Raw genomic sequence first — 115,343 nt, 5'->3', positions numbered from 1 at the left:
TGAAATCTCCTCAAACTCATTCTGCAAGTCTAATTCTCTAGCCAAAATCAATAATTTTCTACCTACGTCATTTCCGCAAAGGTCTTCCCTTGGGTCTGGCTCGGTGTAACCGTTATCGATGGCTTCTTTCAAAATATCACTGAAAGGAACATCCTTGGCAGAGAAATTATTAAACAAATAACTCAAAGTTCCCGAGAAAACTCCTTTTATCTTCGTAATGTTTTCGCCCGAAAGGTGTAATAATTTTATTGTATCAATCAACGGCAAACCGGCACCAACGTTCGTCTCATACAAATACGTTTTTTGGTTATTCGCCAAAACCTGTCTCAATTGTTTGTAAAATGAATAACTCAAGGTGTTCGCCACTTTATTTGAAGAAATCAAGTCAAAACTATTCTCGGCCAATTTGATATAATTTTCAACAAAAGCAGTACTTGCCGAGTTGTCTATTGCAATCAAGTTCTCCAAGTGATGCTCATTTGCGTAAGCGATAACATCTTCAATCGAATAGGAAACACCATTGTTTTGGATTTCATTTCTCCAATTTGGCGAAACTCCATCTTTATTCAAAAGAACATTTTTAGAATTGGCTATAGCAAAAACATTCAATTTGATTCCTTTGCGTTTTTCGATAGCGCCGGCCGATTCCAAAATTTGGTTAATCAACGTTCCGCCAACCAATCCATGACCAAAAATCGCAATATTGATTTTCTTGGAAACCCCAAAAATCTCCCCGTGGATTACGTTCAAAGCTTTGTTCAATTCCGACTTTTTCACCACCAAACTCACGTTTTTTCCCGTAACCGTGTTGTTGAAAAGGATTGGAACAATTTTATTTTTGATCAAAGCCGTGTATGGTTTGTGAAACGTACTCAAATCCTGCCCGATAATCGAAATCACCGAAACATTATCGGTAACCGTTATTTTATTAACGTCTTTGGAATAAAAATCATTTTCAAACTCGCGTTCCAATTCAATCATTGCACGGGTCGCTTTATCGGCATCAACCACAAGCCCGATTCCTCTTTCAGATGAACCTTGCGAAATGATACTAACGCTTATTTCGTTGTCACCCATCACTCTGAAAATACGGGCATCAACACCAGTTTTTCCTAGTAATCCTCTTCCTTCCAAATTCACCAAAGCTACATTTTCAAGAACCGAAAGTGTTTTAATTCCTTCTTTATCAGTATTTGAAGTAATTAATGTCCCTTGATTTTCATGATTGAAAGTATTCAAAATTCGAAGCGGAATATTTTTTTCCAACAAAGGAATAATCGTTTTTGCATGCAAAATGGTAGCTCCAAAATTGGCCAATTCATTCGCTTCATTAAACGTCAAATGGTCTATTTTTTTGGCATCCAAAACCAAATCAGGATTGGCCGTATAAATTCCGTCAACATGAGTATAATTTTGAAGTTCCGTCGCATCAAGATAATTTGCCAACAACGAAGCGGTGTAATTGCTTCCGTTTCTTCCCAAAGTTGTTGCTTCATTTTTACTGTTGGAACCAATAAAACCGGTAACGACATTTACCGTTTCTCCATTATGTTCCTTAAAATAAGCCACTACATTTTTCTTAGAAAGTTGCTCAACAGGCTGTGCATCACCATAATTCGAGTCAGTTTTTATCAATTCTCTCGTATCGGCAAAATTGGCTTTTATACCATTTTTCTGCAAAATAGCCGTAAGCAATTTGGCCGAAATCAACTCCCCTTTGGATAATACTTCGTCCTTAATTTTTACACTGTAATCTCCAATCAGACTAACTCCTTCAAAAAGTTTTTCCAACTTACTGAATTCTTCAGACAAATCCACATCGTGATAAACGTCTTGTTGATAGTTTTTAAAATCGTCAAAAAGTGTTTTATAATCACCATTTTTGGCCGCCAATGTTAATATATCTTCCAATTCGTCCGTAGCATTTCCTCGCGCAGAAACGACAACTGCAATTTGTTCTCCTTTATTTACTTTTCCGGCGATTATCGCAACCACCTTATTGATTCCGTCTCCGTTTGACAAAGACTTCCCTCCAAATTTTAATATTTTCATATTTTATATATTTTCCTAGCTTAAAATATTCCTTTAAGCAAATTGTCCAATTGTTTGTATTCAATCAAGAATGCATCGTGTCCGTGAATGGAATCAATCTCTTGAAAGCTTATGTTTTGTTTATGTTTTTTCAATGTTTCGTAGGTCTCTTTATTTTCATTTATCGTAAAAAACAAATCCGAATTGATTCCGATAATATGGATATCTGCCTCGATTTGTGTTGCCACGCTAAGAAAAGATTCCCTGTTTCTGGCAATATCTATTGTTTTCAGCAATTGATTCATCAGCTTGTATGCCGAAAGCTGAAACCGCTTTTGCAATTTGTTTCCGTGATGTTTTAACCAACTTTCGATATTAAAAATAGCCAATTCCTCATTGATAGTCCGATCAAATTTTGCTTTAAAAGACTCAGGCGTTCTATAGCACAACATCGCATGAATGCGGGCATCCTCTATTGGCTTAGCCGAATTATTTAAAATTTGTTCCTGCAAAAAACAGTTGGCAATCAGCCAATCGCTAGACTTCCAATCGGTTGCAATCGGAATTAAATGTTTTGTAAGTTGTGGAGCCAACGCAGCAATTTCCCAAGCAATTCCGCCACCTACAGACCCTCCGATAATAGCATACAATTCATTAATCTGAAGCGCTTTGAGCCCTTCTATAAAAAGTCTGGCCACATCACGAGCCGTAAAATCCAAATAGTTTTCGATAATGGTGCCGTCATATCCGTTTCCTGGCACGTTGAAAGCAAGTATGGTGTATTTATTGGTGTCAATTGTTCTGTTTTCTCCTATCAAAACATTCCACCATCCTTTTAAACCTACCACTTGAGAATTACCGGTTAAGGCGTGATTGACCAAAACAATAGGCGCGGTATGCAATGCAGGGCCAAAAAGATTGTAACTCAAATTGATCGTAGCATAAAAAGCACCACTTTCGGTAGTGAAATTTTGTATTGTAATTGTGGTTGGTTTATTTTCCAATTTCAAATCTTTTTGATTTTTTGATTTGTACCTGGAAATATTATGAAGAAAGTTAGAAAAACCGAATGAATTCTTTTTGTTATCTTTCCACGTTTGGCGTGGTAGAATGCAGCACCTTCTCCGATAAATCGAAGGGTTGCTAAGGCTTCATCGGGTCTAATCCCTCTACCTTTCTTTATAACATTTCAATACGTGTCTGAACTTTTAAAGGTGCAAATTAACTACAATTTTATGAAACAACCAAATTATTATTAAATTCCTCTCCAAAACAATTGCTGCCCATCGATTAAAAAATTGCCAAGAACTGCACTAATTCTCACGAAATTCTTTCTCTTCAAAAAAAGTTATCTTTCGCGTTTTTATACGTGCAATTCGTGGCAAATATTTTTACCTAATATTTCTTAAGGTATTTTTTATGACTTAGATAAAAAGAGTGTCATTTTCTTTAGAGTACATGTGAAACAATAAAGAGTCTTTTCCTTTCCTCTCTTTCAAATTGAAGGTTTCATCAATGTGAAATCTTGGGTGATCCAATTCTTTGATAGGGTTAAATGGTTCAACTTTTTTTATTGCTTTCAAAATTGTGTTTTTTAGTAACTCTACTCCGTTGGCGATATATGTGATAGTTTTCATGATCTTTAATTTTTGAATTTTAATATTTGTTTTGTGGCTTATAGCTTAAATGTTCTACAACATTTGTTTTTTTTCAATGCACAACGAGTTTTGTTTCCTAAAAATCAATTGTGCGCTTTATAACTGGACCTGACAGTACTGCATCTGAAACCGGCATTGAAATGCTGCTCCCTTTTCGAAAATCGCATTAAATCCCTTGTCCATTCTGTTTTGCGCTTTTGAACTCATAATTTCTCTTTTTTAATTGTTATTTATTGAACTTCTATTTTATTTCTGTTTATTCCTTTAAGACCTAAAAAACAAAAAACCCTTTTAGACACACATCCAAAAGGGTTTAAGTTATACGACAAACTTATACTTTTGGAATCAGCAAATACAAACACACATCATGGCATATTCACGCATCATCTTGTTCTTCGCTTTGCAAATGACAGCCTTAACAGTGTATTGTTGTTTCATTCTTAATTATTGTTTTACTTCTTCTTATTATTTTTTTAACGTTTTAATCTCAAAAAAAAAACCTCCCTTATTTTTGAAGGGAGGTTTTTTACTTTATATTTTAAAATTTAAAATAAGCTATACACCTCCCCTACAGGTTTTCACCTGAATGGCTTTTTGTGACATATTGCAAAGATTAAACTTCATTTTTCCCTTTTTTTATTTTTGTGTAACAAATATCTAAACTTTTTTCCAATTATCCAAACGCTTAACGCAAATTTAATGATTAACCAACAAATAATTAAAACTAAAGATGCTTAAAATCAGTTACTTACAATTATTCGAAAACAAAAATTTAACACAATGTTATATTTTTTCGAATAAAAACTTTAATTCAACATTTTAATCCCGAAAATTCAGTAGAGAAACTTAGTCATAAAATATTAAAACTGCCAATATCAAATAAAATTGTCCTTTGAAATTAAAATATCATCCATATCATTATGCACTGACATAGTTTTGCTCTTTATGAAGGTTAAAAATTGGTCTCAAAATATCGGACAATTGATTGAACTCTATCAAATAAGCGTCGTGACCGTGAATGGACTGGATTTGGTGATAAAACACATTTTGTTTCCTCCCCAACAACTCCCTGTAGGTTTTTCGGGTTTCTTCGGCAATAAACAAATAATCCGTATCGACGGTAATTAGATGAATGTTGGCATCAATAGCATTTGTCACCGTCAGAAAATCGGGTCTGTTTCTAGTTATATCATTTGTTTTCAGCAAATGGTTCATCAACTTATAGGCCGCAAGACGATATCTGTTTTTTAATTTAACCCCATGATCCAACAACCAATTTTCTATCTGCAACACCGACAATTCATCCAATTTACTTCTTCGGAATCTTTGGTTCACATATTCTGGTGTTCTATACAATAAAGTAGCGTGCAAACGGGCATCTACAATTGGATCATCCGAATGATTTAAAATTTGATCCTGAATCAAAACATTGGCAATAACCCAATCAGTTGCTTTCCAATCAGTAGCAATTGGAATCAAATTGTCAATTTTATCAGGATGTAAAGCAGCCATTTCCCATGTTATTGCACCGCCTAAACTTCCTCCAATTATTGCATAAACATGCTGCACTTTTAAATAAAACAACCCTTCCCAAAAGATACGGGCGATGTCACGAATGCTATAATCCTTATAATTATCAATCAAATTATCCAAATTCCCATCAAATCCATTTCCGGGAATATTAAAGGCGATAACCGTAAAATAATCGATATCCACGACTTTTTTGTCTCCCACAATTCCGCTCCACCAACCATTTTTTGCGGCAACATTAGAATTTCCTGTCAATGAATGATTCACCACCACAATTGGCGCACTGCCTAGCGGCTGCCCAAAAACCTGATAAAACAAGGGGAGATAAGCCTTCTGTTTTCCTATTTCCAAATCAAAATTAAAGAGATCTATTTTTTGTAAATTTTCCATTCTGAATATTTTTAGTTAATAATCTTTCAGACACCAAGAGATTCAATCCTTAGGATCCTTATATAATCTTGATTTTAAAAACTGCCTCGGATAACCAAAAAGCCAAGGCAGTCTAACTAACAAACCAAAACCAACTTTATACTAAATGAGGATTTTTAATGGTTTCAAAAACTGCTTTTAGATCCGCTTTTAAATCCTCAATATCTTCTAACCCTACTGAAAGTCGAATTAAATCTTTGGTTACTCCTGTTGAAATTTGCTCCTCATCTGACAACTGTTGATGCGTGGTACTTGCCGGATGTATAATCAAGGATTTTGTGTCTCCAATATTGGCCAATAAAGAAAACAACTTAGTGTTATCGGCAACTTTTTTGGCGGCATCAAAACCTGCTTTTAATCCAAAAGTCACCACACCGCTTTGTCCTTTAGGCAAATATTTTTGAGCTATTACGTAATGTTTGCTTGTTTTCAATCCCGGATAGTTCACCCATGCCACTTCGTCTTGAATTTCTAGCCATTGCGCTAACGCCAAAGCATTTTCGCTATGTCTTTTGATACGAATTTCCAATGTTTCTAAACCTTGAATAATTTGAAAAGCATTAAACGGACTCAAAGCAGCCCCAAAATCTCTTAATCCCTCGACGCGCGCTTTTGCAATGAAAGCGGCATTACCCAAGGCTTCATGATAAACCAAGCCATGATACCCTGCCGAAGGCTCCGTAAATTCAGGGAATTTTCCGTTGCTCCAATCGAATTTTCCGGCATCGATAATTACACCTCCGAGCGAGGTTCCGTTTCCGGAAATATATTTCGTCAAGGAATGGATAACAATATCTGCTCCGTACTCAATCGGATTCAATAAATAAGGGGAAGCCACCGTATTGTCAACAATAAAAGGAACTTTGTGGGCTTTGGCTTTTTCCGAAATTGCATGAAGATCCAGCACGTCCAATTTTGGGTTCCCTAAACTTTCGACAAAAAAAGCTCTCGTATTTTCTTTAACGGCTTTAGCAAAATTTTCAGGATCGGTTGGGTCAACAAATGTGGTTGTAATCCCTAACCTTGGCAGTGTAACTTTTAACAAATTATAAGTTCCGCCATACAAACTGTTTGATGCCACGATATGGTCACCAGCTTTTAACAACACCAATAAAGCCGTTGTAATTGCCGATGTCCCTGAAGCGGTAACCACCGCTCCGATTCCTCCTTCCAGAGCTGCCAATCGTTGTTCCAAAATATCATTGGTCGGATTATTTAATCTCGTATAGATAAATCCAGCTTCGGCTAACCCAAATAATTTGGCGGCATGTTCTGAATTATTAAATACATACGAAGTGGTTTGATAGATAGGTACGGCTCTAGTTCCACCGTTTTTTGATACATCGTGTCCTGCATGTAAAGCGTTTGTTGCGAATTTTTGTGTGCTCATGATTCTAATTTTTTAAATGTTGTTAATTGTTTTATCTTTTTTTTATTAAATACTGATTGTTATTTTTTTACGATTACTAAAGTAATAAAAAAGCCCTTTTGGTTTTGTTCCAAAAGGGCTTATAGTAGATCTATAACAAGGATTAAATCCTCCGCTTTTGGCCATAGGGAATTGAGATGCACATACACATCATACAACACATCATCATTTTATTTCCTATTGTTTTCATTACTTCTTTACTTATTTTTGACTAATACCAAAACCTCTTTTATTCGAGAGATCTAATGATCTGTTTTAAATCATCCCATTTGACATCATTTGGGAATTTTTGAAATTCAATAAAACATATCGCACAATAGCGACTTAAATTTTTCTTTTTGATGGAGCAAATTTGCAAACTATTTTTTAATCCACCAAGGAAAAATTGAATTATTTTTATAAACCCTATGGAATTAGTAGGCTATGTTAAAATCCTCTTAATTAAATCAAAAAAAACAAAAGAATAATTTGCAATTCAAAATGGTTTCATACCTTTGCACCCGAAAACAAGAGGAAAAATTTGGACTGATTGCAACCTCTTCATAATGAACCGAATTCATTATGGATGCTGAAAATTTTCAGTAGAAAAAAATGCTAAAGCAGAAACCCTCCTTTAGCCTTTCCAGCAATTATTTTCCTCGATTAATATTTAAAATTTATAATTATTATGGCTTATTTATTTACGTCAGAATCTGTAAGTGAGGGACACCCGGACAAAGTTGCAGATCAAATTTCGGATGCTTTAATCGATAACTTTTTGGCATTTGATGCTGACTCAAAAGTAGCTTGTGAAACTTTGGTAACCACAGGTCAAGTAATTTTGGCGGGGGAAGTAAAGTCAAATACCTACTTAGATGTACAACAAATTGCTCGCGAAGTAATTCGTAAAATTGGATATACAAAAAGTGAATATATGTTTGAAGCCAATTCCTGCGGCATTCTTTCAGCTATTCACGAACAATCTGCAGACATCAACCAAGGTGTTGACAGAGCTAGTAAAGAAGAGCAAGGTGCCGGAGACCAAGGAATGATGTTTGGTTATGCAACGAATGAAACTGAAAGTTACATGCCATTGGCTCTTGATTTATCACACAAATTATTGCAGGAATTAGCGATTTTGCGTCGTGAAAACAAAGAAATCACTTATTTAAGACCTGATGCAAAATCTCAGGTTACTTTGGAATACAGCGATGACAACAAACCAACACGTATTGATGCTATCGTAATTTCGACTCAACATGATGATTTTGACGAAGAGACTGCCATGCTTGCTAAAATCAAAAAAAATATCATCGAAATATTAATTCCAAGAATCATTGCAAAAAATCCTGAGAACGCTCATTTATTCAATGACAAAATTCAATACCACATCAATCCTACCGGGAAATTCGTAATTGGTGGTCCTCATGGAGATACTGGATTGACAGGAAGAAAAATCATTGTTGACACATATGGTGGAAAAGGAGCTCATGGTGGTGGTGCTTTCTCTGGAAAAGATCCAAGTAAAGTAGATAGAAGTGCCGCTTATGCAACACGTCATATCGCCAAAAACCTTGTTGCTGCAGGTGTTGCTGATGAGATTTTGGTACAAGTATCTTACGCAATTGGAGTAGCAAAACCAATGGGTATCTTTATCGATACTTTTGGTACTTCAAAAGTAAATTTAACTAATGGTGAGATCGCTAAAAAAGTAGAAGCTATTTTTGATATGCGTCCTTACTTCATCGAGCAACGTTTAAAATTAAGAAACCCAATCTATAGCGAAACTGCTGCTTACGGTCACATGGGACGTACTCCGGAAACCGTAACAAAAACATTCTCTGCTCCGGGTGGATTGACAAAAACTGTTACCGTTGAGTTATTCACTTGGGAGAAATTGGACTTTGTAGATCAAATTAAAACAGCTTTTGGACTATAAAAAAATCTAAAATCAAGCATAAAAAAACCATTCGGAATCCGAATGGTTTTTTTTATTTTAATACTCTTCAACGTTTTTCAGACAGAAACTGATTACCATTCATTTACTTTATTAGCATCCATTTTAATAAAAATAAATAGCAAAATGGTAAATCCCCACAAACCAGAACCTCCGTAAGAGAAGAAAGGCAATGGCACACCAATAGTTGGAAAAACACCAATAACCATAGCAATGTTTACAAAAAAGTGCGTGAATAATATAGCAGCAACACAATAGCCATATACGCGACTGAATTTAGTCTTCTGTCTTTCGGCGAGATAAATTATTCGAAGAAATAATCCTGTAAAAAGTGCTATCACAACCAAAGATCCAACAAATCCCCATTCCTCACCAACGGTTGTAAAAATATAATCGGTATGTTGTTCAGGTACAAATCCCCCTTTCGTTTGAGTTCCTTCAAGAAATCCTTTTCCAAACCACCCTCCTGATCCAACAGCAATCTCAGATTGATTGGTGTTATATCCAATCCCCTTCATATCTACCTCTTTACCTAATAATATATTAAATCGATCACGGTGATGCTGTTTGAAAATATTATTAAAAACATAGTTTACAGACAAAACGAAACCAGATATAAGAGCAAAAAGAATACCACTCAAAACAATATTTCGATCACCTAACCTTGATTTATAATATACCAAAACAATAACCAATAAAGCCATTAAAATAACATACTGAGGTTCTAAAACTAATGTTAGCACAAAAATCAATATGGTCAAGAAACCCGTCCAAACGTACCAAGATGGCAAACCCTCTCGAAACAAAACGATAATAAAAATACTGTAAATCATTGCACTTCCCGGATCAGGTTGCGGCAAGATGAGCATAACCGGTAAAAAAACGATTGCCAATGCTTGCACTTGGCGATTCATTTCTTTTAAATTGATTTGAGTGTCACTTAGATATTTCGCCAATGCTAAAGAAGTTGCTGCTTTTGCAAACTCAGAAGGCTGCAGGGTAAAACTCCCAAAAGCATACCAGCACCGCTGTCCCGCAATTGTTTTTCCAAAGACAAATAATCCCAGCAACGATACTAGAGAAACAACGAATATAATACTGGCATATTTTTCATAAAATTTACCATCAATATATAAAATAATAAAAATCAACGGAACTGATAAAGCAATAAATATGGCTTGCTTTTCATAAGTTCCTTCAGTAGAAGATAAAGATGACGAATATATATTTAACCATCCCAAAAACACAAGTACAATGTAGATAATGACACATATCCAATCAATATTACCTGATAAGCTTTGATTTTTCATTTGAATATATATTATTGTTCTTCTTGAATTGTGTCTTTTACTTTCTGAGCAGCTTTGACTTTACTTTGAGCGATAGAATCCTGAACAAATAATTGTCTTTTCACTTCATTTGAAAGTCCTCCTAAGATTGCATAACGACTTTGTAAACTTGTATTCAACACTCTGGTTTCCAAATCTGTTCTTGTGATTTTTCTTCTCAAATATTTCTCTATCATCAAACTGGCAATAGGCCCTGCAATAGTAGCCCCGAAACCGCCATTCTCAACTAAAACCGCAATAGCTATTTTTGGATCATCTTTTGGTGCAAAAGCAACAAAAATAGAGTGGTCTTTTAGCTTAACACGTTTACCATCAATTTTAGTGTAATTTTCAGCAGTACCAGTCTTCCCACATATATCAATACCCTCAACTTTTAATGCATAAGCAGTTCCATGATTATACACATCAAACAAACCTTGAATCATCGGAGGAAAATATTTTTCATCAATGCTTGTAACATGCTTTGTTGTAAACCTAGGATCTATTTTCTCCCCTTTGATTTTTTTAATGATGTGAGGAGTATAATAATACCCATGATTTGCTACTGTCGACATCATATTGGCCAATTGAATTGGGGTTGCCAAAACTTCCCCTTGACCGATAGCATTAGATATAATCGTTTTTCCGCTATAACCCCATCCTGGATACATTCTTTTATAGGTTTTGGAAGTTGGGATCTTCCCCCTTCTTCCTACTGGCAAATCACAACCCATAAACTGTCCGAGACCAAAACTTTTAACATGATTACTCCAAACATCCACAGCATAAGGAGTACTTTTATATTTTCCAATAGTTCTCAAATACACATTTGAAAAATAAGCATTACAAGATTTATAAATCCCAACATTCAAACTTCTAGGGCCGAAAATTCCACAATGACATTTTTGAAAACGTCCTGGAGCATAATAAAAACCATGACTACAAACAAAAGTGGTGTTCTCATCGACCACTCCTTCTTGCAATCCCACAAGACCCGTCATAATTTTAAATGGTGAACCCGGCGGATATTCGGCCAACAATCCTCTGTCATAAAGTGGTTTTGCTATAGAATCATTATACAATTTGGTATAATTTTTGGATCGTTGTCTTCCCACCAAAATTCCGGGATCATAAGATGGGGCAGTAACAAGCGCTAATATTTCACCTGTTTTGGGTTCAATAGCAACAATTCCTCCTCTTTTGTTGACCATTAATTGCTCTCCGTACTTTTGGATTTCGGAATCGATAGTTAGATTTATATCTTCTCCTTGTCTTGCGATTGTATCGTATTTACCTTCTTTATAGGAACCTATTTCACGGTTAAATTTGTCTTTCTGAAAATACCTAACCCCTTTAATACCACGAAGAATTTCTTCATAACTTTCCTCAACCCCCTGTCTACCAATCAAATCTCCACTCTTATAATAATGATTTTTTTCAATTTGCTTATCATTAACCTGAGTAATAGATCCAAAAACATTGGCTCCAAAATTAACTTCATAATCGCGTAAGGAACGTTTTTGAAAATAGAAACCTTCAAATTTTCTGATTTTTTCCTGAAAAGCTGCAAACTCGGTTTTATTCAATTGAGCCAAAAAAACCGATGGTAACCTTGGGCTATAGACCTTGGCTTTCTCCATTCTTTTAATAAAGTCTTCTTTGGTAATACTCAATAACTTACAAAACTCTAGAGTATCTGTATTATGAAGCTCCCTCGGAATTACCATGATATCATAAGACGGCTGATTGGCAACCAACAATACTCCATTTCGATCATAGATATAGCCCCTCTCCGGATAATCATATTCGATTTTTATTGCATTATTTTCCGATTTTAGTTTAAATGAATCGTCAATAATTTGCAGATAAAAAACTCTTATGATTAACAAAGATGCCCCAATAATTATTAAAGCAGGCAACAAAACCTTTCTCATTTTTATCTTTTATTTGGCTTTATTAAATAAATAAGAATAATACAGGTTAAAATTGTAAACAGCGTACTTAAAAGAATCCTAAGTAAAACATCAAAAAAGAAAGTGATTTGAAAAGATTCTAAAAAGAATAAAACAATGTGATGCGTTGCAACAGCCAATAAAATAAACGTAAATCGTTCGGGAGTCAAAACATCATTCAATCTAATTGTTTGATACTCATAACTAAGTCCAAATGAAAATTTAAAAAAGTAAGGTCTTAAATACGCCAAAAGAACGCAAGCAGTTGCATGTACACCTCCTGAATTACAAAATAAGTCCATAATCAAACCCAAGAAAAAACTAGCAATAAGAAGACTTGACTTGTTCCCGTTTACAGGATAAAGAATGATGAAAAGAATATATGGGAATGCACTCACATAACCTTCAAAATTCATATTATTAAAAACTAGAATTTGCAAAGCTAATAAAAGCACAAAACGAAAAATGTTCATCAATACCGTGCTATTCATCTTTTTTCTCTTGGTTTTCTAAATTTCTAATTTCTTCGCTGTTTTCAGATTTTATAATATAAACATGACCCAAATTAGTCATATCATTAAATAATTTAACGTCAATCTTATAATAGTGGTTTTTATCATTAGGAATCCATACTTTTTCAATTGTTCCAATTCCAACATTTTCAGGAAATATTACAGATTGCCCACCTGTTACAATGGTATCGCCTTTTTTGATAGAAGCTAATCTTGGCACGTCAGTCAATTGTACAAAACCGGTATTTTTTCCATCCCAACTTAGGGTTCCGAAATGATCTGAATGTTTAATCTTTGCATTTATCTTAGACTTAATATTCAAAATACTAATTACAGTAGAATAGTTAGCAGATACATTATCGATTATACCAACTATCCCCAAACTATTAATTACCCCCATATCAGGCTTAATTCCTGATTTTGCACCAGAATTCAATGTTAAATAATTCTCATACACATTATAAGAGTTGTGAATCACTTTGGAAACAACGATATCTTTCGGTAAAACACCTTTTAAACTGTCTAAATTCGGAATCTCTGCTGAATCTTTAGTTTTAAACAACAGACTTTTTAAATTAGCATTTTCACGAGCCAATTCATCATTTTGTTCTTTCAAATGAAGGTATTCTTCAAAAGAATTAATCCTTTCGTACACTCCCCCACTCAGAAAATTTGCCGAACTGATAATTTTACTTCTATGAAAAGAATGAGATTGTATGGTTAAGGATAACGCAATGCCCAAAAGCAGCAAAAACAGTAACCGATTACTGTTTCTTATGATAAAGGAAAATATTTGCTGCATTGTTTGTGATTAAAATTTTAAAATCAAATTTAAAAAATCCAAATTCCAAATTACTTGGGTTTTCAATCCTGAATTTGGAATTTGTTTGTTTTTATTATTTTATAAGGATATTTTTAAACTTCGAAATATTCTTAAGAGCCATTCCTGTACCTCTTACTACTGCTCTCAATGGATCTTCGGCAATATAAACCGGTAAATCTGTTTTTTGAGAAATTCTTTTATCAAGTCCTCTCAACATTGATCCACCACCTGCTAGATAGATACCTGTGTTATAGATATCGGCAGCTAACTCTGGAGGCGTTTGAGATAATGTTTCCATTACCGCATCTTCAATACGTTGTATCGATTTGTCTAATGCTTTTGCAATTTCTCTATAAGATACTTCAACCTGTTTTGGTTTTCCGGTCAATAAATCCCTTCCTTGAACTGACATATCATCTGGTGGAGTTTCCAAATCTTCTATGGCCGCCCCAATTTGAATCTTAATTTTTTCAGCAGTACTTTCTCCAACAAATAAGTTGTGTTGAGTACGCATATAATAAACGATATCATTAGTAAAAACGTCCCCTGCAATTTTAACAGATTTGTCACAAACGATACCACCCAAAGCTATAACAGCAATTTCAGTTGTTCCACCTCCAATATCAACAATCATGTTTCCTTTTGGCTGCATGATATCGATTCCAATACCAATTGCCGCCGCCATAGGCTCGTGTATCAAATATACTTCTTTACCATTTACCCTTTCACAAGATTCCTTTACTGCTCTCATCTCCACTTCAGTAATCCCAGAAGGGATACAAACTACCATTCTCAAAGCGGGAGTGAACATTCTTTTTTTCAATGCCGGTATGCTTTTGATAAACATACTGATCATTTTTTCAGAGGCATCAAAATCAGCAATTACACCATCTTTCAAAGGTCTAATTGTTTTAATGTTTTCATGCGTTTTCCCCTGCATCATATTCGCTTCCTTACCAACAGCAATAATTTTGCCCGATATTCTATCACGTGCAACTATCGACGGGCTGTCAATTACGACTTTGTCATTGTGAATGATTAAAGTGTTTGCTGTACCAAGGTCTATCGCAATATCCTCAGTCATGAAATCAAAAAATCCCATATTCCTCTTAAGGGTTAAAAAGTTATAAATAAATTACGCACAAAGTTAAACAAATTAATGTTTAAAATGACGTGTTCCAGTAAATACCATAGCAAGATTGTTTTCGTTGCAATAATTGATACTCAATTCGTCTTTGATTGATCCTCCCGGCTGAATTACAGCTGTTACTCCGGCTTCTTTTGCAAGTTGCACACAATCCGGGAAAGGGAAAAATGCATCGCTGGCCATAGAAGCTCCTTCAAGGCTAAACCCAAAGGATTTTGCTTTCTCAACAGCTTGCATCAAAGCATCTACTCTTGAAGTTTGTCCGGTTCCAGAAGAAATCAAAGTTCCGTCTTTTGCAAAAACAATCGTATTTGATTTAGTATTCTTACACACTTTTGAAGCAAAAATCAAATCTTCAATTTCTTGCTCCGTTGGTGCTTTTGTAGTAACGGTTTTTAAGTCTGCTTTAGTATCAGTTATATTGTTTCTTTCTTGAATTAACAGCCCATTCAAACAAGTTCTAACCTGTTTTTGAGGCAATTCCACTTCATTTTGAATCAATATAATTCTATTTTTCTTTTCTTGCAAGACAGCAATTGCCTCAACATCATACGAAGGAGCAATTACAACTTCACAGAATAATTTGTTTATCTCTGTAGCTGTCTCAACATCAATTTTAGCATTAGCAATCAAAACCCCACCAAAAGCAGATGTAGGATCACAAGCCAAAGCTACTTTATAAGCTTCGCTAATGGTTTCTCTAGTAGCTAATCCGCAAGCATTATTGTGCTTTAAAATAGCAAATGTAGGCTCATCATTCTTGAATTCGTGAATTAAGTTTACGGCAGCGTCAACATCTAATAAATTGTTATAGGACAACTCTTTACCATGAACTTTGGTAAACATTGCATCAAAATCACCGAAGAAAAACCCTTTTTGATGTGGATTTTCTCCGTATCTCAACACTTGTCCATTATCAATACTTGCTTTATAAATAGTTTCATCAGTATTGAAATAATTAAAAATGGCTCCATCATAATGTGAAGAAACATGGAACGCTTTGGTAGCCAATAATTTTCTATCTGCCAAAGTTGTCGCTCCACTTTGAGCTGTTATAATATCCAAAAACATGCTGTATTGATCCATGGATGGAACAATTACTGTGTCTTTAAAATTTTTTGCAGCGGCACGAATCAATGAAATTCCTCCGATATCAATTTTTTCAATAATATCTTCTTCGCTAGCGCCAGAAGCTACTGTTTTTTCAAATGGATATAAGTCAACAATTACCAAATCAATTTGCGGAATATCATATTCCTTCATTTGTTGAACATCACTTTCATTATCTTGACGGTTTAGGATTCCTCCAAAAACCTTTGGATGCAATGTTTTTACACGTCCACCTAAAATAGACGGATAAGAAGTAACATCTTCAACTGGGACAACTGGGATTCCTAAATTTTTAATGAATTCCTCTGTTCCTCCTGTCGAATAAAAAACCACATTTTGCTCGTGTAGTTTTCTTACAATTGGTTCAAGACCTTCTTTTGAAAAGACTGAAATTAATGCTGATTGGATTTTTTTTGTCGTGCTCATTTAGTAGTTATAATTTTAAACCGCAAAAATAGTTTTTTTTGACAATATAATTCAATAAAAAAATTGTAACAATCTCATAAAATAATACACCAATTATTAGAGCCTGTTTAAGTTTTATTTATTGGCTCTCTTATGACGATTTTTGGCTACAACTTCGTTAAATTTTTATACAATAGCTCTGCTATTTTATAAAAATTTGCCTCGTTTCACTCAAAAATCCTCTAATAATAAATCTCAAAAATAAAATTTAAACAGGCTCTAAATCCATTTTTTTAGGTTTTTGAAATAAAAAGATGGAATTTTACAGTAACGCAAATTCAAAAAACATGATAGTTTATCTACGATTATTAAAAGAGAGTTTTGGCTTTGCCATGAATGCATTACGCAGTAATAAATTAAGAACATTACTTTCTTTATTAGGAGTAACTATTGGTATATTTTCAATAATAGCGGTACTTGCCGCCGTAGACTCATTGGACAGAAAAATTTCTGATGAGCTAAGCAGTCTGGATAAAAACACGATTTATTTATTAAAATTCTCCTTCGGTCCTTCGGATATTCCTCAATGGAAAAGAGAACAATTCCCAAATGTAAAATACACTGAATATGTTTATTTAAAGAACACAATGACTCATACTGAGCAATTGGGATACCAAATATTTACCAAAAGAGAAAATATAAAATACGAATCTAACACCGTCAGTGATGTAAATATCGTTCCGGTTTCGCATGAGTTTATTGACATTCAGGGTTTAAAATTTGAAAAAGGGCGCTTTTATAATGAATCTGAAGCCAATTCAGGTGCTCCCGTAATTGTTGTTGGAGATGAAATTGCCAAATCACTTTTTGAAGATTCAGAACCTATCGGTAAAAAAGTGAGATTGTATGGTCAAAAATTCACTGTTATTGGTGTTCTAAAAAAAATTGGCTCTTCCCTTGGCGATAGTGACGATTCCTCAGTCTTTATTCCGGTTAATTTTGTAAGAAGGCTGTATGGTGACAACAATCCAAATTTAACAAACGTAATCATATTCAAACCTGAAAAAGGGGTGGACATGGAAGAATACAAAAGTGAGATCACTCAAAAGTTAAGAAGCTTCAGAGGTCTGAAAGCTGGTGAAATTGATAATTTCTTCATTAACGTTTTTGGAGGATTCCTTGACCTTATTGATAATATTATTGGCGAAATGAATTTGGTAGGATGGATTATCAGTGGGTTTTCACTATTAGTAGGAGGATTTGGAATTGCCAATATTATGTTCGTATCCGTAAAAGAACGCACTAACTTAATTGGAATACAAAAATCATTGGGAGCCAAAAATCGTTTTATTTTGCTGCAATTTTTATTTGAGGCAATAATACTTTCAGTTCTTGGAGGGATAATCGGATTAGTTATGGTTTGGATTATCGCGATGGTTTTGACCAAAGTATTAGACTTTGAATTTGTATTAGGGTTAGGAAACATTCTTTTGGGAACTGGCTTAGCCGCAGTAATTGGACTTATTTCAGGAATACTCCCTGCCATTAGCGCATCAAAACTAGATCCTGTAGAAGCTATCAGAACCGGAATGTAATGTGTTATAGTTTTGTTATTTAACTGTAAATTTTTGGATACTGAAAATAATTAGGTATTTTTGGTTAGTTGACAATTTAATTAAATATTCAAATAAATGAGCTTTAACTTACAACCTGTTGACACCGTTGAGTCCATCACTAGAGAAGATTTTAAAAAAAACTATTTGGATAAAAAAAAGCCTTTAATTATAAAAGGTTTGACAAAAGACTGGCCTGCAAGAGAAAAATGGTCAACTGAATATTTCAAAGAAATTGCTGGTGATATCGAGGTGAAATTGGTTGATAATTCAAAAGCAGATCCGTCTAAAGTAATCAACGCCTCAATAGGCAGCATGAAATTTGGTGAATATCTTGATTTAATAAAAAGGGAACCTACGGAGCTGCGCATTTTTTTCTTTAATCTTTTCAAACACCGACCTGAATTAGTCAATGATGTCAAAGTTCCCAAAGACTTAATGGGAGGCTTTATCGAGAGCATGCCAGCCATGTTTTTCGGTGGTTCAAAAGCGATTACCTTTTTACATTATGATATCGACCTACCTCATCTTTTTCACACCCATTTTGGAGGAAGAAAGCACATTATATTATTTGACAACAAATGGAAAAAAAGACTGTACTGCATTCCTAACACAACCTATGCCTTAGAAGATTATGACGTAACCAATCCTGATTTCGAAAAATTCCCCGCTCTGAAAGGAGTCGAGGGCTACGAAGTTTTTCTGGAGCATGGAGACACGCTGTTTATGCCAACCGGAATGTGGCATTGGATGCGTTATATTGACGGATCTTTCTCTTTGACACTTCGCGCCTGGGATCAATCCATCACCCGAAAAATAGCCAGCGTTTGGAGTTTATTCATGCACGGCGCGGTAGATAGCGCCATAAAAGTAATTTTCAGGGAACGTTATGCCAAATGGCGCGAAAAATTAGTTTTTAAAATAGCCGAAAAAGAACTTAAAAAAGGCAGACCGAAATAGTATTAAAAACAAAAAAGAGGATGTCTTTGAGACAACCTCTTTTTATGTTTGATAAGTTTAAAATTATCTTATTTCATTATTCTGAATCAAATCGATGTATAAGTTAATCTTATCTTTCAATTCTTTTCTAGGCGTGATAAAATCCAAGAAACCATGTTCCAAAAGGAATTCGGCGGTTTGAAATCCTTCCGGTAAATCTTTACCAGTTGTATCTCTCACTACACGTGGACCTGCAAAACCAATTAAAGCTCCAGGTTCAGAAATATTGATATCTCCCAACATCGCGTAAGATGCTGTTGTTCCTCCTGTAGTTGGGTCTGTACAAAGCGAAATATAAGGAAGTTTAGCTTCGGCAAGTTGCGCCAATTTTACTGATGTTTTTGCCAATTGCATTAAAGAATACGCGGCTTCCATCATTCGGGCACCTCCAGATTTAGAAATCATTACAAAAGGCAATCTATTCTTGATAGCATGATCAATTCCTCTTGCGATTTTTTCTCCAACGACTGCCCCCATAGATCCACCTATAAAGGCAAAATCCATACAGCAAATTACTAATTCTCTTCCTTTTGATTTTCCAACTCCGGTACGCACAGCATCTTTAAGCTGTGTTTTGTCCATTACCTCTTTTAATCGTTCTGAATATTTTTTGGTATCGACAAAATGCAACGGATCTTTGGAAGTCATATTTTTGTCCAATTCAACAAACTCATTGTTGTCAAATAAAATATCAAAATAGGCTTCACTTCCAATTCTAACATGGAAACCATCTTCAGGACTTACAAACAGATTGCGTGCCAATTCTTCAGCATCAATAATTTTTCCTGTAGGTGATTTGTACCAAAGCCCTTTTGGAATATCCATTTTGTCTTCGGTAGCCGTAGTGATTCCTTTTTCTTTTCTTTTAAACCAAGCCATTTTTTTATAGTATTCAGTGTTCAGTATTTAGTATTCAGCTGCCTATTATCATTTTCGGAAACTGACCACTTTTATATAGTATTCAAAAATAAAATTTTCAGTATTTAGAGCTGTTTTACCAACTAATCTCTAAACACTGAAAATTGATGATTTTTATTATAGAGTATTCACATTATTTAAGTCAGCAAATGCCTGCTCTAATCTCTTAATGAAAGTCACTTCACCTTCACGCAACCATTTTCTTGGATCGTAGTATTTTTTGTTTGGAGCATCTGCACCTGTTGGGTTACCTATTTGTGTTTTTAGATAGTCAATGTTGTCTACCATGAAATCACGGATACCTTCAGTAAATGCAAATTGCAAATCAGTATCGATGTTCATTTTTATAACTCCGTAACCAATTGCCTCTCTGATTTCTTCTAATGTAGAACCTGATCCTCCGTGGAATACGAAATCAACTGGATTGTGTTCAGTTTTGAATTTTTCTTGTACGTAATCTTGAGAATTTTTTAAGATTTTTGGAGTCAATTTTACGTTTCCTGGTTTGTAAACACCGTGAACGTTTCCAAAAGAAGCAGCAATTGTAAATCTTGGGCTTACTTTTGATAATTCTTCATAAGCATAAGACACTTCTGAAGGTTGAGTGTATAATTTTGAGCTATCAACATCAGAGTTATCAACACCATCCTCTTCACCACCAGTGATTCCAAGTTCGATTTCAAGTGTCATTCCCATTTTGCTCATTCTAGCCAAATATCCTTTACAGATTTCGATATTTTCTTCAATTGGCTCTTCAGATAAATCAATCATGTGAGAAGAAAACAATGGTTTTCCTGTTTCAGCAAAATGTTTCTCTGATGCATCCAATAATCCGTCAATCCAAGGTAATAATTTTTTAGCGCAGTGGTCAGTGTGCAAAATAACAGTTGCTCCGTAAGCTTCAGCTAAAGTGTGAATATGTTTTGCACCAGCAATTCCACCAGCGATAGCAGCTTTTTCTCCTGCATTAGAAAGTCCTTTACCAGCGTTAAATTGTGCTCCACCATTTGAAAATTGAATGATAACTGGTGCTTTTAATTTAGCTGCGGTTTCTAATACTCCATTAATAGTATCCGATCCAATAACGTTTACTGCTGGAAGAGCAAATCCTTTTTCTTTTGCATATTTGAAAATCTCTTGTACTTGATCTCCTGTAGCCACTCCTGGTTTAATATTGTGTGCCATTGTAATTTTACTTTTTTAATTGTTTTTTTTAGTTTTTAGATTTTGAGTTGCAAAAATAAGAATTAATTAGCACTTAGAAAGGGTAATTGATACCAAAATTAAACACAGAATTTGCAAAATTATATTGAGTAAACCATCTTTTGTCCATTTCTAAGGCTGGATTGTAAGTTTTAAACCCTAAATCCAATCTGACTGCAAAGAAACCTAAATCGTATCGAATACCAAATCCTGTACCTAAAGCTATTTCTTTTAAATCTTCTATTGAATTGAACTGAGCCGGCTCATACTTAACTGCATCAAAAACATTCCAAATATTCCCTGCATCTGCAAAAAGGGCGCCATTCCATTTTCCTGTAATCAGAAATCGGTATTCTCCACTGATTGCAATTTTCATATTGGCTTCGTTAAAATCATTGGAAAACGAACTACTACCGGGACCTAAATTATATGCTTGCCATCCTCTGTTATCGTTAGCACCTCCAGCGTAGTAACTCTTCGTAAATGGAATAGAATTAGAATTTCCATAAGGAATGGCAATACCAAAGAAAGCCCTCATAGCAAAAACATTGGCTTTATTTACATTCCAGTGTTTAATAAAATCAAATTCTGTTTTTATATACTCCGAATATTCCAAATTGAAAATTTCATAATTTCCATTAGCGTTTTTCGGAAGGTTAGCAACATTTGAAATCAAAGACAACATCGTCCCGGCCGATTCAATTTTGGTTCTGAAAGTATAAAAATTATTATCAAATTCATCCTTCTTACTCGTTTTGGTAAAACTGAAACTGGTTGCCAAAATAAAGTCATTATCTGTAAGCCTTATTCTTTGTTGTTCTATATTGCTTACATCCTGATACTCCTGATCTTCCTGCTTCAAATCTGTTTTTAAAGTTAAAACATCTTTTGTAAAACCTGATGTTCCGCTTTCAATAATCAAATTTTTATTTCCATCAACATATTCAGGATTTGTATTATGATTTTTTCCAATATCGTTTAAGGCATCATAAGAGCTGGTATAAATGTGAAAATAATTTTCAGGATTCAAATTACGAACATACTGAAAGTTTAAAAAATCAAATCTAGTATTCGTCTTGACTTTTGGAGTCCAATTATAAGAAAAAGATCCAGTAAAATTTTCTTTATCCAATCCAATATTGGTTTGCTTTGAAAGTCCCAAACTAACCACGGTGGAAGGAATCATACTCTTCGGAATTACTTTTTCCGTTTTAACAGGGAAAAGAATTCGCGGAAAATTCAATTTGGCATCAAAACCATATTCTGAAACATTAAAAAAACTATCATTTGGAATTGCTACATCGTTCGAAGCTCCTATATTTCCTCTGGCCGAAAGCTCCAAAGTCTCGGCACCATTAAAAACATTCCGGATTGTTTCGGTAATACTTCCAGCGATCCCAAAATCCTCAATATTCGAATGAGTCGCATTCAAATCATAAGTTAAACTGTATTTTTTTTTGGGAGTCAGATAAATTTTTGCAATCAGAGATTCTGCTAATGTATCCTGCTTATCGACCACATATTGAATTGTCGGATAATTAAATATCTTCAAATTATTCAAATACCTGGTTGTCAAAACTGTTTTAGTATCATTAAAATATGCTCCTTTAGAAAGAAAAACGGCATCTGTTATAGCATGAGGAGTGTACTTAATTTTTCCATATCCATACAAATTCATATTATTATAGGAAACACTGTCTTTAATAGCCAAATCATGTCGCTCCGCTTTATAATCAGTATAGATTTTTATATCACTAATTTTATACAATTTAAAAGGCTCTGTCTTTGTTGAGTCGTTCTCCTGATAAGAATAATTCCCAACATTTAATATTACACTGGCTTTGTTTTTCTTACCAATAGTGTCAATATCAAAATTTATATAATTTGCCTGAAAACGAAAAGCTCCACTATTTCTAAAGAGAGTGGTTATTCTATTTTTTTCACTTTCAAAATCCTCGGTTTTATATTGTTTCCCGGGTACAATTAACGACTTTGTTGTCTTATAAATGGAGTCCAAAGCTGGAGTTTGGATATCCGTTCTTAACGAATCAATAAAATAAGGATTACCAGTAGTTAAATTATATTTTAATTGTGCTCTTTTTGGAGCCAAAGAATCCCTTTTAAAGGTTGCCGCTACATCAAAGTAACCTTTGTTAAAATAATAACTTTTAAGCCTTATCAACGACTTACTTGCCTTTACAGTATCAACAATTACGGGAGCTTCTCCAGTTTCTTTCAAAAAATTATGAATCCCCAAATACCAAAAAGATTTACGAAGCCCTTCGACCTGTTTTGCCGAAAGCCATTTGACCTCCCTATCGTATTTCCTTTTATTGTTATAATATTTGGCATTAAAACTCGAATCAGGATTTGGGTTGGCCCAATTGTAAATATTCAACATTGGCCTAAATCCTAGCATCGAACTATTGGGCTGTTGGTACAATTGGTCGTATATAGTTTGGTTCTTTAGCAGTTTACCGTTTTCGAAGATTTCATTCTTAACAAGAAGTTGTTGTTTGGCAGGAACTCTCTTTTCTGCATTACAAGCATACAAAAGAATACTAATTAGGATAAATAATGATATTTTTGCAAAGCTCCTTTTCTTTTCAAAAAAAATGGATTGCCCAAAATTTCCAGCAAACCGCATTTTTATTTTAAAAGAAGAAAAAGAATTATTCATGTAGGGCTCTTATTATAGAATATTTATCAAAAGTACATTTTTTTATGCTTAGTAAAAACCAAATAAAGCTTATATCAAGTTTACAACAAAAAAAACATCGTTTTGCCAACCAATTGTTTTTTGCCGAAGGCATAAAAGTAATTCAAGAATTAGTAAAATCAAATTTTGAATTAGAACATCTTTACACAACCAAAGATGATTTTAATGATGTAGCCTCAAATAAAAGAAGCGTTATTTCAGAAAATGAATTAAATAAAATTAGCGCTTTATCCACACCAAATACTTGTTTGGCGGTATTCAGAATCCCTTTGGAACAAAAAATCATTGAATCCGGATTAATCATCGCTCTCGACTCCATCCGTGATCCGGGAAATTTGGGTACAATTCTTCGCCTTTGCGACTGGTTTGGAATTCAGCAATTGATATGTTCAAAAGAAACGGTTGACATTTATAATCCAAAAGTCGTTCAAGCTACCATGGGGTCTATTGCAAGAGTAAATGTAAATTATGTTGATTTAGAAACTTTCATCAAACAAACCGAATTACCCGTTTTTGGAACTTTTATGGACAGTGAAAACATTTACAAAACAACTTTACCACAAGAAGGCATTATCGTTATGGGTAATGAAGCCAATGGGATTTCTGAAAATATTGAAAAACTTATTAACAAAAGACTCACTATCCCTCGATTTGGAAATACTCAAATAACCGAGAGCCTTAATGTCGCTACGGCTACAGCCATTATCCTAAGCGAATTTAGACGACAAAATTAAAGCTAGGCGGCTTAATGAAAAGTAAAATTAATTAAAAAACCTCTTGATTTAAGCGATTCAATATTACCTGTCCAAGGACTGTTTGGGTTATTATCGCGGATTAATTCATCATTAATTCCAAATTGTCCTCTTATAGAAGGAGAGAATATAAAGTACTCTGAAAAAATATCAATCCCGAAACCTATCTCATAATTAGTAGTCCAAGATTTTACCCTAAATCGTTCTTCATAATTATCGTCCAAAGATTTTGAATTACTGGACAAATTTAAATTTGCCGACACTCCACCTAACAAATAAGGACGAACATTACCAGTTCGAAGAGATGAGAATTTCAGCAATAACGGAAAATTAATATAAGTACTGTTTATCTCTCTGATAGCATCGCTAGGGCTGTCAAAACCAACTGTTGGAGGATATTTCAACGTTCTGCTCCCATAATAAAGACCTGGCTCAAAACGCAAATCCAAATATTCCATCAATCGCAAATTGGTCACCAATCCAACATTGAACCCAACGGCGTTATCCACTTGAATATCTGATGAATACCTTGGATCGGTCTCCATTTTTTTATAATCAATCTTGAAATCATAAGAGTTAAATCCTAAATAGAAACCAAAGTAAAGTCGTTTCTTTTGCCAATTTTCCAGATTAATAATAGGATCCTTACTGAAAATGCTGTTCGAATTTTGTGCAGTTACTTTTATGGCAATACTCAATAGGATTAATACGATTATTTTTTTCATACTTGAGCCGAATGTTTTCAGTATTATTTTTTAGAAGCTGAGTAAATGGTTGCAACTCCAAAAGTTTGTGGCATTGCTTCCACATTTATAAACCCAGTTTTTCTCAAAATATTGTTGAACGCTTCTCCGTAAGGAAAAGAAGCCGCTGATTCGGATAAATAGCCATAAGCAACATTGTCTTTTGAGAATAGCTTCCCTATCAAAGGTAAGATATTTTTGCTGTAAAAATTATATCCTTGTTTATAAGGTGTTTTTTCAGGTACGGATGTTTCCAAAACAACAAAAATCCCACCCGGTTTTAAAACTCTCAAAATTTCAGACAATCCTTTTTCCAAATGTTCAAAATTTCGAACTCCAAATGCTACAGTTATTGCATCAAAAAAATTATCTTCAAAAGGTATATTTTCTGAATCTCCCAAAACCATTTCAATAGTTTGAGACAGATTTTTTTCTTCTATTTTAATCTTTCCTATTTCGAGCATCCCTTCCGAAATGTCCAAACCAACAATTCTTTTAGCCTTCGTTTGAGCCATCAAAATTGCTAAATCTCCCGTACCAGTTGCAATATCCAAAACATTTCCAGGATTGGTTTTGCTAACTAATTGCAATACTTTCTTTCTCCATTTAACATCGACACCAAACGATATAACTCGGTTAAGGTTATCATAGTTCCCGGAAATATTATCGAACATTTTGGCTACCTGTTCTTTTTTACTAAGTGAGGAGTCTTTATAAGGTGTAATTTCTTTTGGCATTTTTTTAATTTGTACAAATATAAACAAACTGAATAAACTATAAATGTGTTTTTAGCTTTCGATAGTATTTTATCAAATAATTAATTTGAAGCAAATAACCTACAATATACTATTTTAAAATGAAAAATAATTGAAATATCACTAAAAGTGGGTATTGCGGAAACTGTTTTTATTACTGAAGTTTGTACTTTAAAATTTAAATATTCTTTTTAATGATTAGACGGGAACTAATGACCCAAATCAAATGGATGCTTCTTGCGCTATTTATCTCATTTGTTCTTGTATTCTTTTTTGAAAGTACAGTCAGTAATGGCTGTATTATTTTGAAAGCGCAAAATACGTTCTTAGGATTAAATTTGTTTTTGGAAATTTTAATTTTCTTTGCCTTTAGTACCTTTGTGGTATTTGGTACTAAAGGCTTTTTTGAGTTGTACTCTCAAAAATTATCAAATTATATTATCTTATTTTCTGGGGTAATATTAATATTTGTGATTTGTATATTATGTTATCAAATCTTAGTACAAGAATAGGTTATTCCCGCTGATCATTAAAAAAAGCATCCTAAACTTGGATGCTTTTTTATTTTTTACACAAATGTTAATTTAAAATACCGTTTTAGATTTTCACAAAGGTTTGATAAGTAAATGCATATTGATGTTTATCATCTATCGGATTAAATTCGGTTTGAATTTCCTTCCATTCGTCAGAATTAATTTCTGGAAAAAATGCATCAGCATCAAAACTATGATGCACCTTTGTAATTTCAAGCTGATCTGCAAATGGGAGTCCTAAATTGTATATTTCTCCTCCTCCTATTATATAAGTAGTTTCGTTTTCAGGACAAACAGCTATCGCTTTTTCAATACTATCTACAACTATACAACCTCCTGGATTATAATCCTTGTTTCTCGTTACTACAACATGAGTTCTATTAGGAAGTGGCTTTGGAAAACTTTCAAATGTTTTCCTCCCCATAATAATATGATGCCCAGTCGTAAGGGCTTTGAATCTTTTAAAATCGTTAGGAAGATGCCAAACCAACTCATTATTTTTACCTAGCGCATTGTTTTCTGCCACAGCAGCAATCATTATAATCATAATTAAGAGTCTAGTTTAGGATTTGTTTCTTCTATTTTGGATTTCAATTTCTCTATTCTTTTTTGTTGTTGGCTTACCAATCTTTCTATTTGGTCTCTTTCCCAATTTTTATTCATAAATCGATCAGTTATAAACACTTTTATAAAATGCAATACAAAAACAAATAACCACAAAGTAATTCCCCAAATACACCAATATATATCTAATCCAGTATTAAAAAAATATGCCGCAGTAATCAAAAAAATACTTGCCAACACAAAAAAAACAAAATGGTAATATAATCTTTTCTTTTGCTTTATGCGATTTCTGGCATACTCATATTGCTCGTGAAATTCTTTTTCCATAGTCTAATTTTTCTCATAAAGATAAAATTATTTTTTAAAAATCTTCCTTTTTAGATATTGATTATTTAATGAGAAATCGTTTTCTTTTTTTCAAATTAAAATTAAAACGATTCAATTTTTTTATTAAAATAGAAAAGAGGATGTTTTTTTGCTATTGTGCTAAAAATGAAGCAGTTTGTTAAAACATCAAAATATTTTACTTACTTTGTTATAACTTTAAAAATGAAACAGTTATGTCAATAAAAAAACAATTTATAAAAACTAAGCCAGTTTGCAAAGTTACTTTTTCGGTAGAAGCAAAAGAGGCTAATGAAGTATCTGTAATTGGTGATTTTAATGATTGGAAAGTAGAAGAAGGAGCTTTAAGCAAATTAAAAAACGGAACTTTTAAAGGAACTTTCGATTTAGCTAAAGATTCAGAATATGAGTTCAAATATCTTATCGATGGAGCTTATGTAAACGAGCCCGAAGCTGATTCATTCAAATGGAATGATTTTGCAGGAACCGAAAATAGTGTATTAGCTATATAACAATAAAAAATCCGCTCAAAGGCGGATTTTTTATTTAGACAGCTACACTTCCTTTAATTAAGGCATGTGGCTCATATCCTTCTAGCGTAAAATCATCATAATCAAAATCGAAGATGTTTTTTATGTTAGGATTTAAAATCATTTTTGGCAATGGTTTTGGCTCGCGAGTAAGTTGTAACTCGAGTTGCTCAAAATGATTGTTGTAAATATGTGCATCTCCAAAAGTATGGATAAATTCACCTACTTCAAGATCACAAACTTGTGCAATCATCATTGTTAACAATGCATAGGAAGCAATATTAAAAGGAACTCCCAAAAAGATATCGGCACTACGTTGATACAATTGGCAGGAAAGCTTTCCTTTCGTTTCTCCTTTGGATTCATCTGGCGAAGCAACATAAAACTGGAAAAAAGCGTGACAAGGAGGCAGTGCAGCTTTATTATTGGCTACATTTTCCTCAAATGACTTTGTAGTATCCGGCAATACTGATGGATTCCAAGCCGAAACCAGCATTCTTCGGCTGTTTGGATTTGTTTTTAATTCAGTGATAAGCTCACTAATCTGATCGATTTCTTCACTGTTCCAATTACGCCATTGGTGTCCATAGACAGGCCCTAAATCCCCGTTACTATCTGCCCAGGCATCCCATATTTTCACTCCGTTTTCTTGAAGATATTTGATATTAGTATCTCCTTTCAAAAACCAAAGCAATTCATAAATAATAGATTTTAGGTGTAATTTTTTGGTAGTCACCATTGGAAAACCTTCCGATAAATCAAATCGCATTTGATAACCAAAAACACTTTTTGTTCCAGTTCCGGTTCTATCCCCCTTTTGATTTCCGTTTTCTAAAACGTGTTTTACTAAGTCTAGATATTGTTTCATTTGTACTTAATCGTTACACTCTTTAATCATTTATCCTCCAATTGGCATAACCACCAATTAAACTATTTAATATTATGATTCCCTTTTAGAAATCTCATCACGAATTTTAGCCGCTTTTTCATAATCTTCATGCTCCACAGCCTGTTCCAGTAATTCGTTTAATTCCTGTAAAGTATGATTAGAATAAGTACTGCCTGATTCATTGCTTTCAGCATTTCCAAAAGTTTCAGGATTGGACAAAATATCATCCATTTCATTTGGAGTATCTGTTTCAAGAGGATTTGCCTTTAAATAAATACCTGCTTTGTCCAAAATATTTTTATAGGTAAAAATCGGCGCATTAAATCGAATCGCCAATGCAATAGCATCTGAAGTTCTTGCATCAATTATTTCTTCGATTTTATCTCTTTCGCAAATAATGCTGGAATAAAAAACACCATCAACCAATTTATGGATAATGACTTGCTTGACAACAATATCAAAACGCTCTGCAAAATTCTTGAATAAATCATGTGTCAAAGGACGAGGAGGCTTAATTTCTTTCTCCAAAGCAATTGCAATAGACTGAGCTTCAAACGCCCCAATAACAATAGGTAGTTTGCGTTCTCCATCAACCTCATTTAAGATTAATGCATAAGCACCGTTTTGGGTTTGACTGTACGAAATTCCTTTTATAGATAATTTAACTAAGCTCATGTTGATATAATGGGAAGTACCAAGTACTCTATTAATTGTGTCTTTTTCCTTGTTTTAAATTTAGTGCAATTTTAATCAAAATATATGGAACAAAAAAGCTACCCAATACAAAGATACAATTATCTTACTTCTAGGTAGCTTAATTATAAAGAGATATTAAATCTTAAGAATGTTGCTCTTTGAAAGCTTTCAATTTGGCTGTTAATTGTGGTAAAATTTCAAATGCATCACCTACCACTCCATAATCTGCAACTTTAAAGAAAGGAGCTTCGGGATCACTGTTGATTACCACTTTAACTTTCGAAGAGTTAATACCAGCGATGTGTTGGATAGCCCCAGAAATACCAATAGCAATATACAAATTGGTAGCTACAGGCTTTCCTGTTTGACCCACGTGCTCTGCGTGAGGTCTCCATCCTAAATCAGAAACCGGTTTTGAACAAGCTGTTGCCGCTCCAAGTACACTTGCCAATTCTTCAAGCATTCCCCAGTTTTCAGGCCCTTTAAGACCGCGTCCTCCAGAAACTACAATATCAGCATCGGCGATTGAAACTTTACCGGAGCTTTTTTCAACAGAAGCAACTTTTACACCAAAATCAGCATCGTCAATTGTTGGGTTAAAATCTTCTTCTGTCAATGAAGATGCATTTTCAAAAATACCATAAGTGTTTTTAGCAAGAGCCAATATTTTCACATCGGTATTGATTTCTGTTATATTGAAAGCTTTGTTTGAAAAAGCCGTTCTTTTTACTTGAAAAGGAGAAGTACTTACCGGCAAACCAACAACATTTGAAGCATAACCAGCCTCTAATGCCACAGCAACTAATGGAGCCATGTAAATACTGTCCGTTGTTGAGGACAATAAAATTACTTTGGCCGCTTCTTTCTGCGCCGCTTGTTTGATAACATCAGCATAGGCTTTAGCATTAAACCCAGCTAATTTATCATTGCTTACTTTTAAAACTTTATCAACTCCGTATTTTGACAATTCCGAAACATTTGCTGCATTTACAGTCACAGCCGTTACAGTTGTCCCTAATGATTCGGCTACTTTTTTTGCATAAGAAGCTAATTCTAATGCTACTTTCTTAAATTTTCCTTCTGCAGATTCTGCATATATTAATATTGACATAGGATTTGTGATTTTAGATTTTAAACTTATGATTTCAGATTTTTAAGAACAATTTTCGATTTTTTTACATCAGCAATCAAAAATCGTTAATCTGCAATCTTAAATAACTTTAGCTTCGTTGTGTAATAAATTGACTAATTCATCCAAGTTATCTGCAGAAACCAATTTCACTGCCGATTTTGGAGCCGGTTTTTCAAATTTTACCACTTTGGAATTTACAGCAACATCAACTGGCTCAAGAATTGTTAATGCTTTGGTTCTTGCAGTCATGATACCTCTCATGTTTGGGATACGTAAATCTTTTTCTTCCACAATACCTTTTTGAGTTCCTATGATAATCGGTAATGAAGTGTTTACCGTTTCTTTACCTCCATCTATTTCACGTACAGCAGTTACATTAGAACCATCAATTGTGATACCAATACAAGAGTTCACAAAGTTATATCCTAAAATACCTGCAATCATACCAGGAACCATCCCACCATTATAATCCAACGATTCTTTACCGGCAATTACAACATCGTAACCACCATTTTTGATTACTTCAGCCAATTGTTTAGCAACAAAAAATCCATCAGCAGGGTTTGCATTTACACGAATGGCTTCATTGGCACCAATTGCCAACGCTTTTCTCAAAGTAGGTTCTGTGTCTGCTCCTCCAACATTCACTACGGTAACCGTAGCTCCTTGTTGCTCTTGAAACCAAAGGCCTCGAGTAAGCCCAAATTCGTCATTTGGATTAATTACATATTGAACCCCATTGGTATCAAATTCAGCATCTCCGTTAGTGAAGTTGATTTTTGAAGTAGTATCAGGAACGTGGCTGATGCAAACTAATATTTTCATAATTATATATTTAAATTCTATTTTTTTCCTGACAAATTTAAAATAATAAATTGAATAATATATTATGCATGCATAATATATTATCAACAACTATTACGATTTCGTAAATCAGAAGTAAATAATAATTTTTTATTGGGGATAACTAAAAAAGATAGGCCTACAGATATTCTTTTTTAGAAACTTTCTAGGGGAATAGAATGTTGTTTTTTAGCCCCGATTACTTCGTCAGTTCGCTCCGCTCGTGTGCCGTAAAAATCCTTGTGAACTGGGGTTCAGCTAAAAAGATTACTCCGTCAGTTCGCTATCACATGCGTGCAGCAAAAAGCGGAGATAACTCCCTAAAAAAGCAAATGCTTCTGCTCCAAAAAAATAAAAAAAATCTCAAATAACAAAACAACTAAAGGAACTTTATGATTTTGATTCATTTTAAAAAAAAGGAATTAGCAGAAATAACACTTAAAAAAAACAATACCTTAAAACCTTGTTATTTTAAGGAATTTTATGCCTTTAAGTAATTTAAAATAATTATTTTTGCCATTCAAAAAATTACACACAGACTATAACAATATGAGAACGATACAATTTAGAGAGGCCATTTGTGAAGCGATGAGCGAAGAAATGCGCCGAGATGAGTCCATATACTTAATGGGTGAAGAGGTTGCTGAGTACAATGGTGCCTACAAAGCATCTAAAGGAATGCTTGCTGAATTTGGTGAAAAAAGAGTAATCGATACTCCAATTGCTGAGCTTGGTTTTACTGGAATCGCTGTAGGATCTGCAATGAACGGATGTCGCCCGATAGTAGAATATATGACTTTCAACTTCTGTTTGGTTGGAATTGACCAAATTATAAATAACGCTGCGAAAATTCGTCAAATGACCGGTGGACAATTTAACGTGCCAATCGTTTTCCGTGGACCAACTGCTTCTGCAGGACAATTAGGAGCAACTCACTCTCAAGCTATTGAAAACTGGTTTGCTAACACTCCAGGACTTAAAGTTGTAGTTCCATCAAATGTTTACGATGCTAAAGGTTTATTAAAATCGGCTATCCGTGACAACGATCCAGTTATTTTCATGGAGTCTGAGCAAATGTACGGAGACAAAGGTGAAGTGCCAGATGGTGAGTACACTATTCCTCTTGGAGTTGCCGATGTTAAACGTGAAGGGACAGATGTTACTATCGTTTCTTTCGGAAAAATCATCAAAGAAGCTTATATCGCTGCTGATGAATTAGCAAAAGAAGGTATCTCTTGTGAAATTATTGACTTGAGAACTGTTCGTCCAATGGACAAAGAAGCAATTTTAACTTCGGTTAGAAAAACAAATAGATTAGTTATTCTTGAAGAAGCTTGGCCATTTGCAAGTATCTCTTCTGAAATTACTTATATCGTTCAGGAACAAGCTTTTGATTTCTTGGACGCTCCAATTCAACGTATTACAACTGCTGACACTCCTGCACCATATTCTCCAGTTTTATTGAAAGAATGGTTGCCAAATGCTGCTGACGTTGTAAAAGCTGTTAAGAAAGTTTTGTATAAGTAGTAATTTATACTAATAATCGAATATAACCGTTTAAAAGCTTCATCAATCCTACTTTGATGAAGCTTTTTTTATATATCATGAAGAAAATATTATTAATAATCGTCTTATTTTTATTTGCGGCATCATCCCAAATTTTTGCTCAAACAAAAGTGAGTGGTATTGTTATTGACAAATCCAAACAACCTGTACCTTTTGCCAATATTGTTTTTAAAGGCAGCAGTACAGGCACTGTAACCAACGAAGACGGACGATTTTATTTAGAATCTCCAAACAATTACCAGACTTTAGTAGTAAGTTCTGTGGGCTTTTCTGAAAAAGAAATTACTCTAACCAAATCGGTTAATTATAATTTCACCATTGAATTGAAAGATCAGGAAACCTTGAAAGAAGTGGTTATTTATACCGGCAAAACTTCAAAAAAGGACAACCCTGCCCTAGTAATCCTGAGAAAAATTTGGGCGAAAAAGCGCAAAAATGGTCTGTATAAATTCAACCAATACCAAATGGAAAAATATGAAAAGGTTGAATTCGACATTAATTCAATTGACAGTGCTTATAGAAAAAATAAACTTTTCAAAGGCATGGAATTCATCTTTGACCATGTGGACACTTCAAAAGTTACAGGAAAAACGTATTTACCTATTTTCATAAACGAAGCTCTTTCTGATGTATATGGCGACAACAGAATCCCTAAAACCAAAGAAATTGTAAAAGCAAATAAAACCTCAGGTTACGAAGGGAATCAGCAAATTTTGTCGTTCATAAAAGATTTATATGTCGATTATAATATTTACAACAATTATATCAATTTATTTCATAAGACCTTTACCAGTCCGCTTTCCACAACAGGAATTGACACCTATAATTATGTATTGAGAGACAGTACTTTTATAGACAAAAAATGGTGCTACAACATTGTTTTTTACCCAAGACGAAAAAATGAACTCACTTTTAAGGGCGATTTTTGGGTTAACGATACCACATTTGCCATAAAAAAAATAAATATGGCAGTTACCAAAAGTGCCAACATCAACTGGGTAAAAGATATTTATGTCGAACAAGAATTTGATGTACTGAACGATTCTATTTTCCTGTTGACAAAAGACTACCTAATGTCTGATTTTGCTTTAAACAAAAAAGAAAAATCAAAAGGTGTTTACGGCAAACGAACCACTTATTTCCAAAATCACAAATTCAATATTGAAAAACCTGCGAAATTTTACAAAGAAGAAGTAAATTTTGTTGATAACGAAGTATATAAAAAGAGTGACGAATACTGGGAGGAAAACCGCTTTGAAAAACTATCCAAAGACGAAAAAGGTGTTTACAAAATGCTTGATACGCTCAAAACCGTCCCCGCATTCAAACGGCTTACCAATCTGGTCACGGTGCTCGCCAGCGGCTACATTAATCACAACTGGTTTGATTTTGGCCCCATTTTTTCTACTTTCGGATACAACGAAGTCGAAGGTTTCAGGACTCAAATCGGAGGTCGAACTTACTTTGGCCCCAACGATACCTGGCGTGTACAAGCTTTTACCGCTTATGGTGCAAGAGATGACAAATTTAAATATGGTTTTGCCGGAAAATGGATGATTGACAAAAAGAACAGAGTCATTATTTCTGCCGGAAACAGGCGTGATATTGAACAATTGGGAGCCAGTTTGACAATATCCAATGACATTTTATCAAGGAGTTACGGCTCTTCGGCTTTTTTTACGACGGGTTCCAACGGAAAATTAACCAATGTAGGTTTAACCAATGCCTATATTGCAATAGAACCAGTAAAAAATCTAACGTTTCAAACGGGCGTAACTTATAAAACACTGGAATCGGCTTCGCCTGTTTTCAGTCTGAATTATTACACTACTTTACCATCAGCCGAAAATCCGGCGGGCGTTGTAAAAAGCAACACTACACAATCTGAATTTAACATTCAGGCAGAGTGGACACCAAACAGGAGAACAATTGCTTATGGAGTTGAAAGAAGTATCGCCAACGCGCCATACTCTACCCTATTTGTCAACTACAGCCAAGGTTACAAAGGAATCATCAACAGTGATTTTAATTATAAAAAAATTGAACTTTATTACAAACAGCCAATTATTATCGGGCCGCTCGGCCGCTCTGATGTAATATTGGAACTCGGAAAAACTTATGGAACTGTTCCGCTTGGGCTTCTGAGCATTGTTCCCGGTAACCAGACTTTTTTCACTATCGAAAACACATTCAGTAATCTTAATTACTATGAATTTGTAACCGATAAATATGCTACTGCTCAATGGACCCACGATTTCAACGGAAGATTTTTTGCAAGAGTTCCATTTTTACGAAAACTTAATTGGAGGGAATTTATAGGTGTGAAAGCCGCTTACGGAACCATTTCAGATGCCAACAAAGCCATAAATGCTTCAGGCCTAAATTATGTAGCTCCAGAGAATGTATATTGGGAATACAATGCCGGAATTGGAAATATCTTCAAGGTATTCCGCCTTGATTTATCATGGAGAGGCAGTTATCTTGACATGCCAAACATCAATAGATTTGCCGTAAAAGGATCTTTCGGATTCTATTTTTAGAAGCTAATCCGGCTCTCCATTACAAGCTTACTCAAAAACAGCTATTTTTGTAAAAAGTAAAAAGAGCTTCTTATAGTCGCTTTTTTACTTCAACAAAAAATTAGCTGTTTTTTTCATAAGGCTTTTCATTTCTATCCGGGCTAAAAAATACGACCATGCAACAAGCTTTCGATTATCTTTTACAAAAAGATCCCATCTTTAAACAGATCATAGAAACTTATGGAATGCCTGCAATTCCAAGAAGGCCTCAAGGATTTGAAACTTTAGTATTGTTGATTTTGGAACAGCAAGTTTCAATAGATTCGGCGAAAGCAACATTTCTGAAAATCAAAGCCCATACAACCTGCATTCCCGAAACACTTTCCATTCTCCCCGACGAAGAATTCAGAACTTTGGGTGTTAGCCGCCAGAAAACCAATTACATAAAAATATTAGCCCAAACAGTTCTCAACAAAGAACTAGACATTGAAAGCCTAGCCACAAAATCGGCACAACAAGTTCGAGACGAATTAATCAAACTAAAAGGAATCGGAAATTGGACCATCGATATTTACCTTATGTTTTGCCTTCAGGAACCCGATTTGATTCCATTGGGTGACATAGCAGTTATCAATACAATTAAAGAATTACTGGATATTCATGATAAGCAAGAAATGGAAATCCATGCCCAGCAATGGAGTCCCTACCGCTCTTATGCCACATTTTTGCTTTGGCACTATTACCTAAAAAAACGCAACAGAACAATTGTGTACTAACATAATAAATCAACTAGCATATATCCCATTAGCATCAATTTTAGGACAATAAAACAACAAACGAAAGACGTTTATAAACTTTCTTTAGCATTTATTTTGAAACAATTGTGTTTTAAGCTTGATTTTAAGGTTAATTCCCTAAAACACATCAGGATTATATTGCTTTTTTTGTTGCAAAAAAGTATAGTTTGATTACATTTGCGATCTCTAAAAAACAATCTAAAAAAAACAAAAAACAAAGAATAATGACAGAAAAATTAAAAACTTTTGACGTATTAATTGAGATACCAAGAGGAAGTAGAAATAAATACGAATACGATTTTGAGATAAAAAGAATGCGTTTTGACAGAATGCTATTTTCATCCATGATGTACCCTGCAGATTACGGTTTCATTCCTGAAACTTTGGCTTTGGATGGTGACCCTTTGGATGTTTTGGTATTGATTAACGAACCTACTTTCCCGGGTTGTGTAATGCAGGTGAAACCTATCGGTGTTTTCCACATGGCTGATGACAAAGGACCAGACGAAAAAATTATCTGTGTACCGGTTTCCGATCCAATTTGGAATTCATTAGAAAACCTTTCAGATGTTAATCCTCACTTATTGAAAGAAATCGAGCATTTTTTCCAAGTTTATAAAGACCTTGAAAACAAAAAAGTAGACGTAGAAGGTTGGGGTAATTTGGATGAGGCTTACACAATCATCGATGAATGTACCGAACGTTTTAATAAAATTGAAAACAAACCAAAAGGATTATTTAGCATTAAATAATTTTTCCTTTATTTTTTTGCAAAAAAAGCAATACTCAACATTGGGTATTGCTTTTTTTGTTTAAATTGCTTTCGATAACATTTTTTTATTAATATAATGAGGATATTTTTATGAATTCAATTATGATTTATGTGCCAATTTTTATGGCATTAGTAGGACTAATTTTTATGGTCGTCAAAAGATCGTGGGTATTAAAACAAGATTCCGGAGACGGAAAAATGAAAGAGATATCAGATCACATATATGAAGGAGCTTTAGCCTTCTTAAAAGCAGAATACAGATTAATGGCTGTCTTTGTAATCGTTGCAAGCGTTGTATTGGCAGGGATTACTTTTATTCCTGGGGTAAAAACCAATATTTTAATAATTGTTGCATTTGTATGCGGAGCCTTTTTCTCGGCATTAGCCGGAAATATGGGGATGAAAATCGCAACCAAAACCAATGTAAGAACTACTCAGGCCGCACGTACCAGTTTACCACAAGCTTTAAAAGTTTCTTTTGGAGGTGGAACCGTAATGGGATTAGGTGTAGCCGGTTTGGCTGTTTTAGGCTTAACTTCTTTTTTTATTATTTTCTTTCAGATATTCATGAAAGGACAATGGACCTCTACCGAAGATATGACAGTAGTTTTGGAAACATTGGCCGGTTTTTCTTTGGGTGCCGAATCAATTGCTCTATTTGCTCGTGTAGGTGGTGGAATTTACACTAAAGCGGCCGATGTCGGCGCTGATTTAGTTGGTAAAGTTGAAGCTGGTATTCCGGAAGACGACCCTCGAAATCCTGCAACTATTGCTGATAACGTGGGTGACAATGTAGGTGATGTTGCAGGTATGGGTGCCGATTTATTTGGTTCATATGTGGCGACAGTTTTGGCCGCCATGGTTCTTGGAAATTATGTGATTAAAGATATGGGCGGATCTATTCAGGATGCATTTGGAGGAATTGGTCCTATTCTATTACCTATGGCGATTGCCGGTTTTGGAATTTTATTCTCAATAGTCGGCACTATGTTGGTTAAAATCACTGACGAAAACGCTAAGGAAGCACAAGTTCAAAAAGCATTAAATATAGGAAACTGGGTTGCTATTATTTTAACAGCAATTGCGTGCTTTTTCTTGGTCCAATATATGCTTCCCCAAACGATTAAAATGACTTTCTTCGGTGAAGGCACAAAAGAGATTTCGTCTATGTACGTATTTTATGCCACACTAATCGGTTTAATTGTTGGTGGAGCCATTTCATCAGTAACCGAATATTACACTGGATTAGGCACAAAACCAGTAATGGCGATTGTTCAAAAATCGAGTACTGGATCGGCAACAAATGTAATTGCAGGATTGGCAACGGGAATGATTTCAACTTTCCCAACCGTTTTATTGTTTGGAATCGCTATATGGGTTTCCTATGCTTTAGCAGGATTTTACGGAGTGGCGTTAGCTGCCTCTGCAATGATGGCGACAACTGCAATGCAATTGGCAATCGATGCATTCGGGCCAATATCTGACAATGCCGGTGGAATTGCCGAAATGAGTGAATTACCAAAAGAAGTTCGTACAAGAACCGATATTTTGGACTCAGTTGGAAATACAACCGCTGCAACAGGAAAAGGATTTGCGATTGCTTCTGCGGCATTGACTTCTTTGGCTTTGTTTGCTGCTTATGTTACTTTCACTGGAATTGACGGAATCAATATTTTCAAAGCACCTGTTTTAGCAATGCTATTCATTGGAGGAATGATACCTGTTGTTTTCTCAGCATTAGCGATGAATTCTGTAGGGAAAGCCGCAATGGATATGGTGTACGAAGTACGTAGACAGTTCAAAGAAATTCCTGGAATTATGGAAGGAAACGGCAAACCGGAATATGCCAAATGTGTTGATATTTCAACCAAAGCCGCTTTGAGGGAAATGATGTTACCTGGTATTTTGACAATTGGTTTCCCAATTGCAATTTTACTCGTTGGTAAATTAGTTTACGGAGACAACAATCAATTAATTGCCGAAATGCTGGGAGGCTATATGGCTGGAGTTACTGTATCCGGAGTACTTTGGGCAGTTTTCCAAAACAATGCCGGTGGTGCTTGGGACAACGCTAAAAAATCATTTGAGGCAGGAGTTATGATTAATGAAGAGATGACTTACAAAGGATCAGATGCTCATAAAGCCGCGGTTACTGGTGATACCGTTGGAGATCCTTTCAAAGACACTTCGGGGCCATCAATGAATATTTTAATCAAATTGACTTGTTTGATCGGTTTGGTTATGGCTCCAATTTTAGGAAACGAAAGCAGTACCATGAATACTCAAAGTTCTTGTGAAAAGAAAGAAATCATAATGAAACAATGCTCTATGGCCGAAGGAGCAATGATGATGGGTAAATGCAACATGGCTAAATGTGCTAAAATGACAAAAGAAGAATGCGCAAAAATGTGCGATAGTCTAAAATGTACTCCTGAGCAAAAAGAAATGTGCTTATCTCATTATGACAAAAACGGAAAATTTGTTGAACCAAAAGGCAAAGCATGTTGTTCCAAAATGTCTAAAAAAGAAGTGAAAGTCCAAATCATAAAAAAAGACGGAAATGCGACGGCTACTGTGACAACTTCTGAAAATGGAAATGAAAATGTTCAAGTTTTTGAAGGCACACTTGATGAAGTAAAAGCAAAAGTAGAAGCTTTAAAATAAGATTCCGATTTAATCAGAATAAAAAAACGCCCCGAAATTCGGGGCATTTTTATGTCTACTTTTTTTAACCTTTACGGAAAAGTAACGTTTCCTACATCAGTGGTTTGTCCATTCACAACAACTACATTAGCAATTGTTATAGGTGCTTTTCCTGAAAGTGGATCAGGAGTTAAAGTCAACGTATAAGTCCCAGATGGAATTCCATTTATTTGGAAAGCTCCGTCTCCATCAGTTGTATCACCATCTTTGTCATCTATTTTAACAAATGCGGAAAAAACTTGCTCTCCTTGTTGAACAGATGCCAAAACCTGATAATCAACTGCTGGACTCACGACTCCTTTGATTATACCTGAAGCTTCTTTTGTTGATACTCTAATAACCGGTTTTAAAATATAACTCGAATTACCTGTTGTAACAATAGATTTATTTACATCAAAATCCAAAAGGAATTCATAAGTCGTTCCTGCTGTCAAAGTCTGATTAACCTGCAATTTCAATCCTGATTGTTGAGCACTTGGTGTTGTCAAATTAAAAGATTTTCCATCTACAACAACTGTATTTTCATCTCCAAGAACTAATCGAATTTGTCCCAAACTACCAGAAGGAATTAAACTGTCTGTCAACATAATATTGGTTCCCCCGGTTAATTTTAACAAATCATAAATCTTTCCTTCCCCTACTTGGGTTTTATCACCAATACTTATCCAGCCATTGTCACCAGAATCAGAGCTGCTTTTAACCATTACGTCAAGTACTTCGACATTAACTTGGTCATAATCACCGGGAGCATCTACCATTTTCACCATAAGTCGAGATGTTTCCTGACTTTTATCTGTGCTGTCATTTCCATCACAACTAAAAAGAGACAAGCTCATAATTGCCAATGTGAAAATTCCCAGGGTTTGTAATCTAAATTTCTTCATAATTTCTGTGTTTTTAATTAAAGATTTGGGTTCTAAAATGCATTAAGTAAAAACGGCCGTTCAAACTGTTTTATTTTATGTTAAAACAAATTTTAACATAAACCACAAGAGAAATCTGATATTTTTTTCAAACAAAACACAATGCAACTATTTAAAATAAAGACATTTACACAAAAATTATGAAGCAATTAAAATTATTTAACTGTTTTTTTACCCCTTTTAAATATTAACCCATTATTCTTATTAATTTACCAAAATAGTAACAATTAATATCTTGTAAATAGTAAAAATCTAAATAGCTTATAATAAATAATGCCTCATAGTTATGAGGCATTATTTATTATACTATCTTTTGATATTTTAAAAATCAATATCCTGACCCAACATCAAAACTTTGAACTGAAAGACCAGCAATGATTGCGAATACAATTCCCAACGAACCTACAACGATTCCAATAGTCCCCCAAGTTGATGCGGTTTTATCCTTAAGGTTTATCCTTTTTAAATCACTTTCATTTAATTTTATTACATCAATCCCTTTTGATGTTTTTAAAGTTCCATAATACGCCCCATCAATTTTTTCAATTTTAAGAAGTTTAAGTTTTGTTTCATCTGTTTTAACTACTAGAACTCTGCAATTTGAAGCAACTGCCTCATCTAAAGTTGATGTAGAACTTTTGTAAGCTACACAACTACTTTGAAGAACTAACAGAAAGCTTAAAAGTATGCAAGTAAATTTTCTTTTAAAGTAATCCTTTTTCATGGCTTTCTAGATTTAGTTAATAATTCAGAAAAACCAAAAAATTTAGAGTAGATTCAGTAATTATGATAAAATTCGGAAACAAAACACCAACGCTTTCAAAATACAAAACACTGACATACAAAGATATAAAATAAAACCAAAGGACTTTTCAAATAAGGATTTGATTTTTAAAACAACCCATTTAATTCAGCATCAATACGATTGATGATGTTTCCTAAATCTTCGGGATTATCAACAAAATTGATTTTATCCACATCAATAATCAATATTTTTCCTTTGTTATAAGTGTGAACCCAAGCTTCATAGCGTTCGTTAAGGCGGCTTAAGTAATCAATAGAGATAGTGTTTTCGTATTCACGGCCACGCTTATGAATTTGACCAACCAAATTAGGAATAGAACTTCTTAAATAGATCAACAAATCCGGTGATTTCACAAACGACTCCATCAATTCAAAAAGGGAAGAATAATTTTCATAGTCACGTTGCGTCATTAAGCCCATTGCATAGAGATTGGGAGCAAAAATATGGGCATCTTCATAAATAGTCCTATCCTGAATTATTTTTTTGCCACTTTCACGGAATTGCATAATTTGGCGAAAACGACTATTGAGGAAATAAATTTGCAAATTAAACGACCAACGTTCCATTTGATGGTAAAAATCATCCAAATAAGGATTATCAACTACTTCTTCAAAATGAGGCTCCCATTTAAAATGTTTTGACAACAAACGGGTCAATGTTGTTTTTCCTGAACCTATGTTTCCTGCTATTGCTATGTGCATTACCGTATTGCGATTTTAAATTTTATATATTTCCAAAATGTAAAAATAGATAAAATTTACTTTTTGCAACAGCATTTAACAACCATTTTCAAATATTACTTACATTTAACCAAAGCATCTGTTTGACATAACATTCCGATAGTTCTTACTATCCAAACAAACAATCGTTTATTAAATTTTCTTTTGACCATCCAAAAAAAAAGAGGCTATTCACATTAGAATAACCTCTTTTCCTTTTTAACTTATTAGCTATTATGTTTTAACTATCTTTTTTTTAGCTTCAACAATACCAGGTTTTAAAACTGTTTTTGGCTGTAAATCCTCTAGAATATTTAAAGCTTCTTCAACATAAATATCTTTTGCCAAACTTTCATGCCATCTGTCTCTTTTTTCCTTTAAGACTGGATCTTTAGCAAATCCTTCTAGTTCATATGGCAATGATGTAAATTTCAAATTATTTTTATAATCCACAATTGGTTTAAACTTTTTGGCTGTTTGCTCAATTTCATTTTGAGCAACTTTAAATTTATCCAAATTTAGACTATATGTGTTTTCGTTGCTTCTACTATCAATCCATTTGGCATTTTCTTCAATCAGTTTAAATTGAATATTATTTTCAATTCTTTTTTTACTGTTAGCAATCGCTTGATCAAATTTTGAAGTATTAGTCCAAACTGAATAAGGAGCAGCATCGATTTTATCCCATGGCATAGCGTTTTCTTCATCACGCTCTCCCATTTTCAAATAAGAGTAACGATCCGGCATAACTACATCACTACTTACTCCTTCTAATTGAGTTGAACCCCCATTAATTCTATAAAATTTCTGCGTAGTTGTTTTCAATGCGCCTAAATCACCTGAAGAATTATTTCGTACAAATTGATTTAAGTCGATCACATTTTGAACAGTTCCTTTTCCATAAGTTTGTTTACTACCAATGATGATTCCTCTCTTATAGTCTTGGATTGCGGCTGCCAAAATCTCTGATGCAGAAGCCGAAAATTCATTTACCATAATTACCAGTGGTCCATCCCATTCAATTTTTTTGTCAGTATCATACAGGATTTCTTTTTTCTTACCGGCAGATTTTATCTGAACGATTGGCCCTTGCTCAATAAATAACCCTGCAATATCAACAACCGTTGATAAAGATCCTCCACCATCATCACGTACATCAAGAGCAATACCTTTTACTCCTGCTTTTTTCAAACGATCTACTTCAAGAGCAATGTCTTTACCAGCATCTCTTCCATCTTTATTTTCAAAATCGATATAAAATTTAGGCAAATAAATAACTCCATATTTCACACCGTTCTTGTCAACCACACTTGATTTTGCATAAGTTTCTTCAATCTCAACAATATCACGAATGATAGAAATCACCTGAATAGTTCCATCCACTTTTTTTACTGTAAGACGAACTTCAGATCCTTTTGGTCCTTTGATTTTCTTAACCACATCATCTAAACGCATTCCTACTACATCCACAGGAACACCATTTCCTTGCGCCACTTTCATCACTAAGTCTCCAGCTTCTAATTGTTTTCCTCTCCAAGCTGGTCCACCTGATATTAATTCTGAAATTTCAGTATAGTCATTTTTCTTTTGTAACCTAGCTCCGATACCTTCTAATTTACCGCTCATGCTCACATCAAATCTTTCTTTTTCTTCTGGAGCAAAATAAGTAGTGTGTGGATCAAAACGAGACATGATAGAGTTGATGTACAATGTAAACCAATCGTCTCTTTTCAAATCATTCATTAAACCAAATGACTCGTTCAATGAATTCAAAGAGCTATCTCTTGTCTCAGCTTCAAGTTCAGCATCCGTTTTCACTACGTAATTAGGATCTTTTGCTTTCTTGTCCTCTTCCATTTTTTTCTTGTCAGTAAAAGAAGAAAGAGTAGATAATTTAATTTGTTTTCTCCATCTCTCTTTTAATTCTGTACTGTTCTTAACATACGGAGCTTTTTCGTAATCAACATTAAATTCCTCGTCAACCGTGTAGTCAAACGGTTTGGACAAAATATCTTTGTATACTTTTTTGCTTTCTTCCATACGAAGCATCAAACGATCATAAGTAAGATTGAAAAAAGTCAAATCTCTGTCGTTTAATTGATTGTCTATTTCCAATTCGAATTTGGAAAACTCATTGATATCCGACTGCAAGAAGAAACGTTTGGATGGATCCAAAGCTGCAATGTAATCTTTATAAACACCTTTTGAAAAATTGTCATCAATAACCGCCGGGTTATAATGTCCTTTCTCAATCACATACGTTAATAACTCCAGAAGCAGTTTGTCTTTTTCAGGATCTACAGAATTCTTTGATTTTATATTAAAGGCAAACAAAGTTGCCGAGAGGCATACTACCGCTATCAGTATTTTATAATTCCTTTTCATAAAGCTAATAATAGGTTTCATCAATTTTTTTAATCTAAGTTACATTAAAAACTATGCCAGCCCCCTAGAGTACTACATAATTTTTTGTTAAAGGTATAAAATAGATTTCTCAGGTTTCAAAAATTAAATCCAAAAAATATATTTTATTTGTTCGCAATATAAGATTTTGTGTTACTACATTTGTTCGTAAACTCGTTTTTTTTCAATAAATATATATTTTTTAACAATTCTCAAATGAAATCGCCAGAAACAAAAGGTTTGTTGCAAACAAACACAAATAAATAAAAGGCGATACCATATGTGACCTATGACAAATAACTTTTACATATATGAAAAATGAAAGGCCTTTAATACTAATTACAAATGACGATGGAGTTTCTGCTCCGGGCATAAGAGCATTGATCGAAATTATGGCGACAATAGGTGATGTAATTATTGTTGCTCCAGACAAACCTCAAAGCGCAATGGGTCACGCCATTACTATAAATGACACTTTATACCTTAATAAAATTTCTAAAGACTCGGATACTATTTTAGAATATAGCTGTTCCGGAACTCCCGTAGATTGTGTGAAAATAGCCGTTCACGAAATTCTGAAACGCAAACCCGACCTTTGTGTTTCGGGCATTAACCATGGATCAAATTCATCTATCAATGTAATTTACTCCGGAACGATGAGTGCCGCTGTCGAAGCCGGAATCGAAGGTATTCAAGCTATTGGTTTCTCTTTGCTGGATTATGATTGGAACGCCGATTTTGAACCAATCAAATCCTATGTTAAAACCATTACTCTCGAAGTCTTGAAAAACAAACTTCCCGAAGGTGTGATTTTGAACGTAAATTTTCCCAAATTAAAAGAGGAAGAAATTAAAGGAATCAAAATTTGCCGTCAGGCGAATGCTCTTTGGTCTGAAAAATTCGATAAGCGACAAACCCCGCAGGGAAAAGATTATTACTGGCTTAGCGGAGAATTCGTCAATGAAGACAAAGGCGAAGACACTGATGAATGGGCGCTTAAAAATGGTTTTATTTCCATTGTGCCCGTGCAATTTGACCTGACTGCACATCACGCTATACAAAACTTAACCAAAAGAGATTGGAATTAGTGCCTGATCCCTAAATAATAGCTTCAAATGAATAAAACAGACTTACTTATTGGATTCGCAATTGGAATTTTAGGTTGCTTCCTCGGAATGTTTCTCTACATTACGCTTATTGTTCACACCGATTTTATAACCGGAATCCAATCCATGAAAAACGAAGGCCACCTCGGGAAAATTGTTACACTGGGTTCCATACTGGATTTAATCGCCTTTGGTATTTTACTGAAAATGAATAAAGAACTCATGGCGAGAGGCGTAGTTTTGGCAGTTATAGCATTAACCATTACCACATTGTTTATATAACACCAAAGTTGTTAAGTTGCTAAGAATCTAAGTTTCTGAGTTTAAAACCAAAAGCCTTATAAAAATCTTAGCAACTTTGTAACTTAGAATCTTAGAAACTTTAATCTATCTTTGTTTACCAAAATTCACAAAAAATGAAATACTACATTATTGCAGGAGAAGCTTCGGGAGATTTACACGGTTCCAATTTGATGAAAGCGCTCTATGAAGAAGACCCACAGGCCGACATCCGTTTTTGGGGTGGCGATTTGATGCAAAATGCAGGCGGAACTTTGGTAAAACACTACCGTGATTTGGCTTTTATGGGTTTTGTGGAGGTTGTTTTCAATCTGAAAACCATTTTAAACAACATCACAATCTGCAAAAACGACATCACGCAATTCAATCCGGACGTAATTATTTACATTGATTATCCCGGTTTCAACATGCGGATTGCCAAGTGGGCCAAAGAAGTTGGATATAAAAACCACTATTACATTTCACCACAAATTTGGGCATGGAAAGAAAACCGAATCAAGGCAATCAAGCAAGACATTGACAAAATGTATGTGATTTTGCCTTTCGAAAAAGATTTCTACGAAGTCAAACATAAATTCCCTGTTGAGTTTGTTGGTCATCCATTGATTGATGCCATCCACAGCCAAGCAAGTACTGACACTAAGGCTTTCAGGACTGAAAACCAATTGTCCGAAAAACCGATTATCGCCATTTTGCCCGGAAGCCGAAAACAGGAAATTAGCAAAATGCTATCGGTTATGTTGAGTGTTGTCAAGGATTTCCCCGATTATCAATTTGTGATTGCCGGAGCACCTAGCCAGGACTTTTTATTTTATGCACAATTCATTTCCAGCAACAACATAAAATTTGTCTCGAACAAAACCTATGCCTTATTGCGCAATGCTACCGCGGCACTGGTAACTTCAGGAACAGCGACACTAGAAACGGCTCTTTTCAAAGTTCCGGAAGTGGTTTGTTACAAAGGCAGTTGGGCTTCCTACCAAATTGCCAAACGCATTATTACGCTAAAATACATATCGCTTGTCAACCTTATCATGGACAGGGAAGTCGTAACCGAATTGATTCAGGGCGATTGTTCAACCAAACGCGTCCGTGAAGAATTGACCAAAATCCTCGAACCCAATTATCGCAAAACACTGCTTGAAAACTACGATTTGCTCGAAGAAAAATTGGGCGGAATTGGCGCCAGCAAAAAAACGGCGCATTTAATTGTTGATTCATTGAAGTAGTTTGATGCCACCCTAAAAGAAAAGGAACCAATTTATCATAAAATACAGAAACCGTTTTCTATTAAGGCTATTGTTGAAATCTGTTGTCATGAGTATTAGCATTAGTATTTTTATTCAACCTCAATTGCTATCCTCGTTTTCCACCAAAATCCTTCTTGATTATTTTCAAAAATATTTTTTATTGTTTTTTTTGATTTATAAACGGTCTTTAAGTCATTATTTTCAATTTCCAAACTAATTATAGAATTACATAATAGGTCTATTTCTTTGTCGTCCCAAACTCCAATTCCAAAATATAAATTCGCAGTATCTTTTGGTTTTAAATTAAGCACAATTGAATCTCCAGTCATTGATTCACTTAACCGATAGTTTTTGAATCTTGGGTTTAATTTGAATTTAACCTTAGTTACTGAATTTGTATTATTTGTAAATACAATATCGTGAGCCGGGTCACAACTTACAAGAAAAACAAGCAAAAAAGCTATTGGAAATATTTTAATTATTGTTTTCATTTCTTATGTGTTTTTCTAATATCTAACTGGTGTCAATATTACTGCCAATAAGTTTATATACGTAACAAGATAGCGCTTATACACCCCAAAAATCAATTAAATTACAAAAAGTCTGACTTCGTTTTATCCTCTTTTCAAATATAGGGATTACCCAACAAAATTGCAGTAAAAAGAATTTATTTCTTACAAAATATTTGTATTTTGGCATAATGAAAGTACTACAATTTCCACTTGCCAGAATAACAATAGCCTTTGTCATTGGCATTCTGATTACCTATTTTCTAAAACCAATCCCAATGATTGTGTTTCTTTTTCTTGCGGTAAGCATCATTATTTTTTTAACAGCTTATTTTTTAAGCAAGACGAATAGAAAGTTTCAACTTTTTTTTGGAATAGCAACCTACCTCCTAGCCCTTGCAGTTGGCATAACCACACAAACCGTCCATACCGATTCCAATCAGCAAAACAATTACACTCATTGCAAAAACATCTTTGATAAAAAACACACTTTCACGCTTACGTTAAGGGAAAAACTAAAAAGCAATACTTTCAATGACCGCTATATTGCCCTATTGAATTCTGTTGACAATAAAAAAACAACTGGCCGAATTCTGCTCAACATCAACAAAGACAGTCTAAATCATACCTTTATCATTGGCAACCAATTAAAAATTAATTCACTTTTGTCAAAAAACACAAGTCAAAAAAATCCCAACCAATTTGATTACCGTCAGTATCTCGAAAACAAACAAATCTATGCCCAACTCTACGCCGAACCAAATGAAATACAGCTCAGTTCCGAAATAGTAAAAGACATTTGGTTCTACACTTCACGACTAAGAAATCGGATTATCCAAAATTTGGAAAAAAGTAACTTCGACAACAAAGAACTAAATGTTGCCGTAGCCCTGATAATGGGACAACAACAAGACATTGACCCCGAAATTATTCAAGACTATCAATATGCCGGGGCTGTGCATATTCTGTCGGTTTCGGGATTGCATATCGGGTTTATATTATTGTTTGTCACTTTTATACTAAAACCATTTCCAAACACCAGAAAAGGGGCTTTCATCAAACTTATAATCACACTTGCCTGCCTGTCACTTTTTGGGATTCTGGCAGGACTGGCACCTTCAGTGGTGCGTTCCGTAACCATGTTTTCGTTTGTAGCAATTGGGTTATATTTAAGGAGAAGCGTCAATATTTATCACACGCTCCTCGCTTCCATTTTTCTTATTTTACTGTTTCAGCCTTCCTTTCTGTTCGATGTGGGTTTTCAACTAAGTTATGTTGCCTTGTTCTTTATTGTTTGGTTACAGCCTTTGATGGCAAACCTTTGGCAACCTAAAAACAAAATCCTAAACTATTTTTGGGACATATTAACGGTTTCATTTGCTGCTCAAATAGGTACTTTTCCTCTCAGCATTTATTACTTTCATCAATTTCCGGGGCTGTTTTTCGTCACAAATCTTATCGTTATTCCGTTTCTGGGTTTCATTATGAGTTTAGGCGTTTTAATAATGTCGCTGGCAGCATTCAACTGGGTTCCGTTTTATCCGACAAAAACATTGGAAATAAGTATTTACTATTTGGACAAAATAATTAACAAAATCGCATCATTAGAACAGTTCGTAATCAAAGATATTCCTTTAAACTCTTCACTATTAATCAGCAGTTATTTAGTGATTATCACTGTGATCATAACTTTTCAATATAAAAATTTCAGAAGTCTAATTTGTGTATTAATCTCAATTATAATCTTCCAATTATCCGCAATTGGAACAAAATGGAACGTTCAAAACCAAACTGAATTTATCGTACTGAATACTACAAAAAGCACCCAACTCATCGAACGAAAAGGAAATAAAGCAGTCATTTATACCAACGATCATATTTTGAACAATACAGTATTGGCTTCCTATCTCACCGCCAATTTCAGTACATTGAAAGGAAAATACAAATTAAAGAACCTGATGTATTTTAGGGGAAACAAAATATTGGTCATAGACAGTTCAAAGGTGTACCCGCGAAATATCAGCCCCGATGTTGTAATCATCACACAATCCCCAAAAATCAACTTTGACAGGCTTTTGCAAACCTTAAAACCTAAACTAATTGTTGCCGATGCATCCAATTACAAATCGTTCCAAAAAAGATGGAAAATAACTTGTGAGCAACAAAAAATCCCTTTTCACGCAACAGGCGAAAAGGGATTCTATAAAATTAACTAATGTAAAACTTATGCTTTTTTAGTTTTTGTTTTGGATTTTGGCTCAGGGGTCATTTTAGCATTTTTCACAAAAGGATCGGCAACCGCCAACCAAGCCGTTGGTCCACCGGCTACATAACCTGTATTGCCCAAACCTTCAAAATTTACTTTTCCTTCTTTATTGATAGTTCCTTTGGCAAAAAATACTGTTGGAAATCCTTGGATTCCAAATGCTTGCTGCAACTCGTTGTTTTGTTTTTTAAGTTCATCCGATTGCTCAACTCTTCTAGGGTAATCCAACTCCACCAAAATAACATTTGCTGTAGCCCATTTATTAAATTCTGGGGTTTTCAATACTTCATTTTGCAAACGAATACACCATCCACACCAATCACTTCCTGTAAAAAACATCATCAATGGCTTCTTCTCTTTATTCGAAACTTTGATAGCTTCTTTTACATCCGTGTACCATTTTAATTCTTGAGCTTGGGCAACACTTACACCAACCAAAAAGAATACAAGTAAAATTATTTTTTTCATCTCTTAACTATTTATTTTTTTGTCTAATAAAATCTTAAAAACTAAAATCTTCTCTTTATTGACCATTCCAAGTTTTCAGTTTTACAAATTTAAACAAAATTAATACCAAAATTTGTCAGCTACTTTACTTCTTGCATTAATTTTTTGACCAATGGCGAAATAGCAATCAAAACCACTCCGGCAATCAGGGCATAAATGGCTAACTGTTGGTATCCATCGGCGTAGACAGTTAGTTTTTCAAGATTGCTTGCATTCTCGGAAGCCTCAGCAATATTGGCACCTAAAATACCTGCAAAGTACTGTCCATAAGCACTTGCCAAAAACCACATTCCCATAATAACCGCTTGAGTTTTCAAAGGCGAAAGTTTTGTCATTGCAGACATCCCGATTGGCGACAAACAAAGTTCACCAAAAGTGATGATAAACCAACCGAAAGTAAATAATCCTAAAGAAGTTCTTCCTCCGGCATCAGCGAAAAATTTAGTATAATAAAATATCCAAAAACCGCCGGCAAGAAATAAAAATGCCAGTCCAAATTTAATAACAGTATTAGGTTCAATTTTTCTTTTTGCCATCCACAACCAAACCAATCCAACCAAGGCAGCAAACCCTATTACAAAAAATGAATTAGCTGAATTGTTCACACCATTTGGACTTAATTTCACACCAAGAATTGTATTGTTCAAATTATTCACCGCAAAAAGACTTAAAGAACCTCCACTTTGCTCAAAAAATGCCCAAAAGAAAATGGAGAATATTATGAAAATCAAAGCCGCAAATAATTTTTTGTTTTCAACTACCGTAAAGTTTTTCATTTCATACAACAAATACAAAATGGAAGCGGGTCCAATAAACATCATAAAATAATCTGTGTAAGCAGTATTGGCAACCATAACGATGATTACAGGAATAATCAATAAAGAACCAACATAAGTTAGCACTTCCATTTTTTTCCTTTTGGAAGTTTCAATTTCCAAAAGTGGTGAAACGCCAATGCTTCCAAGTTTCTTTTGAGTTTGAGTAAATGTTAAAAGGCTAACAATCATAACAATTGCAGCGAACCCGAAACCAACATTCCAACGAAGATGCTCCGGAACAATAGATTGCCACATAGAACCTTCAGCGACTGCTATACAAATATATCCTCCAATTAATGCTCCAAGATTTACTCCCATATAAAAGAATGAAAAACCTGCATCTCTTCTTGGATCACCATCTTGATAAAGTTGCCCAACCATCGATGAAATATTGGGTTTGAAAAATCCGGTTCCCACAATAGTAAACCCAATTCCTATAAAAAAGAAATGTTTTGGGTCTATCGAAAGAATAACACTCCCGATAATCATTAATATTCCGCCCCAAAACAAAGATTTTCGTAAACCTAAAATTTTGTCTGCAAACAAACCTCCAATGAATGTAAAAGCATACACCCAAGCTTGGGTTGCACCATATTGCAAATTGGCAATCCTATCGTTCATCCCTAACTGACCAACCATAAATACAACCAACATCCCGCGCATTCCATAGAAACAAAAACGTTCCCACATTTCGCTGAAAAACAAATACCACAACTGTTTTGGATATTTTCCTTTAAAATTTTGTATTTGCTCCAGACTTAAATTTTGTTCCATTATAAATTATTTATTGTTGTTACCACTGTGTTTTTCAAATAAAAAAACACCCTCTTTTTGATCGTTTCAAAAAAAGGATGTTTCATTCTATTTTATTTTTTCAAATTATCTAACACCGTGCATCATTTTTTTCAAAAGAGGTGTCATAAACGCCAGGATTAAACCTGCAATACCAGATAACACAACAAACACCATGAAAAATTGATATAAATTTTGAATTTCAAATCCGGCAAAATTTGGATAATGATCACTGATTTGGTTATCGACCAACAATTTCAACTGCTCTACTGTTGGAGTGATTTTTTTGTCCAATATGGCCTGTAAATCGATACCTAATTCCTGTGCTTTTTTAAATTTATCCCCAGTAGCCGGCATTATTGAACCTAAAGTCCCTGCCAAAGCATATCCTGCAGCATTGGCAATAAAGAACACTCCATACAATAAAGAAGAGAATCTTTTTGGCGCCAATTTACTTACCAAGGACAATCCAATAGGTGAAAGACATAACTCCCCACAAGTTTGAATTAGATATAATAAAATCAACCACTTAACAGCCAGCATTCCGCTTGTACCTAAATCTTTTACATTATTTGCAATAATAAAATAACTCAATGCAATCAAGAAAAGTCCAATAGCCTGTTTAAAAGGCGAAATAGGCTCTTTCCCAGATGCTCTTAATTTATCCCACAAAATACTAAATGGAACCGCCATTATTACAACGAACAAACCATTGAAAATTTGCACCATCGATGCTGGCATTTCCCATCCAAAGAAATGTCTATCTGTTTGATTCGATGCGATGAAAGTTAATGATGAACCCGCTTGCTCGAAAGCAGCCCAAAAGAAAATGATGAAAAATGAAACGATATAAATTACAAATATCCTGTCTCTTTCAACTTTTGTAATCGATGTATCCGACACGATTAACACAGCCAAAGCAATACCAGCTCCATAAATAAAAGGATAAATCAACCCTTTTACAAGTGTACTCATTTCAAAAGAAGTAATTCCAAATTCGCCAACAAGAACATATCTGAAAACAAAAAACATGGCGACAAAAACACCAACTGCTGTGTAAATAGATTTACTTGTAAAATTGGCTTTCTGAGATTCTCCTTCTTCAAAATCATCCGAAGTATTGTGTTTTGGCAATCCTCCGATAGGTCTTCCCTCCGGTGTTACAACATATTTATTTTTTAAGAAGAAAAACACCAAAGTCCCAGTAAACATTGCCATAGAAGCGGCAAAGAATCCCCATTTGAATGCAAATGGATCTTGAACTCCATCCACTTTCACGTCTCCCAATATTGGACAAATAAATTGCCCCAAGAAAGCTCCCATGTTAATTCCCATATAGAAAATGGTAAAAGCAGTATCCAATTTTGTTTTTTCTTGCTTTGGATACAAACTTCCCACCATCGAAGAAATATTTGGCTTGAAAAACCCATTTCCAAAAATGATTATAAATAATCCCATCCACATTGCTGTTTTGGCAAAACCTAAATTGGAATCAAAAATTGAGGCACTAAAAAACAGGAATAATTGCCCAATTCCCATCAACAAACCTCCTATTAATATACAGTTTCTATTTCCTAAAAAACGATCCGAAATAAAACCGCCCAACATTGGAGTCAAATAACACAACGCCAAAAATCCGCCATAGAAAATTGCTGAATCCGATTCAAGATATTTTAGAGAATGCACCATGAAAAGCGTAAGCAATGCCCGCATTCCGTAAAAGTTGAAACGTTCCCACATTTCGGTTCCAAATAGCACCCAAAGTCCTTTTGGATGTGCTGTTTTAGTCTGAATTTCTGCCATTTTGTTTTTTGGTATTTGTGATTTGGATTATAAATTTTCTTTAATAAAGTTTGTCATTTTGGTAAACAATTGAATTCTGGTTTTACCTCCATAGATACCGTGATTTTTATCTGGGTATATTTGAGAATCAAATTGTTTATTGGCTTGAATCAAAGCTTCCATCATTTGCATTGAATTTTGCACATGTACGTTATCATCACCTGAACCGTGAATCAAAAGGAATTTCCCTTTCAATTTATTTACATGATTAATAGGTGAGTTATTGTCATATCCACTTGCATTCTCTTGCGGAGTCTGCATATATCTCTCTGTGTAAATGCTGTCATAAAAACGCCAGTTGGTTACCGGAGCAACTGCAATTGCCATTTTGAAAACATCGGCTCCCTGGAAAATACAGTTAGATGCCATGAAACCTCCGTAAGACCAACCAAAAATCCCAATTCTTGATTTATCTACATAAGGATAATTTCCTAAGACTTTGGCAGCGTCAATTTGATCTTCAACCTCATATTTTCCTAATTCTTTATAGGTTACTTTCTTGAAATCGGCACCTTTAAAACCCGTTCCTCTGCCATCAACACAAGCTACGATATAACCTTGTTGTGTAAGCGAAACAAACCAGTAATCATCCAAAGAATTCCAATCATTGTTTACTTGTTGCGATCCTGGTCCTGAATATTGGTACATGAAAACAGGATATTTTTTTGAAGGATCAAAATCTTTTGGCTTCAAAATCCAAGCGTTCAATTCGTTTCCTTTATCAGTTTTCAAAACAAAGAATTCTTTCAAAGGCAAATTGTAGCCTTTCAATTTATCAGCAAGCGCTTTATTATTTTCGATAACCTGAATTGCTGCCCCGTTTTTTGACTCATTTAAAGTATAAGTTGTAGGCTGAGAAGCGCTTGAGAAAGTATTAATGAAGAATTGGAAATTAGGACTGAAAGTCGCCGCATTTGTTCCAGTGTTTTTAGACAAACGAACTTTGTTTTTTCCGTCTAATCCAATGCGGTAGATGTCTCTGTTGATAGAACCATTTTCTGTAGATTGATAAAAAATGGTTTTTGTTTTTTCGTCGAAACCGTAGTATGAAGTAACCTCCCAGTTTCCTTTTGTGATTTGTGTTTTTAGTTTTCCGTTTTTATCATAAAGATAAATGTGGTTGAAACCGTCTTTTTCGCTTGTCCAAATAAAGCTATTGTCTTTCAGGAAAGTTAAATTGTCTGTGTCAAGAAAATCAATATATGCTTTTTCTGTCTCGTTGAAAACAACTTTTGCCGCTCCTGTAGTTCCGTCAACAAATAATAAATCTAAGTTGTCTTGGTGACGATTAACCACTTTTGCAGATAGAATATTGGCATCGTTCGTCCATTCTATTCTTGGAATATAAAAATCATTATATTTTCTTAAATCAACATTTAGCGAAGCTTTAGAATCTACATTATATAAGTGTAATGAAACTAACGAATTCTTCTCTCCCGCTTTTGGATACTTAAAAGTTTCGATTGTTGGGTACAAACTTTTCTGGAAAATCGACATCGAAAATTCAGGAACCTGACTTTCGTCAAAACGGATATATGCTAATTTTTTACTGTCTTTGCTCCAATCAAAAGCACGGACAAAAGCAAATTCTTCTTCGTAAACCCAATCCGTAATTCCGTTAATTACTGAATTCTTTTTACCATCAGTAGTAACTGCCGTTGATTTTTTCGAAGCTATGTCATAAACATATAAATTATTTTCTTTGGCATAAGCAATTTTAGTTCCGTCAGGAGAAAAAGTTGGTTCTTGTACTTGAAAATCAAACAGCTTAGTCAGCGATTTAGTAGCGATATCGTATAAAAAATAATCAGCTGTAAAAGAGTGGCGGAAAATTTGCTTTGAATTACAAGCAATTAATATTTTCTTTTCAGCATCATCAAAGGCATAACTATCGATTCCATCTGCTAACTCTCTGAAGTTTTTAGTATCAATTAGGTTTGACACTTTTTTTAAGGTTGCAAAATCGTAAAGATCGATTTGATTGCTTCCTGTTGTTCTATCCGAATTCAATACTGTATATTGATTGGTATTTTTCATCGACTGGAGTTCATCCATTCCTTTGGCTCTAAAAGCCCCCGCGTAAATTTCATCGACGGTAATTTTTTGTTGTCCAAAGACCGAAACACACAAAAAGAAAAGTAATACAGTAATTTTATTCGAATTCATAAAAGGTGTTAATTATTTTTTGAAATATCTAATTGCCTCTCTCCGTATCGCTCTAATTGCATCTTTTTATAGGTATTTACGACCTCTATAGCTGCAATTCTTTCATAATATGGATTGAGTTATAAACCGACAATTTTAGTGAAAATTTTATAAATAAAACACTTTTGCTCTAATAAATGTTATAAAAAAATATTTTTAACAATTATTCTAAATATTATATTATCATCGAAACAAAGTACAAACATTCTTACCATTATTTTTGCAGTATTAAGTTTTTGTTACCAAATCAAAATCTCTTAACATAGAGCCATAAAACAATCATAAAGGCCGAAAAATCAGTTTCCTTGCATAAAACTATCGGATTTAAAACAGCTATTCTTTTTGAAAAAAACAATAACATGGAATGTGTATCTTTGCGGTCATTAAGCAATAATTTACACCTATGAACAACGCTGTTGCTGGATTTTCCAAATTATCCAAAGAAGAAAAAATAAACTGGATTGCCAATAACTATTTTTCAACTCCAAGTGAAGCCATAGCATTACTTAAAAATTACTGGAATTCTGATGAGAAAATTCAAAAACTTCACGATGAATTCATAGAAAATACGATTTCAAATTTCTACATCCCGCTGGGTGTTGCTCCCAATTTCCTGATTAATGGAAAATACTCAACAATTCCAATGGCAATTGAGGAAAGTTCAGTTGTGGCGGCAGCTTCCAAAGCGGCAAAATTCTGGTCAACCCGAGGTGGATTCAAAGCAACAATTATTGATACTGAAAAAATTGGGCAAGTCCATTTTATTTATGAAGGAGACAAATCCAAACTGACATTATTTTTTGACCAATTAAAATCGAAACTATTTGAAGTTACCGAGCATTTGACTAAAAACATGCAAAAAAGAGGTGGCGGTATTTTGGATATTGTTCTAAAAGACAAAACCGATTTACTCCCAAATTACCATCAACTCCATGTCACTTTTGAAACGGTTGACAGTATGGGCGCCAACTTTATCAATTCATGTTTGGAACAATTTGCCCAAACATTGAAGGAAGAAGCATTGGATTACAATTTATTTTCTGAAGAAGAAAAAAACATAAAAGTGGTAATGAGTATTCTTTCGAATTATGTTCCAAATTGCATCGTTAGAGCCGAAGTTTCATGCCCGATTGAAGATTTAGCCGAAAAACATATTGAAAATCCACACGAGTTCGCTGTCAAATTTATTCAGGCCGTTCAAATTGCCGAAGTGGAGCCTTTCCGTGCAGTTACTCACAATAAAGGAATCATGAACGGAATTGATGCCGTTGTTTTGGCAACCGGTAACGACTTTAGAGCTGTAGAAGCCGGGGTTCATGCTTACGCTTCTAAAAATGGTCAATATTCTAGTTTGTCACATGCAAAAATCGAAAACGGAATCTTTAGTTTTTGGTTGGAAATCCCATTGGCATTAGGAACTGTAGGTGGTTTGACATCGCTTCATCCTTTAGTAAAATTATCTTTGGAGATGCTTGAAAAACCGTCTGCAAAAGAATTAATGCAAATCGTTGCCGTTGCGGGATTAGCACAGAACTTTGCTGCATTGCGTTCTTTGACCACAACTGGAATTCAAGAGGGGCATATGAAAATGCATTTGAACAACATCCTCAATCAGTTTAACACGGACGACGAAGAGAGTCATTTGATTAAAAAACATTTTAAACATCATGTTGTTTCCCATAGTGCTGTCGTAGATTTTATTGAAAATTTAAGGAAATAAACTTTTAGCCACGAATGCACGAATTTCCATTTGACTCATATAATCTAATGAAGATTAACACAAATTTATTTGTCCACTTTTCCTAATTATTAAAATTCGTGAATATAATTTAGCCGCAAATTTTTAATGAAAAAATTCGTGAATTCGTGGCAAAAACGTCATTTCAAAAATGAAAAAAACATTTTACAGCAACGGAAAACTTTTGATAACTGGAGAATATTTGGTTCTTGATGGTGCAAAAGCATTGGCTCTGCCAACAAAATTTGGACAAAATCTTATCATCGAAGAAAATAACAATCAAGAAATCAAATGGAAAAGTTTCGATGCCGACGGAAGTGTTTGGTTTGAGGAAACAATCCTGTTTTCAGAAATTATTTCCAATGTTCCTTTTGAAAAAGAATCTGTTAAAAATACACTGATTACAATTCTGAGAGAAGCTTATCAAATGAATCCGAATGTTATTTCTAATTCGGAAGGACTTATTGTTTCAACTCAACTGACTTTTCCAAAAAAATGGGGATTGGGCACATCCTCCACTTTAATAAACAACATCGCTCAATGGTTCGACATTGACGCTTTTACGCTTCTTAAAAATAGTTTTGGCGGAAGCGGCTATGATATTGCCTGCGCACATAATAACGGTCCAATTTTATATCATCTCGAACAAGGAAAACCAATTGTTGAAAAGACAAACTTCAATCCTACATTTACAGAAAATATATTCTTTGTTTATCTTAATCAAAAGCAAAACAGCAAAAATGCCATCGCATCTTATAAAGAGAAAAGAAACGATTTGGAAGCTTCCAAAAAAATCATCAATCAGCTTACTCAATCCATTTTGAATGCGAAAGATGAAAACACTTTTGCGGAAGCATTAGAAAAACATGAGAAAGAAATGAGTTCTGTTCTTCAAACAAAAACAGTAAAAGAATCTTTATTCCCTGACTTTGATGGAACGATAAAAAGCCTTGGGGCTTGGGGAGGCGATTTTATTATGGCTGTTTCAAAAGAAAACCCACGTGCTTATTTTCAAAGTAAAGGGTATAAAACAATTTTAGAATACGGCGATATGATTCTCTGATTTCAATAAAGTAAATTTATTCCATAACAAACACTTTTACCTAATTAGCCGTTTTATCTTTATTGAATTCGTCGGTCTCCAAACGAATGGTTTTGTTTTCTGCGCTAGAATCAATAAGCGTGTTATGCAGACGTTCCGCCATCTTTTCAATGCTGGTGGAAATAGAGTCATTTACCAATTCCATCCTGTGATGTTTCTCTTCTTTAATCGCTTTTAAAATATCATCAACAAAAGACTTGTTATATTTCTCGGCAACAGAATCTCGGGTATTTGTCAACCTTACTACAGATTCATTACTAAACACAGTAACCTTGAAATGATGCTCTTCGTTACTTAAATAATATTTCCCGCCTAATTCATCACAATTGATATCAGTTGCATTAAGTTTCAGTAACTCTGTGATTATTCCAAATATATGGCTTTCAATATTGGAATATACTTTCGGATTTTTTTTAAAAAAACTAAACATAATAAATACATTTACGTTAAAAATTCCGTGAATCCTTTATTTTTTTAGTAGGCAATATTGAGCTAGATTGGGAAACGCTCTTTAAAAATCAGCATCTTTAAAACACTAATCGAATATAAATTTACAGCTTTTTTCCAGACATTAACAACTCTTTAATGTTAATAATATATTTTTACCAATAAATTGATTTTCAAAACACATCTACAAATATTCAACGAATTAAATGTTAATTATTTGATAATTAAAAATATTAGATACAAAAAACCCCGATACCTGCAGTTTTAAAAGTATCGGGGTTTTTCTATTGTGAAAATTACTTATTATTAGTAATTAAAATCTTTTCTGTTGTCTTTAATATCGGCATCTTCTCTTAAGGCTGGCAATACTCTGTTTACATCACCACCACTTTGAGCTTTCAATTTTGCAACGTTGTCAGCATAGCTTTTCAAAGCCGGTGCTTTTACAGTGCTAATGTTTTTCACAACATATACACCAGTAACACCTTCAATTGGAGCAGACATTTTATTTGCAGCCAATGCAAATGCATTACCAACTACTTTCGGCTCCTGACCAACACCACCTGTTAAAACTGGGTTCTCCAAAGTAACATTAGTAGCTTGTTGAACTGTTGAACCTGTAGCTTTTGCAATAGCTTCCAATGAACTTCCATTCATTTTAGCTTTCAAAATTTCAGCTTTTTTCTTGTTTTTAAGAATTTGCTCTACATAAGGTCTAGCTTGGTCAACTGGTACTAAACCAGAATTGTCAATCGCAGTAAGTTTTGCAATAACGTGTCCTAAATTAGCCACTTCAAATCTTTTTGTAGCACCTTCTTTAGTGTCTTTTTCAAAAGCCCATCTTACGATAGTTCTTTGATTTCCTAATGGACCAAAATTTTCATCCATCGCTCTAACTGAAACAGCTGGTGCAACTGTAAGAGCCATTTCTTTGGCAACTTTATTAAAATCTTTATCAGCAACCTGCATTTCGAATTTAGTTGCTTGTGTAAATACTTTATCAGAAGTAGCTTCTGAAGCTTCAATTTTTTGAGCCACAGTTGCTAAACGTACTCCGTCTTGTTTATCAGTAATTTTAATAATGTGGAATCCAAATGGAGTTTCTACCAATCCAACTTTTCCGATACCGTTGTTGAAAACGAAATCATTGAAAGGTTTTACCATTGCACCTTGTCCAAAATATCCTAAATCACCACCTTGTTGAGCAGAAGAATCATCAGAATTAGTGAAAGCCAACATCATGAAACTATCTGGATTTGCTTGTACTTGAGCCAAAATCTCTTCAGCTTTAGCTTTAGCTTCTTCCTTAGTTCTTTTCTCTCTTTTGTTTGGAACTTGTGTTCCTTCATAACTAATAAGGATATGACTTGCTTTTGCATTTACACCAGCTTTTTTACCCAAAGATTTAGAAATACAGTAGTATTTACCAAAAACATAAGGGCCATAAACTTCACCTGGAGCTAAGTTGAACAATTTATCAGAATCTACAGCAGGCAAATCTTTTTTGGCAACATACGAAGAATCGTAAGGAACATCAGAATTTGAATTTACAAACTCAGCAACATTTTTTGTGTTTTTAAAACCAGCTAAAGTATCATTTTTACCAGTAGCTTGGTTATAAACTACACTTCCTGACAACAATGAAGTCACTTTGTTTTTAACTTCAGTAATATCTTCCGGAGAAGCTTTATCTTCAATTAAAACATATTCCAATTTACGAGTTTCTTCAGATTTGAATTTTTTTGGACTTGCTTTCATATACTCCAAAATATCTGCATCAGAAACTTTCACTTCACTATCCTTAATAGTTGAAAACAAACCGGCAACATAAGCAAAGTTAACTTTGTTTGAAGCCATTTCGTAATTGAATTTCCCTTCGCTTTCTGTTGTATAAATACCTGCTTTAATCAAGGTATTGTACATTTGGAATTTCGCGTTCAATTCGGCACTTTTTTCTCTGTCTTTCAAATATTGTGCTTGCTCAGGATTTGATTTGAAATATTCTTTGAATTTTGCAATATCAAACATACCTGCCCCATTTAAGAACATTGGGTTTTTACCAATATTTGGATCTGCTTTAAGAACATCCATAATGTGTTTTTCTCCAGCTCTTAACCCCAATTTATCAAATTCGGCAGAAAGTAAAGCGATAGTCACTTCTTGCTCCCATACTTGTCTAGACGCTTCTGTAGCAGAAATCCCTTGTCCGCTTTTTTCCAAATTGCTGACTTTAACTCTAAAGTCTTCAAATGAAATATCCTTTCCATTGATACTTCCAACATCCTTTGAACTCTTACCAAAATTCCCTTTCGTAAAAAGGTCTTGTATGATAAATGAAAATAATGCCAGGGCAATAACCCCAATCATTATAGCGGAATGTTGTCTAATTTTTGATAAAACTGCCATTGTTTATTATGTTTATTTTAAAATTTTGTTTGCGAAAATACAATTATCTAATTAATAATTATAGAACTAGTGTTTTTTTTTTGATTTTTTTTGAGTTTCCAAAACAATATCAGTCTTTGATTGTCATTTTAACCAATTCAATCTTCTTATTTGTGGCTTCTTCAATGACAAAATGATAATTTTCGATCGTAAATTGATCACCTTTTTGAGGAATTTCTTTGGTGAAATTTACTATAAATCCACCTAGTGTTCCGTATGAATCACTTTCGGGAATTGACAGTTTATAGGTTTGATTTAAATACTCTACATCAAAACGGGCAGAGAATAGAAAAACGCCATCTTCCAACTCTTTTTCAATCAATTCTTCATCCAAATCATCGTGTTCATCTTCTATTTCGCCAAAAAGTTCTTCAACAATATCCTCAATGGTTAGAATTCCTGATGTCCCTCCGTATTCATCTAACACGACCGCAACGCTCTTTCTTTTTTTAGTCAATAAATCCATGGCGTCTTTTACATAAATCGTTTCCGGAATAAACTCCACTGGAATAACAATCTCTTCGATCGACAAAGGCTTTTTAAACAAATCAAAAGAATGGACATAACCGATAATATCGTCCAATGAATTTTGATAAATGACTATCTTAGAATAACCGGTCTCGATAAACAATTCTTTAAGATCCTCCACCGATTCACCAACTTCAACGGCTGCAATTTCAGTTCTCGGGGTCATAACATCACGGGCCTTTGTACCAGAAAAATCCAACGCATTTCTGAATATCTGTATTTCAGAATCCACTTCTTCATGCTCGTCAACCGTGCTCATTTGCTCGTTGATATAATTACCCAATTCCACTTTACTAAAATAAAGCTGCACCTGATCCCCTTCGGTTTTGAAAAATTTTTTCAAAACAAAATCAGAAATCCAAATCAAAAAAGTAGAAATAAAATAGAATAACTTATAAAAAAAATAAGCCGGAATGGCGAAAAATTTAATAACCGAATTGGCGTAAATCTGAAAAAAAACTTTCGGCAAAAACTCTGCGGTAATCAAAACAATGAAGGTAGAAATCACAGTTTGAATAAACAGGCTGGTCAAATCTGAAAAATGCAAATCAAGCCGCAAAATCCAACCCATTAACAGTTCACCCATGAAAAATCCGTAAACAACCAGTGCGATATTGTTTCCAATAAGCATTGCTGCAATAAATTTCGATGGCTTCTCGGTAAGTTTGGTCAGGGTTTTAGAGACAAAACTGTCTTGCTTTTTTTCTAACTCCAAATAAATTTTATTGGAGGAAATAAAAGCGATTTCCATTCCTGAAAAAAAAGCACATAGTATTAAACACAATATTATGATACTTATTTCCATAGTTTTTAGGGTTGTTTATTTCTGTCTTCAAATTTTTTAGAAAATCTCCTTCTAAAGAAAAACATAAAAATAGCAAGAGCCGCAATTATAAAACTCAACCAAGGAGTTTCGGCAGTATTTATTTTTGTATATCCATCATATAAAAAGAAGACTCCAAAAGCTAAATAAAGGTAAGAGGTATATTTTAAAAAATTCATGTTGTTGTTGTTTTTATTATTCCGAAGATTCGACTTCGCCTTCTATTCGTTGCGAATTCACCACTTTAAAGTCTTTGCTAAAGTCAATTCCTTGTCCCGTTGACCCTCCTTTAGCATCCGTCAATTTAAATTTTTTCTCAGTAAAAAACCATTGATTTTTTTGATCAAAATACAACTGTTCCGTTTCAAGCATCTGACCAGTTTCCGACGTTATTTTTACTTTTCCCTGCAAATCAATAATATTAGTCGGCTTATATGAAATCGCATAATTTGACCTGATAAAAGTTCTTTTCCCTTTATTGTCATAGATTGTCACGTCTACCCCTTTTGGAAATTCCGTGAATGCGAATTCTACATTCGCATAATCATACATTTTCGGACTTATCAATATGGATTTTATTTTTCCCGAATCGGTATATTTCAAATTTACATTGTCGGCATCACCACTGGGAACAAATTCCGAATAATCATTTTTTTGTACTTCCTTAAAATTATTCTCACAGCCCAAAACCATGCTAACAACAATAATTAGCAGAAAAAATGATAGAGTATATTTTTTGAAGAAAGCCATAACTTGACAAGTCAATTGATAAAAAGTATTTATTTGACTTATGATTACTCAATTTTATGTTGTCCAAACCATCTGTCATTAAGAGAGAAACTCACTGCAAAAGTAAAGTAATTTTCCTGAACCAAACCTTTTGCTGTTGTTCCTTTTTGTCCAAATTCCAAACCTAAATTAATATTAGAAACACCTCCCGGTATTGGCAATCCAAGACCTAATGATATTGCCTTATCGTCAATCTCTTCAGAATCAATAATAGTTCCTGTTTTTGTAAATCTCAAACCTCCTCTGTAAACCACTTTTTTATAATATTGAGAAAAAACATTAAAGTTTGGAACATAATACCCTCCTAAGCTGTAACTTGAATATTTCCCATAAGTAGCTTTACTTGATGCATTGTATTCATTTGCTAAGTCCCCGACATTTTGAAAAGTCATTTGGGTTCCTATCATCCATTTCTTTGTTTGCCCTGCACCAAAACCAAATGATATTTTGTCCGAAATTGTCAAATCTTTTCTAATTTGCTTTGAATCCGATGGATCGATAATCGCTACATCAAAATTAGAATTATAGTTTACTGTAGAAATGGTTTTGGTATTCGAAGAAGATAATTTACTTTGAGGAGTATAGGTCAAACCACTGTAAAAGTTTACTTTTTTGTAAATTTTATGTCGGTACATTACACCAAAATTAGCTGCGAAACCGTTCAAATCAGCTTTATTTTCCTCTTGGGTTCCGATTGGCACTCCAGTAAGATATTCCAAGTTCGTGTTATTGATTCTTCCAAAATTATACTGTATATCGGCACCAACCAATAAATTAGGAATAATTGTGTATCCCACTGAAAAGAAAGCTTTATTCAAACCTCCTGTTCCTTTCATAACATTATTTGTACCATCCGGTTCCGAACTCGTAGACTGAATATGATAACCTACCGAAGTATAAGGCAACAATCCAAATCCCACACCAATCTTTCCAAATGGCAAAGAAACGGCCAAATAATCCAGAGCTGTTCTTTTTGCATCTCCGCTATTTGAATCTGACTTTAAATTAGTAGCAGTATAATTTCCTCCCATTGTAAAAGTGGTAAATCTTACAGCGGCAAAACTAGCAGGGTTCAAAATATTAATATGGAGACTGTCTTGCTCAATGTTTAACCCTCCCATAGAACGATTTTCAAGATTTCCTTTAAATCGGGATTCACCAAGTCCAAAAAAGGAATAAGGAGAAGCAGATCCACTTTGTGCGTTAGACATCAGCGAAAAAAAGAAACATGCAATAACACTAATTTTTTTAATCATTTCCTATTTTATATTGAAAAATTCGATTCAAACTCTCTAAAAGAAAATTTGAATTGGCAAATATGGTATTTTTTAATCGTTTAGCCAAAAATTCTGAGTCACCACCCGTTAAAATTATGATAAAGTTTGTATGTTTAGACTTATATTCATCGACAAAACCGCTAATCTCATAGACCAATCCATTTACAATTCCTGAATGAATAGCTTCTGCGGTCGAATCCCCTACAAAGTGCTTTGGATTATTAACTTGCAGCAAAGGTAGCTTTTCGGTAAAATTATGCAAGGATTCATATCGCAAACGCAAGCCTGGAGAAATGGCTCCTCCGTGATACACATCATTTTCATCCACAAAATCATAAGTCACGCAAGTTCCAGCATCAATAATTAATCGATTTTGGCCTTTAAACTGTAAAGTTGCCCCAGCTGCCAAGACCATTCTGTCAATACCTAATGTTTTTGGGGTAGCATAATTATTAACAAAAGGAAAGGCGTCTTCATGAGAAATAAACCATACATCAAGCTCATTTTTAAAGTTCAAAAACAAATCTTTATCGGCTTTTCCAACTGAAGCCACGACCAAATGCGTAATTTTTGGATATTTTTTCAAAATAATTTCAATTTTTTTTTGAATTTCATCTCTAGAAAAAACGAATAGCTCCAAGGAGTTATCCTTCTCAAAAACAGCGCCTTTAATTCTTGAATTCCCAACATCAATAGTTAAAACCATGGTTTCATTTTTAGAAACGCTAAGGTACAAATAGATTTTTTTTAAAAAAATGTATTGTTTAAATTAAAAAAGATTCTATATTTGCACCCGCAAACAAGTTCACAGACTCGCTGTTGAAAGTGACAAGCTGAAACGAAAAGCACGGTACCTTAGCTCAGATGGTAGAGCAATGGACTGAAAATCCATGTGTCCCTGGTTCGATCCCTGGAGGTACCACGAAACCCACTCAACCGAGTGGGTTTTTTGTTTATAATCCATTTCCATTTGGATTTTTAGGGGATCAAGGATCTTGCGCAAAAAGTTGAGGATTAAGCAAAAATATTAGATAATCTAAACAAAAAAAATATACTCCATCAGTTACAATTCTATTTTTTTTCGAATCCAAAAATTAGACTTTCCAGCTACAAATACCTACAAAAACACTTTATTTTTATAAAATTTTTCGTATAAATATTGTAATTTCATCCCGTCAAACTTACATTTTTAGGAATCCAAATATTTTTTTCAGAAAAATAGGTATCTTTAGTATCAGTATATTGCGACAAAATTTGTCATTTTTTTAGTGATTCCCATTTATTTAAGCAAAATATAATGAAATCAGGCAATTCATTAACTCCTTTATATTCGATACCTTCACTATTAAGGTCTACTCCAATTGCAATTTTTGTGATTGCGGCATTATATATTTTACTTGTCAAAATAAGTTTTTTAGTAACAATTGATCCTGGAACTGTGAGTCCTGTTTTTATTGCTTCAGGATTTGCTTTTGCATCGGTATTGATTTTGGGTCACAAAGCACTTATCGGCGTCTGGATTGGCTCTCTTTATTCAAATACTTTTATCCATGTAAATATTCTAAATCTCAATAAAGAACATTTTCTAACTTACATCCCAATAGGTATCTTTATTTCGATTGGCACAACAATAGCAGCAATTACAGGCACAAGTATAGTGTTACGCTTATGCAAAAAAGAAGATCCTTTGAACAATGGTCGAAGTGTACTAATACTTCTTATTTTAGGATCAATCTCCTATTCTACAATAACTTCATTAACAGGAGTAATCAGTTTGATCGTTGAAGGCTCAGTACCTATCGAACAATTTTGGTACACCTACAAAACATGGTGGCTTGGGGATGCAATCGGAATAATTTTAATTACGCCTTTAATATTGTCTTGGTTTTTAAAGGACTCGTTTAAAAGAAATAATTTCAACTTCTTCGAATTAACATTCTATGGATTACTATCTATTGTGGTTTACTTATTAGTTTTTTTTCAATACAACGACTTAAAATACCTCATCTTCCCTCTATTGTTTTGGTCTGCTTATCGATTTCCAATTCAAATCACAACACTAATCATCTTAATTATTTCATTATTTGCGATAATAACAACAACTCAGGGAATAGGACCTTTCAACGAAGGACACATGAACGATTCTATTTTATTTTTGGATCTATTTCTTAGCACAATAAGCATTTGCAGTCTTTTTTTATCAGGAATTATTGCCGAACGAAAAAAAGCCGAAGATTCAATTATAGCAAGTGAAAACAATCTTCGTAAAAATCAAATTCTACTCGAATCTACACTTGAAAGTCCAAAAAACTTCAGTATCTATTCCATTGGTCGAAATTATGAATATCTAAGTTTTAACCACCAGCACAGCCGTAACATGAAAATCTTGTTTGGCGCTAACATTGCTTTGGGTATGAAATTACAGGATTGCAATATCAAAAAGGAAGATTTAGATGAAGCAGTGGAAGTATTAAACAAGGCATTTTTAGGAGAAAACACAACTACCGTAAAACATTTTGACTCCAACAATAGCCATTGGGAATTTAAGACCAGCCCAATTGCAAGCAAAAACGACGGTATTATTGGTGCCACGGTTATTTCGACAGATATTACCAAAAAAATAAAAGATGAAGAAGCTTTAAAAAGAAGCGAAGAAAAATACCGAAATATATTTGAAACTGTTCAGGACGTAATTTTCCAAACTGATATCAACGGAATTTTTATTGATCTAAGTCCGTCAATAAAAGATTTTTGCGGATATACCGCAGAAGAATTGATTGGAAAACCGACCTATTTTTTACAACCCGATGACGAAAAAAGTGACGAAGTAATCAAACTCGTAAATGAACATTCTGTTTTGTATTATTACGAAAGAGTGATTAAAAAAAAATCTGGATCATTAAAACACATTTCCCTAAGCGCCAAAATGATTTTTGACAATGAAGGAAATAAACATCATATAAACGCAATCGCAAGGGACATTACCCAAAGAAAAGAAAACGAAAATGAAATTGCTTATCAAAACCAGAAATTACAAATTCAGAATAAAGAATTAGAGCAATTTGCCTATATCACCTCACATGATTTACAAGAACCTTTAGTTACCCTAAAATATTTCTCAGAACTCATCAAAACGGAATTCCAAAAAGAAATTAACGAAAACATCAATCAGTATCTTAACTTCATTTTGGAATCCTCCGACAGAATGCAAAAACTGGTCAAAGGTTTATTGGACTACTCCCGAATCGGAAACCAAATTGAGCTAGAAGAAATCAATTGTAACGAAATTGTAAATGACGCCATTTCATCTTTATCAGAAATTATAGAAGAGACAAATTGTAAAATTACAATCGAAGATTTACCCAAACTAAAAGGCTATTCAATAGAATTGACCGAATTGTTTCAACATTTAATATCCAATGCCATAAAATTCAGGAAGAAAGAAGCCCCTCCAATCATTAAAATTAATGCAAAATTAATAGATGAAAATTGGCAATTTACTGTTGAAGACAATGGTATAGGAATTGACGAGCGCGACAAAGAAAAAGCCTTTGTCATTTTTAAACGCCTTAATAACCGGGAAGATTATCCGGGAACAGGAATTGGACTAGCTATTTGTAAAAAAATAATAGCCTTGCACGGAGGAAACATTTGGATTAAATCCACATTGGGAGCAGGCACCAGTATTCATTTTACTATACCTATTAAAAAATAAAACTAAAAGAGAATTTTCAAAAAATTAAAGACATACTAATCTCAAAAAAAATGAAAAAATTAAATTCTGTTTTACTAATTGATGATGATATGGCAACCAATTTCATCAGCAAAATGATAATCAAAAAAGCTGGAATTACAGACCATATTGAAACCGTTTTGAATGGAAAACAAGCATTAGACTACTTAACAAATAGTGGTCAATACCAAAAAGAGGATAACATATTTCCACAACCTATGCTCATTTTACTGGATATCAATATGCCGGTAATGGATGGATGGGAATTTGCCGAAGCTTTTGAAAAATTGGACGAAAACCAAAAAGGCCATATAATAATTGTCATGCTTACCAGCTCGCTAAACCCTGATGACAGAGAAAAAGCTTCAAATTTTAAAGCAATTTCAGGTTTTCAAAACAAAGCACTTACCCTCGAAGGATTGACTTCGATTATGAATACGTTTTTTCCAGAATAATTAAAATAATATATATTCTTACGGTTACCAAAAAAACTTTTCATGCTAATTTATTAAAAAAACAGAAAAAAAGTCCTTTTATAACGTCATGTACGTTTTTTTAACAAATAAATATTTTTTATTGGTCATTGTTAATTTTTTTATATATTTATCCAATAATCGGAAAATTAGGCGTTTTGTCGATTATTTAGAGCCTGTACAAATAAAAATTTGTTTGATAAAAGATAAAATATGACCCCCGTTTTACTTATTCAACTACGAAACATTATAACTTCGCCATTAATTTCAATATTTTGTAAAAAATTTGAAGAAAACGATCAACTATTGAGAAAATCTATAGATACGAGTATTTGTACTGTTCTCATTGGCCTCGAAAATATAATGGACAACTCCACTTTATTTGACAAAATTATAGAATCGATAACCTTCACCGAATTTTACAAAACCACAGAATTTGAAAACGGTAAAATTTCCTCGATAAATTACTCATTTGAACACGAAGGTTTTAATCCTCTCAATGCAATTTTTTCTTCCAAAAAAGGACGCATATCCGAAATGATCTCAAATGAAATTGGCATCAAAAGTGATACTGCGGGAGCCATCTTAAATTTTGCTGTCATGCTAATATTATCGCATTTTGCAAATGAAAAACAAAAAGCGGCAATTATTCAAGACGATTTAAATTCGCAAAAAAAATTAATCTTAAATAATGTCCCTGAAGGCATTCGGGTACTTTTGGGATATTCAAATTTTGAATATAACGATGCTTACTCCGACTCCAACACCTTAGTGAAAACCAGCTCAAAAACACACTTTTTTAGTAAAATTTTTAAGCTCTAACTCAAAAAAAATCCCTTTGCATCTTAAGGACGAAAGGGATCTAAAAATATTTTCTAAAGATTATGCATTCTTCAAATTGATAATCTCTTGATCTGTAAGAACTCTCCAATTACCTCGCGGTAAGTTTTTCTTTGTCAAACCGGCAAATGCAACACGGTCAATTTTAAGCACATCATATTTGAAATTTTCAAATATCGAACGTACAACTTTAATATTGGCAGACCTTATTTTAATTCCGATTTCACTTTTTGCCTCTCCTTCAATATAACTTACTTCCTCAACATGAACTCGGTGTCCTTCCAACACAAGTCCTTTTGCAATCTTTTCCAAATCCTCAAATTTTAAATTTTTATCTAAGGAAACTTGGTATATTTTGGGTGATTTTTGATTCGGCAACGTAAACTTACGGATCATATCGGTATCATTGGTAAACACCAACAATCCTGTAGTGTTTTTGTCCATTCTACCAATTGGAGCTATTTTCGAAGTCGTTGACCCTTTTACCAATTCCAATACATTTCTATACTCCTGACCTTCATCCAAAGCTGTAGTGAAATTTTTAGGTTTATTCAACAAGATATACACTTTTTTCTCAGGCGTAATAACTGTCCCGTCAAAATTAACGACATCTCCCGGTTTTACCAGATAACCCATTTCAGTAACCGAAACACCATTCACTTTCACATTCCCTGACTGAATATAAATATCCGCATCACGTCTGGAACAAACCCCCGAATTTGCGATGTATTTGTTCAAACGAATCTCGTCTTTCGCCTTAGCTCTTTTTGGAGCCTGATCCGGCTTTCTCTCTACTTTATTCGTGGCAGTATCTGGGAACTTAGTATTTGGTTTTGCTTTTTTAGGCCCCTGTGCTCTTTTTGGCAACGCAGGTTTAGACTTGTTAAGACCCGGTCTTGAACCAGTTGGTCTAGCACCGCTTCTCTTATTATTGCCTCCTTTATTCTCCATAATATTCTAAAATTTGATGCAAAGATAGTATTTATATGTTGGGAAACGATTTTTAACAATTGTATTAATTATTTTTTAGGAGCAGGAACATTTTGCTTTCTATCAACATAGGTCCCGCTGTCCGCAGTATCTTTTATGTTGAACCCCAACATAAAAGGATACTTGCTCCCATCGTGGCTAAGGCTCAACATTTTGTTTTCATAAATAATCAAACTCCGATTAATGTCTTAAATCTTCAACAATAAATTTTTTCCGTGCCACAAAACGCTCGGGTTGATCAAGACAATACAAAATACCCCGGCAACAATTAGAAATTTCAAAACATTATGCAACAAAACATACTTTTCCTTTGTTTCCCATTTCCATAAATACAGTAGGAAAAAAATCATAATTATGAATCCAAAATAAAAGTAAATATCCATATAACCAACATCATAAACATTGATTAAAAAATAAACCGGAACAATTGTGAGAATCGCCAATCCGGTAATAATTTTTTTAGAAACTTTTTCTCCGTAAATAATCGGGATAGTTTTGTAATCACTGGCAAAATCACCTTTTAGATTTTCCAGGTCTTTTATCATTTCCCTTATAAGTATTAACAAAAAAACAAATGCTCCATGAGAAAGTATAACAGCAAGCTTACCACTATTACTTTCGATTTCATACAATGGCATTTTTAAATAATAATAAAGGAGTATCCCAAAAAAAGGCAATATTGCCAGAAAGGCGGCCATAAGATTTCCCACGATAGGATACTTTTTTATTTTATGAGAATAAAACCAAATCAGGAAAATATAAGCCGAAAAGAATAAAACTGCTCTGAAAGAAACAAAAAACGCAATTAAAGCCACAAAGAAATTAAGCCCGAAATAGACTTTCAATTTGGTGTTTTGACTCACCAATCGATCTAATTGAGATTTATTAGGCTTATTAATCAAATCTTTTTTACTATCATAAAAACTATTGATAATATAACCTGAAGCAATAGCCAAACTAGATGCCAATACAATTATAAAAAGCTGAAAATCCAATAATACCGACAAAGCCCTTTTCTCAGGAGCCAATATAAAAATCGCAGATAAGTATTGAGCCAAAGCAATAATAGGAATATTATAACCTCTAACCACTGAGAACAAACTCACAATCTTTAACACAAATAGTTTTTGCTGTCTGCTTAACATGGAGTTTGTTTGGGGTTTATGTGTAATGCCAATAAAAGCGTTCGTTTTAAATAAAATTAAAATTGATAAACAACTTCCAATTTAAAATCCTTCAATGACTCTTTTGCCTTTTCCAAATCTTGAGTGAATCCAAGTATATAACCACCACCGCCTGATCCGCACAGTTTCAGATAATAGTCATTTGACTCTATACCTTCTTGCCAAATGCCATGAAATTGCTCAGGAATCATCGGCTTGAAATTATTCAGTACCACTTTTGATAATTTTTTGGTGTTTTCAAATAATGATTTCATGTCGCCGCCCAAAAAATTCTCCACACAGGCATCCGTATATTTTACAAATTGGTTTTTCAGCATCGCACGAAACCCTTTGTCTTTAAGGTTTTCCATAAAAATATTAACCATTGGAGCTGTTTCCCCAACGATTCCAGAATCCAATAAAAACACTGCTCCTTTTCCGTCAAAGCTTTGGGTAGGAATTCCTGTTGCTTCAATATTGTCTTTGGAATTAATTAAAATTGGTATGCTCAAATAACTATTCAAAGGATCAAGTCCGGAACTTTTCCCATGGAAAAAACTCTCCATTTGAGAAAAAATTGTTTTTAGAGTCAATAACTTTTCACGTGTCAAATTCTCTAAAACAGTAATTTTATCTTGGGCATATTTGTCATAAATAGCAGCCACCAAAGCACCGCTGCTTCCCACTCCGTATCCTTGCGGAATGCTGGAATCAAAATACATTCCCGTCTCCACATCATTATTTAAAGTCACCAAATCAAAAGTCACCAAGTTTGGCTGATCTTTTTGCAATTGCTCCAAATAAGCTACAAATCGTTTCAAATGCCCATTAGACTGAATCGCTTCATCTGAAGGATTTTCACTTTTCTTTAAAGCTCCATTGTAAAAATTGTAAGGTATTGACAATCCCTTTGAATCGCGAATAATTCCGTACTCTCCAAAGAGTAATATTTTTGAGTAAAATAAAGGTCCTTTCATTTGAGGATATTTATTGATTTTAATTCCAATTTGACATTGGGAATTATTGTGTTTTTTTAATTTTTGATGGATTTTGTCTAGTGTCAAACAAAGAAACCACAACGATATACTTATTGTTAAAATGATAAAACAAAGAAGATTGCCTACTGACAACTGCTTTTCTGATTTTTTTATTCACAGTAGAAACCGGAAATAATTCAGGATTTTTAACAATCTGAATCATAATCGAATTAATCTTATTGGCAAATTTCCTTTTTGTTTTTTCGTTCCATTTTATTTCCAAATACTCCAAAATAGTTTGAATTTCGGTTTGAGCCCTAGAAGTAATTACTACTTCCCTTTTCATCATTATAAATAGGGCTTTATAAAATCTTCAAAAGACATAAATTCACCATTTTCAAATTGTAGCATTGATTCGTTTATGGTTTCTTTTTGCTCTTCTGACAATTCCTCCCAAAAATCTTTTTTTTCAGATTTAAAAATATTTTTAATAGCCTCAATTATTGAAACATCGTTGGTCTCTTCCAACTTTTTCATTAATTCCGCTTTTTCAAATTGTATGTCCATGATTCCTTAATTAAAGTTAATCATTTATTCAAAAATCGATTTCATCTCCACGATTTTCATAATGTATCCCTAAATTAATCACTTCCTTCTGTTCGGGTGTTAATTCGTTCCAAATGCCTCTTTCTTTTCTTTCAAAGATGGCTTTGAGTTTTTTAAGAAGATGCGCATCATTGGTTTTTGTTATCTTCTTGATTAGTTCTAGTTTTTCCGCATTTAAGTCCATAATTACAAACAATTTAGAATTAAAGATACGAAAAAAAAGTGTCAATTTGATAAAGCCCCGTTTCCAATTTCGTCGCAAAGATACTGACCATTTTGGCAATAGCCAACTAATTCTGCCTTAATAAATTGCAATACGTTTTCTTTGAACTCATTTGGATACAAAACATGCACATTTGCTCCCGCATCTAAAGTGAAACAAACCGGAATTTTAGTCTCGTTTCTAAACTTCCAAATCGCATTGATAATCTGCAACGTATTCGGTTTCATCAAAATAAAATACGGCAAAGAAGTCATCATCATCGCATGTAGTGTCAAAGCCTCGCTTTCCACAATTTTGATAAATTCCTCCAAATCACCATTTTTGAAAACCGGAATCAATTTATCCAAATTTTCATGCGCTTGGGCAAAACGCCTTTCGGCAAATGGGTGGTTGTGCATCAAATCATGGCCAACCGTGCTCGAAACCTGTTTTTCTCCCTTGTCAACCAATAAAATTGTGTCCTGAAAATTATTGAAAACAGGATGAATTTCATACGGATATTCAACTCCATACAAATCGGTGCTTCTTTTTATATTCGACTGATTTCCCCAAACCACCACTTGACCTTTCACGCTTCGGCAGGCACTTCCCGAACCTAATCGTGCCAAAAACGAAGCTTTACTCAGAAAATATTCTTCGGTCATTGCTGGATTTAGGGCTTTTTCCAAACTCATAAAATTCATCGCCAACGCCGCCATTCCCGAAGCAGACGAAGCGATTCCTGAACTGTGCGGAAAGGTGTTTTGTGTATCGATTGTAAAATGATAATCTTTCAGAAACGGGAGATATACCTCAACTCTTTCCAAAAATTTTTGAATTTTGGGTTTGAAGTCTTCCTTGGGTTTTCCTTCGAATAATAAATCGAAAGAGAAATTGCCGTCGTTTTGTTTTTTGGCAAAAGCCAAAGAAGTGATCGTTTTACAATTGTTCAACGTAAAACTGACGGACGGATTTGCGGGAATCTGCTTGTCTTTTTTTCCCCAATATTTCACCAAGGCAATGTTACTGGGAGCACTCCAGGAAAAACTTCCCCGATCTATGGTGTTATTATATTTTGATGGGATAAAATCGGCAATTTCTAACATAAATAGTAATTTTCGGCAAAGATACTTTTTTTGGATAATCCTTATAAAGTTTTTAAGTAATTTTGGCTTTGCTAAAATCAAAAGAAATGAATAAGATTACCCGAATATTATCTATTGTTGTCACTTGTCTAGTTGTTGGTTATTTCTCCGGAATAGTTACCCGTTCGGCGATAACAACTTGGTATCCCACTTTGACAAAACCGAGTTTTAACCCGCCCAATTGGGTTTTTGCGCCGGTTTGGAGTATGCTTTATATCATGATGGGAATCGCTGCCGGGTTGGTTTGGGACCGAATCGACTTTGAAAAAGAATCCGTTAAAAAAGCATTGCAGTTTTTCGCCATTCAATTGGCGCTAAACGCCTTGTGGTCGTATTTGTTTTTTGGGCTAAAAAACCCAATGTTGGCCGGATTGGAAATAATTATACTATGGTTGATGGTTTATGAAACCTATGTCCAATTTGCCAAAATCAACAAAATTTCAGGCTATTTGTTTGTTCCTTATTTACTTTGGATTTCTTTTGCGGCTGTTTTAAACGGAAGTATTTGGTGGTTGAATAGGTAATCAGCATGTATTTTAACCAAAAAAATTACTTTAAAACTGGTAGATTTTTAAACTCTTTATTTTTCGCCATCAAAAAATCCATCATACTAAGTTTGTTATGATTAGTAATTAGACTTTTAGATTTAGGATCTGCATCACAAAATTGAAGAAAGAGATCAATTTCATCCGATTTTAATTTTAAAGTCTCCAGATAAAATTTTTCTTCGCAGATATTTTTTGCTAATTCGGCAAATTCAATTTTTGGGAGAGCTTCCTTTTCTTCTTTTTCTTCGCCTTTGCCAAACAGACCTACAATCATTTTCCCAATTCTCATAAAATCGATTCCATTCTCAATGCTACCGTCATAAACTCCAGTTTTTGGTGTATTGGATTTTCTATCTAATGTTATCGCATCATTTTTTTGCTGTTCCCATTTTTTATCAAGTCCAATTTTAACAGGTGCTATTTTTTTTACCACTACCTCATCTAATTCTTCCGGTTTTTTGAACATGATAATATCCAAATTGTTTTGCTCAATTTGGTCTGGCCTAAGTTTTATTTCTTTCGATTGAAATTCCTTAGCATAAAAAATAAGATTATCATAAGCCTTCGCTTCAATTATAAATTCTCCTTTTTCATTTGTGATAGTTGATTTTTTGGATGTTTTATTGATTACATCCACTTTTTGAAGCAAAAAACCTTCAGAAGAAACTTTTCCTTTAATAGTTTTATCTATTTGTGAAATACTAAGTTGACTTGTAAGCAAAAATAAAACAAAGGGTAATTTTACTTTCATATATGTAGGATTATTTTGAAAGTAAATTTATCTCAATAGTCCATAAGAAAAACTTAGAATTAACGTAAATTTTTGTTAATTAAACATTTAATCATAGCATTAATAACAATTACAACGAAAACAATTGCATTTATCAATTTGAATAATATTCGTACATTCGATTTTGCAAAGATCAAGTAAATGAAATGAATTGATACATACACAGATGATTTATTAAAGCAAAAAAGCTAAAGACATAAAAATAACATTCACTATGATAGAATTTAAAAAAACATTCCTGCTATTTTTAATTTCAACATTCTCATTTTCACAAAATATTTTTATAAAATATATTGGTGATAGTGAAGACAACATCCTTTTAACTTGTCAATCAATAGAATCATTACACACACCTACTGTCCTTAATAAAAACAATCGGAATTTAAAATTCACATTAAACAGCCCTACAACATTATTGTGCAATCAAATTTATAGAAATACTCTTATTTTCTCCTTACCGAATGAAACAATTGAATTTGATATAAATGATAAAGGGTTAATAAATTATTCTTGTCCCTCTAACAAATATCGAAAATTAGAATCTGAGTTTATAAATGATTGTTTTCAAAAATATGGAAAAACTGAAAACATTTCTGATTACAATGAGCTTAAACAAATACGATTATTGAATAAACTTCCAAAATATTTTGATAAAGAGTACGTTAAAGAGCAAGAATTAATGGAAAGCTATTATAGAAACGATAAAATTTCAAAAGAATTCTATCAATATTTCACTACAATGTATTGGTGTTTAATCAAGTATAATGAATTAGAAAACGAAATTATAAATCAAGATACATTCTTGTCAATAGAAAAAACTTTTGATGAAGCTGATGTGTTGTTAAACATTGAAGGATACAAATCATTACTATGTAATTATGTCGCAAAATCTTTGAAAAAATCAAACTTAAAAAATGATTTACATACTAGAATGGAATTCATAGCCAAAAACTTTACTAATCAAAAAATTATAGATTACTTATTATATTCCAATATTAATAGTGCTTTAAATGACCGATTCATAAAAACAGTAGTTGATAAACAAAGCATTGATATATTTAGAAAAAACTGCAAAAATCAAGAATATCTTAAAGCTATAAACCAAGATTTACAACCGAAAACTGCACCGATAATTTTGCAAAATATCATAAAAAAGCATATTGGAAAATTAGTTTTGGTCGATTTTTGGGCATCATGGTGTATGCCATGTCGAGAAGAGTTCCCCAGTGAAAAAAAACTGATACAAAAATACCCTAATGTAGCTTTTATATTTCTATCCATAGACAAAAGCAGCACTGCCTGGCAAAAAGCAATGGATCAATACAATGACATTCTGAATAAAGAAAATAGTTTTTTGCTTACAAAATCAAATCAGGATGAATTATTAAATGAAATAAATGTATCCACTATTCCACGTTTTGTATTGTTTGGTAAAGATGGAAAAATAATAAATCCTGATGCTCCAAGGCCATCCAGCACCGAAATTCAAACATTGATTGAAGAACATCTGTAACAATAATATCCCAAAAAAAAAATCGAAGACCAATATACCCTTTTTAAATATTTGTAAAGAGAAGAATTTTTTATTGATAAAAACATTTTAAATAGCATTCGCCACAATAAACCCACTTGTCCAAGCATTCTGGAAATTGAATCCGCCGGTAATGGCGTCGATATTCATGATTTCTCCAGCAAAATAAAGATTCTCGTGAAATTTACTCTCCATGGTTTTGAAGTTGATTTCTTTTAAATCGATTCCGCCGGCGGTTACGAATTCTTCTTTGAAAGTGCTTTTACCATTTACCTGAAAAGTGCCATTCGTCAATTGATTTACCAAGTTTTGCAATTGGTTTTTGGACAAATCAGCCCATTTGGTATCTGCAGGAATTCCTGAAGCTAGAACTAGACTTTCCCAAAGACGATTAGTTAAATCAACAGCCGATTTTTTGGAAACCGATTTTTTGGCGTGTTCTTGTTTGGTGGTTTTTAAAATTTTCTCCGCATCTTCGGCATCAAGCTCGTTGAGCCAATTCACATAAATGGTAAACTGATAATTCTTGTCGTGTAAAATCCGCGCACCCCAAGCCGATAATTTCAAGATTGCCGGGCCGCTCATTCCCCAATGCGTAATTAACAATGGACCTGTTGAAGTCAGTTTAGTGTCTTTTACTTTTACGGTAACTTGAGCTGAAACTCCTGGTAATTCTTTAATTCGGGAATCTTTTATATTGAAGGTAAATAAAGATGGAACTGGACTCACAATTATGTGTCCTTGTTTTTGCAACATTTCCCAAATTTTCGGGTTGCTGCCTGTGGCAAGAACTAATTTTTCAGCAATGTAATTTTCATTTTGCGTCTCCACTTTCCAAAAATTGTCTTTTTTAAAAATGGACTGCACACTTTGTCCTGTGAAAACTTTGATTCCAAGCTTTTGGGTAGCTTTAACAAAACAATCAATTATGGTTTGCGATGAATTTGAAACAGGAAACATACGGCCGTCCTCTTCAATTTTCAACTCTACTCCATGTCTTTCGAACCATTCAATAGTATCACCCGAACAAAACTGATGAAATGGGCCACGTAGCTCTTTTTCTCCACGCGGATAAAATTTGACCAACTCATTAGGCTCGAAACAGGCATGTGTCACATTACAGCGACCGCCTCCGGAAACGCGAACTTTTGCCAATACTTCAGCTCCTCTTTCTAAAATGGCAACTTTTATTTTCGGGTTTTTCTCCACGATATTAATAGCCGTAAAAAAACCGGAAGCGCCGCCGCCAACAACGAGTATGTCAAAATTTTGAATCATGTTTTTTGCGAAGAAATTAAAGTGCAAATGTAAACATTAAAAAAAACAAACACGAATTACACTAATTGGCACGAATTATATACAAAGTTGAAATATAATTACACAAATTCTAGTTGTTTTTAGAATTCGTGTAATTTTAAAAGAGGTTTTAATTCGTGATAATTAGTGTAATTCGTGTTTAACATTTTTAAACCCTATCCAAAAAATCAGTGATGATGCCATCCACTTTTAACGATTTCATTTTTTGAATATCATCAATTTCATTTACTGTCCACGGAAAAACAAGGATTCCTTTCTCCTGAATTTTGGTGGTATAATCCTTTGTCAATAATTGAAAATCGGGATGTAAAGCTTCGGCTTTCATGAATCGGGCAAAAGAAATGGCCAAATCAATATCGGTTTCGGTTAAAACTCCAATTCGGATATCGCTATTCAAAAATCGGACTTGTTGCACGGCATTCCAATCGAAACTGGAAACTATAAAATGTTCTTTTCTCCAGTTTTTTTCTGAAATATAATGTTCTATCAATTGAACCACTTTCTCCGCTGTATCCTGATTTTTTAATTCAATATTTACAAAACATCTTTGGTTAACCAAATCCAAAACCTCATCCAATGTTGGAATCGTGTGTTTTTCATTAATTGTAAAGGATTTTAGTTCCTGCAATGTCAATTGGTTTACAACTCCTTTTCCATTGGTTGTCCTATCGATGGTTTCGTCGTGGATGACAATCAAATGTCCGTCTATACTAAGATGCACATCCAATTCGATTCCGTCTGCCTCCATTGCAATTGCTTTTTCAAACGAAACCAAAGTGTTTTCGGGTTCGTATCCTTTGGATCCTCGGTGCCCTATTTTTAGCATTTTTTTCATCTTACTAAAATAAAAAAACGCCTTCATTTCTAAAGGCGTTTTAGTGTAATTTATTTTTTAGAACATTTTGAATCCAAAAAATCACAAATGTTTCCCCCTAGCCCCGATTGAAACGAAAATCCTTGTGGGTCTCGTCCCTAAAAGACGAGACCCGCAAGATTGCAGTGCAAAGCGGGATCAATGCTTGCTAAAAATGCCTAATGGTTCTGCTCCAAAAAAATTAGCGACAGATTAAAAGATTTTCACAGATTTTTTTAGACAATCCAAAATCTGTGTGAATCTGTGCAAATCCGTGGCAAAAAACACTTTACAAACTAAGGAAATGCTTTTAAATTTACTTCATCGATTCCAACAAAACAATGTCGAATTCGCTGTCAACAGTAACTTTCCCTTTCAAAACGGTTGCTGTTTTTCCGGAATAGGCATCCCTAACTTTGGCTCCTTCCTTGAAGGCTGAACCTACGGGAATTTCTTTTTTGCCTGAAGCCAAATTCAATCCGATTATGACAGTGTCTGTATATTTTCCTTTGGTAAAAGTTCGTGAACAAACATACGGTTTTGCTGAAATTTCGGTATTCACACCCGCTCCAACAGAAGGGTGGTTCTTTCTGAACTGACCTAATTTTTGCCAATGCAACAACACTTTTTGAGTTTCGGAATTTGTTTTTATGGCTTCCCAATTCATATTAGAACGCAATGTGGCATCGCCCTGAGTCCCTTCGACCACAAGGGAACGAGCAGATTCATCGCCATAATACATTTGCGAAATACCGGGAGTCAAAAGTAATTTTGTTCCGCTTTCGATGCTTTTGGTACGTTTGGCATCAAAAGGCCCACCATCGTCGTGAGAAGACAAATAATTCAGAACACTATTGCCTTTCAATTGATTGTTCAGTAAGCCGGAATATTTTGAAAACAGAATAGAATAGTCTTTTTGAGCATCGCTTTTGAATTCAAAATTGATCATAGCCGTAAAACCATTCGCATAATAATCTACTTTTTTGTCCCCAAAATCGAACAGTTTTCCGTTACTAATGTTGTAATTATAAACTTCGGCAATGGTGTAAAACGGATTATTGTCCAAAACTTTCGTCGGATTATTTTTTTTCCATTGTGCGAAAGCGTAATCACATTGGATTTTAAAATCAGCCCAAACGCTTTCGTCTGTGTGCTTCACCGTGTCGGCGCGGTAACCGTCAATTCCGAACTCAGTAATATAATCTGTCAACCATTTTATGATGTAATATTTTGGAGTTCTTGGATAACCTGTTCTTTTGAAAAAAGCATCCAATGAAGCCACTTCCTTTTCATATCTTCCTTCGGCTTTCCATTTTTCAACCAAAAAAGGAGGCAGTGCAACGGCAACTTTGCTTTCGGTTTTTACATCAGGTAAATTCGATACCAACGTACAAGCTGTTGTATTTTCAAAATTGCTGTATTTGCAATTTGGTCCCGTGCGAACCCAATCTTCAGGCCAAACAGTATCGACAGGCGTAACCGGTCCCGTATGATTGATTACCCCATCAAGCATGATTCGGATTCCTTTTGCGTGCGCTTTTTTAACCAATTCGGCTAAGTCTTTTTTGGTTCCGAAGTTAGGATCCAAAGCCGTCCAATCCCTTGTCCAATAACCATGAAATCCATAACTAAACCCTGTTCCTTCATCGACTCCGTCATGAATTTGTTCGACGATAGGTGTAAACCAAATCACGTTGATTCCTAATTTTGTAAAGTAACCTTCGTCTATTTTTTGAATAATTCCTTTAAGGTCGCCACCTTCAAAACCGCGAAGTTTTCCGGCAGTTTTAGTTCTGTTATAATTTACATCATTCGATTTGTCGCCATTATTAAAACGGTCGGTCATCAAAAAATATAAATTAGCTCCTTCCCAAACGAAAGGTGTTTTCTCGGTTTTTGCGACAGTGTGTTTTTTCGCTTGTGCAAATGCTAAAGTCGTTGCCAACAAAAACGACAGTGATAGTATTGTTTTTCTAATCATTTTATAGCTGTATTTTGATTTCGTTATCTAATCCTTTTTTCAATGCTACCGGAATTTCAAGCGTGGAAGCATTGGTTTTAAAATCAACATTCACGCCGTTAACGGTAACTTTCGTTGGTTTTGAACTGATATTATGAACCAATAAAGTAACATTTTTGTCGGCACTTACAAATGCTTTTCCAACTGTAGTAGTTATTTTCAATGTAATAACTTTTGCGGAAGCGTTGTTTGAAAAATTCAAAATTTCGTAAGCTCCCTTTTCGAAAGCATTTGGTGTCAATCCATCATCATTGTATAATTTCCCTGAACTTGACATTGTTTTTTCATCAAAATAAAAATGCAAATCAAAATTAGCCAACGAATATTTTGTCGTGTTCTGAATGGTTTTAATCATCGGGACAAATGAGCCTCCGCGAACAAATACCGGAATATTATCTGCCGAAACAGCAATGTTCTCCGTATTTCCTGCTTCGTGTTTTTGTCCTGTATAAAAATCAAACCAATTGTTGCCTTTTGGGAAATAAACAGTTGTGTTGGTAACTCCTGCTTTGGTAATTGGTGTCACCAAAAAATCATTTCCCCACAAATAGGAATCGCAAGAGTTCAATAGCCTTTCATTGGTTGGTTCCTCAAAAAATAAAGGACGCATCAATGGCAAACCTTTGTTGTTATTTTCGAAAGCCAAAGTGTAATTGTACGGCAACATTTGGTAGCGCAACTCAATTTGTTTTTTGACTTTGGCTTTGGTCAAAATATCTTTATTAACCGGTTCCGAAGCCACATCTTCCTGCGCGTGCGGACGATAAACCGGCTGAAATACGCCGTACTGCAACCAACGAACATACAACTCATTGTCGAAATAATCTCCTGCAAATCCTCCCAAATCCGAATGCATATATGCCATTCCCTGCATTCCCATCTGCAATGCGATTTCGGGTTGCGATTGTAATCCTTCCCAACTGCGACTCACATCACCCGACCACGGAATCATTCCGTAATGCTGTGATCCCGAATATCCGGCACGCATTAGAATAAATGGACGCACATTTGGAAAATCCTTTGCATAGCCTTCGTCAATCATTTTGGCCCAAGTATGGCCGTAAATATTGTGCACTTCATCTGCTTTTCCCTGTGCGGTAAATGACGCTGACGGAAACACTTCGGGTTCTCCCAAATCGCCCCACCAACCGCCAACTCCTTGATTGATTAGATTTTTATAAATGTTCCAAAACCAAGTTTTCCCTTCAGGTTTAAATACATCGACAAGTCCCGTATTCCCGAAAAAGAAATCGTATTTGAATGGGTTTCCAGCATTATCTGTTGCCAAAACTTTCTTATCGACAGCATCTTGCCATCTACTTGAAGTTGTCAATATAAAAGGCTCGGTAATCAGAACGGTTTTAACTCCTTTACCGTTCAAATCGCTTATCATTTTCTTTGGATCAGAGAAATTGTCTTTGTCCCAATCCAAATTCCCCATCGTTCCTGTAACCGTTTTCCCGAACCAATACAAATCAAGAATAATGGCATCGACAGGGATTTCATCTTTCAAATATTTATCAATGGTTTTCGTCACTTCTTCCTGTGAATGATACCCAAATCTACTAGAGAAATTCCCCAAAACCCAACGAGGAATAAGCGGTTGTCTTCCTGTCAAAGCCGTGTAATTTGAAGTCAAACCAACCCACGAATCACCTGCAATCACCTGATAGGTTTTTCGTCCCGAAATAGTTTCATACACCAAAGTATTGTCTTTTTTGCTGTCCAAATCCAACCACCCGATGGCACCGTTATCAAAATGAACCGCATAAATTTTGGAAGACATTACCAACGGAATCGAGAAATTCATTTTCTTAGAATGTGTTCCATATCCATAATCAGCTTGGTTGTACAATTCCAAACGGTTTCCGCGACGGTTCATACCCAATGCTCTCGCTCCGGCACCATAAAACGCTTCGGATGCATCCACATTAAATTCTAATGTTTCCTGTGGCTGTTCTTTGCTGTTTGTATTTCGTTTTACATATCCGTTTTTCTCCGAAATCAACTCTTTGTTTTTGTACAAATAGGTAATTTGGAAAGGGCTTTTTGCAATGGAAACCGAAATTCCATTAGAAGAATACACCAATTCATTTTGAGTTTGCTTTACTTTAAAAGCCGTTTTTTCGGGAGTTAAAACAACGGCATGCGAATTGGAATTTGATTTTTCGCCTGTCGGCAAAAAAGTGGTTTCAATTATTTTATCCGAATAGGGTTTTATGAAATACTGCCCGTCAGATGTTTTTATTTCCAAAGTGTTTTGGACTACTTTATAACTTTCAAATTTCCTGTTTGCGTTTTGGGCAAAAGAAAGACTTGAAATTAAAAGGAATAAAATTATTTTTTTCATAACTAATCTAAAATTTTGAACCATTAAGATATTAAGGTTATTAAGCTCTGTCTCTAATCTGATTAAATATGAATCGCAAAGTTTTTCTAAATGAATCTTAATATCTTAATGGTTAACTATTTTTTGTTTAAAACATAAAGATTATTAAGCTTTACTTAATGAAACTTAATATCTTAATGGTTTAAAAAAATTACTTCAATTCCAATATCAAAACCGATTTTCCTTCAATGGTGATGTCATTTTTCAAATCAATTGATTTTCCTGAAAGCACATCGTTTCCAGTTGAATAATTCACCAAACTTTCCTCAAAACGGTTAGTTGCAAAAGTTTTAGATTCCTTATTGTTATTGATGACCACCATAACCGCTTTGGAATCAGTATATCTGAAATACACATAGACATTATTCTCTGGAATGTAATGTTTCATCTTCCCGAAATGCACGGCATCATTGGTTTTTCTCCAATTGAACAACTTTGATGAGAAATCAAAAAACTGCTGCTGCTCAGCCGTTCTTCCTTCTTTTGCGAAAGCATTATTACTGTCTCCAGCCCAGCCTCCAGGGAAATCCTGACGAATAGCCGCGTCACCGTCTTTGTCTTTGCTTCCTGCCATTCCAATCTCAGAACCATAATAAATCTGCGGAATCCCTCGAACGGTAGCCAGCAAAGTCATTGCCATTTTATACTTCGATAAATCTTTTTGATAAATTTCATTGAAACGGTTTGTGTCGTGATTTTCAGCAAAAATCATTATGCTGTTGATATTTGGATACAGAAAATCATTGGTGAAATTTTCATAAATATTGACCATTCCTTCATTCCACTTGCCATTATCTTCATTAAATACTTTGGCCAAAGTTTCGGTCAATGTGAAATCCATTACAGAAGGCAAATAGGAATTATAATTTTGTATGGCTGCTATCTTGCTGTCTTTCTGCCAAAAGGCCATTTGCGCCTGATCGTGCATCCAGACTTCCCCAACAATGTTGAAATTTGGGTATTCATCAGTAATGGCTTTTGTCCATTCGGCGATACCTTTTTTGTCACAATAGGAATAAGTATCTACACGGAAACCATCCAAATTAGCATATTCAATCCACCAAATGGCGTTTTGTTTCAAATAGGTATTCACCAATGGATTCGACTGATTCAAATCCGGCATTGATTTTACAAACCAGCCGTCCATGCACATTTTAGCATCAATCTGCGATGCGTTTGGGTCAAACTGAGTGGTCATTCTGTAATTGGTTTGGGCATAACCCGGAAACTGATGAATCCATTCATAAGTTGGCAAATCCTTCATCATCCAATGTTCGGCTCCCCAATGATTCGTTACATAATCCATGATGAGTTTCATGTCGCGTTTGTGCAATTCAGCCGAAAGCTGTACATATTCTTCATTGGTACCAAAACGGGGATCGATTTTGTAAACATCAGATTGTCCGTAAGTGTGGTACGAATAAGCTTTATCGTTGTCTTCGCAAAGCGGTGTCGGCCAAAGTGCCGTTGCTCCCAATTCTTTTATGTAATCCAAATGCTGAATCATACCAGCAATATCACCGCCGTGTCTTCCGCCGGGAAGCGCTCTGTTTCCTTTTTCAGTAACCGATTTGTTGCTGTCGTTTTTAGGATTTCCATTCGCAAAACGATCGGACATTATCAAATAAATCAAATCGGAGGCATCATAACCTTTTCTCAAAGCCGAATTTTCCCTTCTTTGTTTTAAACTGTATTTTTTTGTGAAAGCGACTTTTTTGTTTTTAGAAAATGAAAAAACTAAATCTTGTGCAGTCACATTTTTAGTGTCAATTGTAACAAAAAGATAATTTGGGTTTTCGGTCTTTTTTACTTCTTTGATTACAATATTTTGAGATACTGACACTTCATTTTCAGCGATATTTTTGCCATAAAACATAATCTGCAATTCCGGATTGTGCATTCCTGCATACCAAAATGGAGGCTCAACTCTATCAATTTGGGCAAAAACCGATAAAGAGAAAAAAAGCATTAAAATGATAATTTTCTTCATATTCTTTTATATAATTTTAAAACCCTTTCGAAGTAAAACTTGGAAAGGGTTTATTTTAATGATTTATTTTAGTGATTTGGATGAACCAAAACTGGAGCTCCGTTTACATAAACGGTTAGTTCGTTAGTTCCTTCCAAAGTGAATTTGGTTTCCTTATGATCAACCGAAATTTTCAGAATTTGGTTTCTGAAATTGATTTTAAAAGAATAGCCTCCCCATTCTTTTGGAATCTTTGGAGAGAAATGAAGTTGGTCATTTTTCACTCTCATTCCTCCAAATCCTTCTACAATACTCATCCAAGTTCCCGCCATAGATGTAATGTGACAACCTTCTTCAACCTCTTTGTTGTAATCGTCAAGATCCAAGCGGGAAGTTCTTAAATAGAAAGCATAGGCCATGTCCATTTTATCCAACAAAGCGGCCTGAATCGAGTGAACGCAAGGAGAAAGTGAACTTTCATGCACCGTAAATGATTCGTAAAAATCGAAATTACGCTCCAATTCATCTTTTGAAAAATGATCTTCAAAGAAATAAAAACACTGCAATACGTCAGCCTGTTTGATATATGGCGAACGCAATACACGATCCCAAGACCATTTTTGGTTAATTGGTCTTTGCGAACGATCCAAATCTTTTACGCGAACCAAATCCTTGTCCAAGAAACCATCTTGTTGCAAATAAATACCCATTTCCTCGGATCTTGGGAAATACATATTACCTGCCACTTTGTTCCATTCTTCCAATTCCGCTTCCGAAAGTTTTACTTTTTCTATAATACGTTTATGGTCTGACGGATATTCCAATGACACTTTTTGAATTTGCTCATAGGCATAATCAATACACCATTTGGCAATATAATTGGTATAAAAATTATTGTTGATATTGTTTTCGTATTCATTTGGTCCAGTTACTCCCAAAATCACATATTGATTTTTGTCTTTGGAAAAAGAAGCTCTTTGGTGCCAAAAACGGGCAATACCAATTAACACTTCCAATCCTTTCTCCGGAATATAGGAGTAGTCGCCAGTAAAACGGTGGTAATTGTAAATTGCAAAAGCAATCGCACCATTTCTATGGATTTCTTCATGGGTAATTTCCCACTCGTTATGACATTCTTCACCGTTCATAGTAACCATTGGATACAGAGCAGCACCATTTTTGAAACCTAGATTTACTTCCGCATTTTCGATGGCTTTATCCAATTGATTGTAACGGTATGTCAATAAATTTCGTGCCACTTGTTGGTCTTTGGTCGCCATGTAAAATGGAATACAGTACGCCTCAGTATCCCAATAAGTAGATCCTCCGTATTTCTCTCCGGTGAATCCTTTTGGTCCAATATTCAAACGGGAGTCTTTACCTGAATAGGTTTGATTTAGTTGGAAAATATTAAAACGGATTCCCTGTTGCGCTTTTACGTCACCATCGATAGTGATGTCTGACATCTCCCAGATTTTAGCCCAAGCATCAATTTGGTCTTGCAACAATTGTTTATATCCTTTTGCCAAAGCAGCTTGTATCACTTTTTCGGCTGCCGAAACAGTATCGGCATGATTCAACGAAACAGTATATCCACCAATTTTTTGAATTCCCGATTTTTCACCTTTGGCAGTAATAACATCGTAGTAAAATAAAATTTTATCTGATGAAGTATCTATCGATGTTGGGGACATATTTTGTTTTTCCCCTCTAGCCCAAATGGTATTTTGCATAAAGGTTGTTACTTTAAAATGCGTTTTGAAGGTTTGAGCCGTAACAAATGCTTCATTCCCTGATTTTTTAACGTCTAATGGTTCCCAAAATTTTTCTTCCCAGTTGGCATCTTCATTGGTTACTCCAGCATCGATGTACGGTTTGTAAATGATTTTGGCATCTTTATTCAAAGGCGTAATTTCATAATTAATCACCCCAACTTCATCCAAATCTAAAGAAAGAAAACGTCGGATATCAACAGCTATTTCTGTTCCGTTTTTCAAAGTTGCCTCAAAAGAACGATGGTACCAACCCTCTTTCATGTTCAACTCACGACGGAAATTTTTAACCTCGGTACATGAGTTCAAATCAAAATCTTCTCCATTGATTTCAATATTGATACCAATCCAGTTTGGGGCATTCAATACTTTGGCAAAATATTTTGGATAACCGTTTTTCCACCAGCCCACTTTGGTTTTGTCAGGATAATAGATTCCTGCGATATAACTTCCCTGAAAAGTTTCACCTGAAAAATTCTCCTCGAAATTGGCTCTCTGTCCCATAGCACCATTTCCAATACTGAAAAGACTTTCAGATGATTTTACGCGCTCTCTATCAAATCCTTCTTCAATGATAGACCAATTGTCCGGTTTTATATAATCTTGATTCATTTTATATTTTAATTTAAAGTAAGGTTTGAAGTTCGAGAACGAAACACCTCTTTGCTTCATCCCACTTTGACCTTATAATTGTTTGATTGATTATTTTATTTATTGATTAATAGTTCCAAAAAAGTAGAATTTATTTCAGTGAAATCTTTAAAAATATATTCTGCTTCATGCAAGATTTTCTCTTCTCCAATTCCGATACTTATCATTTTCGCAATGTTGGCCGCTTGGATACCCGCAACCGAATCTTCAAAAACAATTGAATCTTCGTTGGCAACACCCAATTGCCTTGCAGCGTGGAGGAAAACTTCAGGATCTGGTTTGGCGTTGACAACATCATTACCGTCAACAACCACGTCAAAATAACTTAACACCCCTGTTTTTTCAAGAATCGGCCTTGCATTTTTACTTGCCGATCCTAATGCTATCAGCTGATCATTTGCCTTTAAAAATTTTAAAACTTTCATCACTCCAGGCAGAATCTCAGTCTCATTCATATCAACTAAATAGGAAAGATAGTCTTCATTTTTTTGGATTAACCATTTGTCTTTATCTTCCTGTGACGCTTCCACTTTCCCTAATTCAAGGATAATATCTAAGGAACGAACTCGACTCACTCCTTTTAATAATTCATTGTGATCCAATGTGAAATCGATTCCTAATCCATTCGCAATTTTTTTCCAAGCCAAAAAATGATATTTGGCTGTATCAACAATTACACCGTCTAAATCGAAAATAAATCCTTTTCTCTTTTCCATTATAATTCTCCTTTATCGTTTATTTATTTTATTGTTGTATTTTTTCTTTAACAAAAAACACCGCCGTACCCGCTATTAACATCGAAACTCCGGCAATTACAATTATTACCATTGGATTTCCTCCAAAAAGCATAATCAAAGTACTTCCCAAAAGTCCGGCTGTAATTTGCGGTATGGTAATGGTTGCATTAAAAAGCCCCATATACACCCCCATTTTTTCTGCAGGTAATGAACCTGACAACATTGCGTAAGGCATTGCCAGAATAGCCGCCCAAGCCAATCCTACTCCTGAAATTGAAAGCAACAACATGTTTTTGTCTTCAACAAGAAACATTGAAATCAATCCCAATCCTCCCATCATAAGAGAGAAACTGTAGGTTTTTTTTCTTCCAATATTCTTTGCGATTGTTGGAATGAGCAAAGAGAATAATGCAGCTACTGCACTGTAGAACGCAAACATTACTCCTGTCCAGTCTCCTGCTTCGTTAAAACCAATTGATTTTGCATCAAGGGCTTCGGGGCCCCAAACTTGATTCGCAATCGCCCTTGTGGTATAAACCCACATCAAAAACAAAGCAAACCACGAGAAAAACTGAACAATTCCAAGTTGCCAGAAGATTTTAGGCGCATTTCCTATCAATGTAAAAATGCTTGTTTTTTCCTTTTTATCAGAAGCGTTAAGGTCAATATTATTGTATTCGGCGTGTTCTTTTGGTGCATATTCTTTGGTTCTGAAAACAGTCCAAAGAACAGTTCCTAAAAGAATTGCTCCACCAATATAAAAAGACCAAATAACCGATTGAGCTACTTTTTCGCCAGCGGCAGGTACATTAGACATACCCATTTTTGCTAAAATCCATGGCAATAATGATCCGAAAACAGCTCCGAAATTAATCAACGCACTTTGAACGGAATATCCCAGATTGCGTTGTTCATCATTAACCATATCTCCAACAAGAGCCCTAAATGGTTGCATGGTAACATTAAATGAAGTGTCCATTAACAGCAACATTACTGCTCCAAAAAGTAATGGAGGAAACAGATAAGCAAAGTACTCCGCATTTGGCATAAAAAACATTGCCATTGCCGAAACGATTGCTCCGAAAAAAATAAAAGGGATGCGTCGCCCTAATCTGGTCCAGGTTTTATCACTCGACAAACCAATAATCGGCTGTACAACCAAACCGGCCAAAGGCGCTGCCAACCAAAAATAACCTATACTGTGAACATCGGCCCCAAGTGCTTCTAATATTCTACTTGTGTTTCCGTTTTGCAAAGAATATCCAATTTGAACTCCCATGAATCCAAAACTTAAATTCCATATTTGCCAAAAACTTAAATTCGGTTTTCCCATTTTAAAAAAATTACATATTTACTTGATAAACAAACTGTTTCTCTTATAGTCTTTTGATATTAAAAAATTACAAACAATTCAAAATGACTCAGACACAAATTATTGTTATCCTGCTAATTTTTCCATTAAAACAATTTGATCCAATGCCTTAAAAAAACATAGCATTTTCCCTTTTCGAAAACAACTGACAATAGTTGTTCCAGAACTCAATTGTTCCTTTAAAAAATTGTTTTGATAATGAAATGGAATAGTCAAAGACATTTATCGTTGTCGATAAATTTTCTAAAAATCATCAACTATACTTTTGTAAAAATTCATTAAATCACAAATACTATTTATGAATTTCTTTTTTGTAAGATACAGTCATGTTTTCATAAATAAAACACGACTAATTTATCGTTATAAAAAAACTCATCTTATTTTTCGAAGTAAAAGAAAAGCTTTAAACGGTGAGTAAATATATAAAAACCTTTTTGATTTATGTTTAACAAAATCAAAAAATAATGATTTTTTTTAACTACAAGGTTGTAGTAATTAATAAAATATGTATTTTTTCTACTTTTTATTTTAGTATCAACAAACAATAAAAAAATCGGACAGTATTCAAACCATCCGATTCCTATTTTTATTTCCTGTCAAAAAAGCAATTTAGTGCTCAATGATTATTTTTTAATTTGTAAGAAACATATCTTCTTAGAAACTTTTTTAAGCTGTAGATTCCCTTTCTACGAGATAAGTTTCAATAACCTCAGTAATGTAATTTTCTTCTTCATTTTCATCTTCAGACTCCAATCTGTCAATAATAATTTTTGCGGCACGATTTCCCATTTTTACACCGCTTTGACTCACTGTAGTAATAGTTGGGGTTGAGTATTTTGAAATCATTCCATCGGTAAAAGCGATCACAGCAAGGTCTTTCGGTACATTCAGTCCAATTTTATTGGCTGTTTTGATACAGGTTACCGCAAAAATTTCATTTACGGCAAAAACAGCATCAATGGCTTCCTCTTCCAATAATTTACTTATAATAATTTCGCAGGTATCTACATCTTCAATTTTAATGATTAGATGCTCATCAAAAGGAATGTTATTATCCAACAATGCCTTAATATATCCGTCAGTACGTAATTTCCCGACACTTACATAATCTACTGTTGTCACCAATGCGATTTTTCTTCGTCCTTTATCAATCAAAGTTTGGACTGCTTCATAAGCAGCTTTCTTGTCGTCGATAATAACTTTATCACACAAAACCTCATTGGTCACCCTATCGAACATGACAACAGGCATCCCTTGGTTTATAACTTCGGTAATATGGTGAAAATCGCCTTTGAACTGGGTTTCTTTGGACAAAGACATAATAAAACCATCGATACTTCCATTGGCCAAAAGTTCCATATTCAACACTTCCTTGTCAAAGGAATCATCCGACAAACAAATCACAACACTATACCCATTTTCGTTGGCAATTTGTTCAACACCATTAATAACCGTTGAAAAAAAATGATGTACAATTTCCGGAATAATAATACCAATTGTTTTGGTTTTTCGGTTTTTTAAACTAAGGGCAATGTTATTGGGTTTATAATGATAAAATTTTGCAAATGCCTGAACTTTCAGTCTGGTTTCCTCACCTATTTCGGGGCTATTTCTTAAGGATTTTGAAACTGTAGAAATGGAAACATCCAGTTCTTTTGCAATTTGTTTCAATGTGATTTTTCTTTTCATATAATTTGGGCATTATGGTATTCCACTAATCAATTCCTAATAAAGGTAACATAATTTTTTATTTATTGTAAATATTCCCATGAAATTAAAATAAAAAAGCAAAGTTTTCAACACTACCACGTTTTCGTAAGGCTATACAAAATCCATCATGTTGGGCGTGTTAAATAATTCATAATTTTGAAATTCGAAGTAAAAAAACTTAAACAAAACTTAACCAAAAAAACAATTAATTTAAACAAAAAGTATGAAAACAATTTACAGAAAGTTGTTATTTTTAATACTCCTGCTTCCGTTTTGTGCAATAGCCCAAAACAAAGTTAATGGTGTTGTGCTTGATAATGCATCTGGACAACCTATTCCGGGAGTAAATGTAAAAATAGAGGGAAGCTCCACAGGCGTTTCTACGGATTTTGACGGTAAATTTCAATTAAACAATGTAAAACCTACAGATAAGCTAAGCATATCTTATATGGGTTACAAAACGAAATCGATTGCAGTAGGGTCTCAAAATTCTTTAACTATTAAACTTGAAGAAGACTCAAACCAATTAAAAGAAGTAGTTGTACAAGTAGGATACGGAACTGTTAAGAAAAAAGATGCCACTGGTGCCGTTACCGTATTAGGCGCCAAAGATTTTAACAAAGGTCCTGTAGTTTCAGCTGACCAAATGATTACAGGTAAAGTTGCCGGTGTGCAAATCATAAACGGTGGAGGTTCTCCTGGTGGTGATGTTACAATTCGTATTCGTAGTGGTTCTTCACTTACTGCTAATAATGATCCGTTATATGTTATTGATAATGTTCCTGTTGCTTCAGGTGGTGTAGAAGGAGGAAAAAACCCGCTTTCAACCATCAACCCAAATGACATTGAATCTATCTCAATTTTGAAAGATGCTTCTGCAACCGCTATCTATGGTTCACGTGCGTCAAACGGGGTAGTACTCATCACCACAAAAAAAGGTAAAGCTGGTGAACTTAAAGTAAGCTACAATGGTAACTTCCAAGTTTCTCAAATTTACAATCAAGTGGATGCATTGTCAACTGCTGATTTCACAGACTATGTAAATAAATATGGTACTACAAAACAAAAAGGCTTGATTGGTACTGCCAATACCAATTGGCAAGACGAAATTTACAGAACAGCTATTGGAACTGATCATAACATAAATGTATCGGGAGGTCAAAATGACATAACTTATAGAGTATCTGCCGGCTACGGAGATTTTGATGGCGTTCTTGAGAGAGATAACATGAAAAAAACTTCTTTGAATGCCAGTCTTGTTGGAAATTTCTTTGACAAACATCTGAAAATTGAGGTAAACAACAACACTTCTTATACCAAAAGTAATTACAGTAATACTGGAGCAATTGGTAATGCCATTGGTTTTGACCCTACTCAACCGGTTAAAAATGCCGATGGAAAATATTTTCAATGGTATGAAAACGGGGAGCTAATTCAATTGGCAAACAGAAACCCAGTCGCATTGATCAATCAGTTTAATAATTATGGTGAATTTTTTAGAAGTACCGGAAATATTCAATTTGATTATAAAATGCACTTCTTGCCAGAATTAAAAGCTGTAGCCAACTTTGGTTATGATAAAATGCAAGGGCAAAGTTATGGAAATACTGCTATGGATTATCTTGATGGCGTTAAAGGTTCTGGAGCTGGAGACAGCTATAAAAATAATGAGAGCAGAAACAATAAAGTGATGGATTTATACCTTAACTACAACAAAATGGTTGAATCTCTCAACACCACTTTTGATGTAACTGGTGGATATACTTATCAAGACTTTAGGGATTCAAAAGAAAAAACAAGCCACAACTTCGAAAACAACACGAATAATAAAGAATTATTCAATCCAACTCGTGTGAATTTACAATCGTTTTTTGCAAGAGCTAATGTGACCATTGCAGATAAATATTTGTTAACAATGTCGTATCGTCGCGATGGAACTTCAAGATTTACTGAGCAAAACAGATGGAGTAATTTCCCTGCTGTGGCTGTCGGCTGGAAATTGAACGAAGAAAATTTCCTAAAAGACGTTAAAGCAATTTCAACCTTGAAACTTAGAGGAGGCTGGGGTATAACTGGTCAACAAGACATTGGTATTTCTTACCCATCCCTTCCTTTGTACCTAGGTTCAAATGGTCAGGCAAAATATCAAATTGGAAATACATTTTACACAACTTACCGTCCTCAACCTTACAACAGTAACTTGAAATGGGAACAAACAACGACAATAAATGCGGGTATTGATTTCGGATTCTTCGATAATAGATTCACAGGATCTGCTGATGTCTATCAAAGAGATACTGACGATTTGCTGTTGTTTACTTACAATCCTCCTTTCTTTGGGTTCTCAAACCAAGATAATTACAACATTGGATCAATCCGTAACAAAGGAGTTGAACTTTCGGCACAGGTAATACCGGTAAAAACTGACGATTGGGAATGGAATATTGGCGGTAACATTACTTTCCAAAATTCTAAAATCACGGCTTTAACCACTACACAACCTGATACACCTGGTATTCCTGTTGGAAATTATTCAGGAGGTACAGGTAACACAATTCAAAATCATCAGGTAGGTTATGCACCAAACTCATTCTACGTGTATGAACAGGCATATGGAACAGACGGAAAACCTCTTGATGGAGTATTTATCGACAGAAATGGTGATGGTGTTGTAAACGAAAAAGATAAATACCGTTTCCACAAACCGGCTGCAGATGTTTTCTACGGATTCAATACAGCTGTATCTTACAAAAACTGGGACATGTCTATGAACTGGAGAGGTTCTTGGGGTAATTTTGTGTACAATAATGTTGATTCAGGTTATGGCGTTCAACAGGCTGTCTTGATTTATGAGAATTCACTTAAAAATGGTGTAGAAGATTTATTATATACTGATTTTAAATCATTAGACGCTAAACGTCAGCAGTCAGATTATTATGTACAAGATGCCTCTTTCCTTAAGTTAGATAACATCAGTTTAGGTTACAATTTCAAAAAATTACCTAAATATATATCCATGCTTAAATTAACCGGTTCGGTACAAAACGTATTGATAATCACAGATTATAAAGGACTAGATCCTGAGACTCCTACAAGTGGTACGCCTCCAGTGCCAGGTATCGATAATAATTTATATCCAAGGCCTATAATTTACACATTAGGATTAAACTGTAATTTCTAATAGCTATTCAAGATGAAAAATATTAAAATAAAATTATTGGGAGTTTCATTGTTCTTATTTGTAATGATATTTCCCTCATGCACAAATGATTTGAATCAAGTACCGGATAACGGAGATTCAAAGTCATCAGAAGAGTTTTTTAAAGATCCAGCTTCTTACAAGCAATTTCTTGCTAAAATTTATGCTGGTCTAGCAACAACTGGACAACAGGGACCTGCGGGTTCTCCAGACGTTTCGGGTATTGACGAGGGACAAAGTGACTACCTTAGAGGATATTTTTATTTACAAGAATTAACTACCGATTTGGCTGTTATAGCTTGGAATGATGCAACAATCAAAGATTTCCACAATCAAACATGGACTACTTTGGATACTTTCCTAAATGCTACCTATGCTCGTTTCTCTTTTCAAGTTGTTAACTGTAATGAATTTTTAAGACAAACTACCGATGATAAATTAACCGCAAGAGGGGTTGACGCTACTTTGAAAACTGAAATCGGTTATTTCAGAGCTGAAGCTCGTTTTATGAGAGCCTTGACTTATTGGCATTTATTGGATGCTTATGGTGGTGGTTCATTGGTAACTGAAGATTCTCCTGTAGATTTTTACTACCCTGATTATGCTACAAGAACTCAATTGTACAATTTTGTTGAATCAGAATTGAAAGCAATCATTCCTTTGTTGAAACCAGCAAAAACAAACGAAAAATATCGCGCTGATCAAGGTGCTGCAAAAATGTTATTGGCCAATTTATACATGAATTCTAAAGTCTATGTAAATGCTAATGATGGTTATGATAAAGCAGTTCCTCTATTAAACGATATTATTGCTGCTGGTTATACAATCCATAATCCAGCTGGAAGAAATGGATACCAAGAATTATTTTTGGCTGACAACGACTCAAATGGAGCACAGAACGAATTTATTTTTGCTGTTGCAATTGATGGTCTAAATACACAAGGCTATGGTGCAACAACTTTCTTAACTCACGCAGCAGTTGGTGGAAGCATGGACAAAAATGCATTTGGAATCAACGGTGGTTGGGGAGGTCTAAGAACTACTTCGGCATTCGTAAGCAAGTTCCCTGGCACAACATCTAGTGCAAATTCTTCCGATACTAGAGGAAATTTTTACAAAGACGGACAAAACCTTGAAATCAAAGATTTAGCGACGTTTACAGATGGTTATGCAGTTCAGAAATTCAGAAATCTAACTTCTGCCGGAGTTGCAGGATCAGATAAAAAAGGAGATTTTGTTGATTGCGATTTCCCAATATTCCGTTTAGCAGACGCTTATTTGTTGTATGCTGAATGTGCAGCACGAGGCGCAGCAGGAGCAAATATGGCCACTGCAGTAACTTATGTTAACGCTTTGAGAACAAGAGCAAAAACAAACACAATCACTCAATCTGAATTAACCTTAGCATTTATTCTTGACGAAAGAGCAAGAGAATTACACTGGGAACTTCATAGAAGAACAGACTTGATTCGTTTTGGTAAATTTACGGGAAGCTCATATCTATGGCCATGGAAAGGTGGAGTAGCAAGCGGAGCACCGACACAATCGTACAGAGATTTGTTCCCAATACCTGCGAATGCTTTATCAGCAAACACAAAATTGAAACAAAATCCTGGTTACTAATAACTAAATAATTAAATATTAATCATACAACATGAGAAATTTAACTAAAGCTATAATCGCTTTATTTGCTGTACTTGCAGTGTCTTGTACAATTGATGAAGTGAAGGACAGAGCAGTAATTGAACCAGTTGGTGCTCCTGTATTAACAGCCCCTACAACTGGTGCCTCTTACGTTTTGAAGCCTGAAAACGCTGCCACTCAAGCAGAGCGTTTTACTTGGACTTCTGCTAATTATGGAGGACCTGTTGAGATTGAATACACTATCGAAATAGATAAAAAAGGAAATAAATTTGCAACTGTACAATCTTTGGGGGCGATAAAAGCACAAAACCAGTTATCGGTTACCGTGGAGGCCATGAACAAAGCCGTAATGAATTTGAAGGCGACTCCTTTTACTCCTACTGATTACGATGTTCGTATTAAAGCCATCACTGGTCTTGCGACTCCAATGTATTCAAATGTAATCAACATCACTATTTCCGCTTATACTACTGAAAATCCTAAATTATGGATGCCAGGAAGTTATCAGGCAGCCTCTGGATATGGTTCAGATTGGACTCATGCAACAGCAGCGCAATTATCAGCTTCCGGGTTTGGAAAAATGGATTTTGAAGGCTATGTAAACTTTGCAGCTGCAGGTTCAAAATACAAATACACAACTCAGGCTAATTGGGATGGCACCAATTACGGAGCCGGAGCAACTGCAGGGACTATAAGCACTACTGGTGGAGACATTAATGGTCCAGCAATTGGTTATTACAGAGTAGAAGTAGATACCGAAAAATTGACTCAAAAACTGACAGCAACTGCTTGGGGCATCGTAGGTGCAGCAACAACTGGAGGATGGGACAATAGCACAGCGATGACTTACGACAAAGACAAAAAAGTATGGACAATCACTGCTACCTTAAAAGCCGATGATATGAAATTCAGAGCCAATAATGCTTGGGACATCAATTTTGGAGATGATGGAGCCGATGGTATATTAGAATATGGCGCTGCCAACATCAAAGTACCATCTGCCGGTAATTATACCGTTACTTTGGACTTAAGCAAACCGAGAGCCTATACTTACACTCTAAAGAAAAACTAATTTTGAAGGCTTCCGGTCATTAAAAAACTGGAAGCTGAAAATATTAAAAATATAGATATGAAAAATATAACTAAATCGATAATTGGATTGTTTGCAGTATTTGCATTTTCATGTACTCCAAATGATATACAGGACAGACCGGAAGTTGTTACAACTGATCTTCCGGTTTTGACAGCTCCTCAATCGGGTGCAATTTATGAATTAAAGGGAGCAAATGCTGCGCTTCAAGCTGAGCGTTTTACTTGGAATTCGGCTAATTTTGGTGGAGCTAAAGTTACTTACACTGTAGAGATTGACACTAAAGCGAACAATTTTTCTGGAACGGCTGCGTTCAAAAATCTTGGTTCGGTAGAAGCACAGAACCAATTACCTGTTACTGTAGCAACTATGGATGAAGTAGCTTTGTCATTAGGAGCCACTCCTTACTCGCCAACTGAGTTTGTCATTAGGGTAAAAGCGGCTTCTGGTACTTTACCAGTAATGTACTCAAATGTAATCGGAATTGTAATCAATCCGTATATCAATCCAGCCCGCTTATGGGTGCCAGGAGGCTATCAGGCTGCCTCAGGTTATGGATCAGATTGGACGCCTTCCAGTGCACCTCAATTGGCTCCTTCTGGAGCAAATAAACCTGACCTTGAAGGATATGTGAATTTTGCAAATGTTAGCGAATTTAAAATGACCGTTGATGCCACTTGGGATAAACCTCAATTTGGCCTTGGTGATACAGCAGGAACTATTAAATTAAATGGTGCAAATATTCCAACTCCAGCTACTGTAGGCTACTACTTGATGGAAGTTAATTCTGAGAAATTAACTTATAAATTAACAAAGACTGATTGGGGAATTATTGGTGATGCAACCACTGGTGGTTGGGACAACAGTACTTCTATGACCTATGATAAAACTGCTAAAGTTTGGAAAATCACTGCAACACTGAAAGTAGGTTCAATGAAATTTAGAGCAAATAACGCTTGGGATATTAACTATGGAGATACTGGTGCCGATGGAAAATTGGAGTTTAATGCTCCAGACAACATCGCTGTTGCCGCTGCAGGAACTTACGCAATCACTTTAGATTTGAGTAATCCTAGAGCTTATACTTACAAATTGGTAAAACAATAATTCTAGTATCATTTTTAAAAAGGGCTATCTTTAAGGGATAGCCCTTTTTTATATTTTAGTAAAAAATAAATAAAATACTATGAAATCGCCATTAGCAACAGGTTTGTTGCAAACAAACACCAATAAATAAAAAGCGATACCATATATGACCTCTAACAAATAAATTTTACATATATGAAAAAACTTATACTCTTATTATTGTTTTTTTCATCTTTCGCGGGCATGGCTCAGCAACAAACAGTTACTTATTCCATAAGTCCGGCTTCATTTGAAGAAACAACTTCTATCACAATCACCATTAATGGGAACAGCGTTGACGAAAGTGCTTGGGGAGTAACAGGAAATGCGCTCTATATGTGGGCTTGGGCTTTTGATATTGACGATACTACTCAAAAAGGCACTCCTCTTAATGGCACTTGGGATGCCTCAAACGAGGCGAGTAAATTCACATATAATGCAGGAAATGACACTTATACAAAAACATTTGTTCCAACTACCTATTATAACACAACAAATATTGGTAAAATTGGTTTTTTGATAAAAGCCAAAGACGGAACGGGAGACAAAAAGTCTCAGGACATACTTGCAGAAGTTGGTGCTTTTCAAGTCAACCTAACCTCACCTGTGCAGAACAGTACCACCATTTTGGCATCCGGTGGTAGTCTATCAATTGCCGCAACAAATACCAATGGAGTTGCTAGTTACAATCTAAAATCAAACGGAACTAGTATTAATACAAACGCGAGCACTTCAAGTTATTCGTACAACCATACCAATATAACAAGCAATCAAAACTATGAATTGGAAGTAACGCAAGGAGCAACAACCATAACTAAAAAATTTACTGTAGTTGTAAATCCTAACACTGTTTCCGCAACAATTCCAGCTGGTATGGTCGAAGGGATCAATTATAATCCAACTGACCCAACCAAGGCAACTTTGGTTTTAGATGCTCCTTTAAAAGATTTTGTTTATGTAGCCGGAAGCTTTAATAATTGGCAGCCTGGCACTACTTATGCCATGAAAAAAGATGCAACTTCTGGCTCTACAAAATTCTGGTTGGAATTAACCGGATTAATTTCCGGAACAAATTACACCTATCAATATTGGGTTGGGGAAACAACCCCAATTGCCAATTCCCCTGCACTGGTAAAAACAGCCGATCCATATTCTACTTTAGTGTTGTCTCCGTATGACGATTCTGGAATACCGGCTTCTACTTATCCAAACATGCCAGTATATCCAGCCGGTCAAAACTACGAAGTTACCCTTTTACAAACAGGACAAACTCCTTATGCTTGGAGTACTGCAACAACAAGTTTTGTAAAACCTGAAAAAGACAAATTGGTTGTATATGAAGTACTGGTTAGAGATTTTGATGCCAACAGAAACTTTCAAGATTTAATAAACCGTATCAATTATTTTAAAAATTTAAAAGTTAATGCCATAGAACTAATGCCTGTTATGGAATTCGAAGGAAATGAAAGTTGGGGTTACAATACTTCATTTCACATGGCATTGGATAAATTTTACGGCCCTTCTAACAAATTAAAAGAATTTATTGACTTGTGCCATCAAAATGGGATTGCCGTAATTCTGGATGTAGCCTTGAATCACGCTTTTGGACGAAACCCTATGGTGCGCATGTGGATGAATGACCCTGATGGAGACGGATTTGGCTCACCAACTGCCGAAAACCCATATTTTAATACCGTTGCAAAACATAGCTACAGTGTTGGTGAAGACTTTAATCATTCGTCTGCATATACCAAAAACTATGTAAAAAGAGTCATCAAACAATGGATTCAAGAATATAAAATTGATGGTTTCCGTTGGGATTTGACCAAAGGTTTTACTCAAAACTGTACCGCAAGTGATGAAACTTGCACCAATTCTTACCAACAAGATAGAGTTGATATTTTAAAAGAATATGCAGATGCTTCTTGGGCATTGGATCCAACTCACTATACCATTTTTGAACACTTAGGTAGTGATAACGAAGAAAAAGAATGGGCTAATTACAGGATATCGGAAACTCCAAGCAAAGGCGTTATGATGTGGGGAAAAATGACAGACAATTACAACCAATTATCTATGGGTTATAATTCAAGTAATGATATCTCAAGAATGTATGCCCTAAACCATACCGGTTTTGTTGGAAATAGGGTTATGGGATATGCCGAAAGTCATGATGAGGAACGCTTGATGTATAAAAATTTACAATATGGAAATACATCTAATGCCTCTCATAATGTAAAAAATCTTAACACAGCATTATCGCGTATGTCGGCAATTGGAGCTGTTTCTTTATTGGTTCCCGGACCAAAGATGATATGGCATTTCGGCGATTTAGGGTGGGAATCTTCTATTTACACTTGTACAGATGGCACTGTAAATGATAACTCGTCAACAATAGCAGGAGATTGTAAATTATCTACTAAACCACAGCCGCAATGGACTAATAACTGGCTGGGAAATGATTCCAGAAATAAAATCTATTATGATTGGGCAAGAATGATTGGTTTAAAAACCACCGAAGCAGTATTTTCTGGTGTTGCAACAGTTCCAGCAACTACAACTTTAACACCGAACATCAAAATAACCAATAGCTCTTTGGCTAGCACTGCTCTTAAAGATGTTCTCATCATTGCTAATTTTGATGTAACTGCGAAAAGTGTTACTACTGGATTCCAATATACGGGTGCTTGGTATAACTTAATGGATAACACCCCTTATAATGTAACCGATGTCAATGTTACCATCACGTTACAGCCTGGTGAATTTAGAATCTACGGAAATAAAGCAACCACTTTGGCTAATAAAGAATTTGAAATTCCAAACGGAATCTATATTTACCCAAATCCTGCTTCTAGTTATTTTACTTTAAACACTGATACTTCGAAGATTCAGATTTATTCAGTAACAGGCCAATTAATCAAAACCTTCAGCAAAAGTAAAACCAAAGACCAACAATATAATATAAGTGAGTTACGAAATGGAATCTATTTTGCAAAAATCTACAACGACGAAAACCAAATAAAAGTGATGAAATTCATCAAAAAATAATTTTTCAAAATAGTTAGATTTACTATTTAACAAGCCATCAAATTAAGTTTTGGTGGCTTTTAAATTTTATTAGAAACATAATCATTTAAAATATTAGGGCACTCTCTACAGGTTTGGCTGTCTTTCCTATATTTCTTTTAGGAGCAGAAAAATTAGGTATTTTCGGCTGGCATTGGTCCCGCTATTCACTACACACGAGCGATAGCGAACTGAGGAAGTAATCTCTTGTACTTCTCGTCTTTTGGGACGAGACAGTACAAGAGGATTTTCGCTTTCATCCTACCGTCTGGACACATCTTTTTATAGGCCACAGATGACGCGGATTGAACGGATTTACACAGATAAATTTGTTGTTTTTAAAAAAATGTATTGAAAAAAACATAAGTTTCACAAATAATATTTTTAGTATGCAACCAAAAAATCAGCGATAATCTGTCTAATCCGCGTTATCTGCGTGCCATTTTTAATATAAAATATTTGTGTCCAGACGGTAGGCTTCCATCGGGGCTAAAAAGAGGCATTTTACCCTTTTGCCATCATTCAAAAAATAATTAGTTCTGGATTATAAACAAAAAAACAGCTCTTTTAGAGCTGTTTTTTTGTTTCGAAGTAATGCCGTTAAAACTATCCAATTAATTAACCGTAACCACATTTTCGTTTTCCATTTTCAAGTCCCCTTTGTAAACCTCGGCTATAGACTTTCTCGATAGTGTAGAAGCTTCTTTGGCAACCACAATTTCGTGGGTTACTTTCTTTTGGCTCGTTTCTACTTCCAGGAAGTAAGTCCCTTCAGGAAATTCCTCAAGGCTGTAGGTTTTCATAATTCCATCTGTACCGGTAACTTTTTCAGAATAGATCAAAGTATGTTCTTTATCATAAATAGCCACATTGGCCTTTTGGATCCCATTTACCGAAAAACAAATTTCCTTACCGGTTGCTTTTTTCACATTTAGCAAAAAATCACCTCCTATTGCGTGAGCGCCCATCGTGGTCATCGCCACCAATACTATCAGACTAATTTTTAAAATCGTTTTCATGATACTCTTGTTTTAGATTAGTAATTATTTCTATTGCTAAAGTAAAACGATTATACATCCCGCAGCACAACTCCATTTTCTAATACAGATGCTATTTTAACCCTGCGAAAACGTTGTAACCACTATAAAGATAATATAGAATAGAATTGAGGTAATTGAGAATAGTTTCAAAAATCTGGTTTTCTAAAATTTTGAAAATTCTCAAAGCAATTTAAAACAAAAAACCCCTCATCATTTGATGAAGGGTTTTTAAAGAATCTGAAACAAGTTCAGATTAAAGAAAGGCAGCGGATCGATCTCGTCCCAAGACGAGGGACACGCTGCATCTATAAAAAAAATAACCCCGACTTTTCAGTCGGGGTTAACTAAAGAAAGGCAGCGACATACTCTCCCACAAAATTGCAGTACCATCTGCGCAGGCGGGCTTAACTTCTCTGTTCGGGATGGGAAGAGGTGAGCCCCGCCGCAATAACCACCTTAAGGTTGTTAGTGATTAGTGAATGGTAATTAGTGATTAGCTAATCATTAGTTACTTTTTACTAGTCACTGCTCACGTCGAGCTAATATTTTAACATACTGAGATAAAGAACATAAAAAGTTTTAGAAAGTTTCTTCTCCTCCCGTTTTGAACGGGAGGAGAGGAGTCGTACATAAGCTTACGGGTTATTAGTACTACTCGGCTATGACATTACTGCCTTTACACCTATAGCCTATCAACGTGGTCATCTTCCACGACCCTTAAAAGAAATCTCATCTTGTGGTGGGTTTCGCGCTTATATGCTTTCAGCGCTTATCCCTTCCAAACGTAGCTACTCTGCGGTGCCCCTGGCGGGACAACAGATACACTAGAGGTTTGTCCAATTCGGTCCTCTCGTACTAGAATCAGATCCACTCAAATTTCTAACGCCCACAGTAGATAGAGACCGAACTGTCTCACGACGTTCTGAACCCAGCTCGCGTGCCACTTTAATGGGCGAACAGCCCAACCCTTGGGACCTTCTCCAGCCCCAGGATGTGACGAGCCGACATCGAGGTGCCAAACCCCCCCGTCGATATGAGCTCTTGGGGGAGATCAGCCTGTTATCCCCGGCGTACCTTTTATCCTTTGAGCGATGGCCCTTCCATGCGGAACCACCGGATCACTATGCTCTACTTTCGTACCTGATCGACCTGTATGTCTCTCAGTCAAGCTCCCTTATGCCATTGCACTCTTCGCACGGTTACCAAGCGTACTGAGGGAACCTTTAGAAGCCTCCGTTACTCTTTTGGAGGCGACCACCCCAGTCAAACTACCCACCAAGCAATGTCCCCCGGTTTACGGGGTTAGGCCTCAGATAAACAAAGGGTTGTATTTCAACAATGACTCCACAACGCCTGGCGACGCCACTTCACAGTCTCCAACCTATCCTACACATCATTTATCCAAGGTCAATACTAAGCTATAGTAAAGGTGCACAGGGTCTTTTCGTCCCACTGCGGGTAAACGGCATCTTCACCGTTACTACAATTTCACCGAGCTCATGGCTGAGACAGTGTCCAGATCGTTACACCATTCGTGCAGGTCGGAACTTACCCGACAAGGAATTTCGCTACCTTAGGACCGTTATAGTTACGGCCGCCGTTTACTGGGGCTTCAATTCAATGCTTCTCCGAAGATAACATCTCCTCTTAACCTTCCAGCACCGGGCAGGTGTCAGGCCCTATACTTCATCTTACGATTTTGCAGAGCCCTGTGTTTTTGATAAACAGTCGCCTGGACCTCTTCACTGCGGCCCCGATTGCTCGGGGCGACCCTTCTCCCGAAGTTACGGGTCTATTTTGCCTAATTCCTTAGCCATGAATCTCTCGAGCACCTTAGGATTCTCTCCTCAACTACCTGTGTCGGTTTACGGTACTGGTACTAATTACCTGAAGTTTAGAGGTTTTTCTTGGAAGCCCTTAGGTACACTATCTCTTTGTCCGAAGACGCCGAGTACTATCGCATTTCACCAAGTTTTACGGATTTGCCTATAAAACCTATAGCTAGGTGCTTTAACGAACTATTCCGTCAGTTCGCGGTACTTTCATCACTCCGTCACCCCATCACAGTAATTAGTAGTACGGGAATATTAACCCGTTGGCCATCGACTGCCCCTTTCGGGTTTGCCTTAGGTCCAGACTAACCCACAGCTGATTAGCATAGCTGTGGAAACCTTAGTTTTTCGGTGTGCGGGTTTCTCGCCCGCATTATCGTTACTTATGCCTACATTTTCTTTTCCAGCCAGTCCAGCATACCTTACGATACACCTTCAACCCTGCTGGAATGCTCCCCTACCACTTACAGTAAACTGTAAATCCATAGCTTCGGTAATATGTTTATGCCCGATTATTATCCATGCTCGTCCGCTCGACTAGTGAGCTGTTACGCACTCTTTAAATGAATGGCTGCTTCCAAGCCAACATCCTAGCTGTCTGGGCAGACAAACCGCGTTCTTTCAACTTAACATATATTTGGGGACCTTAGCTGATGGTCTGGGTTCTTTCCCTCTCGGACTTGGACCTTAGCACCCAAGCCCTCACTGCAAGGAAACATTATATAGCATTCGGAGTTTGTCAGGAATTGGTAGGCGGTGAAGCCCCCGCATCCAATCAGTAGCTCTACCTCTATATAACTTATGCCTTGCGCTGCACCTAAATGCATTTCGGGGAGTACGAGCTATTTCCGAGTTTGATTGGCCTTTCACCCCTACCCACAGGTCATCCGAAGACTTTTCAACGTCAACCGGTTCGGACCTCCACACTGTGTTACCAGCGCTTCATCCTGCCCATGGGTAGATCACACGGTTTCGCGTCTAACACTACTGACTAAAGCGCCCTATTCAGACTCGCTTTCGCTACGGATCCACTACTTAATAGCTTATCCTCGCCAGCAACGTTAACTCGTAGGCTCATTATGCAAAAGGCACGCCGTCACCCCACTTAAGGGCTCCGACCGCTTGTAAGCGTATGGTTTCAGGATCTATTTCACTCCGTTATTCACGGTTCTTTTCACCTTTCCCTCACGGTACTGGTTCACTATCGGTCTCTCAGGAGTATTTAGCCTTAGCGGATGGTCCCGCCAAATTCAGACAGGGTTTCACGTGCCCCGCCCTACTCAGGATACCACTATCTATTACACTTGTTACCCATACGGGGCTATCACCCTCTATGGCATCACTTTCCAGTAACTTCCGGTTCCTTGTGCATAAAATCTCGTGGTCCTACAACCCCAACATTGCCGTAACAACATTGGTTTGGGCTAATCCGCGTTCGCTCGCCACTACTTACGGAATCACTTTTGTTTTCTTCTCCTCCGCCTACTTAGATGTTTCAGTTCAGCGGGTTTGCCCACCTATCGGTGTACTATGTCTTCAACATAGTGGGTTGCCCCATTCGGATATCTACGGATCAATCGGTGTGTGCCCGTCCCCGTAGCTTTTCGCAGCTTATCACGTCCTTCTTCGCCTCTGAGAGCCTAGGCATCCCCCATACGCCCTTATTTTGCTTATTGTACTTACGTTTTTATCCGTTTCCAGATAAAAAGCGTGTTCTTTCTACTTTTTAAATATTTTTTTATCTCAATATGTCAATGAACTTTTTCTTTTTAGAATAAAGAACACAGAGAATAGATATTAGACATTGTCTATATTCTTTTTTCTATATTCTATCTTCTTAAAGATAGTGGAGAATAACGGAGTCGAACCGTTGACCTCCTGCGTGCAAGGCAGGCGCTCTAGCCAGCTGAGCTAATCCCCCAATCTAATTATGAATTGTGAATTATGAATTATGAATGACTATTCATAAGAACTCAACTCTAGAATTTCCTTGTAAATTAAGCTTTTCAGTTTCTTTTCTAATCTTAAATCTAAAATCTAATTTCTTAAATCTAAAACCTTTAAAAAAGTAGTCCCGGGCAGACTCGAACTGCCGACCCCTACATTATCAGTGTAGTACTCTAACCAGCTGAGCTACGAGACTCTGTTTTTACTTAATTCTTTATTCTTTTAAATTAACAGCAAGAGTAATAAAATTTTAATCTCTGAAACCAAAAGTCTCTTCGTCTTCTTTCTTTGGCGTGCACTTGGCTAACACCAAAGCTCTAGAAAGGAGGTGTTCCAGCCGCACCTTCCGGTACGGCTACCTTGTTACGACTTAGCCCTAGTTACCAGTTTTACCCTAGGCAGCTCCTTGCGGTCACCGACTTCAGGCACCCCCAGCTTCCATGGCTTGACGGGCGGTGTGTACAAGGCCCGGGAACGTATTCACCGGATCATGGCTGATATCCGATTACTAGCGATTCCAGCTTCACGGAGTCGAGTTGCAGACTCCGATCCGAACTGTGACCGGTTTTATAGATTCGCTCCTGGTCGCCCAGTGGCTGCTCTCTGTACCGGCCATTGTAGCACGTGTGTAGCCCAAGGCGTAAGGGCCGTGATGATTTGACGTCATCCCCACCTTCCTCACAGTTTGCACTGGCAGTCTCGTTAGAGTTCCCGACATGACTCGCTGGCAACTAACAACAGGGGTTGCGCTCGTTATAGGACTTAACCTGACACCTCACGGCACGAGCTGACGACAACCATGCAGCACCTTGTAAATTGTCTTGCGAAAGATCTGTTTCCAAACCGGTCAATCTACATTTAAGCCTTGGTAAGGTTCCTCGCGTATCATCGAATTAAACCACATGCTCCACCGCTTGTGCGGGCCCCCGTCAATTCCTTTGAGTTTCAGGCTTGCGCCCGTACTCCCCAGGTGGGATACTTATCACTTTCGCTTAGCCACTGAAATTGCTCCCAACAGCTAGTATCCATCGTTTACGGCGTGGACTACCAGGGTATCTAATCCTGTTCGCTACCCACGCTTTCGTCCATCAGCGTCAATCCATTAGTAGTAACCTGCCTTCGCAATTGGTATTCCATGTAATCTCTAAGCATTTCACCGCTACACTACATATTCTAGTTACTTCCTAATAATTCAAGTCTAGCAGTATCAATGGCCGTTCCACCGTTGAGCGATGGGCTTTCACCACTGACTTACTAAACCGCCTACGGACCCTTTAAACCCAATGATTCCGGATAACGCTTGGATCCTCCGTATTACCGCGGCTGCTGGCACGGAGTTAGCCGATCCTTATTCTTACGATACCGTCAAGACATTACACGTAATGTTGTTTCTTCTCGTACAAAAGCAGTTTACAATCCATAGGACCGTCATCCTGCACGCGGCATGGCTGGTTCAGGCTTGCGCCCATTGACCAATATTCCTCACTGCTGCCTCCCGTAGGAGTCTGGTCCGTGTCTCAGTACCAGTGTGGGGGATCTCCCTCTCAGGACCCCTACCCATCGTTGCCATGGTAAGCCGTTACCTTACCATCTAGCTAATGGGACGCATGCTCATCTTTTACCGTTGGAACTTTAATAGCTGATTCATGCGAAACTGCTATACTATGAGGTATTAATCCAAATTTCTCTGGGCTATCCCTCTGTAAAAGGTAGATTGCATACGCGTTACGCACCCGTGCGCCGGTCTCTAGTTCCGAAAAACTATACCCCTCGACTTGCATGTGTTAAGCCTGCCGCTAGCGTTCATCCTGAGCCAGGATCAAACTCTTCATCGTATATTGTTTAAGTCTTACGACTTGTTTTATATTTCGACTCCGATTCTAGTGGTTTTAATTCAAATCTCTCGATTCTATTACTCTTATTTTATTTGTCTCGTCTTTTGGACGAGACGGCTGTCAATTCAATATGTCTACGAACGTATATTCCTTTTTTTCGCTTTTCGTTTGTCTCTCAAAGCGGGTGCAAAAGTAGTATTTTCTTTTTAACTGGCAAGAACTTATTGAAGTTTTTTTGAAAATTTTTATTTTCGTTTTTCTTCTCGTTTTCTTATCAGCCTGTCAAAGATCATTGCATGTTTTGCGGGGTGCAAAAATAAACTACTCTTTTAAATCTCACAAGCTTTTTTTAAATCTTTTTTGAAAATAAATTTCCAATTTGATTTGTTATACTTGTCAGTCTTTCCAAGAGCGCCATCGCTGTTGCGGGTGCAAAAGTAGATAGTTTATTCGTTTAAACAAGGGGTTTTTGCATTTATTTTATATTTATTTTTTAAAACTCTGATAACCTTAATTTTACAAAAACCCTTTTCTTAAAATCTTTCCGCTTTTAGGCGTGACGGATCCGTTTTACTGCAAACAACCCTACGCTTATCTACATATTGTCCCTTTTTAACACACTGACTTACGCAGATTTTTTCTTGATTCCCTTATACTTCTTCGATCTTTTACTCCTTTGCAAGCCTAAATCGCTCACGAAGATGCCAAGACGCAAAGGAAAACCTGCATTGGGTTCTTTTAAAAAAGCATCCTTCGGATACCTTTATACTTTATACTATATATGTATTGATTTCTTTCTGATGAAGTACCACTACCCTAGCCCTGATAGTAGTGAAAAGCCCACAGTGAATATGGCTTACATTTTATGTAGAGGCAAAGCGACCAACGGAAGCTATTGCAAATACATAAAAATGTTGCCAGAGGAACGAGGACTTGCAACGAATAGCAGGAAATAGCTCCTGAAAATTTTTACTATTTTAATCTAATGAAAAACGAAGATGACATTATTTTTCAACAATACTGCAACAATGAGAAGATTTCTTTGATTGAGAATTCGGCACCGCATACAAATTCATCTGAAGCACCATAATATATAGTCACCGTATCTCCTTCGGTATTTACTATATGACCATTGGTAAAAACCACATTCCCAAAAAAACCCGAAAGCTCATATTGTTCAGTCGGAACCATAATAGGCTTTTCGGTTCTGGCTATTACTTTTGACGGATTTTCCAACTCCATCAAAAAAGCCCCTAAACAATATTGATGATCATGATTGGCACCATGATATATAGAGAGCCACCCTTGCGCTGTTTTTATAGGTGATGCCCCCGCTCCTATTCTCTCACTATCCCAAAAACCTTTCCTTGTTTTCAAAATACACTGATGATTCCCCCAATGAATGCCGTCTGAAGAAGACGTTATCCAAATGTAATTCCCACCTATTTCGACACTGCTTGGACGATGCAAAGCATAGAACTGTCCGTTTATTTTTTCTTCAAAAATTGCACAATCTTTATTATGTGGCGGCAAAATCATACCGTGCGACTGAAAGTTTTTCCAATCAACAGTGCTTCGCAAACCCACACCAACACCATTGTCAGAGACTGCCGTATAGGTCAAATAATAAATTCCATCAATAAAGGTGACGCGACAGTCTTCTATTCCGAACGATTCCAACGAATTTTGACCTACCAATAAAGAATACCCTTCGGGTTCATGGAATTTACGCCCGTCATCACTACAAACCAACCTCAGATGCGACAAAGTTGTCAAATAATCAACCCCTTTATAATTGATGACTCTAGCATCTTTGACATCTAATTCCGTATCGTTTTTAGAAATTTCGATCACTTCAACACCCGCCGTAGTAAGCACTGGAAATGAGATTGTGTCACTTTTTTGTTCCGGCCTTTCGCCTACACGAACGATCATCCATATTTTGTCGTTGTAACGAAATACTCCAGGATTAAGCAAACAGGCTACCTGCAAATCTTTGTGACTTGGCAAAATATCTGATGGAGACAATAACGGGTTTTCAGGAAAACGTTTTGCAATATCTTTCATGTCGTTCTCAATTATTTCATTTCAGACAAAAAAATCTGAAAGCAAAAAAATCATGAATTCTTATAAGCCAGCTTGAAACTGTAGAACTAAGTTACGAATGAATTTAGGAATGAAAGAGGATTAAAACAAAAAAGCTTCTCAAGATGAGAAGCTTTTAGTGCGGATAATAGGACTCGAACCTACACGCCAAAGCACTCAATTTATCATTTTCTATACCTCGCAAAAACACTACAGAAACAACAAATAATCTCAATAAAATCAATACTTAACAGTGATTTTAACAACCGCATAATAATAGAATGAAATTGAATAAAATGTAATGCAATAGTGAAAATGTCGGGCAAATGTCGGGCAACTTTTGGAAACGTCTTACAAATTAAATATCTTTGATTTGTTCAACGTTCAAAACTAAAAAATGGCATCAATTAAATTTAGATTGCGAAGTAACGCAAACAAAAACGTATCAATTAAAGTACGTGTTATTTTAGGCAGAGGAAAACAAGATTTAGAATTAAACACAGGTTTTTCTATAAACCCGAAAGACTGGAGCGAAACCACCGACCTACCAAAACAAAACACCCCCGAAAACAAAGTAATATTAAACAACCTCAAAAAATTAGAATCATTCCTTTTTGAGAGCATCAATACCGATATGGGCGAAAGTGTTGTAATTGATACTTTTTGGTTAGATGCAAAAATTAACGAATGTTTCAAACGGGTAGTAAAAAACGACACGGGTTTATTGGTTAGTCATATTCAATACATAATCGATAACGCAAATACTCGCAAAGTAAAAACGAATGGAGGTTTCAAAATTGGATTGAGTGCAAGTACTATAAAAAACTATACTCTTTTCAAAAACATAATTTTAGAGTACCAAGCCAAAACCAAAAAACAAATTCAATTTGTTGAAGTTACCAAGCCATTTGTTGACAAATTCACTAACTGGCTCGTTAATACAAAAAAGTATTCTACAAACTATGCGGGTAAACAATTAGAAATTTTAAAAACGGTTTGCATCGATGCAGAAAAACACGAAATACCCGTTACCCCTTATTCAAAAACAATACAGCATTTTAGAGAAAGCGACACCGACCGATACATTCAAACTTTGTCGTTTGCGGAACTGGAACAAATTAAAAATGTGGATTTGTCAAATGTGGAGCAACTAAAAGAATTTAAAGCATCTAACCCCGAACTTACAAAAGGCATTTCGATAACGCCAGAAGCACTAAACAATGCCCGAAACTGGATTTTAATAGGTTGTGAAATTGGACAACGTGGCGGGGATTTATTAAAAATCACAAACGATAATATTCGATACAAAGGCACAACTATTTACATTGATATAATCCAGCAGAAAACAAATAAAAGCGTCACAATCGGGATAATTGCCCCGCACGTTATTGACATAATCGAAAACCATTTACCAAAAGAAGTGCCACACCAAAAACTAAACGATTATGTAAAAGTCGTTTGTAAATTGGCGGGGATTAACGAGGTCGTTAAGGGTACAAAACTAAACACCGAAACCAATCGTAAAGAGTTGGGGATGTATCCAAAGCACGAATTAATAACAACACATTGTTTTAGACGTTCGTTTGCAACAAACTATTACAAAAAGATACCCACCGCCGTATTAATTGGAATAACTGGACACAGTAAAGAAAGTTTGTTTTTGACCTACATAAACCAACGGGAAGACAAAGACAATAATGCCGATTTGTTTATGAAGTTTTACAGCGACCTACACAAAGACAAAACACCCGAAATGAAAATTATACTTAATACTATAGCGAAATGAAAATAATTAAACATTTTAATATGGAATATGATTACAAAAACATTTTTAGTTTTGAGTCAAAATTTTTCGAATTAACAAAAGGCAATAATCTTGAATTATCAGTTACCCTCTTTAACGATATAGGTTATGATTTTTACGATAAAATTGCAAGAATTTTAAATGACAACAATATAGAGTTTTTTAGGAACGATGTTAACGTAAAACTTTTTAATACAATTAGTCATGATTTAAATGAACGATTTTCTAAAACTGGGGAAATTGAGTATGTACCAAATGAAAAATATACTCATAAACAATTTTACGATTACATTAAGAATAATAGTAGTGTTATTTTTGAATTTGGCTATTTTCACTTTCTCACCAACAATAAACTGGACAGAGATTACCATACTATAAGATATAAACGCGATAATGAAACCAATGAGATAACGGAATTACGGGAGTATTTTGAAGATGTTTTATGTACAATGAGCTATAAAATTGAATCGGAATATGAAAAAATAAAAACAAAAGAGAACACTAACGAACTCGAACTACTCGACTTGTCCAAAACCTCAGCAGTTGAAAAAATAATCTATTTGAATGAGTTAGAAATAATAGACTTTTTGAGAACTAAAGCCGAGTTTGTTGGAAGCACGAATTTAATGGCTACGTTTTTAAGTGCAATAACAGGCGTTAAACCTCAAACATTACAAACAAGTTTAAACAGGTTGATAAGCAATGATGTAGAAGACAAAAACCACCCATACAAAACAAAAAAAACAGTTGAAAAGGTACGACAGCAACTTATTGAAAAAAACATCAAACTTAAAACCTCTTAATCCAAAAAGTTTTTTTTTCAATCTTTTTAGGGATTCCCTAATTATTCCCTAATAATCCTTTGCATCATAATCAATAATATTTTATTTATGAGTGCAAACATTCAATTTATTCAGTACACCCCAGAGCAACTACAAAACGAAATTTCAAACGGGGTGAAAGTTCAATTACAGGAATTTTTAAAACATTTCAAACCCGTACAACCCGCCGAGTATTTAACCCGTCAACAAGTGGCAAAAATGTTTGATGTGGATTTGTCGACCGTTCACAATTGGTGCAAGTCGGGAAAACTCAAACCGTTGGGAATTGGTTCGAGAGTTTATTTTTTAAGAAGCGACATTGAGGCGTGTTTAATCCCTTTAAATCAATAAGACGATGGAAAGTAATAAAACTAACCATCGTCCTGATAATGTTTTTGTAAATAAGAAAAGTAAATATACATTATCGCCCTCACAATTAAAAACCATATTTCGCTACTTACAAAATCACACCGCCACCGCTTCGATGGTTTCAAAAGCAACAGGAATACCACAAAAAAACATTTGCCGTTTTAAACGTGATTTGGAAGATGCAGGACTACTTTTTGAAGTCGAAAGAAAACTTTGCAAATTA

Annotated in this window: 88 protein-coding genes, 3 tRNA genes, 3 rRNA genes and 1 riboswitch (2 of these 95 only partly in view); of the genes, 32 read left to right on the top strand and 62 right to left on the bottom strand. The window is 35.1% G+C overall.

All coding sequences use genetic code 11. From position 1 onward, the window contains the following. From thrA to OZP12_RS04045, 5 genes are all read right to left on the bottom strand, one after another. Positions 1-2,052, bottom strand: the 5' portion of a protein-coding gene (gene thrA / locus OZP12_RS04065) for a bifunctional aspartate kinase/homoserine dehydrogenase I (RefSeq protein WP_281227774.1). Its footprint begins 363 nt before the window's first position; 2,052 of the gene's 2,415 nt are visible here — the first part of the coding sequence; the start codon lies at positions 2,050-2,052; its stop codon lies beyond the left edge, outside the window. Between the two features lie 20 nt (positions 2,053-2,072). Continuing rightward, entirely contained in the window at positions 2,073-3,035 is a 963-nt protein-coding gene (locus OZP12_RS04060; protein ID WP_281227773.1) for an alpha/beta fold hydrolase, read from the bottom strand. Positions 3,036-3,111: 76 nt separating this feature from the next. Then, a riboswitch (SAM riboswitch) is annotated at positions 3,112-3,219 on the bottom strand. Between the two features lie 236 nt (positions 3,220-3,455). Next, positions 3,456-3,668, bottom strand: a complete 213-nt coding sequence (locus tag OZP12_RS04055; protein ID WP_281227772.1) for a hypothetical protein — start codon at positions 3,666-3,668, stop codon at positions 3,456-3,458. A 939-nt stretch (positions 3,669-4,607) separates the two neighbouring features. After that, positions 4,608-5,609: an alpha/beta fold hydrolase gene (locus OZP12_RS04050; RefSeq protein WP_281227771.1), complete on the bottom strand. Its 1,002-nt coding sequence runs from the start codon at positions 5,607-5,609 to the stop codon at positions 4,608-4,610. Positions 5,610-5,745: 136 nt separating this feature from the next. Then, positions 5,746-7,038, bottom strand: coding sequence for an O-acetylhomoserine aminocarboxypropyltransferase/cysteine synthase family protein (locus OZP12_RS04045; RefSeq protein WP_281227770.1), 1,293 nt, complete (start codon positions 7,036-7,038; stop codon positions 5,746-5,748). Between the two features lie 706 nt (positions 7,039-7,744). Here OZP12_RS04045 and metK point away from each other — a divergent pair. Continuing rightward, positions 7,745-8,995 (top strand): methionine adenosyltransferase, encoded by a 1,251-nt coding sequence (gene metK / locus OZP12_RS04040; protein WP_281227769.1) that lies wholly within the window; start codon positions 7,745-7,747, stop codon positions 8,993-8,995. Positions 8,996-9,087: 92 nt separating this feature from the next. Here metK and rodA read toward each other — a convergent pair whose 3' ends face one another. From rodA to purH, 6 genes are all read right to left on the bottom strand, one after another. Next, positions 9,088-10,323: a rod shape-determining protein RodA gene (rodA, locus tag OZP12_RS04035; RefSeq protein WP_281227768.1), complete on the bottom strand. Its 1,236-nt coding sequence runs from the start codon at positions 10,321-10,323 to the stop codon at positions 9,088-9,090. A gap of 11 nt (positions 10,324-10,334) precedes the next feature. Next, a complete protein-coding gene (gene mrdA, locus OZP12_RS04030) occupies positions 10,335-12,275 on the bottom strand; it encodes a penicillin-binding protein 2 (protein ID WP_281227767.1) in 1,941 nt (646 codons plus the stop codon). A gap of 2 nt (positions 12,276-12,277) precedes the next feature. Continuing rightward, positions 12,278-12,784, bottom strand: a complete 507-nt coding sequence (locus OZP12_RS04025; RefSeq protein ID WP_281227766.1) for a rod shape-determining protein MreD — start codon at positions 12,782-12,784, stop codon at positions 12,278-12,280. Beyond that, positions 12,777-13,607, bottom strand: coding sequence for a rod shape-determining protein MreC (gene mreC / locus OZP12_RS04020; RefSeq protein ID WP_281227765.1), 831 nt, complete (start codon positions 13,605-13,607; stop codon positions 12,777-12,779). The genes OZP12_RS04025 and mreC overlap by 8 nt, the downstream gene beginning before the upstream one ends. A 94-nt stretch (positions 13,608-13,701) precedes the next feature. Continuing rightward, complete coding sequence (locus OZP12_RS04015; RefSeq protein WP_281227764.1) at positions 13,702-14,730, bottom strand: rod shape-determining protein; 1,029 nt, start codon at positions 14,728-14,730, stop codon at positions 13,702-13,704. A 54-nt stretch (positions 14,731-14,784) separates the two neighbouring features. Continuing rightward, complete coding sequence (gene purH / locus OZP12_RS04010) at positions 14,785-16,311, bottom strand: bifunctional phosphoribosylaminoimidazolecarboxamide formyltransferase/IMP cyclohydrolase (RefSeq protein WP_281227763.1); 1,527 nt, start codon at positions 16,309-16,311, stop codon at positions 14,785-14,787. A gap of 326 nt (positions 16,312-16,637) precedes the next feature. On the opposite strand from purH, the gene OZP12_RS04005 reads away from it, so the two are divergent. Both OZP12_RS04005 and OZP12_RS04000 read left to right on the top strand, forming a co-directional pair. Then, positions 16,638-17,885 carry an ABC transporter permease gene (locus OZP12_RS04005; protein ID WP_281227762.1) on the top strand — a complete coding sequence of 416 codons (1,248 nt, stop codon included), beginning with the start codon at positions 16,638-16,640 and terminating at the stop codon, positions 17,883-17,885. 96 nt (positions 17,886-17,981) lie between these two features. Further along, positions 17,982-18,863, top strand: coding sequence for a cupin-like domain-containing protein (locus tag OZP12_RS04000; protein WP_281227760.1), 882 nt, complete (start codon positions 17,982-17,984; stop codon positions 18,861-18,863). Positions 18,864-18,926: 63 nt separating this feature from the next. Here OZP12_RS04000 and accD read toward each other — a convergent pair whose 3' ends face one another. The 3 genes from accD to tamL form a co-directional block, all read right to left on the bottom strand. Next, positions 18,927-19,781 (bottom strand): acetyl-CoA carboxylase, carboxyltransferase subunit beta, encoded by an 855-nt coding sequence (accD, locus tag OZP12_RS03995; protein WP_281227759.1) that lies wholly within the window; start codon positions 19,779-19,781, stop codon positions 18,927-18,929. Positions 19,782-19,937: 156 nt separating this feature from the next. Next, complete coding sequence (gene fbaA, locus OZP12_RS03990) at positions 19,938-21,005, bottom strand: class II fructose-bisphosphate aldolase (RefSeq protein WP_281227758.1); 1,068 nt, start codon at positions 21,003-21,005, stop codon at positions 19,938-19,940. 73 nt (positions 21,006-21,078) lie between these two features. Further along, positions 21,079-23,703 carry a translocation and assembly module lipoprotein TamL gene (tamL, locus tag OZP12_RS03985; RefSeq protein WP_281227757.1) on the bottom strand — a complete coding sequence of 875 codons (2,625 nt, stop codon included), beginning with the start codon at positions 23,701-23,703 and terminating at the stop codon, positions 21,079-21,081. A gap of 44 nt (positions 23,704-23,747) precedes the next feature. Between tamL and OZP12_RS03980 the strand changes: the two genes are divergently transcribed. After that, complete coding sequence (locus OZP12_RS03980) at positions 23,748-24,476, top strand: TrmH family RNA methyltransferase (protein ID WP_281227756.1); 729 nt, start codon at positions 23,748-23,750, stop codon at positions 24,474-24,476. A gap of 11 nt (positions 24,477-24,487) precedes the next feature. Here the strand turns inward: OZP12_RS03980 and porT are convergent, their stop codons facing one another. The 4 genes from porT to OZP12_RS03960 all read right to left on the bottom strand — a co-directional run bounded on the left by porT (position 24,488) and on the right by OZP12_RS03960 (position 27,416). Next, positions 24,488-25,219: a type IX secretion/gliding motility protein PorT/SprT gene (gene porT, locus OZP12_RS03975; RefSeq protein WP_281227755.1), complete on the bottom strand. Its 732-nt coding sequence runs from the start codon at positions 25,217-25,219 to the stop codon at positions 24,488-24,490. 23 nt (positions 25,220-25,242) lie between these two features. Continuing rightward, entirely contained in the window at positions 25,243-25,974 is a 732-nt protein-coding gene (ubiE, locus tag OZP12_RS03970; RefSeq protein ID WP_281227754.1) for a bifunctional demethylmenaquinone methyltransferase/2-methoxy-6-polyprenyl-1,4-benzoquinol methylase UbiE, read from the bottom strand. A 615-nt stretch (positions 25,975-26,589) separates the two neighbouring features. Then, complete coding sequence (locus OZP12_RS03965; protein WP_281227753.1) at positions 26,590-27,072, bottom strand: dihydrofolate reductase; 483 nt, start codon at positions 27,070-27,072, stop codon at positions 26,590-26,592. Positions 27,073-27,074: 2 nt separating this feature from the next. Further along, a complete protein-coding gene (locus OZP12_RS03960; protein WP_281227752.1) occupies positions 27,075-27,416 on the bottom strand; it encodes a 2TM domain-containing protein in 342 nt (113 codons plus the stop codon). A 233-nt stretch (positions 27,417-27,649) separates the two neighbouring features. Here OZP12_RS03960 and OZP12_RS03955 point away from each other — a divergent pair, with 233 nt between their 5' ends. Then, positions 27,650-27,946, top strand: a complete 297-nt coding sequence (locus OZP12_RS03955; protein WP_281227751.1) for an isoamylase early set domain-containing protein — start codon at positions 27,650-27,652, stop codon at positions 27,944-27,946. Between the two features lie 34 nt (positions 27,947-27,980). Here OZP12_RS03955 and OZP12_RS03950 read toward each other — a convergent pair whose 3' ends face one another. The 4 genes from OZP12_RS03950 to OZP12_RS03935 form a co-directional block, all read right to left on the bottom strand. Further along, on the bottom strand, positions 27,981-28,832 hold the full coding sequence (locus OZP12_RS03950) for a thymidylate synthase (RefSeq protein ID WP_281227750.1): 852 nt from the start codon (positions 28,830-28,832) through the stop codon (positions 27,981-27,983). A 72-nt stretch (positions 28,833-28,904) separates the two neighbouring features. Further along, the gene (locus tag OZP12_RS03945) at positions 28,905-29,528 is read right to left on the bottom strand and encodes a bifunctional nuclease family protein (RefSeq protein ID WP_281227749.1); all 624 of its coding nucleotides are present in this window, start codon (positions 29,526-29,528) and stop codon (positions 28,905-28,907) included. Between the two features lie 163 nt (positions 29,529-29,691). After that, positions 29,692-30,660 (bottom strand): electron transfer flavoprotein subunit alpha/FixB family protein, encoded by a 969-nt coding sequence (locus OZP12_RS03940; RefSeq protein ID WP_281227748.1) that lies wholly within the window; start codon positions 30,658-30,660, stop codon positions 29,692-29,694. A gap of 99 nt (positions 30,661-30,759) precedes the next feature. Then, positions 30,760-31,506 (bottom strand): electron transfer flavoprotein subunit beta/FixA family protein, encoded by a 747-nt coding sequence (locus OZP12_RS03935; protein WP_281227747.1) that lies wholly within the window; start codon positions 31,504-31,506, stop codon positions 30,760-30,762. Between the two features lie 567 nt (positions 31,507-32,073). Between OZP12_RS03935 and OZP12_RS03930 the strand changes: the two genes are divergently transcribed. The 5 genes from OZP12_RS03930 (at position 32,074) to OZP12_RS03910 (ending at position 39,842) form a co-directional block, all read left to right on the top strand. Beyond that, entirely contained in the window at positions 32,074-33,051 is a 978-nt protein-coding gene (locus OZP12_RS03930; protein ID WP_281227746.1) for a pyruvate dehydrogenase complex E1 component subunit beta, read from the top strand. 77 nt (positions 33,052-33,128) lie between these two features. Then, complete coding sequence (locus tag OZP12_RS03925) at positions 33,129-35,630, top strand: DUF5686 and carboxypeptidase-like regulatory domain-containing protein (RefSeq protein WP_281227745.1); 2,502 nt, start codon at positions 33,129-33,131, stop codon at positions 35,628-35,630. Positions 35,631-35,785: 155 nt separating this feature from the next. Next, a complete protein-coding gene (locus OZP12_RS03920) occupies positions 35,786-36,385 on the top strand; it encodes a DNA-3-methyladenine glycosylase family protein (RefSeq protein WP_281227744.1) in 600 nt (199 codons plus the stop codon). A gap of 245 nt (positions 36,386-36,630) precedes the next feature. After that, positions 36,631-37,158 carry an inorganic diphosphatase gene (locus OZP12_RS03915; protein ID WP_432419516.1) on the top strand — a complete coding sequence of 176 codons (528 nt, stop codon included), beginning with the start codon at positions 36,631-36,633 and terminating at the stop codon, positions 37,156-37,158. A 110-nt stretch (positions 37,159-37,268) separates the two neighbouring features. Next, the gene (locus tag OZP12_RS03910) at positions 37,269-39,842 is read left to right on the top strand and encodes a sodium-translocating pyrophosphatase (protein WP_281227743.1); all 2,574 of its coding nucleotides are present in this window, start codon (positions 37,269-37,271) and stop codon (positions 39,840-39,842) included. Positions 39,843-39,913: 71 nt separating this feature from the next. Here the strand turns inward: OZP12_RS03910 and OZP12_RS03905 are convergent, their stop codons facing one another. From OZP12_RS03905 to OZP12_RS03890, 4 genes are all read right to left on the bottom strand, one after another. Then, positions 39,914-40,765, bottom strand: a complete 852-nt coding sequence (locus OZP12_RS03905) for a DUF4382 domain-containing protein (protein WP_281227741.1) — start codon at positions 40,763-40,765, stop codon at positions 39,914-39,916. Between the two features lie 367 nt (positions 40,766-41,132). Further along, positions 41,133-41,528, bottom strand: coding sequence for a hypothetical protein (locus OZP12_RS03900; protein ID WP_281227740.1), 396 nt, complete (start codon positions 41,526-41,528; stop codon positions 41,133-41,135). A gap of 167 nt (positions 41,529-41,695) precedes the next feature. Beyond that, positions 41,696-42,310, bottom strand: coding sequence for a deoxynucleoside kinase (locus OZP12_RS03895; protein ID WP_281227739.1), 615 nt, complete (start codon positions 42,308-42,310; stop codon positions 41,696-41,698). 252 nt (positions 42,311-42,562) lie between these two features. Then, entirely contained in the window at positions 42,563-44,734 is a 2,172-nt protein-coding gene (locus OZP12_RS03890; protein ID WP_281227738.1) for a carboxy terminal-processing peptidase, read from the bottom strand. Between the two features lie 308 nt (positions 44,735-45,042). On the opposite strand from OZP12_RS03890, the gene surE reads away from it, so the two are divergent. The 3 genes from surE (at position 45,043) to lpxB (ending at position 47,366) form a co-directional block, all read left to right on the top strand. After that, on the top strand, positions 45,043-45,819 hold the full coding sequence (gene surE, locus OZP12_RS03885) for a 5'/3'-nucleotidase SurE (RefSeq protein WP_281227737.1): 777 nt from the start codon (positions 45,043-45,045) through the stop codon (positions 45,817-45,819). Positions 45,820-45,846: 27 nt separating this feature from the next. Continuing rightward, positions 45,847-46,119, top strand: a complete 273-nt coding sequence (locus OZP12_RS03880; RefSeq protein ID WP_281227736.1) for a hypothetical protein — start codon at positions 45,847-45,849, stop codon at positions 46,117-46,119. Between the two features lie 134 nt (positions 46,120-46,253). Then, entirely contained in the window at positions 46,254-47,366 is a 1,113-nt protein-coding gene (lpxB, locus tag OZP12_RS03875) for a lipid-A-disaccharide synthase (RefSeq protein ID WP_281227735.1), read from the top strand. Positions 47,367-47,476: 110 nt separating this feature from the next. Here lpxB and OZP12_RS03870 read toward each other — a convergent pair whose 3' ends face one another. After that, complete coding sequence (locus OZP12_RS03870) at positions 47,477-47,878, bottom strand: hypothetical protein (RefSeq protein ID WP_281227734.1); 402 nt, start codon at positions 47,876-47,878, stop codon at positions 47,477-47,479. A 209-nt stretch (positions 47,879-48,087) separates the two neighbouring features. Here OZP12_RS03870 and OZP12_RS03865 point away from each other — a divergent pair, with 209 nt between their 5' ends. Continuing rightward, positions 48,088-50,112, top strand: a complete 2,025-nt coding sequence (locus tag OZP12_RS03865; RefSeq protein ID WP_281227733.1) for a ComEC/Rec2 family competence protein — start codon at positions 48,088-48,090, stop codon at positions 50,110-50,112. Positions 50,113-50,120: 8 nt separating this feature from the next. Here OZP12_RS03865 and OZP12_RS03860 read toward each other — a convergent pair whose 3' ends face one another. The 4 genes from OZP12_RS03860 to OZP12_RS03845 all read right to left on the bottom strand — a co-directional run bounded on the left by OZP12_RS03860 (position 50,121) and on the right by OZP12_RS03845 (position 56,287). After that, on the bottom strand, positions 50,121-50,630 hold the full coding sequence (locus OZP12_RS03860; protein WP_281227732.1) for a thioredoxin family protein: 510 nt from the start codon (positions 50,628-50,630) through the stop codon (positions 50,121-50,123). Positions 50,631-50,749: 119 nt separating this feature from the next. Beyond that, positions 50,750-52,261: a peptide MFS transporter gene (locus OZP12_RS03855; RefSeq protein WP_281227731.1), complete on the bottom strand. Its 1,512-nt coding sequence runs from the start codon at positions 52,259-52,261 to the stop codon at positions 50,750-50,752. 105 nt (positions 52,262-52,366) lie between these two features. Next, a complete protein-coding gene (locus OZP12_RS03850; protein ID WP_281227730.1) occupies positions 52,367-54,082 on the bottom strand; it encodes a peptide MFS transporter in 1,716 nt (571 codons plus the stop codon). Positions 54,083-54,109: 27 nt separating this feature from the next. Next, positions 54,110-56,287 (bottom strand): S9 family peptidase, encoded by a 2,178-nt coding sequence (locus tag OZP12_RS03845; RefSeq protein ID WP_281227729.1) that lies wholly within the window; start codon positions 56,285-56,287, stop codon positions 54,110-54,112. Between the two features lie 442 nt (positions 56,288-56,729). Between OZP12_RS03845 and OZP12_RS03840 the strand changes: the two genes are divergently transcribed. Together OZP12_RS03840 and OZP12_RS03835 are read left to right on the top strand one after the other, a co-directional pair. Further along, on the top strand, positions 56,730-58,046 hold the full coding sequence (locus OZP12_RS03840; RefSeq protein WP_281227728.1) for a hydroxymethylglutaryl-CoA reductase, degradative: 1,317 nt from the start codon (positions 56,730-56,732) through the stop codon (positions 58,044-58,046). A gap of 169 nt (positions 58,047-58,215) precedes the next feature. Further along, positions 58,216-59,127, top strand: coding sequence for a GYDIA family GHMP kinase (locus tag OZP12_RS03835; protein ID WP_281227727.1), 912 nt, complete (start codon positions 58,216-58,218; stop codon positions 59,125-59,127). Positions 59,128-59,167: 40 nt separating this feature from the next. Here the strand turns inward: OZP12_RS03835 and OZP12_RS03830 are convergent, their stop codons facing one another. From OZP12_RS03830 to OZP12_RS03800, 7 genes are all read right to left on the bottom strand, one after another. Further along, entirely contained in the window at positions 59,168-59,596 is a 429-nt protein-coding gene (locus OZP12_RS03830) for a hypothetical protein (protein ID WP_281227726.1), read from the bottom strand. Positions 59,597-59,919: 323 nt separating this feature from the next. Beyond that, entirely contained in the window at positions 59,920-62,019 is a 2,100-nt protein-coding gene (locus OZP12_RS03825) for a peptidylprolyl isomerase (RefSeq protein WP_281227725.1), read from the bottom strand. Between the two features lie 109 nt (positions 62,020-62,128). Then, complete coding sequence (locus OZP12_RS03820) at positions 62,129-63,391, bottom strand: hemolysin family protein (protein WP_281227724.1); 1,263 nt, start codon at positions 63,389-63,391, stop codon at positions 62,129-62,131. A gap of 5 nt (positions 63,392-63,396) precedes the next feature. Beyond that, positions 63,397-63,588: a hypothetical protein gene (locus OZP12_RS03815; RefSeq protein ID WP_281227723.1), complete on the bottom strand. Its 192-nt coding sequence runs from the start codon at positions 63,586-63,588 to the stop codon at positions 63,397-63,399. A gap of 16 nt (positions 63,589-63,604) precedes the next feature. Continuing rightward, entirely contained in the window at positions 63,605-64,159 is a 555-nt protein-coding gene (lptC, locus tag OZP12_RS03810) for an LPS export ABC transporter periplasmic protein LptC (RefSeq protein ID WP_281227722.1), read from the bottom strand. Positions 64,160-64,203: 44 nt separating this feature from the next. Further along, positions 64,204-65,454, bottom strand: a complete 1,251-nt coding sequence (gene bamG, locus OZP12_RS03805; protein WP_281227721.1) for a BamG family beta-barrel-assembly machinery protein — start codon at positions 65,452-65,454, stop codon at positions 64,204-64,206. Then, positions 65,447-66,181 (bottom strand): type III pantothenate kinase, encoded by a 735-nt coding sequence (locus OZP12_RS03800; RefSeq protein ID WP_281227720.1) that lies wholly within the window; start codon positions 66,179-66,181, stop codon positions 65,447-65,449. Before OZP12_RS03800 ends, bamG begins: the two co-directional genes overlap by 8 nt. 143 nt (positions 66,182-66,324) lie before the next feature. Here OZP12_RS03800 and OZP12_RS03795 point away from each other — a divergent pair. The 4 genes from OZP12_RS03795 (at position 66,325) to OZP12_RS03780 (ending at position 70,503) form a co-directional block, all read left to right on the top strand. Then, positions 66,325-66,397 (top strand) — tRNA-Phe (locus OZP12_RS03795). A 375-nt stretch (positions 66,398-66,772) separates the two neighbouring features. Further along, positions 66,773-69,190, top strand: a complete 2,418-nt coding sequence (locus OZP12_RS03790) for an MASE1 domain-containing protein (RefSeq protein WP_281227719.1) — start codon at positions 66,773-66,775, stop codon at positions 69,188-69,190. A 50-nt stretch (positions 69,191-69,240) separates the two neighbouring features. Next, positions 69,241-69,663, top strand: a complete 423-nt coding sequence (locus OZP12_RS03785; protein ID WP_281227718.1) for a response regulator — start codon at positions 69,241-69,243, stop codon at positions 69,661-69,663. 381 nt (positions 69,664-70,044) lie between these two features. Then, complete coding sequence (locus OZP12_RS03780; RefSeq protein WP_281227717.1) at positions 70,045-70,503, top strand: hypothetical protein; 459 nt, start codon at positions 70,045-70,047, stop codon at positions 70,501-70,503. Between the two features lie 60 nt (positions 70,504-70,563). Here OZP12_RS03780 and OZP12_RS03775 read toward each other — a convergent pair whose 3' ends face one another. From OZP12_RS03775 to OZP12_RS03745, 7 genes are all read right to left on the bottom strand, one after another. Continuing rightward, positions 70,564-71,472, bottom strand: a complete 909-nt coding sequence (locus tag OZP12_RS03775; RefSeq protein WP_281227716.1) for a pseudouridine synthase — start codon at positions 71,470-71,472, stop codon at positions 70,564-70,566. Between the two features lie 227 nt (positions 71,473-71,699). Further along, positions 71,700-72,656 (bottom strand): geranylgeranylglycerol-phosphate geranylgeranyltransferase, encoded by a 957-nt coding sequence (locus OZP12_RS03770; RefSeq protein ID WP_281227715.1) that lies wholly within the window; start codon positions 72,654-72,656, stop codon positions 71,700-71,702. A 56-nt stretch (positions 72,657-72,712) separates the two neighbouring features. Continuing rightward, a complete protein-coding gene (locus OZP12_RS03765; protein ID WP_281227714.1) occupies positions 72,713-73,651 on the bottom strand; it encodes a mevalonate kinase family protein in 939 nt (312 codons plus the stop codon). 43 nt (positions 73,652-73,694) lie between these two features. Continuing rightward, positions 73,695-74,000, bottom strand: a complete 306-nt coding sequence (locus OZP12_RS03760) for a type II toxin-antitoxin system RelE/ParE family toxin (protein ID WP_281227713.1) — start codon at positions 73,998-74,000, stop codon at positions 73,695-73,697. Then, complete coding sequence (locus OZP12_RS03755; protein ID WP_281227712.1) at positions 74,000-74,218, bottom strand: hypothetical protein; 219 nt, start codon at positions 74,216-74,218, stop codon at positions 74,000-74,002. The genes OZP12_RS03760 and OZP12_RS03755 overlap by 1 nt, the downstream gene beginning before the upstream one ends. A 28-nt stretch (positions 74,219-74,246) precedes the next feature. After that, entirely contained in the window at positions 74,247-74,441 is a 195-nt protein-coding gene (locus tag OZP12_RS03750) for a hypothetical protein (protein WP_281227711.1), read from the bottom strand. 41 nt (positions 74,442-74,482) lie between these two features. Next, the gene (locus tag OZP12_RS03745) at positions 74,483-75,565 is read right to left on the bottom strand and encodes a diphosphomevalonate decarboxylase (protein WP_281227710.1); all 1,083 of its coding nucleotides are present in this window, start codon (positions 75,563-75,565) and stop codon (positions 74,483-74,485) included. Positions 75,566-75,651: 86 nt separating this feature from the next. On the opposite strand from OZP12_RS03745, the gene OZP12_RS03740 reads away from it, so the two are divergent. Then, positions 75,652-76,128 carry a TspO/MBR family protein gene (locus tag OZP12_RS03740; protein WP_281227709.1) on the top strand — a complete coding sequence of 159 codons (477 nt, stop codon included), beginning with the start codon at positions 75,652-75,654 and terminating at the stop codon, positions 76,126-76,128. A 25-nt stretch (positions 76,129-76,153) separates the two neighbouring features. Here the strand turns inward: OZP12_RS03740 and bamP are convergent, their stop codons facing one another. Next, entirely contained in the window at positions 76,154-76,903 is a 750-nt protein-coding gene (gene bamP, locus OZP12_RS03735) for a BamP family beta-barrel-assembly machinery protein (RefSeq protein WP_281227708.1), read from the bottom strand. Positions 76,904-77,156: 253 nt separating this feature from the next. Between bamP and OZP12_RS03730 the strand changes: the two genes are divergently transcribed. After that, on the top strand, positions 77,157-78,455 hold the full coding sequence (locus OZP12_RS03730) for a TlpA family protein disulfide reductase (RefSeq protein WP_281227707.1): 1,299 nt from the start codon (positions 77,157-77,159) through the stop codon (positions 78,453-78,455). Between the two features lie 87 nt (positions 78,456-78,542). Here OZP12_RS03730 and OZP12_RS03725 read toward each other — a convergent pair whose 3' ends face one another. From OZP12_RS03725 to OZP12_RS03685, 9 genes are all read right to left on the bottom strand, one after another. Next, positions 78,543-79,751: a BaiN/RdsA family NAD(P)/FAD-dependent oxidoreductase gene (locus OZP12_RS03725; RefSeq protein ID WP_281227706.1), complete on the bottom strand. Its 1,209-nt coding sequence runs from the start codon at positions 79,749-79,751 to the stop codon at positions 78,543-78,545. A gap of 187 nt (positions 79,752-79,938) precedes the next feature. Further along, positions 79,939-80,616: a glycerophosphodiester phosphodiesterase gene (locus tag OZP12_RS03720; RefSeq protein ID WP_281227705.1), complete on the bottom strand. Its 678-nt coding sequence runs from the start codon at positions 80,614-80,616 to the stop codon at positions 79,939-79,941. 343 nt (positions 80,617-80,959) lie between these two features. Further along, entirely contained in the window at positions 80,960-82,624 is a 1,665-nt protein-coding gene (locus tag OZP12_RS03715) for an alpha-amylase family glycosyl hydrolase (RefSeq protein WP_281227703.1), read from the bottom strand. 1 nt (position 82,625) lies between these two features. Further along, positions 82,626-85,013 (bottom strand): glycoside hydrolase family 31 protein, encoded by a 2,388-nt coding sequence (locus OZP12_RS03710; protein ID WP_281227702.1) that lies wholly within the window; start codon positions 85,011-85,013, stop codon positions 82,626-82,628. A gap of 190 nt (positions 85,014-85,203) precedes the next feature. Next, a complete protein-coding gene (locus OZP12_RS03705) occupies positions 85,204-87,042 on the bottom strand; it encodes a glycoside hydrolase family 13 protein (RefSeq protein WP_281227701.1) in 1,839 nt (612 codons plus the stop codon). Positions 87,043-87,110: 68 nt separating this feature from the next. Continuing rightward, positions 87,111-89,405: a glycoside hydrolase family 65 protein gene (locus tag OZP12_RS03700; RefSeq protein ID WP_281227700.1), complete on the bottom strand. Its 2,295-nt coding sequence runs from the start codon at positions 89,403-89,405 to the stop codon at positions 87,111-87,113. 95 nt (positions 89,406-89,500) lie between these two features. After that, positions 89,501-90,160, bottom strand: a complete 660-nt coding sequence (gene pgmB / locus OZP12_RS03695) for a beta-phosphoglucomutase (protein WP_281227699.1) — start codon at positions 90,158-90,160, stop codon at positions 89,501-89,503. A 28-nt stretch (positions 90,161-90,188) separates the two neighbouring features. Continuing rightward, a complete protein-coding gene (locus OZP12_RS03690) occupies positions 90,189-91,514 on the bottom strand; it encodes an MFS transporter (RefSeq protein ID WP_281227698.1) in 1,326 nt (441 codons plus the stop codon). Positions 91,515-92,219: 705 nt separating this feature from the next. Further along, the gene (locus OZP12_RS03685; RefSeq protein WP_281227697.1) at positions 92,220-93,242 is read right to left on the bottom strand and encodes a LacI family DNA-binding transcriptional regulator; all 1,023 of its coding nucleotides are present in this window, start codon (positions 93,240-93,242) and stop codon (positions 92,220-92,222) included. A gap of 244 nt (positions 93,243-93,486) precedes the next feature. On the opposite strand from OZP12_RS03685, the gene OZP12_RS03680 reads away from it, so the two are divergent. The 5 genes from OZP12_RS03680 (at position 93,487) to OZP12_RS03660 (ending at position 103,369) form a co-directional block, all read left to right on the top strand. Then, positions 93,487-96,444, top strand: coding sequence for a SusC/RagA family TonB-linked outer membrane protein (locus OZP12_RS03680; RefSeq protein WP_281227696.1), 2,958 nt, complete (start codon positions 93,487-93,489; stop codon positions 96,442-96,444). A gap of 12 nt (positions 96,445-96,456) precedes the next feature. Then, positions 96,457-98,085 (top strand): RagB/SusD family nutrient uptake outer membrane protein, encoded by a 1,629-nt coding sequence (locus OZP12_RS03675; RefSeq protein ID WP_281227695.1) that lies wholly within the window; start codon positions 96,457-96,459, stop codon positions 98,083-98,085. Between the two features lie 31 nt (positions 98,086-98,116). Further along, positions 98,117-99,178, top strand: coding sequence for a SusE domain-containing protein (locus OZP12_RS03670; RefSeq protein ID WP_281227693.1), 1,062 nt, complete (start codon positions 98,117-98,119; stop codon positions 99,176-99,178). Positions 99,179-99,235: 57 nt separating this feature from the next. After that, a complete protein-coding gene (locus tag OZP12_RS03665) occupies positions 99,236-100,303 on the top strand; it encodes a SusE domain-containing protein (RefSeq protein ID WP_281227692.1) in 1,068 nt (355 codons plus the stop codon). Between the two features lie 174 nt (positions 100,304-100,477). Continuing rightward, positions 100,478-103,369 carry an alpha-amylase family glycosyl hydrolase gene (locus OZP12_RS03660; RefSeq protein ID WP_281227691.1) on the top strand — a complete coding sequence of 964 codons (2,892 nt, stop codon included), beginning with the start codon at positions 100,478-100,480 and terminating at the stop codon, positions 103,367-103,369. 632 nt (positions 103,370-104,001) lie between these two features. Here OZP12_RS03660 and OZP12_RS03655 read toward each other — a convergent pair. The 6 genes from OZP12_RS03655 to OZP12_RS03630 all read right to left on the bottom strand — a co-directional run bounded on the left by OZP12_RS03655 (position 104,002) and on the right by OZP12_RS03630 (position 110,041). Then, positions 104,002-104,406 carry a T9SS type A sorting domain-containing protein gene (locus OZP12_RS03655; protein WP_281227690.1) on the bottom strand — a complete coding sequence of 135 codons (405 nt, stop codon included), beginning with the start codon at positions 104,404-104,406 and terminating at the stop codon, positions 104,002-104,004. Between the two features lie 370 nt (positions 104,407-104,776). After that, positions 104,777-104,886, bottom strand: a 5S ribosomal RNA gene (gene rrf / locus OZP12_RS03650). 166 nt (positions 104,887-105,052) lie between these two features. Continuing rightward, positions 105,053-107,935, bottom strand: a 23S ribosomal RNA gene (locus tag OZP12_RS03645). A 171-nt stretch (positions 107,936-108,106) separates the two neighbouring features. Continuing rightward, positions 108,107-108,180 (bottom strand) — tRNA-Ala (locus OZP12_RS03640). A 148-nt stretch (positions 108,181-108,328) separates the two neighbouring features. Then, a tRNA-Ile gene (locus OZP12_RS03635) sits at positions 108,329-108,402 on the bottom strand. 125 nt (positions 108,403-108,527) lie between these two features. Continuing rightward, positions 108,528-110,041, bottom strand: a 16S ribosomal RNA gene (locus OZP12_RS03630). The 16S, 23S and 5S rRNA genes sit together here with 2 tRNA genes alongside, the layout of an rRNA operon. A gap of 701 nt (positions 110,042-110,742) precedes the next feature. Here OZP12_RS03630 and OZP12_RS03625 point away from each other — a divergent pair. Continuing rightward, the gene (locus OZP12_RS03625) at positions 110,743-110,997 is read left to right on the top strand and encodes a hypothetical protein (RefSeq protein ID WP_281227689.1); all 255 of its coding nucleotides are present in this window, start codon (positions 110,743-110,745) and stop codon (positions 110,995-110,997) included. A gap of 55 nt (positions 110,998-111,052) precedes the next feature. Here the strand turns inward: OZP12_RS03625 and OZP12_RS03620 are convergent, their stop codons facing one another. Continuing rightward, a complete protein-coding gene (locus OZP12_RS03620) occupies positions 111,053-112,108 on the bottom strand; it encodes a glycoside hydrolase family 130 protein (protein ID WP_281227688.1) in 1,056 nt (351 codons plus the stop codon). Between the two features lie 415 nt (positions 112,109-112,523). Here OZP12_RS03620 and OZP12_RS03615 point away from each other — a divergent pair, with 415 nt between their 5' ends. From OZP12_RS03615 to OZP12_RS03600, 4 genes are all read left to right on the top strand, one after another. After that, entirely contained in the window at positions 112,524-113,912 is a 1,389-nt protein-coding gene (locus OZP12_RS03615) for a phage integrase SAM-like domain-containing protein (RefSeq protein WP_281227687.1), read from the top strand. Beyond that, positions 113,909-114,733: a hypothetical protein gene (locus OZP12_RS03610; protein ID WP_281227686.1), complete on the top strand. Its 825-nt coding sequence runs from the start codon at positions 113,909-113,911 to the stop codon at positions 114,731-114,733. The genes OZP12_RS03615 and OZP12_RS03610 overlap by 4 nt, the downstream gene beginning before the upstream one ends. Positions 114,734-114,820: 87 nt before the next feature. Next, positions 114,821-115,102: a helix-turn-helix domain-containing protein gene (locus tag OZP12_RS03605; protein WP_281227685.1), complete on the top strand. Its 282-nt coding sequence runs from the start codon at positions 114,821-114,823 to the stop codon at positions 115,100-115,102. Between the two features lie 4 nt (positions 115,103-115,106). After that, positions 115,107-115,343: the 5' portion of a hypothetical protein gene (locus OZP12_RS03600; protein ID WP_281227684.1), read on the top strand. Its footprint extends 87 nt past the window's final position; only the first 237 of its 324 coding nucleotides appear in the window; its start codon is at positions 115,107-115,109; its stop codon lies beyond the right edge, outside the window.

The sequence above is a fragment of the Flavobacterium aquiphilum genome (assembly GCF_027111335.1).
Taxonomy (GTDB): Bacteria; Bacteroidota; Bacteroidia; order Flavobacteriales; family Flavobacteriaceae; genus Flavobacterium; species Flavobacterium aquiphilum.
The sequence above is the reverse complement of the archived record's forward strand: the minus strand, read 5'-3'. Positions and strand labels throughout refer to the sequence as shown.

Excerpts from the sequence above, each read along its gene's own strand:
- OZP12_RS04055 (WP_281227772.1), bottom strand. The coding sequence starts at position 3,668 with ATGAAAACTATCACATATATCGCCAACGGAGTAGAGTTACTAAAAAAC.
- OZP12_RS04050 (WP_281227771.1), bottom strand. The coding sequence starts at position 5,609 with ATGGAAAATTTACAAAAAATAGATCTCTTTAATTTTGATTTGGAAATA.
- OZP12_RS04045 (WP_281227770.1), bottom strand. The coding sequence starts at position 7,038 with ATGAGCACACAAAAATTCGCAACAAACGCTTTACATGCAGGACACGAT.
- metK (WP_281227769.1), top strand. The coding sequence starts at position 7,745 with ATGGCTTATTTATTTACGTCAGAATCTGTAAGTGAGGGACACCCGGAC.
- rodA (WP_281227768.1), bottom strand. The coding sequence starts at position 10,323 with ATGAAAAATCAAAGCTTATCAGGTAATATTGATTGGATATGTGTCATT.
- mrdA (WP_281227767.1), bottom strand. The coding sequence starts at position 12,275 with ATGAGAAAGGTTTTGTTGCCTGCTTTAATAATTATTGGGGCATCTTTG.
- OZP12_RS04025 (WP_281227766.1), bottom strand. The coding sequence starts at position 12,784 with ATGAATAGCACGGTATTGATGAACATTTTTCGTTTTGTGCTTTTATTA.
- mreC (WP_281227765.1), bottom strand. The coding sequence starts at position 13,607 with ATGCAGCAAATATTTTCCTTTATCATAAGAAACAGTAATCGGTTACTG.
- OZP12_RS04015 (WP_281227764.1), bottom strand. The coding sequence starts at position 14,730 with ATGGGATTTTTTGATTTCATGACTGAGGATATTGCGATAGACCTTGGT.
- purH (WP_281227763.1), bottom strand. The coding sequence starts at position 16,311 with ATGAGCACGACAAAAAAAATCCAATCAGCATTAATTTCAGTCTTTTCA.
- OZP12_RS04005 (WP_281227762.1), top strand. The coding sequence starts at position 16,638 with ATGATAGTTTATCTACGATTATTAAAAGAGAGTTTTGGCTTTGCCATG.
- OZP12_RS04000 (WP_281227760.1), top strand. The coding sequence starts at position 17,982 with ATGAGCTTTAACTTACAACCTGTTGACACCGTTGAGTCCATCACTAGA.
- accD (WP_281227759.1), bottom strand. The coding sequence starts at position 19,781 with ATGGCTTGGTTTAAAAGAAAAGAAAAAGGAATCACTACGGCTACCGAA.
- fbaA (WP_281227758.1), bottom strand. The coding sequence starts at position 21,005 with ATGGCACACAATATTAAACCAGGAGTGGCTACAGGAGATCAAGTACAA.
- tamL (WP_281227757.1), bottom strand. The coding sequence starts at position 23,703 with ATGAATAATTCTTTTTCTTCTTTTAAAATAAAAATGCGGTTTGCTGGA.
- OZP12_RS03980 (WP_281227756.1), top strand. The coding sequence starts at position 23,748 with ATGCTTAGTAAAAACCAAATAAAGCTTATATCAAGTTTACAACAAAAA.
- porT (WP_281227755.1), bottom strand. The coding sequence starts at position 25,219 with ATGAAAAAAATAATCGTATTAATCCTATTGAGTATTGCCATAAAAGTA.
- ubiE (WP_281227754.1), bottom strand. The coding sequence starts at position 25,974 with ATGCCAAAAGAAATTACACCTTATAAAGACTCCTCACTTAGTAAAAAA.
- OZP12_RS03965 (WP_281227753.1), bottom strand. The coding sequence starts at position 27,072 with ATGATTATAATGATTGCTGCTGTGGCAGAAAACAATGCGCTAGGTAAA.
- OZP12_RS03960 (WP_281227752.1), bottom strand. The coding sequence starts at position 27,416 with ATGGAAAAAGAATTTCACGAGCAATATGAGTATGCCAGAAATCGCATA.
- OZP12_RS03955 (WP_281227751.1), top strand. The coding sequence starts at position 27,650 with ATGTCAATAAAAAAACAATTTATAAAAACTAAGCCAGTTTGCAAAGTT.
- OZP12_RS03950 (WP_281227750.1), bottom strand. The coding sequence starts at position 28,832 with ATGAAACAATATCTAGACTTAGTAAAACACGTTTTAGAAAACGGAAAT.
- OZP12_RS03945 (WP_281227749.1), bottom strand. The coding sequence starts at position 29,528 with ATGAGCTTAGTTAAATTATCTATAAAAGGAATTTCGTACAGTCAAACC.
- OZP12_RS03940 (WP_281227748.1), bottom strand. The coding sequence starts at position 30,660 with ATGTCAATATTAATATATGCAGAATCTGCAGAAGGAAAATTTAAGAAA.
- OZP12_RS03935 (WP_281227747.1), bottom strand. The coding sequence starts at position 31,506 with ATGAAAATATTAGTTTGCATCAGCCACGTTCCTGATACTACTTCAAAA.
- OZP12_RS03930 (WP_281227746.1), top strand. The coding sequence starts at position 32,074 with ATGAGAACGATACAATTTAGAGAGGCCATTTGTGAAGCGATGAGCGAA.
- OZP12_RS03925 (WP_281227745.1), top strand. The coding sequence starts at position 33,129 with ATGAAGAAAATATTATTAATAATCGTCTTATTTTTATTTGCGGCATCA.
- OZP12_RS03920 (WP_281227744.1), top strand. The coding sequence starts at position 35,786 with ATGCAACAAGCTTTCGATTATCTTTTACAAAAAGATCCCATCTTTAAA.
- OZP12_RS03915 (WP_432419516.1), top strand. The coding sequence starts at position 36,631 with ATGACAGAAAAATTAAAAACTTTTGACGTATTAATTGAGATACCAAGA.
- OZP12_RS03910 (WP_281227743.1), top strand. The coding sequence starts at position 37,269 with ATGAATTCAATTATGATTTATGTGCCAATTTTTATGGCATTAGTAGGA.
- OZP12_RS03905 (WP_281227741.1), bottom strand. The coding sequence starts at position 40,765 with ATGAAGAAATTTAGATTACAAACCCTGGGAATTTTCACATTGGCAATT.
- OZP12_RS03900 (WP_281227740.1), bottom strand. The coding sequence starts at position 41,528 with ATGAAAAAGGATTACTTTAAAAGAAAATTTACTTGCATACTTTTAAGC.
- OZP12_RS03895 (WP_281227739.1), bottom strand. The coding sequence starts at position 42,310 with ATGCACATAGCAATAGCAGGAAACATAGGTTCAGGAAAAACAACATTG.
- OZP12_RS03890 (WP_281227738.1), bottom strand. The coding sequence starts at position 44,734 with ATGAAACCTATTATTAGCTTTATGAAAAGGAATTATAAAATACTGATA.
- surE (WP_281227737.1), top strand. The coding sequence starts at position 45,043 with ATGAAAAATGAAAGGCCTTTAATACTAATTACAAATGACGATGGAGTT.
- OZP12_RS03880 (WP_281227736.1), top strand. The coding sequence starts at position 45,847 with ATGAATAAAACAGACTTACTTATTGGATTCGCAATTGGAATTTTAGGT.
- lpxB (WP_281227735.1), top strand. The coding sequence starts at position 46,254 with ATGAAATACTACATTATTGCAGGAGAAGCTTCGGGAGATTTACACGGT.
- OZP12_RS03870 (WP_281227734.1), bottom strand. The coding sequence starts at position 47,878 with ATGAAAACAATAATTAAAATATTTCCAATAGCTTTTTTGCTTGTTTTT.
- OZP12_RS03865 (WP_281227733.1), top strand. The coding sequence starts at position 48,088 with ATGAAAGTACTACAATTTCCACTTGCCAGAATAACAATAGCCTTTGTC.
- OZP12_RS03860 (WP_281227732.1), bottom strand. The coding sequence starts at position 50,630 with ATGAAAAAAATAATTTTACTTGTATTCTTTTTGGTTGGTGTAAGTGTT.
- OZP12_RS03855 (WP_281227731.1), bottom strand. The coding sequence starts at position 52,261 with ATGGAACAAAATTTAAGTCTGGAGCAAATACAAAATTTTAAAGGAAAA.
- OZP12_RS03850 (WP_281227730.1), bottom strand. The coding sequence starts at position 54,082 with ATGGCAGAAATTCAGACTAAAACAGCACATCCAAAAGGACTTTGGGTG.
- OZP12_RS03845 (WP_281227729.1), bottom strand. The coding sequence starts at position 56,287 with ATGAATTCGAATAAAATTACTGTATTACTTTTCTTTTTGTGTGTTTCG.
- OZP12_RS03840 (WP_281227728.1), top strand. The coding sequence starts at position 56,730 with ATGAACAACGCTGTTGCTGGATTTTCCAAATTATCCAAAGAAGAAAAA.
- OZP12_RS03835 (WP_281227727.1), top strand. The coding sequence starts at position 58,216 with ATGAAAAAAACATTTTACAGCAACGGAAAACTTTTGATAACTGGAGAA.
- OZP12_RS03830 (WP_281227726.1), bottom strand. The coding sequence starts at position 59,596 with ATGTTTAGTTTTTTTAAAAAAAATCCGAAAGTATATTCCAATATTGAA.
- OZP12_RS03825 (WP_281227725.1), bottom strand. The coding sequence starts at position 62,019 with ATGGCAGTTTTATCAAAAATTAGACAACATTCCGCTATAATGATTGGG.
- OZP12_RS03820 (WP_281227724.1), bottom strand. The coding sequence starts at position 63,391 with ATGGAAATAAGTATCATAATATTGTGTTTAATACTATGTGCTTTTTTT.
- OZP12_RS03815 (WP_281227723.1), bottom strand. The coding sequence starts at position 63,588 with ATGAATTTTTTAAAATATACCTCTTACCTTTATTTAGCTTTTGGAGTC.
- lptC (WP_281227722.1), bottom strand. The coding sequence starts at position 64,159 with ATGGCTTTCTTCAAAAAATATACTCTATCATTTTTTCTGCTAATTATT.
- bamG (WP_281227721.1), bottom strand. The coding sequence starts at position 65,454 with ATGATTAAAAAAATTAGTGTTATTGCATGTTTCTTTTTTTCGCTGATG.
- OZP12_RS03800 (WP_281227720.1), bottom strand. The coding sequence starts at position 66,181 with ATGGTTTTAACTATTGATGTTGGGAATTCAAGAATTAAAGGCGCTGTT.
- OZP12_RS03790 (WP_281227719.1), top strand. The coding sequence starts at position 66,773 with ATGAAATCAGGCAATTCATTAACTCCTTTATATTCGATACCTTCACTA.
- OZP12_RS03785 (WP_281227718.1), top strand. The coding sequence starts at position 69,241 with ATGAAAAAATTAAATTCTGTTTTACTAATTGATGATGATATGGCAACC.
- OZP12_RS03780 (WP_281227717.1), top strand. The coding sequence starts at position 70,045 with ATGGACAACTCCACTTTATTTGACAAAATTATAGAATCGATAACCTTC.
- OZP12_RS03775 (WP_281227716.1), bottom strand. The coding sequence starts at position 71,472 with ATGGAGAATAAAGGAGGCAATAATAAGAGAAGCGGTGCTAGACCAACT.
- OZP12_RS03770 (WP_281227715.1), bottom strand. The coding sequence starts at position 72,656 with ATGTTAAGCAGACAGCAAAAACTATTTGTGTTAAAGATTGTGAGTTTG.
- OZP12_RS03765 (WP_281227714.1), bottom strand. The coding sequence starts at position 73,651 with ATGAAAGGACCTTTATTTTACTCAAAAATATTACTCTTTGGAGAGTAC.
- OZP12_RS03760 (WP_281227713.1), bottom strand. The coding sequence starts at position 74,000 with ATGATGAAAAGGGAAGTAGTAATTACTTCTAGGGCTCAAACCGAAATT.
- OZP12_RS03755 (WP_281227712.1), bottom strand. The coding sequence starts at position 74,218 with ATGGACATACAATTTGAAAAAGCGGAATTAATGAAAAAGTTGGAAGAG.
- OZP12_RS03750 (WP_281227711.1), bottom strand. The coding sequence starts at position 74,441 with ATGGACTTAAATGCGGAAAAACTAGAACTAATCAAGAAGATAACAAAA.
- OZP12_RS03745 (WP_281227710.1), bottom strand. The coding sequence starts at position 75,565 with ATGTTAGAAATTGCCGATTTTATCCCATCAAAATATAATAACACCATA.
- OZP12_RS03740 (WP_281227709.1), top strand. The coding sequence starts at position 75,652 with ATGAATAAGATTACCCGAATATTATCTATTGTTGTCACTTGTCTAGTT.
- bamP (WP_281227708.1), bottom strand. The coding sequence starts at position 76,903 with ATGAAAGTAAAATTACCCTTTGTTTTATTTTTGCTTACAAGTCAACTT.
- OZP12_RS03730 (WP_281227707.1), top strand. The coding sequence starts at position 77,157 with ATGATAGAATTTAAAAAAACATTCCTGCTATTTTTAATTTCAACATTC.
- OZP12_RS03725 (WP_281227706.1), bottom strand. The coding sequence starts at position 79,751 with ATGATTCAAAATTTTGACATACTCGTTGTTGGCGGCGGCGCTTCCGGT.
- OZP12_RS03720 (WP_281227705.1), bottom strand. The coding sequence starts at position 80,616 with ATGCTAAAAATAGGGCACCGAGGATCCAAAGGATACGAACCCGAAAAC.
- OZP12_RS03715 (WP_281227703.1), bottom strand. The coding sequence starts at position 82,624 with ATGATTAGAAAAACAATACTATCACTGTCGTTTTTGTTGGCAACGACT.
- OZP12_RS03710 (WP_281227702.1), bottom strand. The coding sequence starts at position 85,013 with ATGAAAAAAATAATTTTATTCCTTTTAATTTCAAGTCTTTCTTTTGCC.
- OZP12_RS03705 (WP_281227701.1), bottom strand. The coding sequence starts at position 87,042 with ATGAAGAAAATTATCATTTTAATGCTTTTTTTCTCTTTATCGGTTTTT.
- OZP12_RS03700 (WP_281227700.1), bottom strand. The coding sequence starts at position 89,405 with ATGAATCAAGATTATATAAAACCGGACAATTGGTCTATCATTGAAGAA.
- pgmB (WP_281227699.1), bottom strand. The coding sequence starts at position 90,160 with ATGGAAAAGAGAAAAGGATTTATTTTCGATTTAGACGGTGTAATTGTT.
- OZP12_RS03690 (WP_281227698.1), bottom strand. The coding sequence starts at position 91,514 with ATGGGAAAACCGAATTTAAGTTTTTGGCAAATATGGAATTTAAGTTTT.
- OZP12_RS03685 (WP_281227697.1), bottom strand. The coding sequence starts at position 93,242 with ATGAAAAGAAAAATCACATTGAAACAAATTGCAAAAGAACTGGATGTT.
- OZP12_RS03680 (WP_281227696.1), top strand. The coding sequence starts at position 93,487 with ATGAAAACAATTTACAGAAAGTTGTTATTTTTAATACTCCTGCTTCCG.
- OZP12_RS03675 (WP_281227695.1), top strand. The coding sequence starts at position 96,457 with ATGAAAAATATTAAAATAAAATTATTGGGAGTTTCATTGTTCTTATTT.
- OZP12_RS03670 (WP_281227693.1), top strand. The coding sequence starts at position 98,117 with ATGAGAAATTTAACTAAAGCTATAATCGCTTTATTTGCTGTACTTGCA.
- OZP12_RS03665 (WP_281227692.1), top strand. The coding sequence starts at position 99,236 with ATGAAAAATATAACTAAATCGATAATTGGATTGTTTGCAGTATTTGCA.
- OZP12_RS03660 (WP_281227691.1), top strand. The coding sequence starts at position 100,478 with ATGAAAAAACTTATACTCTTATTATTGTTTTTTTCATCTTTCGCGGGC.
- OZP12_RS03655 (WP_281227690.1), bottom strand. The coding sequence starts at position 104,406 with ATGAAAACGATTTTAAAAATTAGTCTGATAGTATTGGTGGCGATGACC.
- OZP12_RS03625 (WP_281227689.1), top strand. The coding sequence starts at position 110,743 with ATGCCAAGACGCAAAGGAAAACCTGCATTGGGTTCTTTTAAAAAAGCA.
- OZP12_RS03620 (WP_281227688.1), bottom strand. The coding sequence starts at position 112,108 with ATGAAAGATATTGCAAAACGTTTTCCTGAAAACCCGTTATTGTCTCCA.
- OZP12_RS03615 (WP_281227687.1), top strand. The coding sequence starts at position 112,524 with ATGGCATCAATTAAATTTAGATTGCGAAGTAACGCAAACAAAAACGTA.
- OZP12_RS03610 (WP_281227686.1), top strand. The coding sequence starts at position 113,909 with ATGAAAATAATTAAACATTTTAATATGGAATATGATTACAAAAACATT.
- OZP12_RS03605 (WP_281227685.1), top strand. The coding sequence starts at position 114,821 with ATGAGTGCAAACATTCAATTTATTCAGTACACCCCAGAGCAACTACAA.